The sequence below is a fragment of the Stenotrophomonas sp. YJH_SMC_20 genome, assembly GCF_059367845.1.
The window spans coordinates 276298-390131 of the sequence record NZ_JCAFRG010000003.1 but is presented as its reverse complement, the minus strand read 5'-3'; the positions used below and the strand labels follow the sequence as shown (position 1 = coordinate 390131).

Sequence of the window (113834 nt, the reverse complement as noted above, 5' to 3'; positions counted from 1 at the left end):
GCGAGTTGCTGAGCGGAATGGCGGCATACACGGGCAACCCCAGTTCCTCGATCTGCGCCGGATCCTCCACGCCAGGATTGAGCATGCGGAGCAGGAAAACTGCGGCCGTGGACAGGAATGCGCCCAACAGGAACGACACAAGAACAATCAGCGGCTTGCGAGGCTTCACCGGCTTGCTGATATCAACGATCGCATCATCAACGATCCGGACATTGCCAACCGTACCGGCCCGCGCAACATCCAACTGCTGCGCCTGGTTCAACAGCGCGGTGTACAGCTCGTTGCTGACCTGCAGATCACGGGTATGTCGCAGCAGTTCCTGCTGCGTATCAGGCAGCGCGCTCACTTCACGACGGAATCCACTCTTGCGTGCCTCAAGCTCGCCGATCTGGTTCAGCATCGCACGGTAGGCCGGATGCTCGCGCGTGAAGCTGCGATCCATCTCCGCCTGCTTCAGGCGCAGCTGCTGGATGCTGGCCTCAACGGCGACCTCCTGCTCGAGCAGACCCTTGGTCTGCATCGTAATGTCGACGGAATTCGAACGGGACTGATAAGCCGCCATTGCCGCCTGCGCGTCCTCCACCTGCTTGCGCACGGTTGGGAGCTGATCCTTCACGAAGGCAAGCTGCGTCGCGGCCTCGGCAGAGCCGCGGTCGACGTTCTGCCGGACGTAGGCTTCAGCAATGTTCTGCACCAGCGCCTGCGCACGATCCGCATCGGTGTCTTCATAGCTGAGGCGAAGGATGCCCGAGTCCTTGCCCTGTTCGGACGCGCGGATGTCTTCCTGCAGCCCGGCGATGACATCGAGGCGACGCTGCTTGGTCAGCGTGAAGCGCATGCCCGGATTGGCATTCAAGCTCGCGACTTCAATCTTGATCCCGCGCGCCTCGGCGGGCATGCCGATCTTGCCGGCAAGAATGGTTTCGCCCTCGTCATCAAGCAGCGAGTACTCCCCAGCCTTGTCACCTGCAACAAGCATCATCGGCTCGTCGAGCAGCCGTGCCGGAACATCCAGGCGATGGATCTTCAGCTCATCGCCGCCCCAGCCATAGCTGGAAAGCCCCAGAACCGGAGCCGCCACTTCCCCCTTGGTCTCACCCGAGAAACGACGTGCAATCAGCCCTCCCACCAATGGGAAACGCCGGGGCTCGATGACCGTCTCAAGCTGCATCTTGTCGACTGCGGTACCGACGATCGTGCGCGAGGTCAGCAGCGCAACCTCAGTGGTGGACGCGGTACTGCCGCCGCCGCCAAGAGAGGTCAGATCTGCAAGACCCGGAATGGTCGGCATCTTCGACTCAACCTGCACCGTGGCCTCTGCCCGATACACCGGCGGCGTCAGGATCGCGTAGGCGGCGCCAACCATCGCGAACAGGAAGGTTGTTCCCAGGATCCACCACTTGCGGTCAATCAGAACGCCCAGCAGATCCCGCAGATCAATCTCGTCGTCTTCGCGGGTGGGCCGCGCACTGGTTTCCTTGGTCATAGCTTCCGTTTCGTGAAAAAACCGCACCAGTGCGGCAATTACTTGATGTGGCTGGCCCAGCGGGCAACGCCCTGCTCGATCAAACCGTAAACGTGTTCGAACGCGATCCTCTGCTGGCGGTAGGGGTCGGGGATCTCCACCCTTCCATCCCAATGCCCCAACAGGAATGTCTTGCCGCTTACCTGAGGAACCTCGCGGGCGATTCGCGCCACGTGGGACTGCTCCATCACCAGCACCAGGTCAGCCGCCGCCAGCACGGATGGCGTCGCCAGACGCCCTCGGTGGGCGCTCGGATCATGCCCCTTCTCCCGAAGCAGCTCTCCCGCGGTCTCATCTATCGGCCGACCGACCAATGCCTGAAGCCCTGCGGAAGAGACATCTACCCCTGTGCGATCCCTGAGTTGGTGCCGCATGAGCACTTCTGCGGTCGGGCTTCGACAGATGTTTCCGATGCAGACCAACAGCACCTTGTTGAACATGGGCCAATCCTCTGGCGGGGCGACGTGAGGTGCATAACGTCAGTCACCAACGCTTCGCATACGAAAGTTAGCCAAGCAGCATACCTGACATGAGGGTGTAACTGAACCCAGCCCTACCAGGCCGATGAGGAGGCGCCCCTGGCCCTAACCCCGGGAATCCGGACGCAGGTCACGTCTTGGTGAAGGTTCTGTTATCATCCTGTGATCGATTGTAACAGCTAACGGGTTGGACTGACGGCCGGATTGGCGCCGCCAGCCCGCCGGGCAGCGAGGCGATTGCTGGATGCACGGATCCTCTACAAGGAAGAAATCGACATGTCTTATATGCCTGCACGGCACCACGCTAGGCTCTGGAACGCTTCAGGAAACAGATTTGCTCCTGCGCTCAGCCTGGCGCTGAGAATCGGGGATCCTCTCATCCTGGTGGCCGCTGCACTGGCGGCCTATGCGATGAGGTTCGGCGATCTGCACATGCCGATGAACTATGCCCGCCTGGTCTCCATCACCGTTCTCTTCGCACTTCTCGTCCTTGGATCCTCGTCATTGTACGAGAGCTGGCGTGGGCGCGGGCTGCTCGCCGAGTTCGGCAAGGTCCTGATGAAGTTCGCCGTGATCTTCGGAGGCCTTCTCGCCTACTCGACCGCGATCCAGGTAACCGATGAGCTTTCACGCATATGGCTCGCCTCGTGGTTTGGCATGAGCCTGGCGGGCGTAATTGCACTCCGCATTGGCGTTCGCGGCATCGCCGGCTGGATCCGGGCCCGGGGCGCAGACTTGCGGAGCGCTGTCATCGTGGGCGCCACGACCGATTCGCAGCACATCGTCAACTCCCTGAGGTCGGCATCCTGGGCAGGAATTGAGGTGCGCGGCTGGTTCGGAACCCCCTCTGACCGCGGCAGCGTGCAGCATGCAAGCAAGCTGGGGGAACTGGATGGGCTCGGCACGTACGTGGAGGCCAATCATATCGATCAGGTGTGGATTGCCCTTCCGATGCGCGACGAAGACAACATCGCAACTGCCCTGAATCAGTTGCAGCATTCCACTGCCGATATCAAGTTCGTGCCTGACATGTTCGGGCTGCACCTGCTGAACCACTCCGTCGAGCAGGTCGCGGGCCTTCCCGTCATCAATCTTCAGCAGACCCCCCTTCAGGGCGGCGCCCGCCTGATCAAGGCCCTGGAAGACCGTATTCTTGCCGGCCTCATCCTGCTCATGATCTCACCGATCATGCTCGCGATTGCGGTGGCGGTGAAGCTGAGCTCCCCAGGCCCGATCTTCTATCGGCAGGAGCGGATGAGCTGGAACAACAAGACGTTCTGGATGCTGAAGTTCCGCTCGATGCCGGTCGACGCCGAGGGCGCCTCTGGCGCAGTGTGGGCGAAGGCCGGCGAGAATCGCGCTACCCGTGTGGGCAGTTTCCTTCGCAAGACCAGCCTGGACGAACTACCACAGTTCATCAACGTCCTGCTGGGCGACATGTCGATCGTTGGACCGCGGCCGGAGCGGCCGGTGTTCGTGCACAAGTTCAAGCACGAAATTCCGTCCTACATGAAAAAACACATGGTGAAGGCGGGCATCACCGGCTGGGCACAGGTCAACGGCTGGCGAGGCTCTACCGATCTTCACAAGCGCATCGAATGTGACCTTTTCTACATTGAGAACTGGTCGCTTGCGTTTGATCTGAAGATTGTCTTCATGACTATATTCAAAGGGTTCGTCAACAAGAACGCCTATTAGAAAACACCCAACCTCGCACAAACTTTCCGCTAAATATTGGATCGCGGATGAAAACGGAACAGAACGCACCCGACTATCAGAATGAAAATTAGGTCAAAGCTCAGCGAGAACATTGTCTCGCTCTTCGCACTTCAGGGAGCAAACTACGCACTCCCGCTACTGACCATTCCATACCTGACAAGAACCCTCGGGCCAGAAAATTTCGGCAAAGCTGCGGTAGCGCAAGCGATCGCCGTCTATTTTGTGATCCTGACCGACTACGGTTTCAATCTTAGCGCAACAAAGAAAGTGGTAGAGGCAAGGGGAAATATCGATGAGATATCCCAACTGGCCGCAAACGTATATGCGGCAAAACTGATTTTGGCAGCGATTTCACTCCTGGCAATGACCTTGGCCGCGACGATCACTCCCGGACTTGAAGGTGATTATGTATTGATCCTAGCTTCGTACACAGCAGTCCTAGGAACGCTAATGTTCCCACTATGGCTATTCCAAGGACTGCAGAAAATGAAACAGGTCTCGCTGATAATGATAGCAGCCCGCCTGACCACTACTGCATCAATATTTGCACTTGTACAAGATCCTCAGGATTTTCGTATCGCCGTGGGACTACAGGGCGCTGCCACAATATTGGCGGCGCTAATCTCTTTTGTAGTTCTCCCCAGAGACTTAAAAGTTTCACCGAGGCTACCTGCACTTCATCAGGTCATTGGTGAACTCAGGGATGGATGGCATGTATTCCTTGCCACAGCGGGCGGCATACTATACACAGGAAGCAACGTCATATTTCTCGCCCTTGTCGCCCCACCAATGCTTGTCGGGCAATACGCGGCCGCGGAGAAATTCATCAAAGCAGTTCAAAGTTTAATCTCTCCAATCTCCCAAGCAGTCTATCCACACATTGCAGCTACGCTTTTGCAGTCAAGAAGCAAAGCCCTTCTTCTTCTTCGAAAGCTTATAAGAATACAGTCCGCCGCAATTTTCGCGGCCAGCCTGGCAATATTCTTATTCTCAGAACATATTTCAAAACTGCTCTTCGGCCCTGAATTCCAAGCAGCAGGAAACTTAATAAAGATCATGTCATTTATCCCACTCCTAATCGCGATTAACAACGTACTGGGGTCACAGGTACTTGTTCAGTTCAAAGCGAGTCGGTTGCTTGTTGTCAGCATATTAATACCAGCCCTACTGCACTTGGCACTACTGTATCCTGCAGCACTTTCGCTCAGCGCGGTTGGAGTATGCATTCTGGCGGTCTGGAGTGAGTTCCTCGTGGCCGGGATCAGAGTAGTCGGAATCCGCAAGCAGCACCCCGACATTGCAAATGCCCTCTGGGGCTCTCAACACAAAGGCCAAGCTGCCAGCTCATGATGCATCCTCTCTCCGATGAACATTCTAAAGTAATTGCGGTAACTGTTACTTACGCGTCGCGCAGAGCGCTCCTGATGCAGACCCTACAAGCAGCATCTCGTGAGCGCGTCCATGCCATCGTGGTCGTCGACAATGGCTCCGATTGGGACGTTAGGGGACTAGAACAGCTGCCGGAGCTCCCTCCGATAACCGTCATAAGCCTTCCCTCGAATGTGGGGAGTGCCGGAGGCTTCTCAGCCGGAATGCGGGCGGCCTGCCAGATGAATGCAGAATTTGCATGGATCCTTGACGACGATAACGTTCCAAGTGAAGGATGTCTTGCTGCGCTACTTAGTAGACATAAGCTGGAGGCGCCGAAATGCGACGGCATAACTGCGATGCTGGCCTACCGTCCCGAGCACCAGCCGCTAATAGCAACAAATGCCCCAACGGGCGAGATAAATCATCGAAAATCCAGCTTCCTCGGATTCCACGTATTTGACCTACCCCGAAAGATTTGGCGGAGATCCAAGCTAGGGGCCCTGGAAAGGCGCGAGCCTGGGGTAGATCCCGTGCGACTAGACTACGCACCCTATAGCGGAATGTTGATCAGACTCAACGATCTTATAAAGATCGGCTTCCCACGAGAGGATTTCATCCTTTACGCGGATGATAGCGAATGGTCTTATCGTATAACTGCTACAGGAGGAAGAATCCTACTTGTTCCGGACGCAAAAATGGAAGACATCGAGTCGTCATGGAACGTAAAGGAAGACTTCGGCTCGTCGATGGCGGCACTACTCATGGGACCGGGCGACGCCAGGGCCTACTACGCGGCGCGGAACTCTACGTTCTTTTTCAACCATTCAATGGGCGGCAGCAGGACAATGAAGGCACTCAATCGTGCTGTATACCTGCTAATTCTCTCAGCAATGTCTGTTCGGCTTGGCGCCCAACAGCGACATTCAATTCTCAAACGCGCCATTGCTGACGGATTGGCTGGCAAACTTGGGAAGAGTGGAAAATATAGCTTGTGAAAATTATATTCATTAATACCTTTGATGACCCGTCGGACGGCGGAGGCACCGAATTCACTCTATGGACGCTAGTGCGCGGACTTGTGGCGGCGGGTCACGATTGCGTAATTCTTTCGACATCCCCCACAAGCGGACTCCACAAGTCTCAGCGAGACGGAATAACGATTTGGAAGGCAGGCTTAGCGAATATTTACTGGCCCGGAAACAAGAAGAAGCGCTCACAGGCCACCAAAATGATGTGGCATGGGATTGATTATCGCAACCCGCTGATGCAACGCCATATCCGCCGGGTTCTGGAGATCGAGAAGCCAGACATCGCCTCAGTTCATAATCTACCAGGCTGGTCGGGACTAGCTTGGCAAACAATTCGAAAATACGGGATCCCAATCGTACAGGTTCTGCATGACCATTATTCCGTCTGCGCAAACAGCGCGATGTTTTCCAACGGAATAAACTGCCATACACCATGCGGGAAATGTTTGATCCTAAGAAATTACCATGCGGAAGACAGCAACTATGTCTCTGCGGTAGTAGGCGTAAGCCAGTACATCCTGCAACGGCATATCGAACTCGGCAGATTCTCCCGCGTGGCGAGCAAGCATGTTATTCACAATGCTCGCGACCCTCGCCCTCTAGGGATTGATGCGAAAGCCCCGCCCAGGGACGAAGTTGTATTCGGGTTCATTGGAAGACTTGACTCAGCAAAGGGAATTGAGAATCTAATAGACTCTTTCACTGGATACCCTAATGATAAAATCAAACTTGTGATCGGCGGAACCGGGGAACCCGATTACATTGAAAACCTCAAGAGCCGAGCATCCGATGATCGCATTATATTTATTGGCAGAACCAATCCGAGAGATTTTTATCCATTTATTGACGCACTTATAGTTCCTTCGTTGTGGAACGAGCCACTTGGAATGGTGGTGGCCGAAGCATTTGCATTCGGAAAGCCCGTGATTGGGTCAAGGAGGGGCGGCATCCCCGAAATGATTCACCATGAAGTGAACGGCCTCCTTTACGATCCGACTAGCAAGACCGAGCTCGTGACTGCGATAAAAGCAATGGCGGAGAATTCCGAGATACTCTCTATGATGAGCACCCAAGCCAAATTGAGCTCACACCCATTTATTGATGTCCCAAGTTGGGCCGCGCGATATGTGAGCATCTATCAGTCCCTGCTTACCAATAAGCAATCAGCATGAACGAGCTTACGGCAGCGCCGAACTTCGATCAGAAGAAGCGGCAAGGGGCAAAAATTGGAAGCATTGCGAGTTTCGCTGCAATCTTATTTCTGACTTCACTTGTATTTGAGGCTCCATTCAGGCTTGCACTAGACTCCGCAGGCTTACCCGCGCTCATTTACTTGCCGAAGTTAGTACTTTTTCTAACCATTCCATTACTACTTAGCAGTGGAAGGCGCCTGACCAGAAGGTCTACACTTGCCTTTATTTTGATTGCAATCGCTTTTATCTATGGGGTTTTAAGCATAGGCTCAGTAAACCAGGTAACATTTGGACTTTGGATTCTCACGCCACTTGCGTTTGGAATGATCGTCTCGCAAGACGTCCTCGGCAATGCACAGCGCTTCAGAACCCCCATACTATTTCTATTCTTCTCAGCAACAACCGGAATATTTCTAGATACGTCATTGGAATTTCCATGGGAGGGCATGCGACTTGATTTAGGCGAGGCGAGCGTTGAGATATCGAGACAATGGACCGCGTTTGGCATTGAGCGATATGCCGGATTTTCCAGAGCATCCTTCAGCGCTGCCGCGCAAATTCTCGTTTTCGGCATCTGGATCGTCGCTACTCAGGGCCGTGTATGGCTTAAGCTCTCCATCTGGCTTCTCGCGGGATACGCGATCTTTTTGACGACATCCAAAGGCCCTGCTGGGGCTTGGGCAGTTCTTTCCATCTTCTTTCTCAGCAGACACATTCCTTTCGCACGCAGATTCATCCGGATAGCCTGGAAGATCATTGCTTGGGCAATCGCCACCGTTGCGATTCTTGCCCCAGTTTCGACCTTTTTTATTGACTATGATTCAAAGATTGAGAACTTCACTGATGCAGTTCTATTTGCGAGCTTTGGAGACCGCCTGACCTGGATGTGGCCTGACTCATTTTCACTCATTCACGCCCCCTTAGAGTGGATTTTTGGTCGATCAATTGGAGGCATTGGAGCTGCCCAAATGTACTTTGAGCCAGCCAACTATTTGCCCGGAGACAACATCTTCGTCTATCTCACAGTCACCGCCGGAGTACCCCTTGCAATCATGCTACTCATCCTTCTTACGAGGAGAGCAATAGCGGCTCTTGCAGATCCAGCGCAAGGAAATTTAGTATATAGTCTAACGGTATTTATTCTTCTATACGGTATCGTTGTTAATATCATTGAAGACCCGCTTCTCGCCCTAATTCTCGGAATGGTGATTTCCACACCAAGATCGGGCACCATTTTCGCTTCCAGATGAAAATACGAGTCAAGCACATCAATAGCTGAGGCGGGAACGCAGCGTTCAGCCAACCAGCTACGCACCAACAAGCTGCCCCCCCCTCTGCCAGATGCGCCATGAATACTCCCGACCTCTCATCAATCAAGGTTCTGATGATCACGGCCCGCGCCGACCACGGCGGCGGGCCACGGCATTTGGAATTGCTTATGCGTGACGGCGCGGACTGGATCATGCCATACGTGGCCTGCCCTGATGACAAGCCCTATTGGGCCCGATTCAACGAAATTGCTGGTGGCCGAATGTTCCGCATTCCCCACAGAAAGTTCGATTTTCGTCAGGCCTGGCGCTTGGCTAGGTATGCGCGCCGCGAAGGAATTGACATTGTGCACGCACATGGCAAGGGCGCGGGACTGTATGCCCGATTTATTTCCGCAATGGCGAGGATTCCAGGCATTCATACCGCGCACGGAATTCACGTCGGAGAATACGGCCGAATCAGCAGAAAGCTCTATAGCATTTATGAGAATGTGAGTTCACTCTGGGTGAACCACGTAATTCACGTATCAGACGAAGAAAGAGCGCAGGCGCAGATGATGGGGTTGTGGCGAAAGCGGCCATCGACCGTAATACCCAATGGTGTGACAAGCCACGAACCAAGTGAAATCAACGACATGCGCAACCGAGCGCGCCGAAAGTTGGGCGTACAGGACAGTAAGCCCATCGTCGTCACCGTCAGTCGATTCGATTATCAGAAGAACATGCCGGAAGCATACGCCATTGCAAAAGCTCTTCCGGAAATGCATTTCATCTGGATCGGCGCCGGCGCCGACTCGCCGAGACTGGAAGAGCGCGCCACATCAGAGGGAGTGTGCAATATCAGATTTCTCGGCCAGGTTGATAGTCCTCTGGATTGTTTGGCGGCTGCAGATGTCTATCTCTCAACTTCGCGCTGGGAGGGCCTTCCTTTGGCAGTACTGGAGGCAATGTCTCTGGGCATTCCTTCTGTTCTTTCGAACGTGACTGGCCATGTCGAGCTTGTCCGTACCCATGGCGTAGGACTTCTCTACTCACTGGGAGATGTCGAATCAGCCTCCGATGCATTGCAGCGCGTTGCATATGGGGAATCACTCAGGAATGAACTCTCGAAGCAGGCTCTTCACTCGCAGACGCGTGAGTTTTCATCAAAGGCCGTCGCGACGGAGACCGCCACCATTTACAAGAAAGTACTGAAAGCATGAAAGTAGCGATCATTCACTACTGGTTCGTTACATGGCGTGGCGGCGAGAAGGTAATTGAGCAACTACTCAAGCTCTATCCGGACGCCGACATATTCACGCACGTCGCAACACCGGAGATAGAGCATAAGTATCTTGCCGGCCATCGGGTGCAGAAAACTTTTGTATCCAGACTACCTTGGGCTCGAAAGCGCTATCAGAAGTATCTTCCATTCATGCCCATTGCTTTGGAGCAGCTGGATCTTACCGAATACGATCTCATCATCTCGAGCGAGTCCGGGCCCGCGAAGAACGTCATAACGCATCCTGATGCAGTGCACATCTGCTATTGCCATAGCCCAATGCGGTATGTCTGGGACATGTATCGGCTATACCTCGCGGATGCTGGATGGCTGACCAGACTGGTGATGCGACCGCTGATGCACTACATGCGCATCTCCGACTCCGTCTCAGCCTCTCGCGTTGATCACTTCATTGCAAATTCGAATTTCATCGCACGCCGTATAGACAAGTGCTACCGGCGAAGCGCTGAGGTGATTCGCCCTCCAGTTGAGGTGGATGACTTTGAAGCCCGCGCCGAGAAGCAGGACTATTATCTCCTCCTAGGCCAATTGACTGCTTATAAGAAGGCGGACTTGGTTATGGATGCATTCCTACGCAGCGGGAAGCGTTTGGTCATCATCGGCGAAGGCGAGCAGCTGGCAGCTTTGCAGGCACGCGCAACGGATCGAGTCATCGTTCTTGGGCGGCAACCGTTCCCTGCACTGAAGGAGCACTTGGCCAATGCGAGAGCTTTGGTGTTTCCTGGCGTAGAGGATTTCGGCATCGTCCCGCTTGAGGCGATGGCCTCCGGAACTCCCGTCATCGCATTTGCAAAAGGAGGCGCGCTCGAGACAGTTGTAGAAAGTGACGACCCCGACGTGGCCACGGGATTGTTTTTCCACGAGCAATCCGTTGAAGCGATCAATGATGCTATCGCTCGTTTTGAGGCGCGTCCAAGGCCCATTTCGGCTACCGCATGCCGTGCCAGGGCTGAGAAGTTTGGGCCTGATCGATTCAGGGAAGAGCTCTCGTCTTTCATCCAGGCAAAGATCCGCAAGGAAGCCTGATCCAATTAGCCTTTAGGGAAGAATATGAAGGTTCTCATCTGCGGCGGCGCCGGCTACATCGGCAGCCACATGGCCCAGTACCTGGCCGAAGCCGGCCACTCCGTAACCGTGCTCGACAACCTGTCCACCGGTCACCGCGACGCCGTCCGCTGGGGTGAACTGCTGGAAGCCGATCTGCTGGCCCCCGAAACACTCGAGCGCGCCCTCCAAGGCCGTCACTTTGACGCCGTGATGCACTTCGCCGCACGTTCGCTGGTGGGCGAATCGGTTTCCGCTCCTTACACCTACTACGCCAACAACATCACTGGCACACTCAACCTGCTGGAGGCCATGCGCCGCCACGACATCGATCGCATCGTGTTCTCTTCAACCGCTGCGGTATTCGGCAATCCGCAGTCGGACGTGATCGATGAGGACCACCCCAAGGCGCCCATCAACCCCTATGGCGCCAGCAAGCTGATGGCAGAGCGGATCCTCGCTGACGCAGCCACCGCCTACGGCCTGCGTTCGACCTGCCTGCGCTACTTCAATGCCGCAGGCGCCCTGCCCGACCACGGCATCGGCGAGGCGCATGCCTGCGAAACCCACCTGATCCCCAATGTCCTGCGTGCCGCATTGGGCATCGGCAACGCCATGAAGGTGTTCGGCGATGACTACGCAACGCCCGACGGCACCTGCGTGCGCGACTATGTACACGTGCAGGACCTGGCCCAGGCACACGCACTGGCTCTTGGGTACATGGAGCACACGCCCGGCGCGCACGCCTTCAACCTGGGCAATGGTCGGGGCTTCTCTGTCCGCGAGGTCATCGCCGCTGCCGCAGAGGTGAGCGGGCGAAGCATTCCATTCGAGTTGGCGGACCGCCGGCCGGGCGATCCAGCCAGCCTGGTCGCCTCCTCCACCCGCGCTCGGCAACTGCTGGGTTGGCGACCCATATGGACCGAGCTGGCGCCGATCATCGACAGCGCCTGGCAGTGGCATCGCAACCCGCCCGCATGGTCGCCGCAGCCAGCCATTCCTGACACCGCGCGCAGCCTGGACGAGGCCCTGCCTGCCTGAACAGGCACCCCGTCCAGAGATGGCCTATCGGTGCGGCCCCACCCACCCCGCACCGCACCAAAGCCTAACCACCACCCTCTGCTACCATCGGCGGTTCTGTTCATCGCGCCCCCCACCTGCCCGCGATGGCGCCAAACAACGTAACGAAACACAGGAGTCTGCATGTCTTCCGAGCTGCTCAAGTCCCTTGGCCTGGACGCGATCAACGCTGGCACGTACCTGGGCAACGGGGAGTGGTCGAGCGCGACCAGCGGTGAGCTGATCACCCCGGTCAACCCGACCACCGGCGAGCCGATCGCACAGGTCCGCGCGACCACCGAGGCCGAGTACGAGACCGTCGTCGCCCGCGCGCAGGAAGCCTTCAAGGTCTGGCGCACCACGCCTGCCCCGCGCCGCGGTGAGGCCGTGCGCCTGTGCGGCGAAGCGCTGCGCAGGCACAAGGATGCGCTGGGTTCGCTGGTCGCCCTGGAAATGGGCAAGAGCAAGCCGGAAGGCGACGGCGAAGTGCAGGAGATGATCGACATCGCCGATTTCGCGGTGGGCCAGAGCCGCATGCTGTACGGCTACACCATGCATTCCGAGCGCCCCGGCCACCGCATGTACGAGCAGTACCACCCGCTGGGCCTGGTCGGCATCATCTCGGCCTTCAACTTCCCGGTCGCGGTGTGGAGCTGGAACTCGTTCCTGGCCGCCATCTGTGGCGACGTGTGCATCTGGAAGCCGTCCAACAAGACCCCGCTGACCGCCATCGCCTCGCTGAAGATCTGCAACGAGGCACTGCGCGAGGCCGGCTTCCCGGACATCTTCTTCCTGATCAACGATGCCGGCACCGCGCTGTCGGAAAAGATGGTCGATGACCGCCGCGTGCCGCTGATCAGCTTCACCGGCTCGACCCAGGTCGGCCGCACCGTCAACGAGAAGGTCGCGCGCCGCCTTGGCCGCTGCCTGCTGGAACTGGGCGGCAACAACGCCATCATCCTGGACGAAACCGCCGACCTGAAGCTGGCCGTGCCGGGCATCGTGTTCGGTGCGGTCGGCACCGCCGGCCAGCGCTGCACCACCACCCGCCGCCTGATCGTGCACCGCTCGATCTACGCCGACGTACTGGCCACCCTGGTCAAGGCCTACAGGCAGGTGGAAGGCAAGATCGGCGACCCGACCGATGCCGCCAACCTGATGGGCCCGCTGAACAGCGAAGGCGCCGTACAGCAGTTCCTCGATGCCATCGCCCAGGCCAAGGCCGCCGGCGGCACCATCGAAACCGGCGGCACCCGCATCGACCGACCGGGTAACTTCGTACTGCCCGCCATCGTCTCTGGCCTGAAGAACAGCGACGCCGTGGTCCAGCACGAGACCTTCGCGCCGATCCTGTACGTGATGCCGTACGACAGCATCGACGAAGCCATCGACATGCAGAACGGCGTGCCGCAGGGCCTGTCGTCCTCGATCTTCACCCAGAACCTGAAGACCGCCGAGAAGTTCCTGTCGGCCGCCGGCAGCGACTGCGGCATCGCCAACGTCAACATCGGCACGTCCGGTGCGGAGATCGGCGGCGCCTTCGGTGGCGAGAAGGACACCGGCGGTGGCCGCGAATCCGGTTCGGATGCGTGGAAGGTCTACATGCGCCGCCAGACCAACACCATCAACTATTCGGATTCGCTGCCGCTGGCCCAGGGCATCAAGTTCGACCTGTAACGCTTTCTGTAGTGCCGGGCCATGCTCGGCAGGATGTGCAATGAACACCGCAGGAAATGCAGCCGAGCATGGCTCGGCGCTACAGCGTGGCAAGCCGGTGATTGATTTCACCGGCCGCCGCGTGCTCATCGCCGGTGGCAGCAAGGGCATTGGCCGTGAGATGGCGCTGGCATTTGCCGGCGCCGGTGCGCGGGTCTCGGTCTGCGCCCGCGGCCAGGCCGGCCTGGATGCCCTGCGTGCCGATGCAAAGGTACAGGGCGTCGAGTTGCACACGTTTCCTGCCGATCTGGGCGAGGCCAACCAGATCCAGGCCTGGCTGCAGGCTGCCGCCGATACACTCGGCGGCATCGACGTGCTGGTCAACAACGCCACCGGCTATGGCATGGCCGATGACGAGGGCGGCTGGGCCGCCAGCCTGCAGATCGACCTGATGGCGGCGGTACGGGCCTCGCGCCTGGCACTGCCGTGGCTGCGCGCATCCAGCGATGCCTGCATCCTCAACCTGTCCTCGATCGCCGCCCAGCAGCCGCGTCCCTGTGGCGCGCCCTACGCTGCCGCCAAGGCCGCGCTGTCGCACTACACCACCTCGCAGGCACTGGCGCTGGCCAAGGACCGGATCCGGGTCAATGCCATCGCCCCGGGCTCGATCGAGTTCGATGACGGCCTGTGGGACCGCCGCCGCACCGAAGACCCCGCCCTGTACCACGGCACCCTGGCGAAGATCCCGTTCGGCCGCTTCGGCCACCCGCGCGAGATCGCCGACGCTGCCCTGTTCCTGTGCTCGCCGCTGGCGCGCTGGATCACCGGTCATGTGCTCAACGTGGATGGCGGCCAGGTGTTGATGGGCTGAATCTGTAGAGACGAGCCCATGCTCGGCTTGCACGCAAGACGCGGTCGATCCCGCATCAGCCCAAGGGGGCAGCCGAGCATGGGCTCGGCTCTACAGGGCACTGCCCATGGGATTGCCCGGGCAGAGGCACTATCATGTGCACACTGCCAAGGAGGACCCCGATGAGCGTGGCACCCCGACAGACAAGCGCCCTGGCCGTGGTCAGCCTGGTCATGGGCATCGCCAGCTGGACCGTCCTGCCCTTCGTGGCCAGCATCGTGGCCATCATCACCGGCCACATGGCCCGCGCCGAGATCCGCCGCCGCCCGCTTGAACTGGAAGGCGATGGCATGGCCGTCACCGGCCTGGTGCTGGGCTGGGTGATGGTCGGCGCCGTGATCGCCGCCATCCTGGTCTTCATCCTGTTCTTCGGCGGCCTGGCGTGGCTGGCGGCAGTGTCGAAGTGACGCCATGACTGCCTCCGACAGCACTGAACGCTTCAGCAGCCGCGTCGCCGACTACGTCCGCTACCGGCCCGATTACCCGCCCGCCCTGTTGGAGTGGCTGCATGGCCCGATGGGCGTCAGCCACGAGGCCGTGGTCGCCGACATCGGCGCCGGCACCGGTATTTCCAGTCGCGTGTTCCTGGCCAGCGGCCATCCAGTAGTCGCGGTTGAACCCAACGCCGCCATGCGGGGCGCGGCCGAGGAATGGCTGGCACCGCAGTACACGCAGTTCCGTGCGGTGGACGGCCGCGCCGAGGCCACCACACTGAACGATGCCAGCATCGATCTGGTCAGCGTCGCGCAGGCCTTCCACTGGTTCGACACCGTGGCGGTGCGCGCCGAGTGGCAGCGCATCCTGCGCCCGGGTGGCCTGGCACTGATCTACTGGAACTCGCGCCTGCTCGATGCCAGCCCGTTCCTGATCGGCTACGAGCAGCTGCTGCTGGACTACGGCACCGACTACACCGCCGTTGCCGAGCGCTACCAGGACGACGCCACCATGCAGGCGTGGTTCGGCCCCGGTCTGCGCGGCATGGTGGAGCTGCCGAACGTGCAACATCTGGATTTCGACGCCCTGCGCGGGCGCCTGCTGTCCTCCTCCTACGCACCCCAAGCCGGTCATCCGCGCCATGCGCCGATGATCGCCGCCCTGCAGGACCTGTTCGCCGCCCACGCGGTCGACGGCCAGGTTGCTTTTGAATATCGAACCCGAGCCTTCCTCGGCACGCTGGACTGAACCGACGCATGTATTCGCTTGCCCGCCCCTTCCTGTTCTCGCTCGACGCCGAGCGCGCCCACGGCCTCGGCCTGTCCGCACTGGACCTGGCCTATCGCACCGGCACCACGCCGCTGCTGGCCGCACGCATCGCGCCGATGCCGAGCACCGTGTTCGGGTTGACCTTCCCCAATCCGGTCGGCCTGGCCGCCGGCCTGGACAAGAATGGCGAGCACATCGATGCATTGTTCGCGCTGGGTTTCGGCTTCGTCGAGATCGGCACCATCACCCCGCGTCCGCAGGCCGGCAATCCGCAGCCGCGCCTGTTCCGGCTGCCAGCGCACAACGCAATCATCAACCGCATGGGCTTCAACAATGCGGGCGTGGACGCGCTGGTGCGCAATGTCGAGCGCGCGCGCAACCGCCGCGGCCTGCTCGGCATCAACATCGGCAAGAACAAGGACACGCCCAACGAACAGGCCGTGGACGATTACATCGCCTGCCTGGACAAGGTCTATCCGCTGGCCGACTACATCACCGTCAACATCTCCTCGCCCAACACTGCCGGCCTGCGTGAACTGCAGGAGGAAACCGCGCTGCGCCAGCTGGTCAGCCAGTTGCGCGACCGCCAGGAAGCACTGGCCGCGCAGCATGGCCGCCGCGTCCCGATGCTGGTGAAGGTGGCGCCGGACCTGAGCGAGCGCGACATCGATGCCGCCGCCCGCGTGCTCGGCGAGCTGCAGGTGGACGGCGTGATCGCCACCAACACCACCATCGACCACAGCAAGGTGGCAGGCGATCCACTGGCCAACGAGGCCGGCGGCCTGTCCGGTGCGCCGGTGCTGGAGCAGTCCACGCTGGTGCTGCGCCGCCTGCGTTCGCGCCTGCCCGAATCGGTCCCGCTGGTCGGTGTCGGCGGCATCCTGTCCGGTGCCGATGCGGTGGCCAAGATGGCCGCCGGCGCGGCGCTGGTGCAGTGCTACAGCGGCCTGATCTTCCGTGGCCCGGCGCTGGTCTCCGAATGCGTGGAGGCGATCCGTCGCCGCCGCGAAGCGCCGAGCCGCGGCGCGGTGGCCCCACTGTGAGCGCGCCCATGGATACCGTCGATGGCAACGCCCCGCTGCGCTGGACGCTCACCCGCAATGCGCCGCTGCAGGCGCTGAACACCTTCCACGTGCAGGCCAGCGCCGCGCAGCTGCTGGAACTGCACGATGCCGCACTGCTGCCGGACGTGCTGGCGCTGCCCGAGGTGGCCAGCGGCCCGCTGCTGGTGCTGGGCAGCGGCAGCAACGTACTGATCGCCGAAGACCTGCCTGGCACCGTGCTGGTGTTCGGCAACCGGGACATCAGCTTCCTGGAGCACCGCGCCGACCATGCGGTGATCCGCGCCGGCGCTGGCGTGTCCTGGCATGGCCTGGTGATGTGGTCGCTGCAGGAAGGCCTGTCCGGCCTGGAGAACCTGGCGTTGATTCCCGGCACGGCCGGTGCCGCGCCGATTCAGAACATCGGTGCCTATGGCGCGCAGGTCGGCGAGTTCATCCAGGCCGTTGAAGCCTGGGACTGCCAGGAGCAGGCCTGGGTGCGGCTGGACAACGAACAGTGTGGCTTCGCCTACCGCGACAGCGTGTTCAAGCAGCAACCCGATCGCTACCTGATCACCGCCATCGAGCTCAGGCTGCCGCTGCTGCACGACCTGCGCATGGACTACGCCGGCATCCGTGAGGAACTGCAGGCACAGGGCGTGGAGCTGCCCAGTGCCGTGGACGTGGCCAATGCGGTGATCGCGATCCGCCGCCGCAAGCTGCCCGATCCGGATGTGCTGGGCAACGCCGGCAGCTTCTTCAAGAACCCGGTACTGCCACTGGAACAGGTGGACGTACTGCTGCAGCACTTCCCCGAGCTGCCGGTGTTCCCGGCCGAACAGGACGACAAGCGCAAGGTCTCTGCGGCCTGGATGATCGAGTCCTGCGGCTGGAAGGGCTTCCGCGAAGGCGATGCCGGCGTTGCGCCGAGCCACGCGCTGGTGCTGGTCAATTACGGCAACGCCACCGGTGCTGAGCTGCTGGCGCTGGCGCGACGCATCTCGGCCTCGGTGCTGGAAAAGTTCGGCGTGCCGATCGAACCGGAGCCCCGCCTGCTCGGCGCACAGTGGTGAACACCCCCGCCCTCTCCCCCAGCGCCACCCCGATGCGGGCGGCGCTGCTGATGCTCGGCAGCACGATGGCATTCGGCCTGATGGCCGTCGCCATCCGCTACGCCACCCGGTACGTACCAACCCAGGAAGTGGCGTTCTTTCGCAATGCCTTTGGCCTGCTCGCGTTGCTGCCGATGCTGCTGCGCCCCGGCCATGCACCACTGAAAACGCAGCAGCTGCCGCGTTATTTCGTCCGCAGTGCGATTGGCCTGGGTTCGATGCTGTGCGCATTCTGGGCACTGGGCCATCTGCCACTGGCGCAGGCGGTTTCCCTCTCGTACTCCACGCCGTTGTTCGTCACCATCGCCGCCGTGCTGTGGCTGGGCGAGACCGTGCGTGTACGCCGCTGGGCTGCGGTGGTGGTTGGATTCATCGGTGTGCTGGTGATCGTGCGCCCCGGTACCGCCGGCTTCACCGCGGGCAGCCTGGTAGCGGTGGCAGCCGCCGTGCTCAGCTCATTGGTGGCGATCCAGATCAAGCAGCTGACCCGTGTCGACAGCGCTGACACCGTGGTGCTCTACACCTACGTGTTCTGGGTGCCGCTGTCGCTGGTCCCGGCACTGTTCGTCTGGGTCTGGCCCTCCGGCATGGCGTGGCTGTGGCTGCTGGCCACCGGCGTGCTCGGCACCGTCGGCCAGCTGTTGTGGACCCGCGCGCTACGGCTGGGCGAAGTCTCCGCCCTGACCCCGATCAGCTTCCTGCAGCTGCCACTGGTAACGCTGTTCGGCTGGCTGCTGTTCAACGAAACGGTGGACCGCTGGACGATCATCGGTGCCGGCATCATCCTTGCCGCGAACGCCTACATCGCCCACCGCGAAGCCGTACTGTCGCGGCGTGCCGCAAGTGCAGCGGCCTCGGCAGCGGCCAAGCCCGCCGAGTAGATCCACGCCACACGTGGATGACGCTGCACTCCTCTGTAGAGCCGAGCCTACGCTCGGCTGCTCTTCGCGCCTCCACCGTTGACTGAGCGCGCAGGGTTCATCCACGCATGGCGTGGATCTACAGTGCGCGATACACCCGCTCCGCCGCATCGAACACATTGCCCGGCGCGAACTGCTCGCCCAGATAGTGCAACGACTGCCGGCGCAACTGCGGCGAACGCTCCTCGCCATCGCTGCCCAACAGCACCTGCTGGAACTCGATCAGGTCCTGCAGGATGCGCCAATGCCGGTACCAGGCGATCCAGCGCGGATCGCCGCGGTCGCTGCCGTAGCCCTCCTCGAAGCCCAGCGGATTCTCGCGCCCCCAGCGCCCACCAACCGCCGCACCAATGAACATCAGGTCGCGCTCGCGCGGGGCCAGCGAAAGGCCGTCCCAATCGATCAGGTGCAGGCCCCCGTCATTGCCCATCAGCAGGTTGCCGGCATGCAGGTCGGTGTGACATAGATACAGATCTACCGGTACGTCCTGCAATGCCACGAGCAGCCCCCGTGCCTGCGCATGCAGCGCCGCGATGCGCGCATGCTGCTGGTCCCATACCGAAACAAATGCGCGGCCCAGCCCGTCCTTCGCGGCCGCCAGGCCTTCGCCGGCCAGCCATTGACCGACCGTCTCCAGCGCCGCGGTTTCCAGCCGTACGATCGGCAGCGCCTGCTGCAGTTGCGCTGGCAGTTGCGCGCCGTGCAGGCGCCGCAGTACCTCGCCCAACCGCTTCCACTGCGTGCGGCTCAACGCCGCCTCGAATCCGGACTGCCCTTCCACATAAGGGAACAGGGTGAACTGCAGCCCCCACCGCTGTACCGATGCGCCGCCGGTCAATGCTGGCCACGGCGCAACGATCTCATCGATACCCAGCGTGCCGCGCAGCCAATGCAGGCTGTCCCACACCGCTGGGGCGACCTGGTAGGTGCGGCATTTCAACCACCACTGCCCGTGCCGCGCATCGACGCGATACACGCTGGCATTGGCGTCGGCACCCACCGGGCGTGGCACCACGGCGGTGGCAGTGATGCCATAGGATTGTTGCAGGACTTCGCCGAGATGCTGCGCCGAAGCGAATGACATGGATGCAAGCGGAAAGTATTGCCTGCTGCCACTATCGCAGATGCATTCGCCGCGACACAGACATGTCCGTCACAACATCAGCTCGCCGCGACCAGAGAACTAGCCTGCGATGCGTCGCATCACCATCTCCAGCGGGCCGCGTGCGAACTGCCACGACCACAGCCAGGCCGCGCCCGTCGCCAGCATCAGGAACAGCATCGCCCACAGCAGCACCGATGCGAGCGACGCGCTGCCATCGAGCAGGCCCAGGCTTTCCAGCGTGCCCATGCCCAGCAGGATGTGGCCCACGTACAGGGTCAGGGTCATGCGCCCGGCCGCGGTGAACGGCTCCAGCCAGTCCCCGGGTTGCACACGCGTCAGCCACAGGCAGGCGGCAATGACACTGAACGCTGCGCCCGCACCCGTGAGTACGTAGGCCGGTCCCGGCGGCATCGGTTGCGTTCCCAGCCACACCTGCCAGGGCGTTCCCTGCGCAAGCTGCTGAACGCCATGGCCGGCCGCGATCAGCAGCAGCCCCAGCACCAGCAATGCTCGCTGCACCCGCGGTTGCGACAACTGAAGGCGTGCCAGCAGCATCCCCAGCAGGAAGAAGCACAGCCACGGCAGCAGCGGATGGAAGCCGTTGAACAACAGGTTGCGGGCCGCGCCCGGCCATTGCCACAGGTCTGCGTATTCCAGCGTCTGCCAGTTCCATCCCTGGCTGTAGTCCCAGTGCAGCAACGCCCAGAACGAACACGCCGCCAGGCCCACGATGCTGGCCAGCAACACCCGCGGCGACGCACGCAGCCACACCACCGCCAACGCGAAATACACCGCGTAGTAGTGCAGGATATCGGCCGGGAACAGAGTCAGGTTGAGCAGGCCCAGCACCATCAGGAACAGCGCGCGCCTCCAGGTCTGCACGCTGGCCGGCCACCACCCCTGCCGCTGCGTGGCCAGCACCAGGCCAAGACCGGCCAGAGTGACGAACGTCGCCGAGGCTTTGCCTTCCAGCAGATGGAAGAACCCTGCCAACCAACCCTCACCCTCTGCCGGCACGGCCATCGCCAGGCGGAAGTTGACCAGCACCATGCCGGCCAAGGCCAGGTAGCGCGCCAGATCAAGGCCGTGCAATCGCCGGTCAACGGCACTCATGCGCGTGCCCCGAGCAGCAGCGCGAGCAGGCCAAGATCCAGCGAGGCCTCATCGATGCCATCGGCTTCGCCCAGCCCCCGACGCAGCGCATCGCTTTCAATGGCATCCAGCAGCACCTGCGCCTGCAATGCCGGGGCCAGCACGGGACGCCGACGTTCGCGCCGTGCCACCTGCTGCAGGGCTTCGGCCAGGGTCGCCTGCAATTGCCTGCGATTGGCCGCAAATGCCTCGGCCACGGCCGGATTGCGTGCGCTCTCGGCCAGCACTTCGACGGCAAGCGTCGCCCATTCCGGCTGGCGGCACAGTGCGTGGAAGTCCTGAAGGAAACCCAGTACCTGTGCGCGCTCGCCTTCGGACGCGGCCAGTCGACGCAGCAACGGTGCCAGTTCTTCGCTCTCGGCCACTGCCACTGCAAGGATGATCGCTTCCTTGCCCGGGAAGTGGTTGTAGAGGTTGCCCAGGCTGACGCCAGCCGCTTGCGCGATGTCACGCATGCTGGTCTGGTGGAATCCCTTGGCGAGGAAGCACCGCAGGGCCGCCTGCAGGATCAGGGTCACGCGCTGCTCATTGCGGTCGATTCGGCTCATGCCACAAGCATGAACGAACGTTCGTTTATTTTGTAGATGTCGACCTGGCCACCATCGGGCTTCGTTCAGGCAGCCTTGACCTCAACTGCGGTTGAGGCCCGATGCTGCGCGACCTGTTCCATGCCCAACCCGGAGTTCCTGCATGCCACGGATGATCACCACCCTGCTCGACAGCCGCGTGCTGTGGTTCCTCGCCCGGCTGCTGCTGGCCGTGGTGTTCCTGTCCTCGGGCCTGGCCAAGCTGCTGGCGTGGGACAACAGCGTGGCCGAAATGCAGGCGGCCGGGCTGCAACCGCCTGTGCTGTTCAACCTCGCCAGCGCGGTGGTGCTGCTGGGCGGCGTACTGTGCCTGCTGCTTGATCGCCTGCTCTGGCTGGGCAGCGGCGCGCTGGCAGTGTTCATGCTGCTGACCATCGCCGTCGTGCATACCTTCTGGACCAAGCACGGCGCGGAACAGCAGCTGGCCCTGTTCTTCGCGCTGGAACACTTGAGCGTGGTCGGTGGCCTGATCTGCGCGGCCATCGCCAGCCATGCGCGGGCTCAAAAGAACTCGTCGAGCAACCGGTAGAACGCCAGCCGACGCTCGTCGGCCACCGCGCCATAGCGCTGGAACAACGGCGCCACCCAACGCGTGTCGCCGAAGTTGTGGACCAGGCTGCGCGCGGCCAGCGCCAGGTCCTGGTAGCGGTCCGCCAGGCCCAGTCGCCCACAGTCGATGAACCCGCTGAAACGCCCCTCGGCCACCATCAGATTCGGAAGGCAGGCATCGCCATGGCAGATCACCAGATCTTCATGATCGGGACGGGTGCTGCACAGTTCAGCGAAGACCTGCTGTGGACTCTGGCCCAGGCGCTCATCATCGAAATCATCGGCATCCACCAGGCTCGCTTCGACGCGGGCCTGCGCGGCCTCCAGGCGCGAGGCCAGTCGCTGGTCGAACGGGCAGGCTGCCACCGGCAACGCATGCAGCCCGCGCAGCGCGTCGGCCAGCAGTTCCACCAACTGCTGCGGCGCGAGTTCCGGCGACGAAGCCAGGTCGCGGCCGGGCAGCGCGCTCATCAGCAACCAGCGCCGGCCCGCTTCTTCGGCGGTGGCAATCACTGTTGGCGCCGGCAGTCCCTGTGCCTGCAGCCAGCGCAGGCGCGTGATCTCATCGCCCAGCTCACTGAAGGCGTCGATCACTTCCGACTTCAGGAAGGCGTCAGCCTGCCCGGGACGATGCACCCGCGCGACATCCGCACGCGACACGCCGATCGACTGCCGATCGATGCGCGCATCGGCCAACGCTTCCTGCCACGCCCGCGGCAGCGGCAGGCCATCAGTGAAGGGATCGGGTGCTCCCATGTCGGGATGCTCCTGTTGCTGGGGACCCTACGGATTCTCGCCGATCCCGAAGCACACCGCCCAGCAGAGCGCGCAATGGAAGGAAGCAACATGAAATTGATGGTCATCGGCGCCAGCAGGGGCCTGGGTCGGGCATTCGTGGAAGGCCTGTGCAGTGCGGGCGACACCGTCATCGGCGTTTCGCGCAGCCGTCCGCGCGACTTTGAATGCCCAGAGGGTGTCACCCTGCAGTGGATCGAGGCCGATCTGTCCCAACCCACCCTGGCTGCCAATCACATCGCAGCGCAGGCACCGGCCGATCTGGATGTGCTGATCCACAACCTGGGCATTTGGGAAGAGACCGCCTTCAGCGACGAGTACGCCTTCCTCGACGAGAGCGATGCCGCGCTCACCCAGCTGGTCGATGTCAACATCACCGCGACCCTGGTGCTGCTGCAGCGCCTGCTGCCGCGGGTACTGGGCGCACCACGCCCGCAGCTGGTGCTGACCGGCTCGACCTCGGCGCTGCCACGCAGCGGCCGCCCGGAAGTGGCGTTCGGCGCATCCAAGTTCGCGCTCAACGGCGTTGCCGATGCACTGCGCGAGGGCTTCCGCGATCGCCGGCTGGCGGTGACCAGTCTGCAGCTGGGCTACCTCAACACCGACGATGCACTGTCGGTGCCGGTTGCAGAGGCCGCAGCGCGCGGCGACGGCGAATTAGTGCCCGTGCATGACGTCGTTGCGATGGTGCGCGCGTTGCTGCAGTTGTCACCGTCCGGCTTCGTGCGCGAACTGGTGCTGCCGGCCATCGCCGACCCGCGCTACTGACTGCAGAGGCCTCGGCCCGGGGCCCTTGGTGGCCGCTCGGGCGCCTGTGGTTTACCCTGCTCCTCACTGGCCGTCGGTCACAGGCGGGAACCTGCTATGGATGCGCTTTCACGGGTCTCGGCCCAGGTCCTGGACAGCGGCCTGCCCAGCCTGCCGCTGTACCTGCTGCAGGCCACGGCGGTGATCGGCATGATCGGCGTGCTGCTGATCGCCACCCGCCGCGCCGGCCACGCCATTGAAGGCCGCCGCCTGTATGTGGGCGTGGCACTGGGCCTGATCTACCTGTTCAATTCCTGGTTCGTGGCCCGTTACACCCAGGGCGTGGTCAAGCTGCACCTCGGCTTCGACATTCTGCTGGTCAGCGGCCTGCTCGGCGGCTGGCGCGGTGGCCTGGTGTGCCTGGGCGCCAGCCTGCTGGCCCGCTACCAGTTCGCCGGCACCCAGTACTTCCTGCCTGCCGGCCTCGAGGCCACGCTGCAGATGCTGGCCGGCGTCTGGCTGCGCAGGCGCCTGCACCCGCACATGCTCAATGAACTCTCGCTGCGCATGATCCTGCAGGCCTGGGGCGTTCGTGTCGTCGTCACTGCGTTGGGCTTGGCACTGGGCGTAGCAATCATTGGTGCCAACCAGCTACCCGTGGAGGAGCTGGCAATCCAGCGGCTGCTGGCACTACCACTATCGCTGCTGATGCTCGGCGCGGTGTTCGCACTGGTCTACAACGATGCGCAGATCGATGCCCAACGCCAGCGCGAACAGGCCTGGCTGCGCATCGATCCAATCAGTGGCCTGCCCAACATGCGTGCGCTCGGCGAACGCCTGCAGCATTACTGGCGCGACAACGACGGCATCGGCAAGGCCTGCCTGATCGTGGCCGAGATGGGCAACCTGCGCGACCTGCGCCTGCGCTACGGTCCGCTGCAGGACAACGGCCTGTGGCAGCGCGACAGCACCGAAGAGGTGCATCGGCTGCTGCCCTCGCTGCCGGCCGGGCAACTGGAGATCTACCAGTTCGGCGATGCCGCGCTGGCAATCCTGGTGCGCGACCTGTCCTTGTCCGAACTACGTACGCAACCGCAGATCACCGAGCTGGCCAGCAACCTGGCCGAACGGGTGGGCCGCGATTGGCCGGGTTTCCGCCCGTTGTTCCGTTGCGCGGTAGTCGAACTCAAGCCCCCCACCGATACAGACGACGGTCACCTGCCGTTCCGGGCGATCACCCTGACGATGAGTGCGATCGAATCGGGCGTCGTGTTCTTCGACGACCCGATCCAGCGCGACAGCGAGATCGACACCCTGATTGAAGTCGCCCTTGATCACTGGCTGCAGCAGGGCGACGCCCCGCTGTGCTACCAGCCCAAGCATCGCCTGCAGGATCGCCAGCTGGTCGGCGCCGAAGCGCTGCTGCGCATGCGCGATGGCGAAGGCCGGCCGATTGCACCGATGCGGGTGATCTCGCTGCTGCGCCGGCAGGGCCGGCTGGCAGACCTGGAATGGGCCACACTGCAGTCGGCGGTGCACTTCCTGCAGCACTGCCGGCAGGACGGCGCGGCGCTGACCATCGCAGTCAATGTGTCAGCCGAATCCCTGCGCCTGCCCGACTTCGGCCTGCGCCTGCAGGAGCTGCTACAACTGCGTGACATCCCCGGTGCGATGCTGCGCCTGGAGATCGTCGAATGGACCGAAATCGTCGAGCGCGACGTGGTCGATGCCAACATCACACAGCTGCTGGCAGCCGGGGTCACCCTGTCGCTGGATGATTTCGGCGCCGGCTATTCAACCCTGATCCTGCTTTCGCAGCTGGCCATCGCCGAGGTCAAGATCGAGCAGGCACTGATCGCCACGCTGTCCGACGCCAAGTCACAGTCGATCGTGCGCTTCATCGTCGAGGTCGCGCACCGCTGCGGCGCGATCGTGGTGGCCGAAGGTACCGAAACCCTGGCGCAGGAGCAGAAGCTGCGAGCCCTGGGCGTGGATGTCGGCCAGGGCTATCTGTACTCGGCGGCGCTGCCGGCCGACGAGTTCCGTCGCTTCGCCGCCAGCTAGACCGCGTAGAAGCCCAGGAACATCGCCACCGCCGATTCGGCCACGCGCGCACGTTCCTGCGCGGTCAGCGGTGGCTGCCCCATCGTGACCTGCGGCCAGAACGCAAAGCTCTTCACCAGGCCGTGCAACTGGTGGCCGGCAAAGTCCGGATCCACCTCGCGCAGGCGGCCATCGGCAATTGCTGCGCGGATCCAGGCACTCTCGCCACTTTCCTTCTCGCCCATGCGGCAGACGATGGCCTGCGCCCGCTCCGGTGAGTGGATGACCTCGGCCATCGCCACCCGTGCCAGGTCGATGAAGTTGGCATCGCTGAGCAGTTCCAGCTTCTGGCCCAGCAACTGCAGCAGCTGCGCCTGCAACGGCTGGTCCGCGCGATACGGCAGTGCGTCGCTGGCCACGCTGCGTTCCCACAGCTCCTCCAGGATCATCGAAAACAACGCTTCCTTGCTCGGGAAATGGTTGTAGACGGTGCGCTTGGAGACCCCCGCCGCCTCTGCAATGCGGTCCATGCTGGTCGCCTCGTAGCCCGATGCACGGAACTCCTCCACCGCCGCGCGCACGATGGCATCGCGTTTACGGTCGGTCAGGCGTTGCGGGGCACGGGGCATGGCGGGAACCGGATAACTGAACGGACGCCACCATTTTACACCCATCAGTGTACTTTTGAAAAAGACGAAACTACACTGTGCAGTGTACCCAGCGGACGTCACCCATGAAGCGCCTGCTCCTTGTCCTCCTGCTTGGAATCCTCGCTGTGACCGCCTACACCTTCTGCAAGTCCTGGTCCCTCCCCGACTTCCCCGATTCGCCGCAGTACCGTGATGGCAAGTTCCGCAATGCCCTGCCCCGTCCGGCGATGGGCCTGCGCGACGGTGCGGAGATCTGGTGGACGTTCCTGTTCAACAAGCCCAAGGGCACCGTCCCGGCCCACCCCATTCCGGTGCAGCCGCTGGACCGCGCCACGCTGGACGCCGCGCCGGACCGCAGCCTGTTCCGGCTGGGGCACTCCACGATCCTGCTGAAGCTGCGTGGCCAGTACTGGCTGACCGATCCGGTGTTCTCCGAGCGCGCCTCGCCGGTGCAGTGGATGGGCCCGGCGCGCTTCCACGCACCGCCGATCAGCATCGACAAACTGCCGCCCATCGCCGGCGTGATCCTCTCGCACAACCACTATGACCATCTCGACCATGCCGCGGTAATGCAGCTGGCTGGCAAGACCGCGCGCTTCATTGCACCGCTCGGCGTCGGCGACCAGCTGATTGCCTGGGGTGTGGACGCCAGCAAGGTCGAACAGCTGGACTGGTGGCAATCGACCGAGGCCAGCGGCCTGCGCCTGACCGCCACCCCGGGCCAGCACTTCTCCGGCCGCGGCCTGGGCGACAGCGACCGCAGCCTGTGGGCGTCGTGGGTGATCCAGGACGACGACTTCCGCATCTTCTTCAGCGGCGACACCGGCTACTTCGACGGCTTCAAGGCCATCGGCGAGAAGTACGGCCCGTTCGACCTGACCATGATCGAGACCGGCGCCTATGATCCGCGCTGGGCGTTCGTGCACATGCAGCCGGAACAGACGCTGCAGGCGCACCTGGACCTGCGCGGCAAGTGGCTGCTGCCGATCCACAACGGCACCTTCGACCTGGCCCTGCACGCATGGCAGCAGCCGTTCGAGCGCATCACCGCATTGGCGGCCGCGAAGAACGTGCCGGTGGCCACGCCGATGATGGGCGAAGCGCTGGACATGCAGGCGCCGCAGGCGGGTACGCGCTGGTGGGAGACGGTGGAGTTGTAACGCCTCGCTTTCCGGGTGGGTGCCGGCCGTGGCCCGCACTACACCTTTGGCTGCAACCTGCGCCCTTCGCGGGCCAGGTTGAGCTGCAACGCCGCGGTAGCAAGCTCCGCCATTTCCGAGGTGACTTTCCCACTGCCGCGCGCCTGCAGCCAGTGGAGGATGTCAGCCAAATGCCAGATCGACGTCGTCCCTTCGTGGACCGGTGAAGGAAATGACTGCGGGTTGGCCAGCATCAGCTTGCGCATGTTCTGGCGCGATACCCCCAACAGGTCCGCCACATCGGTCAGCCCCACCAGATCGGGGCTTACTTCGACCAGCTCGGCCCCCGGCACGGCACGCTGTACATCGCCCAATGCCGACGCCAGGGCAGCACCGGCATTGTCAGCCTCACGACAGAATGCCAGCGCCATCCGGCCGGGTCGCCCGATGCCCAGCAGCGCATCATCGCAACCCGTTTCCACAAGTCGCTGCTCCAGCATGCCGCCATCGTCGTACGCGTCCGGTAGGCGGTACTTGAGGGTGAAATTGAACTCCATCATCTGCCCACCTCGTTTCGGCTCGCACCGTTTCTCATTGCTCACGGCTGCAGTTCTCGACCACACGGCGCAGCGCTCTGGCGTGATTGCAGGTGTTGCGTGGCGTACTCCAGATGCTCACGACGCAGAATTCCCCGAACCGGCATTTGCTGTCGTTGTAGGGGCAGTACATCCGCCCCCACGCATGGCTGCCGCCTACCCGCAATCTCCAACCCCTTGCTTCCGCAAATCGCAATGTGGCTTCAATGTCCTTGTCGGGGTGACGCACACGAGACATCCGCCTTCTCCGAAGTCTGCACCTGCCCAACGAAGGTTGTCAAATGACAACCGAATATTGAACTCCTTGACCTCGACCCAAGCTAGCCCTTCCAGGGCGCGCGTCCAGAGGCATAGCCGTCAACGCGGTCATGCCTCCGACACGCCACGCACAGCCTGGCGCTATTGCAGCGCGTCATGTAACCGATTACATCCCTTGCTAGCGTAGCGCTCGCCCGATTCCGGTCGAACCTGCGAGGCTGTCCGTAATGACGTTGCGCGCCGAACGCTCCAAGGTCTCCACCCCGCTTTTCCCGTTGTGCCCTGTCGCTGCCCTGCTGTTGGCCGCGCTGGCCTACAGCGCGCAGGCACAGACCCTCCCCCCGCGCAGCCAATGGCAGGCCAGCAGTTCCTCACAGCAGGTGCCGGCGATGGCGATCGGCCACCTGATCGACGGCGATCCGAAGACCGTCACCGGCGGCGCCTTCAGCCCCGGCCACTGGTTCCAGATCGATCTGGGCACGCCAACCCTGCTGGCTGGCGCACGACTCACTTGGGATGTCTCCAACCCGGAAGGCTATTCACTGCAGACCTCACTGGATGGTACGCAGTGGCAGACCGCGTACACCATGGCCGATTCACTGGGCGATGTGGAAACGCTGTACTTCGCGCCGCGGCAGGCGCGCTATCTACGACTGGCCAGCCCGCAGCGCACCTCCGATTGGGGCGTGTCGATCTTCGAGCTGGAGCCACTGGACAGCACGCTCAGCGCACGCGTCAGCGGCGTGGATGCAATGCAGGCAGCGGCACTCTGGCAAGGCGGCGGCACCGTCGCGGTTCCGACCGGAAAAGGTGGATCCCATGCGCTCGAGATCACGCTGCCGCAGGCTCAATCCACGGCTGGCCTGGTGGTCGACTGGGCCGATGGCGCGCGCGGCGCTGCGCGACTGCAGGCGCAGGATGCACAGGGCCGTTGGCAGGACCTCGCACACGATGCACAGGCGGCCAATCATCGGCAAAGCTGGCTGGCTGCTGACACGGCACAACCCCTGCGTGCGTTCCGGCTGAGCGTGGACGGCCCCGCACCGCAGGTCGCGCGACTGCGCCTGCTCGGGCCAAAGGCGGTAATGACGCCGATGAAGCGATACCAGATCACCGCCAGCGGCGCTCAGCGCGCGTTGTTCCCGGCATCGCTGCAGATGCAGCAGACCTACTGGACCGCCGTCGGTGTGCACGCAGGACGACAGAAATCGATCTTCGACGAATACGGCAATCTGGAAGCCTTCAAGGGCGCGCCGCTGGTGCAGCCGATCTGGCGTGGCGCTGACGGGCGTGCCGCTGGCGCGGCAGGACAGCCGATACAGCACGCATTGCGGGATGGCTGGAAGCCGATGCCCTCCGCCACCTGGTCACCGCAGCCCGGCCTGGAGCTGCGCAGCGAGGTATTCGCCATCGAGCGCGACGGCCAGCCGGTAACGTTCTTGCGGCATCGCCTGCACAACACGGGCAGCGCCAGGATCGAAGGCACGCTCAGCCTGGTCGTGCGCCCGATGCAGATGAATCCGCCGTGGCAGAACGGCGGGCTGTCACCGATCCGCGATGTGGCGATCGATGGGCAGGCCGTGCGCGTCAATGGACGCACGCTGCTGCAGTCGCTCACGCCGGTGGCTGCGTCGGGCGCGGCGCCGTTCGGCAAGGATGGCGCAACGGAAATCACCGCGACCCTCGCTGCCGGCCAGCTGCCCTCCACGCAACAGGCGCGCGACGACGAGGGTCTTGCCTCGGCTGCGTTGAACTACCGCGTATCACTGGCACCGGGGGCCAGCGATGCCATCGTGGTCGCGTTCCCGCTGGGTACTACCGCCGCCGATACCAAGGGCGCACTGCCCGAAGCGCCTGCGCTCGATCTAGCCACGCTGCCCCGCGATGCCAATGCGGCGTTCGATTCCCTGGCCACGCAGGCCTCCGCGGACTGGCAGGCACGGCTGGGCCAGGTCGGCCTGCGCCTGCCCGATCCCTCACTGGTCGACATGCTGCGTGTGCAGGCCGCCTACATGCTGATCAACCAGACCGGCCCGGCCATGCAGCCCGGCCCGCGCAACTACAACCGCTCCTTCATCCGCGACGGCATGGCCACCTCGGCGGTGCTGCTGCGCATGGGTGAAGCCAAGGTCGCGCGCGACTATCTGGGCTGGTACAGCGAACACGGCGTGCATGCCAACGGCCTGGTCTCGCCGATCCTCAACGACGATGGCAGCGTCAACACCGGTTTCGGTTCGGATATCGAGTACGACAGCCAGGGCCAGTACGTAGCGCTGGTGGCCGATGTCGCGCGCCTCGATGGCGGACCCGAATCGGTACGTGCCTATCTGCCGAAAGTGAAGGCAGCGCTGCGCTTCCTGCAGGAACTACGCGAACGCACGCTGGTGCCCGGCTACAAGGCCGACCAGCCAGCGCCGGAACGCTTCGCGGGCATTCTTGCGCCGTCGATCAGCCATGAGGGTTATCCGTCTCCCACCCACAGCTACTGGGACGACTATTGGGGCCTGAAGGGCTGGCACGACGGCGCGTGGCTGGCCGAATCGCTGGGCGACCACGAGACCGCAGCGTGGGCACGCGAACAGTACAAACTGCTTTACGACGCGCTGCATGCCTCGATCCGGGCGACGATGGCGTGGAAGGGCATCGACTTCATTCCCTCCTCGGCCGACCTGGGCGATGGCGATCCCACCGGCGTTTCGATCGCACTGGACCCGACCGGCGCACAGAGCGTGTTGCCCGCCGAGGCGCTGCGGACCACCTTCGCGCGCTACCTGGAGGACGTCCGCAAGCGCAGCCAGCCCGGTGCGCTGTACGCGTACACACCGTACGAGATCCGCAACGTGCTGAGCTATGTGCACCTCGGCCAGCCACAGGTGGCCGATGAGCTGCTGCAGGGGCTTCTGCATGATCGGCGCCCGCTTGAGTGGCAGGTGCTGGCCGAAGTGGTGCATTCACGGCTGCGCTTCCCGCGCTATCTGGGTGACATGCCGCATACGTGGATCGGCGCGGAATACGGCCGCACGCTGTTCGGCATGCTGATGCGCGAAGACGACGATGCGCTGTCGCTGCTGCCGGGCACGCCACCGTCTTGGGTGGCTGGCGATGGGTTGGCGGTGGAGCGGCTGCCGACCGCGTATGGCACGTTGCAGATGCAGGCGCGGCAGCGCGACGGCATGCTGACCGTCACGCTGGGCAAGGGGTTGCGCAGCGGGACGGCAGTGAAGGTCTGGTGGCCGGCGCGCACGATGCCGAAGACGGTGCGTGTGGATGGACGTAGCGTTTCCGACTTCGACGCCGATGGCGTGCGCCTGGCGAAACCGTTCAGAACGCTGGAAGCGCGTTGGTAAAGCAGCCGAGCATGGCTCGGCTCTACAAAGACGGAGGTAGCGCCGGGCCACGCCCGGCGTCATTGCAGCGTCGGCAACCCCGGCGGATTGGTCTGCGACTGTGGCACGGCTTCCTCGGCCACATTCCATCGCTTCAGCGCCTGCGCATAGGTGCCGCTGCCGATCTGGGTGTTCAGCGCCTGCGTCACCGCGTCGGCCAGGCCGCTGCCCTTGCGCGTGGTCACCGAGATCGCTGCGGCATTCGGCCAGCCGCCAGGGAACAGGCCCACGCGCCGCACCTTGCCGTCGCGCGCCGAATAGGCGCCGGTAGCATTGGGCTCGAACGATACATCGGCGCGGCCGGTGATCACCGCCAATCGGCCGACCAACGCGTCATCGAAGTACTGGTATTCCACGGGCTTCAATCCCGCCGCGATGTTCTGCTGGTCCCACTGGCGCAGGATCTGGTCCTGGTTGGTGCTGGCGCCCACCACCACCTTCAGCCCGGCCACATCGGCGGGCTTTTCGATTTTCTGGATGGGCCCGTCGCTGCGCGTGTAGATGCCCAGCAGGTCGTAACGGTAGCTGGAGAAATCGAACTTCTTCTTGCGTTCTTCAGTGACCGTCACGTTCGACAGCACCGCATCGTACTTGCCCGACTCCAGCCCCAGCGGCCAGTCGGCCCAGGCCACCGGCACGATCACCAGCTTCAGGCCCAAAGCATCCGCGATCAGCCGCGCGATGTCCGGTTCGATGCCGACCACGTCCTTGCTGTCGGCGCCGTAGTCGGCCAGCGGTAGCTGCCCCGGGTGGGTCGCCACGGTGAATGCGCCCGGCGTGACGAAGCGGTAGCCCGCAGGAATCAAGGCCTGCGCCTTCGGGTCGAGCGTGCCCTTCAGCACGGCGGTGTTGGTGCCGGCCAGGCTGGCCGCGGCCACAGCGGCAGCCTCCGGGGCCTGGCGCACGCGCGAGTAGACGATGCCGGCGATGCCGATGATCAGCACGCCCACGATCAACAGGGTGCTGCGCGAGGGACGACGCGGTGCTGCAGGGCTCATGATGTTCCTTCCGGGGTTACAGGGTCTTGGCCAGGAAATCGGCGGTGCGTTGCTGGCGCGGGCGCTCGAACAGGGCCTCGGGCGTGCCCTGCTCGATCACCCGGCCCTGGTCCATCATCACCACGTGGTCGGCCACGCGGCGGGCGAAGCTCAGCTCATGGGTGACGATCACCAGCGTGGTACCCGAACGGGCCAGTTCCTCGATCACGCTCAGCACCTCCGCCACCAGTTCCGGGTCCAGCGCCGACGTGGGTTCGTCAAACAGCAGCACCTTCGGCTGCAGCGCCAGCGCGCGGGCAATCGCGATGCGCTGCTGCTGGCCACCGGACAGCTGGCGCGGGAACGCATCGGCCTTGTCGGCCAGGCCGACCCGCTCCAGCAGCGTGCGCGCCTGCTGCTCGGCCTGCGCGCGCGATACACCACGTACCGCGATCGGTGCCTCGATGATGTTCTCCAGCGCGGTCAGATGCGGGAACAGGTTGAAGCCCTGGAACACCATGCCCACCTCGGCACGCCGACGGCGGATCTCGCGCTCGGGAAGTTCGTACAACGTGTCACCCTCGCGGCGGTAACCGATCAGCTGGCCGCCGACGGTCACGTAGCCGCTGTCGGCACGTTCCAGGTGGTTGATCAACCGCAGCAGCGTGGATTTCCCGGCACCGGACGGGCCGATCAGCACCGTCACGCTGCCGGCGCGCAGCTCCAGTTTCACGTCTTCCAGCACCGGCTGATCGCCGAACACCTTGCCCACGCCATGCAGCGATACCGCCGCACCCTCGCCCGCCTCCACCTGGGTGGCGATGCGCGGGCGGTTGGCCACGCGCGGCGCAGCATCACTGGATGTCCGCACCGGTGACGACACCCGCGACACCGAGCGCTCGCGCTGCAGCTGGCCGCGCGCGAAGCGCTGTTCCACGCGCCGCTGCAGCAGCGACAACACGGTCAGGATCACCAGGTACCAGACCGTGGCCACCATCAGCAGCGGCACCACTTCCAGGTTGCGCCGATAGATCACCTGCACGGTGTAGAACAGCTCCGGCAGCGCCAGCACGTAGACCACCGAGGTGCTCTTGGCCAGGCCGATCACATCGTTGAACGCGGCCGGCAGGATCGAACGCATCGCCTGCGGCAGGATGATGCGGCGCACCTGGCGGCCACGCGGCAGGCCGAGCGCGGCCGCCGCCTCGTACTGGCCGTGGTCGACCGAAAGAATGCCACCGCGGATCACCTCGGCCGAGAACGCTGCCTGGTTCAGGGTCAGGCCCAGCACCGCGGCGGTGAACACACCGATCAGCTGTGTAGTCGGGTACGAGAACAGGCTGATGCCGGTGAACGGCACGCCCAGTTCGATGGTGCTGTACAGATAGCCCAGGTTGTTCAACAGCAACAACAGCACGAGTAGCGGAATCGAGCGGAACAACCACACATAGTCCCACGACACCGCCGACAGCAGCGGCGAACCGGAGACGCGTGCCAGCGCGAGCAGCGTACCCAGCGCGAAACCGAGGCCGGTGCCAAGCGCGGTCAGCAGCAGCGTGCGACCCAGGCCTTCCAGCACCGGGCGTGCGAAGAACCACTCGGCAAAAGTGCCCCAGCCCCAGCGCGGATTGCCCAGCACGGACTGCAGCCCGATCAGGATCAGCGCCAGTGCCAGTACCGTGCCGAAGACCTGCAGCGGATGCCGGGCGGGCACGATCTTCAGTGCCGGTCCGGGCGCCGGACGAGCGGCGATGCCCTCCAGCGCGGTCGACGGTGTGCTCATGCGTGGGCTCCGTGCAGCAGTGCCTGTGCAGGGGTAACGACAGGCGTCGTCGCCCGCAGGTGCTTCTCGAACGGCAGATGCGCAACCGTTTCCGGGTCGGCCTCCAGATCGAACAGCGCGGTGTAGCCGTGGCTCAGGTACAGGCCAACAGCTTCCGGCTGGCGGAAGCCGGTCGTCAGGAACACCCGCCGGTACCCTTGCCGCGCCGCCTGCTCTTCCAGCTCCTGCAGCACGCGCCGCGCAATGCCCTGGCGACGCAGCCCGGGTAGCGTCCAGATGCGCTTGAATTCGGCGGTATCCGGATCGCGGTGCGGCATGAACGCACCGCCGGAAATCGCCACCCCGTCGCGCAGCAGCAGCACGAAGGCGCCCACCGGGGCCGCAAAGGCCTGCGCCGGGTATCGCTGCAGCTCCTCGCGAGCGCTGCCGCCGATGCGTCGACGCACATCAGCGTAGCGACTGTCATATTCCTGCTCCAGGCCATCGAACAACGGCCGCGCCAGCGGGTCGTCGACCGAGGTATAGAGGAAGCGTTCGTCGTGGCTCATGTCGCGTCCTTCACCAGGTAATCTTCGGCCAGCCGCGCCCACAGGCTGGCGGCGGGGGCAATGGCGGCGTCGTTGAACACATAGCGCGGGCTGTGCAACGGTGCGCTCTCGCCGTTCCCGACGAACACGAAGCTGCCCGGTCGTGCCTGCAGCAGGAAGGCGAAATCCTCGCTGGCCGTGCGCGGTGCGAAGTCGGGCACCACCTGTCCGGCGCCGAAGCCCTGCACGGCCACCTCGCGGATGTAGGCGGTCTGCTGCGGATGGTTGATCACACTGGGGAAGCCGCGCGGGAATTCGATCTCGGCGCGCGCACCGAACGCGGCGGCAGTCTGCTCTGCAAGTTCGGTGACGCGGCGCCGCAGGGTGTCGCGCACCTCCGGTAGATAGGCGCGAACGGTCAGCTTCAGCTCGACCACGTCCGGAATCACGTTGGCGGCCTGCCCGCCGTGGATCGAACCGACGGTGACCACGCCCATCTGCCGCGGATCGACATTGCGCGACACCACGCTCTGCAATGCAGTGATGATGTGCGCGGCGACCAGGATCGGGTCCACGCTGCCCTGCGGCTCGGCACCGTGGCCGCCCTTGCCGATCACCTTCAGCCGCGCCCAGTCGACCGACGCCATCGCCGGGCCGTCGACGAAGCCGAAGTGGCCCACCGGTACGCCGGGCCAGTTGTGCAGCCCATAGATCGCGTCCACGGGGAAGCGCTCGAACAGGCCGTCGGCAATCATCTTCGATGCGCCCGAGCCCGTCTCCTCGGCCGGCTGGAACACCAGCTGCAGGGTGCCGTCGATATTGCCGTGATGGGCCAGATAATGCGCCGCAGACAGCAGGATGGCGGTATGCCCATCGTGGCCGCAGGCATGCATCAGGCCCTCGGTCTGGCTGGCGTAGGCCAGGCCGGAGTCCTCGTGGATCGGCAGTGCGTCGATGTCGGCGCGCAGGCCGAGACGACGGCTGCCCTGCCCGCGCTGCAGCGTGCCGACCACACCGGTGCCGCCGAGCCCGGTGGTCACCTCATAACCCCACTGCTGCAGCAGCTCGGCCACACGTGCACTGGTGCGATGCTCCTCGAAGGCCAACTCCGGGTGCCGATGCAGATCGTGGCGAATCGCGATGGCAGCCTCGGCGCGTGCTGCAATTTCCGGCAGCACGCCGATGGACGCGGAATCCCGCCGGGCATGGCCCGGCGCTACCGAGTTCTCTCCGCTCATCGCCCTACCCCACCTTCCGCGCCGGTTCGGCGTCGGTCGAATAGCGGCTGGCCTTGTACGGCAGACCCAGATGCTCGCGCAGGGTCTGTCCTTCCAGCTCGCGCTGGTGGTAGCCGCGCGCCTGCAGGATCGGCAGCACCTGGGTCACGAAATCGTCCAGGCCTTCGCGTTGTGCGGCGAAGCCGAGAATGAAGCCATCGCTGGCACCGGCATCGAACCAGCGGATCAGCTCATCGGCCACGTGCTCCGGCGTGCCGATGAAGTTTGGTCGCGGGCTCACCGCTTCCAACGCCACCTGGCGCAGGCTCAGGCCCTTCTCACGCGCATCCTGCTTGATGCGGTCGGTGGTGGAACGGAACGAATTGCTGCCGATGTCACCCAGCTCCGGGAACGGTGCATCCGGGTCGTACTGGCTGAAGTCGTGGTGATCGAAGAAGCGCCCCAGGTACGCCAGTGCATCCTCCAGCGTGGCCAGTGCGGCAATCGCCTGGTACTTGGCCTCGGCCTCCTCGGCGGTGCGGCCGACGATGGGGCCGATGCCCGGGAAGATCTTCACGTCATTGCCGCTGCGGCCGTGCGCGATCGCCGAGTTCTTCACTTTCTGGGTGAATGCACGGGTTTCTTCCAGCGACGGCGAATGGGTGAACACCGCATCGGCGTACTTGCCGGCCAGCGCGATGCCATCGTCAGACGAACCGGCCTGGAAGATTACCGGCTGGCCCTGTGGCGAGCGCTGGATGTTGAGCGGGCCTTCCACCTGGAAGAAGCGGCCTTTGTGGTCGAGCCGGCGGAACTTCTCAGGCGTAAAGAACGTGCCGCTGTCGCGCTCGCGCACGAAGGCGTCGTCATCCCACGAATCCCACAGCCCCTGCACCACCTCCAGATATTCGTCGGCGATCTGGTAGCGCAGCGCATGCTCCGGGTGCGGCCGGCCGTAGTTGCGGCCCGAACCCTCCAGTGGCGAGGTCACCACGTTCCAGCCGGCGCGGCCGCCACTGAGCAGATCCAGCGAAGCGAACTGGCGGGCGACAGTGAACGGGTCGCTGTACGAGGTCGACAGCGTGCCGGCCAGGCCGATCTTCTTCGTTGCCGTGGCCAGCGCCGAGAGCAGCGAGATCGGCTCGAAGCGGTTGAGGAAGTGCGGGATCGACTTCTCGTTGATGTACAGGCCATCGGCCACGAAGCCGAAGGCAATGCCGTTGTCCTCGGCGGTGCGCGCAATGTCGATGTAGAACTGCAGGTTGACGCTGGCATCGGCCGGATTGGACGGATGCTTCCAGGCATGCATGTGGCTGCCGGGGCCCTGCAGCATGATGCCGAACGGAATGTGGCGCGGGGTGGTGCTCATGGGAATCGCTCCTGCAGGTCAGGCCACCGCCGCGCGCGGCGCGGGCGACAGCAGTTCGAGGGATGTCAGGCGTGCGTCGAAGTCGGCCACCGGCGCGTCGAGGATGAATTCACCCACGCCGAAGCGTCGGTGCAGCGCATCCAGTTCGCCGCGTACCTGTTGCGCATCGCCGGACAGCACGCTTGGCCGTGTTTCCTCGATGCGGAAGTCCGCCACACCTACCTGGCGTGCATACTCGGCAGCCGCCTCGGGGCTGGGCAGGTTCACCGTCTGCCCCGGGCCAAGATACAGCTTGTAGACGCGCAGCGCGCCGATATGGCGTGCGGCTGCTTCGGCAGTCGGTGCGGCGAAGGCCACCGTGGCGAGCAACGGCGGCTGCGAGGCGACGCTGCGGTAAGCGTCGAACGCAGCCTCGATATGTTTCGGGTCGCCATCGAAGTGCGCGGCGTACACGAAGCGCCAGCCGAGCTCGGCCGCCTGCCCTGCACTCTGCGGGCTGGCACCGAGCAGGAAGCGCTCCGGCGCCTGCTGTGGAATCGGGCGCGCCAGCGCCTCGGTCGCGGCACCGGACAGATAGCCCTCCAGGTCGCGTAGCTGCTGGTCGAAATCGGCGAATGCCGGGCGCCCGGCCGCCAGCGCGGCGGTCGATGCTGGCAGGCCACCGGGCGCCTTGCCCACCCCCAGATCCACGCGCCCCGGCGCCAACGCCGCCAGCAGGTTGAAGTTCTCCGCCACCTTGTACGGCGCGTAGTGGCGCAGCATCACCCCGCCGCTGCCGATACGGATGCGCCGGGTCTGCGCCAGCACCCACGCCGCAAGCACCTCCGGTGCGGGACTCGCCAACGTCGGCGCGGCATGGTGCTCGGCAAACCAGTAGCGGTGATAGCCCAGCTGTTCGGCGCGCTGCGCCAGCTGCAGGCTGTTGCGCAGCGCCTGCTCCGGCGAGGCGCCTTCGGCCACCGGGCTCTTGTCCAACACGCTGATCTGATAGCTCATGGTCGCGTCCTCGCTCAGGGATGGGCCACGGGGATGCCGAGCAACCCGTTCAGCGCGGCCAGGATCGGCTCGGCACCGGAGATGTACTGGCGGTCCTGGTGCACGCCACTCGCGAGGTCACTGCGCACGCCCTGCGGCAGCACCAGCTTCGGCAGCGACTGGTCCTGCTCGCCGATCTCGGCGATCACCTCCCGGCGCGGCCGTGCGAAACCGATGCGGCGCACGTCCAGCTGCGCGTCCAGGCCGTCGATGCTCGACAGCGCACCTTCCAGCAACAGGCTGTGCCGGCAGAAGAAGCGCTGGCCGGGAATCTGTCCGTCCTCGAACTCACGGTCGAGCAGGAACAGGATGGGCTTGTCGGTTGCGTCCAGACTCACGGGGTCGTCCTCATCGGGGGGCGGCAATGCGATGCCGCTTCGATATCGATGCTAGAGATGACGGCGGTCGGCACGGCGATGCCAGGCGACAATCGGCGGTCAGATCCGGCCATGCAGATGCGCCTTGGCCATAAGCAAAGCGCCGCCGGTTATGCCGTCAGGCGATCCTTCGCAGCGGCGCCGGTACCGCCAGCGCCTGCGAAGCCAGATGCCCTGCCGCGCGCTCGGCCGCCAGTGCGATGCGCGCCTGCAAGGCTGCACTGTTGATCTGCTCGCCATCGAAGTCGGCAGGCGTGGCATACACCCCGATCGGCAGCGTGTGCGCCTGCAGGAAGCTGAACAATGGCCGCAGCTGGTGGTCGATCACCAGCGCATGGCGCTCGCTGCCGCCGGTCGCTGCCAGCAGTACCGGCGTATCCACCAGCGCTTCCAGCCCGATGAAGTCGACCAGGTGCTTGAACAGTCCCGGATACGATCCCCGATAGACCGGCGCAGCCACTACCAGCAGCCCGGCCGCCTCGATCGTCTGCAGCGCCTGCTCCACGGCGGGCTCCACTTCGTCGCGCGACAACGACTGCCCCAGCGAACGCGCGATCGGTGCCAGCTCCACCAGCTCCACGCTGGCATGCACCCGCTGCTGCAGCGACGCCAGCAGGTGCCGCACCAGCAGCAACGTGCGCGACGTCGCCGAACTGGTCGGCGACCCCACCACTGCAACCACCCTCAATGCAGAAGACATGAACTGCTCCTCGATGATGCCGAACTGCCGCCGGCCGCCTTTCGCCTTGTGTAGAACCGAGCCATGCTCGGCTGCTTTCGCCTTTGTGGAGTCGAGCCATGCTCGACTGCTCCAGATCAGAACCGGTAATTGATCCGCCCGTACCAGAACGCCCCGATGCGGCTCAGCACGTCGCCCGAATCCCAGGTCGTCTCGATGCTCGCCACATCGGTGGCACTGCGCGCGTACTCCGGCACCTTGCGGGTGCGCTTGTCGAACACGTTGTTGATGCCCAGCGCCGCACTCCAGCCCGCACCCAGTTCCACGCCACCGGAGAGATTGGTCACCAGCACAGGCGGCTGTTTGTACTCCACGCCGTTGTTCAGGCGCTTGATCGGGCCGTAGTAGGTGAAGTCGACGTTCGAGCGCCAGCGCCCGTTCTGCCAGCCCAACCCCGCCACCTGCGTGTAGCTGGGCGTACGGAAGCGCAGCGCGTACTCGCTGCTCTTGGTCAACAGGTTGATGTTCGGCAGCCCCTGCAGCGCCGCCGGAATGTCGCTGACCTTCTGGATGGTGGTGCGCCCCACGTTGGCCGCATAGCTCCAGCGCAGCTTGCCCCACACGGTTTCTTGGTTGGCCTCCAGGGTCAGCTCGACACCGCGTGTGCGGGTATTGCCCACGTTGGTGAAGTAGCTGGCATAGAACGCATCACCCGGCAGGATGCTGATGCCGGCCGAACCCAGCAGCGCATCGATGGTGTTCTTCTGCGCCGCAGTCAGCACCGTGCCGCTGTTGTCGGTGATGCGCGCTGGATCCTGCGCGTTGTAGCCGATCTGGCTGGACTGGCCGAGCTGGCCACGGATGTCGATCTGGTAGGCATCCACGGCCAGGTGGAACGCCGGGCTCGGGTCCCAGGTCACGCCCAGGCTGTAGTTGGTGGCTTTCTCGGGCTTCAGCGGCGTGGCACCCAGCGCAACCGCCGCCGGCGAAGACACCTGCGCCACCAGCGTGGTGCCGCACGGGCAGCTGCCGGTGGCCTGGTAGTACTGCGCGCCCAGGCTGGGCGCGTGGAAACCGTTGCTGACCGTGGCACGCACGCCCAGCGCGTCGGTGAAGTCGAAGCGCGTGGTCAGGCGGCCGGTGGAGACACTGCCGAAGTCGGAGTGATCTTCCCAGCGCGCGGCCGCATCCAGATACCAGCGCGAGGTGATGTTGCTGGCCGCGCCCACATAGACCGCCTTGCTGTTGCGGGTAGCCTTCACCGCGTCCGCAGTGGAATAGCCGACGAAGGCCGCAGCACCAAAGCCGGTATACGACTCCCACTGCCCCGCCCCACGTTCGTACTGTTCGTGCTGGTACTCGGCACCTGCGCTCACTTCCAGCGGCGAGGCGAACGCAGCCACCTCGAAGCCACGGCGCAGGTCGAGGTTGGCGATACCCTGCTGGTAGTCCAGCTTGCCGTCGTAGAAGTCGGTAGGCGAACCGGGGTATGGCAGCGAGTAGTTCACCGAGTTGCGCGTATAGGTGCGCACCGTGCTGCGGTTGCCGGTAAGGCTGGCGTCGTAGTCCCAGCCTGCGATCTGGCCTTTCACGCCCGCGGTGCCGGTGTACTGCTTCTCCTTGGTTTCCAGCACCGGCAGGAAGCCATCGGGAAACACGCTCAGCACGCCTGGAGCCTTGTAAGTGGTGAAGATGGTCGCCGGCAGACGGAAGTTCTGGATCGCCTGCGCGGTGCGGTCACTGGCCGTAGCGTTAGCGTAGAACTGCGCGCTTTCGCCCAGGCCATGGCCCACGTTCACCGCGAAGGCCTTCAGCGCATACGATGGCGAACTGAGGATGGTGTTGGCCTCGGCATTGCGGCTGGCTTCGGCCGGGTTCAGTGATGCGCCGGCCGGCAACCGGTTGTTCGGGCGCAGTGCGACCAGGTTGCCGTTGGCGTCCACCGCCGGATAGCTCAGGTAGCCATCGATGTAACGGCGGGTACGGATCGCGTGGTGCTGCCGCGTGGTCTCGCCGGACAGGTTGACGAAGCCATCGGCACCCCACGGCAGGCCCACGTTGGCACGCACGCTGGTTCGCGATCCATCACCGTCGATGCTCTGCCCGCTTTCCACGGCGAGCTCGCCACCGTGCGCCTGCGACTTCAGGATCACGTTGACCACACCGGTGATCGCGTCCGAACCATAGATGGCCGATGCACCGTCGCGCAGCACCTCCACATGGTCGATGGCCGAGACCGGAATCAGCGCCAGATCGGCCCAGGCATGGCCGGGGAAGCCGCCGCCGTTGGCGCCGCTCACATAGGCGCTGGCATTGCGACGCTTGCCGTTCACCAGCACCAGCGTGTAGCCCGGCGACAGGTTGCGCAGCTGGTAGCCACGGATCAGGCTTTCCTGGTCGCTCTGGTAGCCACCGATCTGGCTCAGCGACGGCAGCGCACGCTGCAACGCTTCCAGCAGGTTGCCCTGCCCGGTAGCGGCAAGGTCCTCGGCAGAGATCACATCGATGGGCGTGGAGCTGTTCTTCACCGTGCGCGTGCTGGTGCGCGAACCGGTCACCACCACTGCATCCAGCGTGGACGCTGCCACGTTGGCCGTCGCGGCGGCGGCAGCAGGATCCGCATCGGCTTCAGCCGCAAGGCTGGGCGAAGCGGCGAGGATGGCTGTGATCAGGACAGCGAGAGTGCTCAGGACAGGGGCGTGGGCGGCAGGCATGGGGGCTCGTGGGGGTGGGCCGGAAACACGCTTCCATTCAAGGGCCTGTTCACCCACCGCGACAGGCGCGATCGCGTCACCCAACCGTCATATCCGGCCAGCCACATGACTGCTGGTAATGAGGTTAGGCAGCCGCAACGGTGCGCGGCTGCCTGTAGAGCCGAGCCCACGCTCGGCTGCTCCTCGCGACGGCGTCAGATGCATCCCCCTGCCGGTATTGAGCCGAGCGTGGGCTCGGCCCTACAAGAGGGGAGCGACCGCTCCATATGCCTCGCCGGCATCACCTCATGCCCGCGCACCACTCAGCGCCATGCATCTGCACCCGTAGCATCAAGCCATGCCCAGCCCACCCGCCGACCCCGCTGCGCCGCTCGTTGCCATCGTCGCCTGCCACGGCCAGGGGCTGTTCGAATTCGGCTGTGCGGTGGGCCTGTTCGCGCCGATAAGACCCGAGCTCGGCGTGGCCTGGTATCGCACCCAGCTGTGCGCGGGTGAACCCGGTGCGCTGCGCATGCTTGGCGGAACGCAGGTGCAGCTTCCCTACGACCTCAGCACAGTTGATGATGCCGACATCATCGTCATTCCCGGTTGGCGCGAGCCCAGCGAGCGCCCGCCACAGGCGCTGCTTGATGCACTCATCCGTGCCCACGGCCGTGGCGCGCGCATCGCTTCGATCTGCTCCGGTGCCTTCGTGCTGGCGTGGGCCGGGCTGCTCGATGGCCGCCCGGCCACAACCCACTGGCGCCTCACCGAAGCGCTGGCGCGCGACTTCCCACGCATCGATGTGCGCGAGGACGTGCTGTACGTCGATACCGGCAGCATCATCACCTCGGCCGGCTCGGCCACCGGCATGGACATGATGCTGCACATGGTGCGCAAGGACTACGGCGCGCGCGTGGCCAACCTGGTGGCCGAGCGGCTGGTACTGGCGCCATGGCGTGATGCCGGGCGCAGCCAGCGCGTCAGCCGCGCCATTCCCCATGGCGAGCCCTCGCGTCTGGCAAAACTGATGGAATGGATGCGCCGCAACCTGCGCGAGCCGCACTCGCTGGGCAGTCTTGCCGAGCAGGCCGCGCTCAGCCAGCGCACCCTGCAGCGGCAGTTCCTGGAAGCCACCGGCCTGTCACCCATCGACTGGCTGATCCGCGAGCGCGTGGCATTCGCCCGCGAGCTGCTGGAAACCACTGATCGGCCGCTGCAGTGGATTGCCGAGCAGGCCGGCTTTGGTTCGCAGGAGTCGTTCCGCCGGCACTTCCGCGGCCAGGTGGACGCCAGTCCTACCGAATACCGCAGCCAGCATCGCGGCGGAATTGGCGCGGATCGGCTGGTGGGCTGCTGATCCAACGCATCACTCCCAGGTGATGCGTGAGGAAAGGCTCACGGCAGGCTACGGCGCCCCACGTATAGTGACGGGCGTCACAAGAAGCCCCTTCCATGCTCCACGCATTTGCCTACTCCAGCCACATGTCGGCTGGGCTTTCCGATGAAATCCTCCGGCAGATCGTCTCCTGCTCTGCCACGTTCAACCGTCGCGTGGACGTTACCGGAGCGCTGCTCGTCGACGGTCAGCGGTTTTTCCAGTACATCGAAGGTCCGCCCGACGGGCTGGAAGCGGTCAAGCGCCGCATCCAGGACAGCCGATCGCATGCTGCCGTCGTGCCGGTACTGGACATGGCCATCAGCGCGCGCGCGGTTCCGTACTGGGCCATGACCCGCATCGACACCGGGCAGATCATGGTGTCCGGCCTGGTCAATGCGCGATGGGACGAATTTGGCCATTCCGTTCCGGGCATGGATCAGCTCGTCGGCCTGCTGCGTCCGCACTTTCCGCGCATCGGCCCGCTCAGTGCGCAGCATGCGCCCGTCGGATCCAGCTGAACCGCCGCCTTGCGCGCGTAGTCCCACGCGGCCGCGTGCTCCCTGCAGACGTCATCATTCAAGCCGCGTTACCCATCGTTCCTGCCAGATCCACAGCATGCCTGTACCCGCTCAACCTTCAACGCAAACACGTGCCTCGCCCGCCGAGTTGTTCGAGGTCGTCGTCCTTCGTGCAGGCACGGCCCTGTTCGCGATCGACGTCCAGGCTGCCGTGGAAATACGCGGCCCTGAGACCTTCGGCCCCGCAGATCATCAGGGCCGGCGGACCCTGGAGGTACGGGGGCAGCCGTTGCCGGTAGCCGACCTGCGCAGGCTCAGCGGTCAACCGGCATTCGGTGGCGGCAGCCCTGCCTTGCTCTTGATCAACGCCGGTAGCGCAACCCTGGCGCTGGCGGTGGATGAAGTGCTGGAGATCGAGACGCCGGACGCAACGCCAGACGTATCCGCGCCTGCCGAGGGTCGGGTGTTCAACTTCTGCAGCCGGCATGTTCGGGTGGATTCCACACGTTCGGCTGCGCTGATCGAACCGCAGTCGTTGCTGGCTGAAATGGCGGTGCGGGACTGAGGTGCCTCTGCTCAAGGGCGCCTGCGAACCGGTTGAGACCGCATGCGCCAGCACTGCGCGGCAAAGCCCAGCACAAACACCGCAGCCAATCCCAGCAGCGTGTGCAGCACCACCGGCGCCATCGGCGCCGCAGCAATCGGATGCGCTGCCGGCAACCGTGTCAGCGTTTCATTCACGCCCGGCACCAGCGACAGCAGGAAGCTGAAAGACAGCGCAAATGTCGACACGTAAGGTGCGGCGCCACCCAGCCAGCGCAGCCGGGCCGCCAGCACGCCGCCGAACGCCACCAGCAGCACGATCACTCCGAATGCGTGGCCCGGGTTGATCCCGCCCGTACTGGAGACGGTGAACGACGTTGCCACCGACAGCACCAGCCCAAGCAGGTACAGCTTGCCGGAGCGTGTCGCGGGGTCGATCGCGCGATGGCGAATGAAGGCATACAGGCCGGCGAACACCGGTACAAGGCTGACTGCCGTGTGGATCACGCCCAGCGTGGACAGCGAGTGCGACATGGAACATCTCCAAGGGTTGATTGAACCTACTAGTAGGTAGACTTCTGAATCAAAGAAAAGGCCTACGTTGCCGCAGGCCCAGCACACATCAATCAGGCAGCCGCGCTCACCCGCGCGATGGCCAGCCGTGCCAGCGCAGCAAACGTCGCCGCATCGCCGAAACCGCGCGCGGCCAGCATCGCGCCATGCACCGATGACATGAACGCCTTGGCCTCATCGGCCACCGAACCCTGCAGGCGCAGTTGACCCAGCGCCGCGCCCTTTTCCAACGTGAGCGCCAACCAGCCACTCAAATCATCGAAATGCCCGCGTACTTCTTCGGCAATCTCCGCAGGGATCATCGGCGCCTCTGCCGCCAGCATCGCGCAGATGCAGAACGAAGACGTGCCACCGGCAATACAGCTCGACCAGTAGTCCACATAGGCGTTGAGCTCCCGCAGCGGGTCGTCCAGCTGCCGGTCCAGCAGCGCCAAGCCTTCGCGCGCCTCGGCCCGGTACAGTTCAACCACCGTGCGCACCAGGTCCGCCTTGCTGGGGAAGTGGTGATGGATGCTGGCCTTGCTGATGTTCACCCGCGCGGACACGTCGGCGTAGCTGAAGCCGTTGTAGCCACCGGCCTCCAGCAGCGAGCGGGCATGGGCCAGGATCTCCTGGGCCTTGGGCGAGAGCGACTCTTTCATGCCGTCAACCTACTAGTAGGTTGACGCCCTGTCAACTATCCGCGGCCGGGTGGGCAGCATCTGGTAGTGCCGGCCGCAGGCCGGCAACTGCACGCACCCAACTCCACCGGGATGCCGGCCAGCGGCCGGCACTATCGCATCCGGGCGTCCGTGGCCGGCTTTGACATGCAGGTAGTTACCTGCATATAGTCCACTCAAGGGCGGCACCTGCCGGCCCATGCGAGGACCTGCAATGGTGGATATCGCACACCGGGTCGGCATCAAGGCCCCCGTAAGCCAGGTGTACCAGACCCTGGCCACCCCCGAAGGCGTGGCGGCCTGGTGGGCTGAAGACACCCACGGCGACCGCAACGTCGGCAGCACGGTCAGGGTGCGCTTCACGAACAACGGCCAGGAAATCGGCGCCATGGAAATGCTGCTGGAACAGCTCATTCCCGGCGAGCTGGTGCTCTGGAAGTTCCTGGCCGGCCCCGCCGAATGGATCGGCACGCATGCACGCTTCGCACTGAAACAGGAAGGCGACTACTGCATCGTGCTGTTCACCCACGAAGGCTGGAAGGAACGCGTCGAGTTCACCTCCCACTGCAGCACCAAGTGGGCGGTGTTCCTGATGAGCCTCAAAGCCCTGCTTGAAACCGGCAAGGGCCAGCCCAACCCCCGCGACGTCAGGATCGACAACTGGAACTGAAGACGCCCCGCATGAATGCAGACAAGGTGTTCAAGGCCTTGGCCGACCCCACGCGCCGGACGCTGCTGGACCTGCTCTGCGAAGACAACGGCCAGACGCTGGGCCAGCTGGGCGAGCACCTGGACATGGCCCGGCAATCGGTCACCCAGCACCTGGGCCTGCTGGAAGACGCCAATTTGATCAGCACCGTGCGCCGTGGCCGCGAGAAGCTGCACTTCATCAACCCGGTGCCACTGCATGAAGTCTATGAGCGCTGGGTACGCAAGTTCGAGCAGCAGCGCCTGAGCCTGCTGCATGACCTGAAACGCGAACTGGAAGGAGAATGACGATGTCCGCAGAGTCCACCCGCTTCATCCACGTGATCTACATCGCCTCCACGCCACAGAAGGTGTTCGAGGCCATCACCCGCCCCGAGATCGCCCGCCGTTACTGGGGCCACGAGAACATCTCGGACTGGAAGCCCGGCTCGCGCTGGCAGCATGTGCGCGCCAACGAAACGCGCTCGGTCGAGCTGGTCGGCGAGGTGGTGGAAAGTACCCCGCCCTCGCGGCTGGTCATCACCTGGGCCGCCACCTCGCAGGCCGACAACCCGGACGCCTACAGCCGGGTGACCTTCGACATCGTGCCCTACCAGGACATGGTGCGGCTGACCGTTACCCACGAGGAGCTGGAACCCGGCAGTGGCATGGATACCGGCATCCGCCAGGGCTGGCCGATCGTGCTGTCCAGCCTGAAGTCGCTGCTGGAGACGGGCAAGGGGCTGGATGTGTTTGCTAAGCCGAGTTGAGCGAGCAAAAACGTTCCTTCCGTTGGTGGTCCGCCCGCCACGCCTACTGATGCGCGTTGTCCACAACGCGTTTGACACCTAACTGATCGAGAGTTCTATCCAATCCTCGGCTGTAGTTAACCACGTTCTTCTGGTACGCCCCCATCAGATCCGACATTTCCTCTCTATACTTACGATTATCTTCAAGATGATCAATTAACTCAGCTTGCAGATTCCTTCCGCTTTCCTTGTCGAAGACCATCGTGCTTATCGTGGCGCGCCGTATGGAGTACTCGATCGCACCCGCATGATCCTTGAAGCTATAGCTTTCGGCATCGGCCGCCAGCACATTTGACCCAGCCGGCCTACTGAGATCAACCAGCTTCTTTGCTGCACCAGTCCCAAAGTACCGCTCAATCTTAAAGTAGTGTGCAATCAACTTCTGATTCCATTGGCGGTTGAACTCCATGTAATTCAGCCAAGGACCGTCTTTCACTTCCTCCCATCCCTTTCCGTCCGTCGCCCATTGCAGCTGCTTCAAGGCCAAGTAGCCTTCATTGAGGAGAACTACCGTTTCCTGGAAGGTAAGCTGGGCGCCTTCGGCGAACCTTTCAGCTTCGCTCTTCTCTGATATGTACGATTGCAGCATCAGACCGCCCCCTAGAGTCAGGACAGAGCTGAGTACGGAAGAGACAACTGCAACAATTATGCTGGACCTTAGCGATACGTCGGACATCCTTGACTCCTGAAGCGGTGATTCTGTGCGGATCAATCGCTTACGCGATTGCCTATGATATCGACTGACCAGCGCCGGCTGAACGCCGCCCCCCGCCCAGCTTCGCCGAACCCGGTTCCGACCGTGCTCCGACGCCGCCCGCCACAGCATCGCCCACAGACATCCTTGGCGACGTTCGATGCGCGCTTCAGACGCAGATTCCCTGCACAGCAAAGTGGCGGCGGTCACCCTCGGCTTCTGGGTGATGAAGATCGCCGCCACCACGCTCGGCGAGACCGCCGGCGACCTGCTGTCGATGACACTCAACCTGGGCTACGTGGCCAGCTCGGCCATCCTGCTGGCGATCTTCGCCGGCCTGCTTGCTCTGCAGCTGTCGGCACGGCGCTTCCACCCGGTACTGTTCTGGTCGGTAGCGCTGGCCACCAGCACCGCCGGCACCACCCTGTCGCACCTGATCAACCGCACGCTCGGCCTGGGCTATGACACCGGCGCCAGCCTGCTGGCCGGTTGCCTGGCACTGGTGTTGCTGGCCTCGCGGTTATCGGAAAAGTCGATCTCGGTCAGCAACATCGCATCGCGCCGCGCTGAAGGCTTCTACTGGACCGCCGTGCTGCTCTCCAACACGCTCGGCACCGCGCTGGGTGATTTCCTGGCCGACGATTCCGGGCTGGGCTTCACCGGCGGCGCACTGCTGATCGGCAGCCTCATCGCGCTCACCGCATTGGCCAGCCGCATCAAGGGCATCAACCGGGTCATCCTGTTCTGGATCGCCTTCATGCTCACCCGCCCGTTCGGCGCCACCTTCGGCGACCTGCTCACCAAGCCGCTGGAGAAGGGTGGCCTGGGCTTCGGTACGGTCGGCTCGTCGCTGGTGCTGTTCACCCTCCTCGCCACACTGGTGGCACTGCCGATGCTGCAGCGTAAGGCGCAGCCGGCCAGCTAGCGCGCCGTCCAGCCCCCATCCACCGGCAGCGCCGTGCCGGTGATCTGCGCCGCAGCGTCCGAGGCCAGGAACACCACCATCTCGCCCAGCTGATCGGGCGTCACGAACTGCAACGACGGCTGCTTCTCAGCCAGCAGCGCACGCGCGGCCGACTCCTGATCCGTGCCCTCGCGCTCGGCCAACGCGGTGATCTGCTGCTCGACCAGCGCCGTCCGCACCCAGCCCGGACAGATCGCATTGGCGGTGATGCCCGCGCCCGCATTCTCCAGCGCGGTTACCTTGGTGAACCCCACCACGCCATGCTTGGCCGCCACATAGGCCGACTTGTTCACCGAGCCTACCAACCCGTGCACCGACGCGATGTTGATGATGCGGCCGGCGCCCTGCTGCTTCATGTGCGGCAACGCCGCCGCCGTTCCATGGAACACCGCCGACAGGTTCAGCGCCAGGATTGCGTCCCACTTATCTACCGGGAATTCCTCGATCGACGCGGTGTGCTGGATGCCGGCATTGTTCACCAGGATGTCGATGCGCCCCATCGTCGCGACGGCGTGGTCGATCAATCCGCGCACTGCCTCGCCATGGGACAGGTCGGCGCCGTCATGCGCCACCCGTACCCCGAACTTGGATTCCAATGCGGAAAGGATGCGCTCGATTTCCGCCGCATCGCCGAAGCCATTCAGCACGATGTCCGCGCCCTGCCGTGCCAGCGCCGTGGCGATGCCAAGACCGATACCGCTGGTGGAGCCGGTGACCACCGCAACCTTTCCACTGAACATGGGCGAGCTTCCATCAAGTACAGGCAACCAGTTTAGCCCCGCAGATCCACGCCACACGTGACTGCCGCGACTCCAGTAGATCCACGCCACGCGTGGATGCTCTCCCTCAACGTAGCCTCAACTCGATGATCCCAAGGACGGAGGCCGCTCGGGCACTCCGCCTGATGTCGCAAATGATATTGGACCCGCCAGGGAATATGCGGATACTCTTGAATCCGCATGGGTCTGCCGAAAGGGTGATAGTCATGGCTTTTGCTTCCCCTCCTGTCCCGGCGAACCTCCGGGAAATGCTCAAGGACTATCCGGAGCTTATCGAGAGGCTGCGGGAAGCGCTCATTTCCGTCAACACCAGAAGCACGGGGTCTTTACCGCCGTTTGAGGATGCAGTGTGGAAGCTCGAGGATTGTCTCGACAGCTTTATCAATGACGCCCAGGCTGAGCTGACGGCAGCTAAGGCATCAGGTGATGCTGAATTGATTTCAGCGACCGACGGCAAATTCAAGCTGATGTTCCGAGCGCGATCCGGCAATGGCGGAATGAAAGGTCTCCATGAACTTCGCGATTATTTCAAGGAATCGGAGAAGCGGCGCTAGTTGGAGCCGCATCTGCAATTGAGCCCCGCAAGTCATTTCGTCCGCATCTCTGATGTCATCCTTCCGGAAAGCCGTTTGGACCAAATTACAAGCCAGCTGATGCCTCATGCCTTCATTCTTGCGGAGTAGACATGACCAAGGTGAAGGAGAATTGATCCGTACCGTCGAATTTGAGATTCCCGAGCCAGCATGCTGAACGTCAGCGATCTGGCGGGCTACTTCTTGGCCAAAGACCGAGGCACGTGAATAGTCTTGTGGTGGCCGGCCAGCGCTGAAACGCCGACTGCCAGGAGAGAAAGTAGTCCCAAGAGCGGCATGAATGGGGCCAGCGCCAGGATCACCCCAAGACGGGATTCCAGCTGGCCAGCCGGGAGACGATAGCCGACCTGCCGTGGGCAGCATTGAACTTGCCACTGCAAGTGCAGATACTCGTGAGAACGCATCAAATCGCCAGATAGGTGAAAGCCATGCCTCAGCCCCTTCCCCCGGTACCGGCAAAGCTCCTTGAATTGCTCAAGGACTATCCGGATCATATCCAGCAACTGCAGAAGGCTCTCAATTCGATAAAGAATAGAAGAATCAAGTCCACCCCACCCTTCGAGGCCGCAGTCTGGGAGTTGGAGGACTGTCTTAGCGCCTTCAAGATTGAAGCGCGCGCTGAAATTGACGCCGCTGTGGCATCAGGCGATCCGCAAGCGATCGAACGAGCCAAAGAAAAGGAACGAGTGATGTCATTTGCCAGGTCCAGCAACATTGGCCTAGCGAATCTCAGCGAGCTGCGTGCCCACTTTGACGCCAGTATGGAGTAAAGCTAATGGCCTCCAAGGATGGTCAGTTGCCGGCAGACGTGCATCAGCGGGTTCTTCGGGAAACGATCATTCCCGAGAGTGGCTTGAGTCACCACACCTCACAGACAACACCAAAGGCCATCCTCCTCGCAGGGCAACCAGGCGCAGGAAAGGGCACGCTGAAGGACATCAGCAGAGCGGAACTTGGCGGGAATGTAGTTGTCGTGGATCCCGACGAACTACGCGACGCGTATCCAGACGTAGAGCGACTGTATGAGCGGTACCCGTACACTTGGGCCGGGCACACCCACGAGGACGCCAGTCACTGGGCGAAAGAACTGCGTGCGGGAGCAAGGGTCGTAGGAACCTCATCCTCGACACGACGCTAGGCAATGGTGATAGTGCGATCACGCTGATCAAGGATCTTCAGGCCAAAGGCTACGAAGTGGAGATTCGAGGCGTCGTCGCGCATCGGCTGGAAAGCGAACTTGGCGTGGATGCACGCTTTTCCAACTCTCTGGACAACTATGGCTTCGGCCGCTACGTCCCGGAAGACGTGCGCAAACACGTTTACGATGCCCTACCCGGAAATCTGGACAAGGTTCAGGCCGAGACAGGCATCCAAATTCGACTCTACGGACGCAAAGGCGCTCAGGTCTACGACAGCCATAGCGATACCCGCCTACCCGGCACAGCCCTGGAAGCGGAACGCGAAGCTCGGCTGAATGACCCGCGAATCACCCAGACACTGCGCGATGACTGGCGCGCACAAGGCCGCTGGCACGCCGAGCTTGGGGATACCCTGCCCCACAACACAAAGGTCAGCCCACCAACAGCGGCAGCCGTTCTCGATGAGCGCGCAACGCTCAAGGTTGTTGAAGGCATTACGCCCAACATCCAGGAAGCACGCGGCATCGACCACACCATCCGCGTGCGCCCAAACATGGTGCGGGGCGCCGTCATCGGTGGCGCCACAGCCACGGTCGTTGAAGCCGCCACGGAAGGAACAAGGATTGCCGACCTATACGCGCGCGACAACCGGACGGGCGCAGAAGCCGCGCTGTTGGACTTCGGAGCACGCAGCGTCGGCGGTTGGACCGGCGCGGCAGTGGGCGCCAAGGTCGGTACGCTGCTGGGCATCGAGTCCGGCCCCGGCGCCATTGTTACCGGCATCATCGGTGGCGGGTTAGGCGCCTGGGGTGGCAGTGAGATCGTCGATTGGATCGAGAAGTACCAGATCAACAATCAGGCCGACAGCACCGGTAGGGTCTGGACGTTTGACCCGGCGCATCCCGAGAATGGCTGGACACACAGCGAGCGGGAGATCGTAGGCACCGTCGGTACCCTGGCCGATCGCCCGATCTACGGCGCGACCACGCTGCTCACGGCCGACGCCGAATTGACCCAGCAACTGAACTACCAGGCCTCAAGCCGGGCCGTCGGGCTGCGGCTGTCCGAGCCTGATCAACCGATCAATCCCTTCAGCATTGCCGGCGACGCCAGCGATACACCCAGCGCCCTTCCGCGCTCCTGGGAGCGCAACCCGGAGACCGGCGAATGGCGGCGCGAGGTCGTCCATCAGGTCCTCGAGCACGGCATCAAAAACACCACGGTCGAAGTAGCCGACGCCACCAAGGCTGCCCAGCTTGATGAAGCTGCACAGGGCATCATGGCCTTCAATGCCGCCCGCAGCTCGGCGGCCTTTGCCAAGCAGTATGAGGAGGCCTACACCGCACAGGGCTGGTCCCAGTACGGAGCTATTCCTGATGAAGTGATCTGGGCCCGTGAGCATCCCGATCACGTACTCGCCTCCGACGGACGCACCTATCAGCATCAGGGCGATGGTGAGTGGCTGCATGACGGTTGGATCTACGATTCGCTGGCCGAGGGCAACATCCGCGACGAGTTGAACAGTACCTACCCGCAGATCCGGGCCATCCAACAGATGGAGGCGCCCGTACCCAGCGCCCACGAACGCAGTATCGAGGCATTGACCGCCAACGAGCGCGATGCCCGCGACCAGGCCATGCAGGAAGCCAATCGACTTGGCGTCGCTGCACCGCAGGTGCAGCAGGTGGCCGCCGCTGCTGTGGCTGAGGTTCGCGGCGAGCACGCCGAAGAACGCCTGACGCCACAAGCCGTGATCGATACGCGCACCGTTGAGCATGCTGCACTGGCGCCCAGCACATCACCCTTGTTACAGGAGCATCGCGCTCCTACGCCTGCAGTGCCGACGCCATCGAATCCTGCGGAACCCGTGCGGGAACCGGCTCGCCGCGAAGTATCCCAACAGGAGCCGATCGCTGCCTCCGCAACGCAACCTGCGCGGGATGAGTCAAGCGAGCGACAAGCGCATGCCGAGGCAAACCCTCCTGCGCACACGATGCCGGCAGCTCCTGTGCCGTCACCCGGGATTCCCTCCGCTGAGCGATCTCCCGCGCAGCCAGAAGTGAGTGTGCTACCGACGCCGGATATCGGGTACCCGGCTCCCGCGCAGGAGCCCGTTGCAACTGACCCACACTCCCCGGCCCCGTCAATCCAGACCGAAGTGGCTGAAGCCGTGCCGGCTACTGCCCGCCTCCACGAAGCCGAAGCGAAGTCGGCGCCGATCCAGCCGGAGTCAGACGTTCCAGTCACCCTCGCAGCAGCCGAGCCAGCTACGCCCGCGCTGATGACAGACGCGGCGACCCAAGTCTCGCAGCACGAGCCTCCCTACACGCCACCACCCGTGGAGGCACCGGCGGCATCACCCTCAAGCGCAACGATCCAGGAACCCGAAGCGCCGCCCGCGCCCCTGCTGCCTACCAAGCCCGAGCATCCCGATCATGCGCTCTACCAACAGGTGCGCGAAGGCGTAGCGGCGCTGGACGCCAAACACGGTCGCACCTTCGACGAAGCCAGCGAGCGCATGACCGCCAGCCTGCTGGTACTGGCCAAGGACAACGACCTGGACCGCGTCGACCACGTACTGCTGAGCAACGCCACCGCAGACAAACCGGCCGGTCACACCCTGTTCGTGGTCCAAGGCGAGCCCAGCGATCCCGGCCACCAGCGCGCAGCGATGCCGACCGAACTGGCTGCGCAGACCACGGTTGAAGAATCCATGCAGCAGTTCGACGCCGTCAGCCGCGAAGCGCAGCAGCGCGCCATCGCCAACCAGCTTGAGCAGCAGCTGGAAGATCAGCGCGTGCAGCAGGATATCCAGATCCGCGCCGCCAGCATGGGCTGAGTGGGTGAAACACGTTCGAAATAATTCACAACAACCCGCTCTCCTGGCCCCTCTGTTTGCCAATCGGTGCCACTGCTATCGCCGCACAATCAAAAGAACAGACCGGCCCGATCAACGGTCGCCAGCGGATTGGCCTTCCGCACCGCCTCCAGAAAGAGCAGGAAGTCGCGGTTGAACAGCGACAGGTTGTTGGTGAACGTCACGCACTTTCTACCCGATGCTCTGCTGAAGCACACCTGCCAGACATAGCGCGAATAGATGACGTCGGACGTTCGTGTGACTGAGGTGATCTGCGAGAGCGGAACCGCCGTGGGCACCGGCCCACGCCGCAGGTAAAAGGACGCCGCATCAAAGAAGTAGTGCTCGCGATCCTCTTTGCCATCCACCATCACCAAGGTCATGGATGTTCCGGAGATCCGGCGCGGGGCATGCAAATGCAGCCCCGATTTCACGGACGAGCGAGCAGTTGCTGACATTCGCCGAAGGGTGAACCAGAGGATCACCAACGGAAGTGCCGCGAGGACAATGAAGCCTACTGTCTTCAAAACAGTTTCCAGCGTGCTGGGCATACAGATCTCCAGGATGAACGTTCAGGCGATGCCCAAGTAGATCCACGCCATGCGTGAATGCTCTCCCTCAGCGCCCCATCACTTCCAATGATCCGGCCCCAAAAACGGTAGGCTCAACACAAACACCGGAACCGCCACAGGGATCAACGCCGCGCCCAGCACTTTGCCAGCCGCCGACCCCACACCCGGCTTGTCCTCCCTCTCCGGCAGGATCCGCTGCGCCCGCGCATTGATCGGCTGTGCCAGCTTCCCCTTCTCCGCCAGTGCCGCAGCCTCCGGCAACTGCACCTGCTCGCCGTCGCCCTCGAACAGCGCGCTGTAATAGCTGCCGCCCTTCCGTGAAAGATTGCAGGCGCGATCAAACGCCAGCGCGTAGCGGGTCCGGTCCATCGGCAGGTAGTAGCGCGCCCGCTCCTCCACGGCCCTGGCCTCACGCGGGGGGACCTCAATCCGCTCCAGCTTGAACTGCGCGGCCTGTTCCGCCGTCACCTGCTCCGGCCGCAGCAGCAGCGCATAGCTGCCGTGCACCTTGGCCTTGTTGGCCGGGTCGCGCCAGTCTTCATGGAAGTACATCTGCGCGCAGGCCACCGCCTCGCGCAGCGGGCTGTCCATCAGCGCACGGTACTCGCGAAACGGCGCGGCATTGAAGCGCATCGGCTCGTCATAGCGCGGCAACAGGTACAGCTGGCCGTCGTCGGCCACGAATGCGCCGGTGATTTCGCGGCTTGAGGCGTGCTCCTCCGGGCCACTGGCACAGCCGGACAGCAAGCCAAGGCACAAGGCGGAGAGAATGAAAAAAGACGTTCGCATGTCGTGTTCTAGAGCTTCCGTGGAAAACCGGCCCCGCCCAGAAGGATGAGGCCAGTCCACCATGGTGCCACGGCACCACACGCGATGCAGAGCCCCGCCTTACTTCAACCGCTCCACCAGCCGCTGCCCCACCTCCAGCGCCGAAGCCGGGTTCTGCCCGGTAATCAGCTCGCGGTCCACCACCACATGCCCGGTCCACGGCGTGGTGTTGCTGCTGAAATTCGCACCCGCCCGCTGCAACGCAGTCTGCGGGTAGAACTTCATCTCACCGCCGCCCAGCAGCGGCTTGGCCTGCTCTTCTTCCTGGTTGCTGATCACCGTCATCTGGTAGCCGCTGTAGATCCACTTCGGCGTGGCCGGCATCGCGCCCGCCTCCAGCTTTGCCACGAAACCCGCAGCATCCGGTAGCGTGGACAGCAGCGCGATCGGCCCGTGGCAGACCAGCGCGGTAGTCTTGTTGCGCTGGTGGAAGTCGGCCAGCAGCCGGCCCAGCGCCGGGCTTTTCAGCAGGTCCTGCATCGGTGCGTGGCCACCGGGAATGTAGACCGCATCGAAACGCGCGTAACCCTGCTGCTCGATGCGCGCCAGGCTGACCACCGGCGAGGCCGTCGGCGAGGTCAGCGCCAGCTTCTCCAGCAGTTCCTTGTGCAGCGTCAGCTGCGCCGCATCGTTGCCGAAGTACGCCGCCGTCACCGAGGACGCATCCACCGTCGGCGCCCGCCCCTGCGGCGTGGCGAAGGTCACCGCGTGGCCCGCGTCCAGCAGCAGCTTCACCGGCTGCATCAGCTCGTTGAGGTAGAAGCCGGTGGACAGCACCTTGCCGTCCTTCAGGTCCAGGTGGTTTTCGTCGGACAGCACCACCAGCACGTTGGCGGCGTGCGCGCCGCTGGCGGCCAGGGTCAGGGCCAGCGCTGCGGCCAGCCGGGTCATCAGGTTCATGGGGAGCTCCTATCGGGGAATGGCCGCCACTTTATTCATCGCCCCAGCGGCGATAAATTGGCCTCATCGCAAAACATCTGTTCCCCGGAGAGCCAAATGAGCCGTAAGTTCGACTACCTGGGCGATGTGGAAGTGTTCCTGGCGGTGGTCGAGCACGGCTCGTTCACGGCGGGCGCGGTGGCGCTGTCCACCACGCCCTCGGTGCTGAGCCGCGCGGTCACCCGCCTGGAAGCGCGACTGGGCCGGCAGCTACTGCAGCGGACCACCCGCCGCGTGGGCCTGACCGACGCCGGGCGGCTCTATCTGGAACAGGTGCGCACGGCCTTCGGCCTGCTGGACGACGCCGAGCGCGACGTACTGGCCCAGGACGGTGCGCTGGCCGGCCGCGTGCGCCTGAGCGTGCCCACCACCTATGGCCACTACCGGCTGCCGCCCGTGCTGGCGCGCTTTGCGCAGCAGTACCCGCAGGTGAAGGTGGAACTGAACATCACCAACCGCAACGTGGACCTGGTGGCCGAAGGCTTCGACCTGGCCATCCGCCTGGGCCAGCTGCCGGACAGCGGGCTGGTGGGGAGAAAGCTGGAAGACGCGCCACTGTTGCTGGTGGCCGCACCCGATTATCTGAAACGCCGCGGCACGCCACAGACGCTGGACGACCTGCAGCACCACCTGTGCCTGCCCTTCGTGATGCCGCGTACTGGGCGGCTGGCGCCGTGGATCTTCCGCGACCACGGGCGCGACGTGGACTGGCTGCCGCGTTCGTCCATCGAAACCTCCGACGATGTGCTGGGCGTGGTGTCGCTGGCCGAACAGGGCATCGGTATCTGCCAGAGCTATGCGTTCATCGTGCGCGAGCGGTTGCTGCGTGGGCAGCTGGTGGAAGTGCTGCCGCAGCTGCGGGGAAGATCGCGGCCGTTCTCGGTGATCTATGCGCCGCATCGGCGGCAGTCTGCGGCGGCGCGGGCGATGATTGAGTTGCTGGTGGGGAATGCGGCTGAGGATCGCACTTGTTGAGGCCGCGAGGCGCGCTGGCGATGTCGGGTTTGAACCGCTTTCCGGGCCGTGCGGCTGATCGCGCGCCGTTACTTGGCGAGCCGGACTAAGAACTGTTGCAAAGCAGGCTGTCGCGCTATTCGCTTGTGGCGTGGGCGATTGCGCCACGTTGATTCGCTATCAGCAGAGCGGATGCGCGAATGCGTCTGCTGGCGTCGCGTGCTGCACGAATGGCGCGTGCAACAATAGTTCTTCGCTCTCGGATTCCGCGATTCCTTCGCGAATTTCTATTGGCATTCGGAGCGGCGGCGTAAACACCATGACGTGCCACCGATAACGGGTGGCCGGGTCTGCAAACCCGCATTGATGTACGCGTCTGTAGTTTGCGCTTGCCCGCCGGCACCGCCCTTAACCGGTGCCGGCGGGCAATCCGTCGGCCTTTCTGGCGGGCGGTGCGTGGGGATCTTCGGATCCACCGGTTCTATGACGCTACATCATCCCGGTTTGCAGCCATGCATCGTCCGCCACCTCTTCACGGTGGCGCTGTTAAGCACAGCCACGGAAGCCGACGCCATGAACGAATCCGACACCTTCTCCTCGTACACCGTTGTTGAGCCCATCAACGACGACACTCCCCTGCCCGACCTGAACTCCCTGCTAGGCATCCTCAAGCGCATGCGTGGGTGTGAGGGTGCAGATGGGCATCCTTGGCCGGAAAACGACGTGTCACCCGGCCGCCGCGTGAGCCTGGCCAGGAGCGAGCGCGCGATGGTGGGGTTGCTGACGGTGCTGGAGGTGCTGCACTCGGCAGACCGCTGCCGGGTGGCAGCGGAGCCCGAGCGGCACTTGGATGAGGGGGTGGTTGATGGGTTGTTTCTGGCATGCCGTGGGTTGTGCGAGTGGGCTTGCCGGGAAATCAGGCCGGAGTAACTGAGTCCAAACGACCAAATGAGCAGAAGATTTGTTCCAGCGAGGTATCAACAAAGGCCTGCTTCCGGCCAAAAGCGGTCCTCCAAGACCTAACTGCTCAGCGGGGTTAGCACTGAACTCCAAACATCGGCAGGCCACCGCAATATGGTCTCCATTAAGATTTTCTCAGTTTCGTTGCAGACGCCGCCAGGTCCAATCTCCGATTCCCGCCATTGATGCAGGGTTCCGGGAAACTCTGGGTACGGTGCAGCTGGGGGCGATAGCCAAATAGCTCCAGCTTGCCTGCTCCAACGGCGTCTCGGATACTGACAGGGCATCGTGTCAAGGTAGTTCCCCCTCTTTCGCCCGAACTAGTCCGTCGAACATGGCCACCCCGACAGAATCCGAACAACCTAATCTCCTATCCAAGAACGACCCTACGAATAATCCGCCGGGGCTTCCCTCATCCAAGGATTCCCCCAAGCGGAAGTGGTTGCGAAAACTGCACTGGCAAGCCTACTGGCTCCTGCCCAATCTGATCCCGGGTCCATATCGGTCGGATCGTGACTACGAACGCGAGCGCGACCGGAAGGAAAACGAACGCATCCGCGTGCCACTCGAGCTGGATCTCCGGGTAAACATGATCTGGGGCGTCGAACTCTATGGATCGGCGGAAGTAGAGGGCCTGTATAGCGGACTGGAAAAGCTTGGCTGGAAAGGCGTGGGTGCCTGGAACGAGAAGGACAGCGTGCTGAGGTGGGTCCGCGAGAGGCGGTCCTTTGGCGCAGAAGCCTGGTTGAACGTGGGGTTGGTGCTAGGAAAAGAGCGTCGCGGCAACGCCTCATTGATCCACAACTTCGCAACGCTGCCGCCGGGTGTGGAATCGTTGACGGTTCGTGTCCATCAGATCACCTCGTCCCTCACTGCGATGCTCGTGGGATTCGAGCTGGATGAGTCCTTGGCTCAGCGCTATGCGACAGAGCTCAACCGGGACCGCACGACCTACCGCCGGCGCAGCTTTCGGTCCCGCCGATCAATCGAATCCATAGGCCCAGAGAACCAGAAGCGCGAAGCCATCGAGCTAGCCCGGAGAGACCTTCGCCGCATGGTCGGGAACTGGTTTGGCCAGCACATTCCAGGCTTCTTCAGCGGACTGAATCGCCGCGAGAGGTTTCCAACAATGGAATTGCTGACGTCCCAGAACGGCTCAATTTTCCAAGAACCAGAGCATTCGCCAAACAACGAATTTCTTAGCTGGCGCTGGGCATTGGCCAATGTTTCTCGGCATGAAACATGGGCCTACAAGGACTTGCCTGGGCTTCAATTATCGATGGGAGGATTCAGGGCGGAAGAGGAAGGATTGCATATCCTGACTGCCTTGGATTTCGCGGCCTTCCCGGAGGAGAGGGTGAAGTTCTACGGCGGCAAGACCATGAATGCCGTTCTCTATATGTGCCACGAGGAACTTCAGGGATTTCTCATCCATGCATCGACGCTAGAATATCTGAAGGAGCAATTGCGCGACATCAACGTTACTCGCGAGAATTTAAAGAAGGCACGATCAGGTCGACGTAGCGTCAAGCGCTCGCTGCACGAGATCAGCCAATTCTTTGATCGAACACTGGGATCACCTGCAATCGCAAGGGACCTTGCTCGGAAGTCCAAGGATGTGGGTTGGTACAATCACAATTGCCCATCATTCACCACACCAGGCTGGAGGGATGGTGACAAGCCGCGAGAATTGACTGAGGAAATTCGAGGCGGAGTCAATTACCTGGCGAATCGGCTAACCGAGGAGGAGGTTTCGATACGTGAGCATTTCGAGCAAGTATCTGCAGTCCTCAGCGTTCGCGAGAGCATCAAGGCCCAACGCCGTATGGAATGGCTGACGGTGCTTGCACTGGTGGTAGCATTCGCTTCGCTGATGGTCGCCTTCCTACCACGGGTCAAGCTCGCCGGGGATCTCGACGCCTTCAGGAAAAACGTCGTCTCGGCAATCTGGCAGGCGAGGGAGGGATAGTTAAGAATCTGCAGGTTGATAATCCCAACGCCGCGCTGAATCAACCAAGTTCACCTTTGATACGAATCGATCTTAGGACGGCTAGGCCCGGCGCACGAGCCAGCAAATAGCCGACCCCAACGCTTGGCCCGGCGGCCGCACCAATATCCGCTTTGCGTCGATAGCGAGCTCTAGCATTATTAGTCACGTTGTCTGGCCCCGGCGCATGTGCGTTCGTCCAGAACCTGACATTCATATCACAGGGTGGCTGTGGGCAAGACCTAGGTGATTGATGAAAATCCTGGATGCATACAAAAATCAAATTGGTTAGTGGAGATGCCCGAACGCAAGCGCAATTACATCGCGGGTATCAGCAAAGCTAGCGCGATCAATCATTGCCACTTTTTTCCCAATGCCATTAAGCGAAGTTCCGACGATCACACCTTTCGTTCGGCCCACGTCTATCCAGTAGCGATCATGGAAATCTTCGCTGATGACGTCATCGATCCGCAGGGAGGGCGCTACTGAGCGGAAGATCCGATGCATCATGGGTCTAGCGGCAAGCCTCTTGCCATGAGTTATAAGTGTAACTCGCTGCAACCTGCTGCCTAGACATCTGACAATTTTCTCAAGAAGCCTCAGTGCCTCTGGCTTTTCATCGTAAAAGTATCCGTCAACAATGAGCAGGTGCTCAACACCATCCAACTTAGCCATGACCCCGATAACAATGTCTTCAATCTGGTCGAACGTGAAGCCAGGATGCGTCAACGCATCGCGGTAATGTGACCATGGAAGAGGGAGGACATGCCGTGCTCCACGATATGATCCCTAATGCTTTCACCCAGGGCATCCAAGGAGAGGCGGTAGACTAAAAAATCTCTACTCAGTTCACTCTCATTGAAGCGTCTAAAAAATACCCCGATGTCGGCTCCTTGGGAAAGACCCTTGATTCCGATAATTGATGCAGCACCACAAGAATTCTTGATTTTGTCCATGCGCGTTTTGCAATTTACAGATTGAGACCGCCCAATAGCAGGGCCATCAGCCGGGAGAGACTCCACTCTCTTTTGGCATCAGGAAATTTGCTTGGGACCCGTATTCTCGTGAAAATTCCGTAGGAATTTTCCATGCCGGTGCATTATGAGGGAGCTTCTCGTTATAGAAGCGCCGCCACACTCCATGACCTTGCCGGCAAGCTCACGCCGTTGTCCAACTTGATGCATGGGGACCGCCCTGTTGAGTGCCCAGCCGCACCACCGCTTCGGCCACATCGTCTGCGCGCAAGCAATGATCCAACGATCTCCAGGCACTCGTGCGTGACCGGACTTTGCAACTCAGTCACCCTTTTCGCATCTGGCTGCGCAACGATTCAACCGCATCCGCCAACAGCTCGACATCAGGCATATTCGCCCCCCATTCCTTCCAGAACTCCCGAGTCGCGCTGTCTGGCTTCACGTGGGGCTTATCAAGCCGTATGCGTGTTGGAAGAAGAACTGCATCCCCTAGCAGCAGCGCCTCGCCAATATCCAAAAGCGGGAGCATCGCAGTTAGTCCAACTAGGGAATCCGGCATAAGCCGCTTGATTACATTTTGATCACTCTCATTTGTCAATCTAAGAGCCAAGAAATTATTGCACTGAGAAAGTATCGTTCGACTCACATCAGATGGCCGCTGGCTAACAACCAACAACGAGAAGCCGTACTTCCGCCCTTCCTTCGCAATACGCTCGAACGACCACAATGCTTGACGCTGCACTGCATCAGCATCGTCTCTCACCGGCAGATAGAGATGTGCCTCATCACAGAGCAATGTAACCGGAGTGCGCGCCCCGGAACTCATCCAAAACTGCACATCGTAAAGCAAACGCGCAAGCGTACCGGTAACAACAGGAAGTACGTCGGGCGGAACTTCAGAGAAGTCAATTATCTTTATACCATTTCCCGAATCAGAACGTAGCAACCTGACCACCTGCCTCGCGAGCCAATCATAATCTTGCGCCTCAACAGGGGGCGCAAACATGAAGCCGTAGCGACGATCCTCAAGCTTTGACTCCAATCGAGAAATAAATCTTGTTAGCTTATCCTCCCAATCACCCTTGACCGGAGCCCCCCGAGCCCCCACCCCTTTGGCCGTGTTATCAGCCTTAAGCCGATTTACCAAATCAGACATCGCATAAGGAATCGGCGAATCCACTGTGAACGTTTCTTTGACTTTAGTTTTCCCCGACGCATCGAGCGTTTCGCCCTTCAACTCTCTAACGTGGAGCGTAAAGCGTGATGCTTGATTGGGAGCATTCTGATCGCTCCGATCAACGATCATCGATAGCATTTCATCGCGATTCAAGAGCCAATACGGCAAGAACAGAGCATCATCCTTGGGGGATGACAGGTCAGCAGGGCCCGCAATTCGATATCGCTGAGCAAATCCGCCGCCCGCCTTATCTGCCAACGGGGCATATTCGCCATGCATGTCAAACACGACAATGTTAGGAAATTTCAGCTTTGCTGCGCGCTCAAGAATTAGAGCTACAGCCCAGCTTTTTCCTGATCCGGTACTACCAAGAATCGCAGCATGGCGTTGAAAGAACTTGTCGCCACTAGCGATCGCTTCTGCACTACGATCTGCAACGAATACACCAAGCTTAAGTCTCTCATCATCTGACAACCCCGCCCCCAGAATCCCCATGAACCGCTGGAGATTGCCACCCTCTACAACGAAACAGTCTCTGTCAATTTGAGGGAAACTATCCGCCCCACGCTTGAATGTATCAGACCTATCACCATCAACCGTCCTGTAGGTGCCAATAACAAAGGCCTGCATGTAATCGGCTGGCGACACTGTCAGCTGCCCGAACTCACCTTCGGATGGATCCGGAAGATCCTCCCGAAGCGAGCGAGTAACTCGATCCGCCATTGCGATTAGATATTCTGACTGCGTCGCTCCTTTAATTGCAATGAGCTGACCAATTCCCACGCGCGTTAGCATTTGAGAATTAGTAACATCGATTGCAATCCTACTGGTATCTACACCAGCCACACGTCCAATTTGATCGACTTCCGAAAAATCCAGAGCAGACTTCTTCATGCTATAGAACTCCTTCCACAAATTCGCCGAGGTCCCAGTAGCTCACGCCGGGCATAAATTCCTCCACGCCATCAACTATAAAGCGCGTCCCGACATCATCACCTTCCCTGTGAAATTCAGCTGCAACAACGTTTCGATTTTTTAGAGCGATTTCTCGCGCCTTGGCGGAAAGCCCATGCGTAAGCACCAGAGTCTTTACGCCAGACTTTATTCGAGGCGTGAGATGCGTCTCCAAATGATCATCATTGAATCCATAGCCAACAATCAGGAAGGTTCGTGCATTGTCGATAGCTTCGTTTGCTTTTTCGCGATGCTTATCAAACGGGCTTTCATAGCCGCTCCTGAATTTATTTAACCCGGGCGTAATTATTAGGCGCGGCAATGGCAAAACACCAGAAAACCGAACTGGACGCCCCTCACGATGGTACCAATCAAGGCTCCCATGAGGCTTAAAAACATTAACCTTAGGAGCAAATTTGTACTTTACGCTTCTACCAATAAGCTTAACGTTTCTACAAAAACTCCAAATGCTGCTTTGAGGATCAAGGCGCGCGGCAACATGCCCTATGAACATGGTATCCACGCCCAAACCAGCCTCTTCGCAAGCAAGTTCCACCAACCGATCGTAGTTCGTCGTGACAATTGGAATTCCGGCATCAGGATTCAAGAGATGCGGGATCAATTTAGTCAACCTTAGTACTTTTGATTTGCTAAATACTTCAGCCACTATCCTCTCCTCGGCGAGCGCAATGAAATTGCCCGTACTCTGGACAATCGCCGCCTCGAGGGATGGCGTGGGAGCATATTTTAGCAACGCTGCTTCTAGCCCCTCTTTTTCTATGAGGGGTTGAATCTGGCCCCATAGATCTAGATCTTCGGGTGAGAGAGCAGCCGGAATACTCATAACGAGATGCTCGCCAAGCCCCCCCATTCCCGGCACCCCTTCTGCACAAGACAGGCCCGAGCCAACAACCATTACTAACCCATCGCCAAGAAGCTGCTGAAGCCGCCTCTTTAGCTCACTTAGCTCCATGTGCCCCCCCCTTCGCTTCCGATGTCATCTCATCATGGCTCAGCGAAGGTAGCATGTGAGGCGCGGCTTCAACAGCTTCTGCAAGCTGCGGCAATCGAAGGCGTTGCAAAAGCATGCCTCCACCTGCCTCTGATTACATGCTAGGGAGTGCAGCCTCCACATAGCACAAGGCCCGCAAGTTTGCGGGCCCTGACACGTATTCGACTAGAACAGATAAGAAGCAAACTGCTTCGGAAAACCGATCACTCCCACTCAATAGTAGCCGGCGGCTTCCCCGAGATGTCGTAAACAACCCTTGAAACCCCCCGCAACTCATTGATGATCCGATTGCTCACCGTCCCCAGGAACTCATACGGCAGATGCGCCCAATGGGCCGTCATGAAGTCGATCGTCTCCACGGCCCGCAGCGCAATCACCCACTCATAAGCACGCGCGTCGCCCACCACGCCCACCGACTTCACCGGCAGGAACACGGCAAACGCCTGGCTGGTCTTGTCGTACAGATCCGCCTTGCGCAGCTCATCAATGAAGATGGCATCGGCCTTGGCCAGCAGCTCGGCGTACTCGCGCTTCACTTCGCCCAGGATACGCACGCCCAGGCCCGGGCCCGGGAACGGATGGCGGTAGACCATGGTGCGAGGCAGGCCCAGCTCGACGCCCAGGCGGCGCACTTCGTCCTTGAACAGCTCGCGCAGCGGCTCCACCAGGCCCAGCTTCATGTGCTCCGGCAGGCCGCCCACGTTGTGGTGGCTCTTGATCACATGCGCCTTGCCGGTCTTGCTGCCGGCCGACTCGATCACGTCCGGGTAGATGGTGCCCTGCGCCAGCCACTTCGCGTTCTTCAGCTTGTTCGACTCTTCGTCGAAGATCTCAACGAACAGGTTGCCGATGATCTTGCGCTTGGCTTCCGGGTCGCTCACGCCTTCCAGCGCCTTGAAGTAACGGTCGGCGGCGTTCACGCGCACCACCTTCACGCCCATGTGCTCGGCGAACATCGCCATCACCTGGTCGCCTTCCTGCCAGCGCAGCAGGCCGGTATCCACGAACACACAGGTCAGCTTCTCGCCGATGGCCTTGTGCAGCAGCGCGGCCACAACGGACGAATCGACGCCACCGGACAGGCCCAGGATCACTTCGTCATCGCCCACCTGTTCGCGCACACGGGCGATCTGGTCGTCGATGATGTTGGCGGCGGTCCACAGGGTCTGGCAGCCGCACACATCCACCACGAAGCGGCGCAGCAGCGCCTGGCCCTGCAGGGTGTGGGTCACTTCCGGGTGGAACTGCACGCCGTACCAGCGCTTTTCTTCGTTGGCCATGGCGGCCACCGGAATGCGGTCGGTGGTGGCGGTGATGGTGAAGCCCGGCGGCGCAACGGAGACGTGGTCGCCGTGGCTCATCCAGACATTCAGCTTCGGCTCTCCGCCGTGGTCGCTCAGGCCCTTGAACAGCGCATCCGGGTTGATCACGTTCACTTCGGCGTGGCCGAACTCGCGCTGGTCAGCGGCTTCGGTGGCACCGCCCAGCTGCGCGGCCAGGGTCTGCATGCCGTAGCAGATGCCGAAGATCGGCAGGCCGCTGTCGAACACTTCCTGCGGCGCGGCCGGGGCACCCGGCAGCGTGGTCGATTCCGGGCCACCGGACAGGATGATGCCCTTGGCGCCAAACGCCGCGATCTCGGCCGGGTTGTGGTCCCACGCCCAGATTTCGCAGTAGACGCCCAGCTCGCGGATGCGGCGGGCGATCAGCTGCGTGTACTGTGCGCCGAAATCGAGGATGAGGATCTTGTCGTTATGGATGTTGGTCATGGCGCCCCGGCAATGCAGTAGGGAAAACGAAATCAGATTTACGGCGGCAGATGGAGAAAGAGGAACGGGAAGTGCTTCCCCGTTCCTCTTTGCTCGGCCCGCGTCAGGCGCGGTAGTTCGGCGGCTCTTTGGTGATGGTCACGTCGTGGACGTGGCTCTCACGCTGGCCGGCGCCGCTGATCTTCACGAACTTGGGCTTGCTGCGCATCTCGTCGATGGTGGCGCAGCCCACGTAGCCCATGGTGGCGCGCAGGCCGCCCATCAGCTGGTGGATGATGCCGCCCACCGGGCCGCGGTACGGCACGCGGCCTTCGATGCCTTCCGGCACCAGCTTGTCGGCGGTGGCGGCGTCCTGGAAGTAGCGGTCCTTCGACCCCTTCTCCATGGCAGCCAGCGAACCCATGCCGCGGTAGCTCTTGTACGAACGGCCCTGGTACAGCTCGGTCTCGCCCGGCGATTCCTCGGTACCGGCCAGCAGGCCACCGACCATGATGGTCGAGGCACCGGCGGCCAGCGCCTTGCCGATGTCGCCCGAGTAGCGGATGCCACCGTCGGCGATCAGCGGGATGCGGTCCTGCAGGGCTTCGGCCACCAGATCAATGGCGGTGACCTGCGGCACGCCGACGCCGGCGACGACGCGGGTGGTGCAGATCGAGCCCGGGCCGATGCCGACCTTCACTGCGTCCGCGCCGCTGTCCAGCAGCGCCAGTGCGGCTTCGCCGGTGCAGATGTTGCCACCGATGACCTGCACGTTCGGGAAGTTCTTCTTCACCCAGCTGACGCGGTCCAGCACGCCCTGCGAGTGGCCGTGCGCGGTATCGACCACGATCACGTCCACGCCGGCGGCGACCAGCGCTTCCACGCGGCGATCGGTATCGCCACCCACGCCGACGGCAGCGCCGACCAGCAGGCGGGTCGACAGATCCTTGGCAGCGTTCGGGAAGTCGGTGTTCTTCTGGATGTCCTTGACGGTGATCAGGCCACGCAGTTCGAACGAGTCATTGACCACCAGCACCTTCTCGATGCGGTTGCGGTGCAGCAGCTGCAGCACTTCGTCAGAGGCGGCGCCTTCCTTGACCGTGATCAGGCGATCCTTCTTGGTCATGATGTGGCGGACCGGATCGTCCAGCTCGGTTTCAAAGCGCATATCGCGGTGGGTCACGATGCCGGCCAGCTGGCCGTCGCTGCCCACCACCGGCACGCCGGAGATGTTGTGCGCCTGGGTCAGGGCCAGCACGTCGCGGATGGTGGTTTCCGGGCCGACGGTGATCGGGTCGCGGATGACACCGGCCTCGAACTTCTTGACCTTGGCCACTTCCGCGGCCTGCTGTTCCAGGCTGAGATTCTTGTGGATGATGCCCATGCCGCCGAGCTGGGCCATGGCGATGGCCAGGCGGGCTTCGGTGACGGTATCCATCGCGGCGGACAGGATCGGAAGCTTCAGCTTCAGGTCTCGGGTCAACCGCGTTTCGAGGTTGACGTCCTTGGGCAGGATGGTCGAGTGGGCGGGGACGAGCGAGACGTCGTCGTAAGTGAGTGCTTCAGCCTGGATGCGCAGCATCGGCATACCCGAGATGTGGGGAAGCGCGACATTTTACCCTGTTTTCGCGCCGCGTGGCAGGGGGTAGATGCGACGCAGTGTCGCGCGGGCGGCGATTGGTTCAGGGGGCGGTGAAACCTGCCTCGGTGGGTGCGGACCGTTGGTCCGCACTACCTTCATACACCTGTGCACCGGCATTGTGCCGACCAACGGTCGGCACCCACCTTGACCTTGAGAGGATCACCTGGGCCAGCCCTGGGGCATCTTTGGTAGGTGCGGACCGTTGGTCCGCACTACCCTTCAGACACCTGTGCCCCAGCATTGTGCCGACCAACGGTCGGCACCCACCAACAGCAGATAGCCCCAATTGGGGTCAGCTCAGCGCTTCCGCGGCTTCCAGGGTGTTCTGCATCAACGTGGCCACGGTCATCGGTCCCACGCCGCCCGGCACCGGGGTGATCCAGCTGGCCCGCTGGGCAGCCGCTTCAAACCCGACATCGCCCACCAGCCGGCCGTCGTCCAGCCGGTTGATACCGACGTCGATCACCACCGCGCCCGGCTTCACCCACTCGCCCGGCACGATGCCCGGGCGACCGACCGCCACCACCAGGATGTCGGCGTTGCGCACGGCCTGTTCCAGCACGTCCTTGGGGGTGAACTTGTGGCAGCTGGTCACGGTGCAGCCGGCGATCAGCAGCTCCAGGCCCATCGGGCGGCCGACGTGGTTGCTCACGCCCACGATGGTGGCGTTGCGGCCGCGCACCGGCTGGTCGGTGTGGCCCAGCAGCGTGGTGATGCCGCGCGGGGTGCACGGGCGCAGGCCGAACTCGCGCAGGGCCAGGTGGCCGACGTTTTCCGGGTGGAAGCCGTCCACGTCCTTGCGCGGGTCGATGCGCTGGATCAGCCGGCGCGCGTCGGGGATGCCCGGCAGCGGCAGCTGGATCAGGATGCCGTTGATCTTCGGATCGGCGTTGAGCTGGTCGATCAGCTCGAGCAGCTCGGCTTCGGTGGTCCCGGCCGGCAGATCGTAGTCATGCGCCTCGATGCCGACCTTCTCGGCGGCACGGCGCTTGTTGCGCACATACACGGTCGAGGCCGGGTCGCCACCGACGAGCACCACGGCCAGGCCCGGACGGCTGCCACCGGCGGCCACGCGGGCGTCGACGCGCACCTTCAGGCTGTCGAGCAGGTCCTCGGCGATACGGCGGCCATCAAGGATGCGGGCAGGATGCTGGGGGGCGGAATCGGTCATCGGAGGCAGGCGTGGGGCGGCGGGGACGCTATTGTCCCCGATTCAGGCCCCCTCGCCCACCGCCACGGCACCGACCCACCCGCCCTTGTAGAGCCGAGCATGGGCTCGGCTCTACAGCCGACCGGCCCGCCCTTGTAGAGCCGAGCCTACGCTCGGCTCACGCGCGCAGCGCGGCTTTATCGCAACCTGACCGAAGAGCAAGCCGAGCATGGGCTCGGCTCTACTCTTCCTCCTCCGGCACGTCCTGCGGGTTCAGCGTCTTGCTCTCGCGCTTCGGCGCGGTGAACGGCGTCGGCGTCGGCACGCCCTGGCCGGAGTTGCCGAACACCATCTTGGCGCCGGCATTCAAGCCACCACCGGCAATCTCCAGCTCGAAGCGCTCGGCATCGCGGCGACGGATCTGCTCGGCAATCTCCACCGCATCGTCTTCATCCGCACCCAGTTCCACCAGCGCGGCCTGGCCGAACAGCACCGCCGATTCAAACGTCTCGCGGATCTGGAAATCAACACCGGCATGGATCAACCGCAGCGAATGCTCGCGGTCGAACGAGCGCACCATCAGCTTGGCCTGCGGGAACTCGTGCGACACCAGCTCAACAATGCGATCAGCCGCCTCGGCCTTGTCCACGCACACCGCAATCGCACGCGCGGTGGCCGCGCCCGAGGCATGCAGCACGTCCAGTCGCGTACCGTCGCCGTAGTAGATCTTGAAACCGAACCGCGCGGCGCTCTGGATCATCTCCACATCGTTGTCGATGATGGTCACGTCCACATCGCGCGCCAGCAGCGACTGGCTGGCAACCTGGCCGAAGCGGCCGAAGCCGATCAGCAGCACGCTGCCGGACAGGCCCTCGGCCTCGTCCACGCCGTCCATGTTCACCGTCGGCTTCGGTGCGATGCGCTTGTAGACCAGCACCACCAGCGGGGTCAGCGCCATCGACAGCACCACCACGGCGGTGAAGTTGGCATTGATCTCCAGGTTGATCACGCCGGCCGATGCGGCGGCGGAGAACAGCACGAAGGCGAACTCGCCGCCCTGCGCCATCAGCACGCCCCGGTCCAGCGCCTGCGCGTGGTCGCTGCCCATGATGCGCGCGACCACGTAGATGCACAGCGCCTTGGCTGCCATCAGCGCCAGCACCAGGCCGAGGATCAGCTGCCAGTTGCCAGCCACCACGCCCAGGTCCAGCGCCATGCCCACGCTGAGGAAGAACAGGCCGAGCAGGATGCCGCGGAACGGCTCGATGTCCGCCTCGATCTGATGGCGGAAGGTCGACTCGCTCAGCAGCACGCCGGCCAGGAACGCGCCCATCGCCATTGACAGGCCCGACAGCTGCATCAGCAGCGCCGCACCTAGCACCACCAGCAGCGCGGCGGCAGTCATCACCTCGCGCGCCTTCGATTCGGCCAGCACGCGGAACAACGGGTTGAGCAGGAAGCGGCCGACCAGCACCAGGCCGACGATGGCACCGACGCCGATCGCCACCGACAGCCAGCGCGAACCCTCGCCGTCGGCACTGCCCGCGCTCGGCGCCATCCACGCCACAAGGGCCAGCAACGGCACGATCAGCAGGTCTTCGAAGAGCAGGATCGAAACGATCTTCTGCCCCGACGGCAGCGCGATGTCACCGCGCTCGGCCAGCAGCTGCATCACCACTGCGGTGGAGGTGAGCACGAAGCCGGTGGCACCGATGAAGGCCACCTGCCAGGGGAGGCCGAACAGCTTGGCGATGCTGGTCAGCACCAGCGCACAGGTGACGATCTGCAGCGTGCCCAGCCCGAAGATCTCCTTGCGCAGGCTCCACAGGTGCGAGGGCCTCATTTCCAGGCCGATCACGAACAGGAACATCACCACGCCGAGCTCGGCGGTATGCAGGATCGCCTGCGGGTCGGAGAACCAGCCCAGCCCGAACGGTCCGATCGCCAGGCCAGCGGCGAAGTACCCCAGCACCGAGCCCAGGCCGGCCCGGCGGAACAAAGGCACCATCACCACCGCCGCGCCCAACAGGGCCACGACCTTGACCAGCTCGCTGGTCGCTGCTTCTACCGCCATGCGGTGTGTTCCCCGAGATCCAGAATCGGGTTCAACAATAGAGCAATGCCGATGACGGCAATAGCACGCATGTTGCGCCGGATTGTCTTGGAGGTGGAACGATGATGGGCGCCCGCCCCGGCATCATCCCGAAACCGTTGCAAGTCGCTGTAGAGCCGAGCCCACGCTCGGCTGCTCTTCGTGCCGAGGCCAGAAGCAGCCGAGCATGGGCTCGGCTCTACAGTAGATCCACGCAATGCGTGGATGACGCACAGCCGCCGCGCCCCGGTAGATCCACGCCATGCGTGGATAACGCCCCGACGCGGTTACCCGCCCCGACAAAACGCGACGTAATCGATATACCCCGGGAACGGCATGCTCGGCGCGCACACCGGGCAGTGCGGGTCCGGCCGGACACCGGTCTCGCGGAAGCGCATGCCCAACGCGTCGAAGCGCAGCAGCCGCCCCACCAGCGGCTCGCCAATACCCAGCAGCAGCTTCAGCACTTCGGTGGCCTGCAGCACACCAGCCAACCCGGGCAGCACGCCCAGCACCCCGGCCTCGGAACAGTTCGGCGCGAACTCCGGCGGCGGCGGTTCCGGGAACAGGCAGCGATAGCACGGTGCCACGCCACGCTGGCGACCGGCATCAAACACGCTGACCTGGCCGTCGAAGCGCTCGATGGCGGCATACACCAGCGGCTTGGCGTGCTTGATGCAGGCGTCGTTGAGCAGGTAGCGCAGCGGGAAGTTGTCCGACCCATCCAGCACCACGTCCACGCCCTCCAGTAGTCGATCCACGTTCTCGGACGTGACCCGCTCGGGAACGGCCTCGACGTCGATCGACGGGTTCAACGCCAGCAGCCGCTCGCGCGCCGAATCGACCTTGAGCTGGCCGACGCTGGCCTCGGTGTGCACGATCTGCCGGTGCAGGTTGCTGCGCTCCACGCGGTCGTGGTCGGCGAGGCGTAGGTGCCCTACCCCAGCCGCTGCCAGGTAGAAACCAGCCGGTGCGCCCAGCCCGCCCGCGCCCAGTACCAGCACGCGCGCTTGCTGCAGCCGGCGCTGGCCGGCTTCGCCCACCTGCGGCAGCAGCAGGTGCCGCGAATAGCGATCAAAGAAATCACGGTCGGCGGCGCTGGCCAGCGGCTGCACCAGCGGCAGCGACTGCTCGCGCCAGGCCACGGTACCGCCGGTCACGGAAGCGACGTTTGTGTAGCCGGCCTCCAGCAGGAACTGCACGGCATCGGCCGAGCGCTTGCCGCTCTGGCAGATCAGCAGGATCTCCTGGTCGCGCCGCGGCAGATGCGCGGCCGGGTCGGCCTGCAGCTCGCCCTTGGCCACGCCGCGCGCGCCCTCGGCCATCCCGCCGGCCCGTTCATGCGCCTCGCGCACATCGATCAGCACCGCGCCATGGGCCAGGCGCTCACGTGCCTGCGCGGGGGAAAGCTCTTGGATGCTCATGGCGGCATTATCACGCACGTGGCGGCAGGCCGCGTTGACCAGAATCTGTAGAGCCGAGCCCATGCTCGGCTGGCGCGCGTAGCGCGCCTGCGGCAATGCGCGAAAAGCAGCCGAGCGCAGGCTCGGCTCTACAGGTCCACCGCAAGCCTACGGTAGCGCCAGCCCCGCGCCCGGGATCAGATCCCATTTCCCAACAACGAAAAAGGCGGCCCTGCGGCCGCCTTACCGTGAATCACTTGCCCTTGACGTGCTTCATCAAGCGCCGCTTGGACTTGATCTGCCGCTCGGTGAGGACGTTCTTCTTGCCCTCGTACGGGTTGGTACCCTCGCGGAAGATGAAGCTCACTGGCGTGCCGATCAGCTTGAAGCGCTTGCGGAAGAAGTTCTCCAGGTAGCGCTTGTACGACTCCTGCAGTTCCTTCAGGCGGGTGCCGTGCACGATGAAGGTCGGCGGGTTGGAACCGGCCGGGTGCACGTAGCGCAGCTTGGAGACATGGCCGCGGATGGTCGGCGGCGGATTGGTCTCGTACGCCACTTCCAGCGCCTTGTTCACTTCGCTGGTGGTGAAGGTCTTGTTGGCCGATTCGTGCGCGCGGTGCACCGCACGGAACAGCTCGCGCAGGCCCGAGCCGTGCTTGGCCGAAATGCGCACCGATTCGGCCCAGGGCACGAAGCCCAGCTTGAGCGACAGCATGGTTTCAGCCTGTTCGCGCTGGTACTCGGTCAGGCCATCCCACTTGTTGATGGCGATCACCAGCGCGCGGCCGGCGTCGAGCACGGCACCGAGCACGGTGGCGTCCTGGTCGGTCACGCCTTCGGTGGCGTCGAGCATCAGCACGGCCACCTGGCACTGCTCGATCGACTGCATGGTCTTGACCACCGAGAACTTCTCAACGACCTCGTCCACGCGCGAGCGACGGCGCAGGCCGGCGGTATCGATCAGGCGGTATTCGCGACCGTCGCGCTCCAGGTCCACTGCGATCGAGTCGCGGGTGGTGCCCGGCACGTCGGAGGCGATCATGCGCTCCTCGCCGAGGATGCGGTTGACCAGGGTCGACTTGCCCACGTTCGGGCGGCCGACGAAGGCGATGCGGATGCGGTTCGGATCGTTGTCCAGCTCTTCGCCGCTACCTTCTTCCGGCAGGCGCTGGATCACTTCGTCCAGCAGGTCGTCCAGGCCCTGGCGATGCGCGGCCGAGACGGTCAGCATTTCGCCGAAACCGTAGCGGGCGAACTCGGAGCGGACGCTGTCCTCGTCGGTACCGTCGATCTTGTTGATCAGCAGCAACGTCGGGCGCGACAGCTTGCGCAGCCACGCCAGGATCTCGTCGTCCAGCGCCGAGGTGCCCTCGCGGGCATCGACGACGAACAGGATCAGGTCCGCTTCGGCAGCCGCCGCACGCGCCTGGCGGGTGGTGGCACCGGCCAGGCCTTCGTCCTCACCGGCAATACCGCCGGTATCCACGACGAGGAAATGATTGTCCTCGTCGAGGCGGCAGACGCCGTAGTTGCGATCACGGGTGACGCCGGGCTGGTCATGGACCAGGGCGTCACGGGTGCGGGTCAACGCATTGAAAATGGTCGACTTGCCGACATTCGGCCGTCCAACCAGGGCGACCAAAGGCAGCATCGCGAGTACTCCGTATTAATTTGCCAACCGAAAGGCGGTCAGCTTGCCATCCACGTTCTGCACCAGCAGCACCCCGTCTGCGACGACCGGCTGGGCCAGCAGGGCGTCACCGCCACTCTTTGCCCGTGCCGCCATCGCACCATCGGAGGCCTGCAACCAGTGCACGTATCCCTTGTAGTCGCCGACCACGACGTAGTCGCCATGCAGCGCCGGGCCGGTCAACGAGCGACGGGCCAGTGCCGTCTGCGACCACATGGCTGCGCCGCTGGCCTTGTCCAGGCCGAACACGCCGCCCTTGTTGTCGGTCACGAACACATTGCCCGACGACACCGCCACGCCACCCGCACCGCCGTGGTCGCGCGCCCACAGCGGGCGACCGGTCGGGCCTTCAATGGCCATCGTCTGGTTCTTGAAGCTGCTCACGAACAGGGTGTTGCCATCCAGCACCGGCGCGCCGTCCACATCGGCCATGCGCTCCAGCTCGGTACGGCCTTCACCGTTGCCCACGTTCTGTTCCCACAGGGTGCGGCCATCCTGCTGGGCCAGGGCGGCAACCGCGCCCTCGTCCTTGCCGATGAACAGCACGCCCGGGCCGGTCACCACCGGTGCGTTGCCACGCACGGTCAGCGCCGGCAGCTCGCTCGGGTTGAACCACTTCTGGGTGCCGTTGCCGGCATCGAACGCAGTGATACGGCCGTCGTTGCTGCGCACGTAGACCGCGCCCTGGGCGATGGCCGGCGCGGCGATGACTTCACCCGGAACACGGGCGCGCCACTTTTCGCTGCCGTCGTTGATGTCCAGCGCGATGACCTGGCCATCGAGCGTGCCGATCACGACCAGGTTCTCACCGACACCCGGGCCACCGGACAGGCGCAGCTTGGCCTTCTTCTTTTCCTTCTGCGGCTCCCAGGTCCAGACCTTCTTGCCGGTCTGCAGGTCGATGGCGTGCACGCCACCGGTGATCGCCGCAGCGAACACGTGGCCGTTGGCCACGGCCGGGCCCTGCCGCACGCCGATGCGGCGCTCACCCTTGCCGAGGTTGACCGACCAGGCCTTGTTGACCTTCAGGGTCGGCTCGAACTTGACCAGCTCAGCCGGTTCCTGTGCCTTCTTCGCGGCCGCGTCCTTGCCGGCGAACCAGCCCTTCATGGTGCTGCAGCCGGTCAGGGCCATGCCCATCAGGAGCACGGTGGCGACGCGGGTGATCATGACCTTCTGACTCATCAAACCGACTCCGCAGGGGCGGCGACGGTGCCGCCGGCGTCCATAACCTTGGTTTCCAGCAGGCGCCGCTGCGGCGCTGCCACGTCCAGCGTCTTCAGCGCCTTCTCGTACTGTGCGCGGGCCTCATCGCGCTTGCCCTGCGCCATCAGCGCATCGCCATGGATTTCCAGGCTGCTGCTGTCGGTGGCGCTGCCCAGCAGCTTGATCGCCTCGTCGCTCTTGCCGGTGGCCACCAGCAGGCGGGCCACGCGCTGGTCGACCACGCGCTGCAGGTCACCTTCAACCTTCACGCCGCGCAGGGTAGCCAGGGCTTCTTCGTTCTTGCCCGCGTCGACCTGGGCCTTGGCCAGCTGCAGCGCCGCCAGGTCGCCGTAGATGCTGGACGGGCCGGCTTCGAGCGCCTTGACCGCCTTGGCGGCGTCGTCGAGCTTGTTCTGCTGCAGGCCAACGAGCGCCTTCTGGTACTCGACATTGGCCGAGGCCAGCTTGCCGCCCTGATCCTTCTGGTACCACTGCCAGCCGGCAATGGCACCGATGGCGATGACCACGCCACCGAGGATGCTGGCGCCATTCTTCCGCAGCCAGCTGCGGACGCGTTCACTTTGTTCGTGCTCGTCGAGCAGATCGTCGATCGCCATGCGTACTCTCGCCCCGCCCATCGGGAGGGACCATTGGAATTAATCGAAGGTGGTGAAACCGCGCCTCAGTGCGAAACCGGGACTACGGAGCCTTCAGAGGATACCTGAAAGCGTGCCACGTTGGCTCGCTGGTAGGGGGTCAGATCGACGATAGCGCCGTTCTGCTGAACCTGGACCGCCGAGGCGTTGCCCAGGGTCACCCGGGTCACCTGGCCCGGCGTGAAGCTGCGGCTCTCGCCGGATTTGATCAGCGCCTTCTCGACAGTGCTGCCGTCCGGGCCGCCGATATCGACCCAGCTGTCGCCACTGAACTGCATGTCCAGCGTATTGGCGGCAGCGGCCGGTGCCGGGGCTGGACGCGGCACCGGGGCCAGCGAGGCCACGTACGGAGTGGCGGCCGGCTTGCTGGCCGGAGCGCTCGCCACGTCCGCCACCGCGGCCGGCTCGACGCCGGCGGCAGAGGGGGTCACCGGCACGGCGGCCGGAATCGCGTCCAGCGAGGCGGTGTTCGGCGACGGCGTCGCACTGCCATCGAAATGACCACGGGTGGCGAACCACACCGGCACTGCCAGCACCGCGGTGATGCCGACGTACAGCACGCGACGGCCGAGATTCTCGGCAATGCGGCGCGCACGCGGGGTATGGGTATGGCTGACCAGGGTGGGCGGCACCACCGGGCCGACCTGGGCCTGCTCCAGCAGCTCTCCCACGTCCACATCCAGAAGCCGCGCGTAGCTGCGCAGCTGGCCGCGCACGAACACCGGCGCGCCAAGCTTCTGCCATTGTTCTTCTTCCAGCGACCTGACCACCTGGACCGGCATGCGCAGGCGCGAGCCGACATCTTCGAGGGTCAGTCCGGCCGCCTCGCGGGCCTGGCGCAGGCGGGTGCCGCAGCCGGCCGCAGTCTCGAGAGCGCTCACAGTCTGGTCATCAATCACAATGCATCAACCCTGGAGTTAGGAGCCCGCTTCCTGCGGAAATTCCTGTCGAATCCGCTGAAGATAGCGATCAGATGCCGCCCGATCACCCAGCCGCGCTTCGATTTGAGACGCAAGTTGTAACACGGAACGCGTTGCGGGTGCAGCCGCAATCCTACGTTCGGCGAAGGCCCGCGCCTCCATGAAGCGGCCCTGGCGGAAGCTGAGCTGGGCCATCGCCTCGAGCGCGACCGGGTTTCCCGGCAGCACCGACAGCGCCGCGCGCAGGTCGCCTTCGGCACGTTCAAGTTGGCCAGCGTCCAGTGCACAGCTGCCCGCATTGGCCTGGGATTCGGCCGGTGTGGCGTAGCCCGGCGCCTGCAGCGCTCGATCGAACCACGCCAGCGACTCGGCCGGCCGCCCCTGCTGGCACAGCCACGCCCCGTAATTGTTGAGGATGTCACCGCGCTGCGGCGCCTGTTCGGCCGCCCTGCGGAAGCTCTCGCCCGCTTGCTGGCTCCGGCCACGGCGCTCATCGATGCCGGCCAGCAGCACCAGCGCATCCGGCGAGTCGGGCGCCAGCTTCAGCGCCTCGCGCGCCTTGCGTTCGGCCGCAGCCAGGTTGCCGACCTGCATGTCACGGGCAGCCAGCGCCAACAGATCCTGCAGGCGCACCTGGCGCCGCACGCTGTCCGGATCGCGCACCGAATAGACCGGCGCTTCGCTGGGGCCCAGCTTGGCCTTGGGTTGGGATTTGCAGCCACCGACCGCAACGGCCAGCACGCCTGCGAGAAGCGCCAGCCAGAGGCGGTCAGGCCGCGGCATCGCTCCCCTTCCCCGCCTGCAGCGTCTTGTTGAACTCCGCCTGGCGGCGGGTGCGGTCCATCACCTGGCCCTTGAGCTGGCCACAGGCGGCGTCGATGTCGTCGCCACGGGTGCGGCGGACCATCGTCAGCACGTTGCTGTCGAGCAGGATCTTCTGGAAGGCGCGGATGTTGGCCTCCTCGGAACGCTCGTAGCGGGTGCCCGGGAACGGATTGAACGGGATCAGGTTGACCTTGCCCGAATCCTTGGCCTGCACCGCGTTGTCGAACTGGCGCATCAGGCGGGCCAGCTCGCGGGCATGCTCGGGCTTGTCGTTGATGCCCTTCATCAGGGTGTATTCAAAGGTGACCGATTCGCGGCGCTTGTTGGCGCGCAGGTAGCGTGCGCACGAGGCCATCAGCTCGGCGATCGGGTACTTCTTGTTGAGCGGCACCAGCGTCTCGCGCAGTGCGTCGTTCGGCGCATGCAGCGACACCGCCAGCGACACGTCGCTTTCGGCAGACAGGCGGTCGATCTGCGGCACCAGGCCGGAGGTCGACAGGGTCACGCGCTTGTTGGCCAGCCCGTAGCCCAGGTCGTCGCGCATCACGCTCATGGCGCGTACGACGTTGTCGAAATTCATCAGCGGCTCGCCCATGCCCATCATCACCACGTTGGTGAGGCGGCGCATCTGGTGCGGCACGTTGCCCAGGTGGCGTGCGGCAACCCACACCTGGCCGATGATCTCGGCGGTGGTCAGGTTACGGTTGAAGCCCTGGGTGGCGGTGGAGCAGAACGTGCAGTTCAGGCCGCAACCGACCTGCGAGGACACGCACAACGTGCCGCGGGTCTTGTCCGGGATGTACACGGTCTCGATGGCGTTCTTGCCATCCACGCCCATCGCCAGCAGCCACTTGTGGGTGCCGTCGGCGGAGGGCTTGTCGAACACGATGTTCGGAACCAGCACCTCGGCATGGGCCTGCAGCTTGGCGCGCAGGACCTTGCCGAGGTCGGTCATTTCATCGAAATCGGTGACGTAGCGATGGTGGATCCACTTCATCACCTGATGGGCACGGAACTTCTTCTCGCCGAGAACCTCGACGAAAAACTTCTCCAGGCCCGCGCGATCGAGGTCGAGCAGGTTCTGCTTGCCAGCCGTGGGTGCCGACTTCGGCAGCGGCTGGATGGCGGGGGACTGTACGACCTCGTTCACGGCATTACTCTCAGCGCGAGACGACTTCGGTGGCGGCGAAGAAGTAGGCGATCTCAATCGCAGCATTCTCGACCGAGTCCGAGCCGTGTGCGGCGTTGGCATCGATGGATTCGGCGAAGTCGGCGCGGATGGTGCCCGGCGCGGCTTCCTTCGGGTTGGTGGCGCCCAGCAGGTCGCGGTGGGCCAGGACGGCGTTCTCGCCTTCCAGGGCCTGGATCATCACCGGGCCGGAGATCATGAACTCGACCAGCGCGTTGAAGAACGGACGCTCGCGGTGCACGGCATAGAAGCCTTCGGCTTCACGGCGCGACAGCTGCTTGTACTTGGCGGCCACGACCTTCAGGCCGGCCTTCTCGAAGCGGGCGTAGATTTCGCCGATGACGTTCTTGGCAACGGCGTCCGGCTTGATGATCGAAAGGGTGCGCTCCAGCGCCATGGGATGTCTCCAATGGAATCGGGCCGCTGATGGCCCGAAGGGTAACATGAAAAAAACCCGCGTCGGGACGCGGGCTTAGCCTGATAAACGTAGGCGAATTGTAAAAGATAACGTGGCCGGGTGGTAGAGGGCCATGTGGCCCTGTTGTAGCGCCGAGCCCATGCTCGGCTGGCCTTTGGGCCGAAGAGCAGCCGAGCGCGGGCTCGGCTCTACAGGTTCAGGTCCACCCATTCACCCACCTGAGTGAAATCTGACCGGAGCGGCCGATTTTGCTGCACTGCAAAATGCCATACGGTACCGTCTGGTCCTAGTATCAAACAATCGTTTGATTAAGGTCTGCCCGCCGATGGCCAAACCCGCCCACTTCTCGACCAAGGACCGGATCCTCGGCGCGGCCGAGGAGCTGTTCGCCCAGCACGGCTTCGCCGGCACCTCGCTGCGCCAGGTGACCAGCCAGGCCGACGTCAACATCGCCGCGGTCAACTACCACTTCGGTTCCAAGGAAAATCTGGTCAATGAGGTCTTCCGCCGCCGCATGGACGAGATGACCGGCGCGCGCCTGGCGCAGCTGGAGCGGGCCCGCAGCGAACACCCCGGCGAACTGCGCCCGGTGCTGGCCGCCTTCGTCGAGCCGGCCCTGGCGCTGGCCCAGGACCGCCAGAACGGCGGCGCCTTCGTGCGCGTGATTGCCCGCGCCTACGCCGAGAAGAACGACAACCTGCGCAAGTTCCTGTCCGACCACTACGGCCACGTGCTGCGTGCGTTCGGCAAGGCCATCGGCGAGTGCGTGCCCGGCCTGAGCAAGGAGGAGCTGTACTGGCGCCTCGACTTCCTGGCTGGCTCGCTGACCTATGCGATGGCCGACTTCGGGCTGATCAAGCGTCCCGCCGGTGTCACCGAAGCGGCGCATCGTGCCCATGCCGCCCACGAACTGATCCATTTCGCCGAAGCCGGGTTCCGCGCCGCCGCACGCGCCAGCGCCCTGCCCGCTTCCCGTTGATTCCACCCAGTAACTGCTGACCAACAAAGGCCCTACACCATGTCCAATTCCCTGCTAGTCCGCCGCGCCGCCGTGCTGGGTGCCGGCGTCATGGGTGCCCAGATCGCCGCCCACCTCACCAACGCCGGCGTCGACACCGTGCTGTTCGACCTGCCTGCGAAGGAAGGTCCGGCCGATGGCATCGTGCTGAAGGCGATCGCCAACCTGGGCAAGCTGAGCCCGGCGCCGCTGGCCAGCAAGTCGCTGGCCGAAGCCATCACCCCGGCCAATTACGACTCCGGCCTGGAGCAGCTGAAGGACTGCGACCTGATCATCGAGGCCATCGCCGAGCGCATGGACTGGAAGCAGGACCTGTACAAGAAGATTGCGCCGTTCGTGGCCGACCACGCGGTGCTGGCCTCCAACACCTCGGGCCTGGGCATCAACAAGCTGGCCGACGTGCTGCCCGAACAGCTGCGCCACCGCTTCTGCGGCGTGCACTTCTTCAACCCGCCGCGCTACATGCACCTGGCCGAGCTGATCCCGGCCACCACCACCGACGCCGCCGTGCTGGAAGGCCTGGAAGAGTTCCTGGTCACCACCCTGGGCAAGGGCGTGGTGTACGCCAAGGACACCCCGAACTTCATCGGCAACCGCATCGGCGTGTTCTCGATCCTGTCCACCATCCACCACACCCAGCAGTTCGGCCTGGGCTTCGATGAAGTGGACGGCCTGACCGGCCCGCTGGTCGGTCGCCCGAAGTCGGCGACCTATCGCACCTCCGACGTGGTCGGCCTGGACACCATGGCGCACGTCATCAAGACCATGGGCGACACCCTGCCGAATGATCCGTGGCATGAGTTCTTCAAGTCGCCGAAGTGGCTGGACGCGCTGATTTCCAAGGGCGCGCTGGGCCAGAAGACCGGCGCCGGCATCTTCCGCAAGGTCGGCAAGGACATCGTGGTACTGGATCTGGAGAAGCAGGACTACCGTCCGGCCGACCGCACCGCCGCACCGGAAGTGGTCGAGATCCTGAAGATCAAGAACCCGGCCGAGAAGTTCGCCAAGCTGCGCGAGAGCCAGCACCCGCAGGCGCAGTTCCTGTGGGCGACCTTCCGCGACCTGTTCCACTACAGCGCCTACCACCTGGCCGACATCGCCGAGACCGCGCGCGACGTGGACCTGGCCATCCGCTGGGGCTACGGCTGGTCGCTGGGCCCGTTCGAAACCTGGCAGGCCGCCGGCTGGAAGCAGGTCGCACAGTGGATCGCCGATGACATCGTGGCCGGCAAGAGCATGAGCAACGCCCCGCTGCCGGACTGGGTGTTCGATGGCCGCGACGGCGTGCATGCCGCCGAAGGCAGCTACAGCCCGTCACGCAACGCCAAGCTGCCGCGCTCGTCGCTGCCGGTGTACCAGCGCCAGCGCTTCCCCGATCCGCTGCTGGGCGAGAAGTTCGCGCCGGGCGAGACCGTGTTCGAGAACGACGGCCTGCGCATGTGGCACGACGGTGATGGCATTGCCGTGGTCAGCTTCAAGACCAAGATGAACACCGTGTCCGACCAGGTGCTGGATGGCCTGCAGGAATGCGTGAGCCGCGCCGAGAATGACTTCCAGGGCCTGGTGATCTGGCAGCAGAAGGAGCCCTTCTCTGCCGGTGCCGACCTGGCCGGTGCGCTCGGCCTGCTGCAGGCCGGCAAAGTCGACCAGTTCGAGGAAATGGTCGCCAACTTCCAGCGCACCAGCCAGCGCATCAAGTACTCCCTGGTGCCGGTGGTGGCCGCCGTGCGTGGCCTGGCCCTGGGCGGCGGCTGCGAGTTCCAGATGCACAGCGCCAAGACCGTTGCCTTCCTGGAAAGCTACATCGGCCTGGTCGAAGCCGGCGTCGGCCTGCTGCCGGCCGGTGGTGGCCTGAAGGAACTGGCCGTGCGTGCCTCGCAGGCCGCAGGCCCGGGCGGCGACGTGTTCGCCGAACTGAAGAAGACCTTCGAGACCGTGGCGATGGCCAAGGTGTCCAACTCGGCGGTCAACGCCAAGGAGCTGGGCCTGCTGCGCAGCACCGACAAGGTGGTGTTCAACAGCTACGAGGCCCTGCATATCGCCAAGGCCGAAGCACGCGCCCTGGCAGAAGCGGGCTACCGCCCGCCGCTGCCGGCACGCCGCATCCAGGTCGCCGGTGACGTGGGTATCGCCACCTTCAAGATGATGCTGGTCAACATGCTGGAAGGCCGCTTCATCAGCCCGTACGACTACGAGATCGCCGAGCGCATCGCCACCGTGCTGTGCGGCGGCAAGGTCGACCGCGGCACCCTGGTCGACGAAGAGTGGCTGCTGACCCTGGAGCGCAAGCACTTCGTCGAACTGGCCCAGCAGGAAAAGACCCAGGCCCGCATCGCGCACATGCTGAAGACCGGCAAGCCGCTGCGTAACTGATCGCCCATCCCTGCTTCCGGTGGGTGCCGACCGTTGGTCGGCACTCCGGCTAAAAAATTCAAGAGATCACTGCAATGACCAAGCAAATCCAGGACGCCTACATCGTCGCCGCCACCCGCACCCCGGTTGGCAAGGCGCCCAAGGGCATGTTCCGCAACACCCGCCCCGACGACATGCTTGCGCACGTGCTGCGCAGCGTCGTCGCCCAGGCCCCGGGCGTGGACGTCAACCGCATCGATGACGCGATCATCGGCTGCGCCATGCCCGAAGCCGAGCAGGGCATGAACGTGGCGCGCATCGGCGTGCTGCTGGCTGGCCTGCCAAACACCATCGCTGCGCAGACCGTGAACCGCTTCTGCTCCTCCGGCCTGCAGGCCGTGGCGCAGGCCGCCGACGCGATCCGCCTGGGCAACGCCGACCTGATGCTGGCCGGTGGCACCGAGTCGATGTCGATGGTGCCGATGATGGGCAACAAGATCGCCATGGCGCCGAGCGTGTTCGACAACGACCACGTGGCCATCGCCTACGGCATGGGCATCACTGCCGAGAAGGTCGCCGAAGAGTGGAAGGTCTCGCGTGAAGACCAGGACGCCTTCGCCCTCGCCTCGCACCAGAAGGCCATGGCCGCGATCCAGAACGGCGAGTTCAAGGACGAGATCAGCCCGTACGAGATCGTCTCGCACCTGCCGGACCTGGCCGACGGCCAGCGCATCATCACCCGCAACAAGATCGCCGATACCGACGAAGGCCCGCGCCCGGATTCCTCGGCTGAAGGCCTGGCCAAGCTGCGCCCGGTGTTCCGCAACGGCCAGTTCGGCGGCACCGTCACTGCTGGCAACTCGTCGCAGATGAGCGATGGCGCCGGTGCCGTGCTGCTGGCCTCGGAACAAGCGATCAAGGACTACGGCCTGACCCCGCTGGCCCGTTTCGTCAGCTTCTCGGTGGCCGGGGTGCGCCCGGAAGTGATGGGCATCGGCCCGATCGCCGCGATCCCGAAGGCACTGAAGCAGGCCGGCCTGACCCAGGACCAGCTGGATTGGATCGAGCTCAACGAAGCCTTCGCCGCGCAGTCGCTGGCGGTGATCCGCGATTGCGGCCTGGACCCGGCCAAGGTCAACCCGCTGGGCGGCGCGATTGCCTTGGGCCACCCGCTGGGTGCAACCGGCGCGATCCGTACCGCAACCCTGCTGCACGGCCTGCGTCGTCGCCAGCAGAAGTACGGCATGGTGACCATGTGCATCGGCACCGGCATGGGCGCGGCGGGTATTTTCGAGGCGCTGTAAGGTTCAAAGCGTTGCCGGCTGATTGTTGGTTGGCTGTGGGGCCCGGGTGGGTGAGGCTGCCCGGGACACGCCGTAAACCCGTCCCTGGGGGCTTGGCAGCGGCTTGCTAGCGTGCGCAATCCTGCGCACGCAGCAAGGCCGGGGTTGGGCGTCCTGCCCAACCCGCCATGCGCATGCGCCTGGCCCATGCCGCTGACAGTCCCGGTCAGCCTCACCCACCCGCGCCACCCAACATTCCGCGCGGCGGAGGGGTGAGCAAAGGCAGGGTCAAAGTCTGGGGTCAGAGCCCTTTGCTGCGCAAAGGGATCCGACCCCGACTCGACGCTCGCGGAAACAAAAAAGGCAGCCATCGGCTGCCTTTTTGCTTTTGCTCTTGCCCTTGATTCCGCCCTTCCCGTCCGCGCCAGCAGGAAACCTGACAGGCGGGGCGGGCGGGCCTTTGCAGGACCGTTCGCCGCATGGATGCGGCGACCGAGCCCCCATGGACGGGTTTACGGCGTGTCCTGCAAAGGCCCACCCGTCCCGCCCATCACGTATCAATCAAGGCGCTGACGGAGCGCTTGATAAACCTTATTCCGCCAACATCGCCGTCAGCTTCTCCCGCGCCGGGCCGGCCAGCTTCGGGTTGTCCAGCGCGAAACGGATCGTCGCTTCGACCAGCCCCAGGTGCGTGCCGCAGTCGAAGCGCGTGCCCTCGAAACGATAGGCATCGACCTCTTCGGTCTTCAGCAGCTGCGCGATCGCGTCGGTCAGCTGGATCTCACCGCCGGCGCCGCTGCCGGTATTTTCCAGCAGCTCGAAGATCTTCGGGCTCAGCACGTAGCGGCCGACCACGGCCAGGTCGCTCGGCGCGTCCTCCGGCTTCGGCTTCTCCACGATCTGCGAAATGCGCCCCTTGCGGCCATCGAAGGCCTCGGTTGCGACGATGCCATAGCTGGCGGTCTTGTCGTGCGGCACATCTTCAACGGCGATGACGCTGGCGCCACTGGCTTCGTTCAGATCGGCCATCTGCCTCAGCGCGCCGTCGCCGCGGTTCCAGATCAGGTCGTCCGGCAGCAGCACTGCAAACGGCTCGTCACCGATCACGGCCTTTGCACACAGCACCGCATGGCCCAGGCCCAGGGCCTCGGCCTGGGTCACAAAGATCGCACGCACGCCGTTGGGAAGCACGTGGCGGATCATCTCCAGCTGTTCCTGCTTGCCGGCGCGCTCGAGCTTCTGCTCCAGCTCGTAAGCCTTGTCGAAGTAGTCGGCCACGGCATGCTTGTAGCGGTTGGTGATGAACACCAGCGTGTCGCAACCAGCTTCGATTGCCTCATCGACCGCGTACTGGATCAGCGGACGATCAATGATCGGCAACATTTCCTTCGGAACCGTCTTGGTTGCCGGCAAGAAGCGCGTCCCGAGCCCTGCCACTGGAAAAACTGCCTTGCGAATTCGCTTGCTCATTGGTGCCTGTTGGCCTCACGTGCCGGAAAGGGCACGACTTTAGCGGATGAAATGTAAGCATCCTGTTCGATTGGCGAGAACTCCGGCATTGTCGCGAACAGGATCTCCTGGATGCTGGTGGTGTCGTAACCAGCCACGGCATCGCGCAGGCGCGGAACATTGCCCAGCACCAGGTCACGTGAGAACGCGCGCACACCGGCCTCGAGAATCTTCGGGTGCGCGGTGGAACGATAGTCCTCGTCCGAATAGAACAGCGTCTCGTGCAGCTTCTCGCCCGGACGCAGCCCGGTGTAGATGATCGGAATGTCCTTGTACGGCTGCTTGCCGGCCAGGCGGATCATCTGCTCGGCCAGTACGCGGATCGGCACCGGCTCGCCCATGTCGAGGGTATAGATCGCACCGTGCGACGCCGAGGCGGCGGCCTGCAGGATCAGCTGGCAGGCCTCCGGGATGGTCATGAAGTAGCGGCTGACTTCCGGGTCGGTGACGGTCACCGGCCCACCCCGCAGGATCTGTTCGCGGAACAGTGGCACCACGCTGCCGGCCGAGGCCAGCACGTTGCCGAAGCGCACCGTGACGAAACGGGTATGCGTGGACTTCTGGTCCAGGCTCTGGCAGATCATTTCCGCATAGCGCTTGCTGGCGCCCAGCGCATTGACCGGGTCGACGGCCTTGTCGGTGGAAATGAACACGAAGTGCTCGACGCGCGCTTCCAGGCAGGCGCGGGCCACGTTCTCTGTGGCCAGGATGTTGTTGCGCACCGCCTCGCGCAGCTGCCGCTCCAGCACCGGTACATGCTTGTAGGCGGCGGCATGGAAGGCGGTGTCGACGGGATGCAGCGACAGCGCATGGCGGATCACCGCCGGGTCGCCGCAATCGCCCAGCACTGCTTCAACCTCGACGTCCGGGAAGCTGCGTCGCAGCTCACCCTCGATGGTCAGCAACAGCAGCTCGCTGATCTCGAGCAGGATGATGCGACCGGCACCGTGACGCGCGCACTGGCGGCACAGCTCGGAGCCGATCGAGCCGCCAGCGCCGGTGACCATCACCGTACGCCCGCCCAACCAGCCACGGATCAGGTTCCAGTCCGGCATGATCGGCTTGCGGCCGAGCAGATCCTCGATCGCCACTTCCTTCAACTGCCCCGGCAGCGACTGGCCCTGCAGGATGTCGCTGAGCTTGGGCACGGTGCGGAACGGCACGCCGGTGCTTTCGCAGATGGCCACGATCCGCTGCATGCCTGCGGCGTCCAGCGAGGGGATGGCGATCACCAGCAGCTTGGCCGCCGTCTCACGGACCACGGTCGGCGCATCGTCCAGGGTGCCGAGGATCGGCAGGCCCTGCAGCTTGGCACCGCGCAGGTGCGGCGCATCGTCCAGCAGGCCGACCGGCTCGAAATTGCCTGAACGGCGCAGGTCACGGACCAGGGTCTCGGCGGCCTGGCCGGCACCCAGGATCAGCACGCGACGCGCGGATGAGTCCGACTGCAGCGCCTGGTAGTCCTTCCAGGCCCGGTACAGCAGGCGCGGCGCGCCCAGCAGCGCCGACAGCGCGAACGGATAGATCACCAGCACCGACATCGGCACGCCATCGAAGCGCTTCCACATCAGCACCAGCACGATGGCCACCATGCCGATGAAGCTGGCCTTGAAGATGTTCAGCAGGTCGCTGACGCTGGCGAACCGCCACAGCCCCCGATAGAGGCCCACGCGCCAGAACACCAGGCCCTGCAGCAGCAGCACCAGCGTGGTGTCGACGTTCCAGAGAGGGAGCTCGGGGGCGTTGGCCAGGATCGAGTACCGCCCTGCGTGCAGCAGCTGCCAGCATGCCCAGACCATGAACAGGTCGTGGCAGACGATGGCCGAACGCGGCATCAGGCCGAGGATTCTGTCCCGCCAGGGTGAAGCCATAAGTCAGGTATTTCCTTTTCGGTGGCGCAATCCATTGCGCAGGAGGAGCCAGAGGACGCTCAGCGCAATGAACCACGCGATCGCCACGGCAGCCTCCCACCTCGGCTGCAAGTTGGAGCAGACATTAAGCACTGTAATACTGAACAGGCCCAAAGCAAAGTACATCCCTGTTACCCGGGCGTGACTGGCTCCTGCCTGCACCGCGCGCTGGTAGACATGCTGGGTATGGGGTTCCATCCAGCGTTGTCCTGAAATGATGCGCGCCAGCAGTGTGAAGCCCGCGTCCACAAGGAACGGCGATGCCGACACAAGCAGCAGTATCCAGTTGATGTCGGTCTTGACACTGGCCAGTGCCAGCACCGCCGCAACCGCATAACCCAGCGAGCCACTTCCGACATCGCCCATGAAGATCCGGGCCCGTGGGAAGTTGAACGGCAGGAAGCCCAGGCACGCCAGGCCCAACGCGATGGCCGCCAGCGAGTACGGCCAGGGCAGCAACGGCGCCAGCCCCAGGGCCACCACAACGGCCTGGCTGGCCGCGATGCCGTTGATCCCATCCATGAAATTCCAGATGTTGATCAGAGAGGCAGTGAACAGCAGGACCAACACGGCCAGCAGCCAGCTGCCACCATGCACCCTGACCAGCGCGGCCAGCAGCGCGGCGGCGATGAAATGCACCATCAGGCGGCGCATGGCCGGAAGCGGCCGATGGTCATCCCACCAGCCGATACCCGCCACCAGCGCCAGGCCAAGGGCGGCCACGAGCAGGCTCGGAAGCGCTGCGGGCCAGGCCCACATGGCAACACCGGCGGTCACCAGCAGGCTGATGACGATGGCGATGCCGCCACCTCGAGGGGTCGCTACGCTGTGACTGCGGCGCTCGCCCGGCTGGTCAAACAGTTGCCGGCGCAGCGCATAGCCCCGCGCCGCCCAGGTCAGTGCCGCACTCAGCAGGGCCAGGCCCAGCAGCGCGCCCATCACGAGCCACGGCATGGATCAGAGCACCGCGTAATTCAACAGCGGCTTGACCGTACCCCACTCCTTGCAGCTCGGGCACTGCCAGTGATGGGTGCGCGCCCCGAAACCACAGCGGGTGCAGCGATAGGCCGGGTTGCGTACCAGCAACTGGTCGGTGATGTGCTTGAGGTCGTGCAGGGTCGCCGTGGAATCAGCGCCTTCAGCAAGGGTCAGGTCGATCAGCGCGGACTCGCCACGCACCGACGGGCGGTCCTTGAGCTGGCGGCCCAGGTAGGCACGGGCCGGGGCCACGCCCTCCTGCTCTTCCATCAGGCGGGTCAGCGCCAGCACCGGGGCAATGCCACGGTAATGCTCGGTCATCTCCGACAGGAAAGCGCGCGCGCCTGCCAGATCACCCACCTTGCGGTAGTTCTGCATCAGCGCCGGCAGCAGCTCCGGCAGGTACTCCGGATCATTGCGCGCAGCACGCTCGAACGCGCGTACGGCCGCTTCCGGATTGCCCGCGTCGGTTTCCAGGCGCCCTTCGATGATGCCGGCACGCACCGACATCGCATCGGCCTGGTAGGCCCGGGCGATCGCCGCCCTCGCCTCTTCCAGCTTGCCGGCACCGCGGAAGCGTTCGGCCAGTTCGCACTCGAACTGCCCGATCAGCTTGCCCATCGGCTCGCCGGTAACGTCCTCGAAACGGGTCGCGTTGTCGATCGCCTTTTCCCAGTCACGCTCGGCCTGGTAGATGCCGATCAGGTGCTTGAGTGCCTGCGGGGCACGCTGGTCCAGCTGCGCCAGTTCGGTGAACACGGTCTCGGCACGGTCCAGCAGGCCGGACTTCATGTAGTCCTCGCCCAGCGCCAGCAGCGCCTGCACGCGTTGCGCATCGCTGAGGTCGTGCCGGTTGACCAGGCCCTGGTGCAGGCGGATGGCGCGATCGACTTCGCCGCGGCGGCGGAACAGGTGGCCCAGCGCGACCTGGGTCTCGAAGGTTTCCTTGTCCAGCTCGGCGATGTGCAGGAACAGCTCGATGGCCTTGTCCGGCTGCTCGTTGAGCAGGTAGTTCAGGCCACGGAAGTAGGTGCTGGACAGGCGGCTGACCTGGTTGTCACCGTGGCGTTGACCACCACGCCGTCCGATCACCCACCCGGCCAGTGCGGCCAGCGGAACGAACAGGAAGAACCAGAACCACTCGGTGACGAAATCCATCTTCGATCAGCGTCCATCAAAAGATTGAGGGGAGGCAACCGGTGCCGGCGTGGCGGCAGCGGACTTGTTGGCGCGGCGCAGCTGGCTGTAGAGCGGAATGACCACGCTCACCAGCACCAGGCCAGCACCAACGATGACGCCGATCAGCAACGCGGCAATGATGGCCACGCCGACCGAGGTCTTGAGCTGGGTGAACAGCAGGTTGATGGTCATCTCGTCCATGTTCATGGCACCGATGATCAACCCAACAATGAGTACCGCCAGCAGGACCAGCAGACGAAAAACCTTCATGCGACAGCTCCAGTGGCAGGAGTCCGTAGCTTATCCGACTCGCGGCTGGATTCGCACGCGGTGGCGCGACGGGAGGCTCAGGCCGGATCGGCGTCCAGCGGCAGCACACTGCTGACACGCTCGCGCAGTTCCTTACCCGGCTTGAAATGTGGGACGTGCTTGCCCGGCAGGGCAACCGACTCGCCGGTCTTCGGGTTGCGACCCAGGCGCGGCGGCCGATAGTGCAGCGAGAAGCTGCCAAAACCACGGATTTCGATGCGATCCCCGGCGGACAGCGATCCGCCCATCATTTCCAGCAACGACTTCACCGCCAGATCGACATCATCGGCCTTCAGGTGCGCCTGGCGGCGCGCAAGGATTTCGATCAGTTCGGATTTGGTCATTACCGGCTCACATCAGGGGTATCTCAGCCTGAAACGGCCCGGGCAAGCCCGGGCCGTCCAGGAAACAACGAACAGCCTAAGGCCGATTACTCGGACTTGTTGCCGTTCAGCTGTGCACGCAGCAGTGCGCCCAGCTGGGTGGTGCCACTGGAAGCCGAAGAGGACTGGTATTCCTCCAGCACTTCGCGCATTTCCGCGTCGTCCTTGGCCTTGATCGACAGCTGCAGGGTACGGCCCTTGCGGTCCATGCCCACGAACTTGGCTTCGACCTTGTCGCCGACCTTCAGGTGCTGGGTGGCGTCGTCAACGCGCTCGTTGGCGATGTCGCGGGCCGAGACGTAACCTTCGATGCCGTCAGCCAGCTCGATGATCGCGCCCTTGGCGTCGACTTCCTTCACCACGCCTTCGACCTTGGAGCCCTTCGGATTGGCAGCCATGTACTGGCCGAACGGATCCTGCTCCAGCTGCTTCACGCCCAGGGAGATGCGCTCGCGCTCCGGATCGACAGCCAGGACGACGGCGTCCAGGGTATCGCCCTTCTTGAAGTTGCGAACGACGTCTTCGCCGGTGGTGTTCCAGCTGATGTCGGACAGGTGGACCAGGCCGTCGATGCCGCCGTCCAGGCCGATGAAGATGCCGAAGTCGGTGATCGACTTGATCTGGCCCGACACCTTGTCACCCTTCTTGTGGGTGGCAGCGAAGGTTTCCCACGGGTTGGCGGCAACCTGCTTCATGCCCAGCGAGATGCGGCGACGCTCTTCATCGACGTCCAGCACCATCACTTCGACTTCATCACCAACCTGCACAACCTTCGACGGGTTGACGTTCTTGTTGGTCCAATCCATCTCCGAGACGTGCACCAGGCCTTCGACGCCCGGCTCGATCTCAACGAACGCACCGTAATCGGTGACGTTGGAGACCTTGCCGAAGACGCGGCTGTTGGCCGGGTAACGACGGCCGATGTTGTCCCACGGATCCTCGCCCAGCTGCTTCAGGCCCAGCGAAACGCGGTTGCGCTCGCGGTCGAACTTCAGCACGCGGACGTCCAGCTCGTCGCCGACGTTCACGACTTCCGACGGGTGACGCACGCGCTTCCACGCCATGTCGGTGATGTGCAGCAGGCCGTCGATACCGCCCAGGTCCACGAACGCGCCGTAATCGGTCAGGTTCTTGACGACACCCTTCAGGATCGCGCCTTCCTGCAGCTTGTCCATCAGCTGCTCGCGCTCTTCCGAGTGCTCGCTTTCGACGACAGCGCGGCGCGAGACCACGACGTTGTTACGCTTGCGGTCCAGCTTGATGAGCTTGAACTCGAGCTCCTTGCCTTCCAGGTAGGCCGGATCGCGCACCGGGCGCACATCGACCAGGGAACCCGGCAGGAAGGCGCGGACATCCTTGATGTCCACGGTGAAACCACCCTTGACCTTGCCGCTGATGCGGCCGGTGATGGTTTCGTTCTTTTCCAACGCTTCTTCCAGCTCGTCCCACACCATCGCGCGCTTGGCCTTCTCGCGCGACAGGACGGTTTCGCCGAAGCCGTTCTCGATCGAGTCGAGGGCGACCTTGACGATGTCGCCTTCGGCGACGTCGATTTCGCCAGCGTCGTTACGGAACTGTTCGATCGGCACGATGCCTTCGGACTTCAGGCCAGCGTTGATCACCACGACGTCGCCGCGGACTTCAACAACGGTACCGCTGACGATGGCGCCCGGCTTCAGCTTGGCCAGGTTGGCCTGGCTGGCTTCAAACAGTTCGGCAAATGATTCGGTCATTAGATTTACTCTGTTGGACACATGGGTCGGTGGCGTCCCCTTCAGGGGAATGGCGACCGCCCGCCTGTTGGTCGACCCCGGAAACGCAGGTCGTGTGTAGTAGGAAAACCGCCACGCATCAGTGCGCGACGGAGCGGGTACAGCACTGCTTTGCGCGACCACTGCCGATGCGGCTGGCAGTGCTCCCGCGCGAACGGATCAGGCAGCCGGAACCGGAAGCAGATCCATCACTCGGGCAACGACATCATCGATGCCGATGCCTGTGGTGTCGATGAGGACAGCATCGTCTGCCGGCTTCAGGGGCGCCACGGTACGCTGGGCATCACGGGCGTCGCGGGCCATGATCTCGCGCAGGAGGTCATCAAAGTTAACAGAAACCCCCTTGTCTTTCAACTGCTTATGCCGGCGCTCGGCGCGCTCCTCGGCGCTGGCGGTCAGGAAGACCTTGTGGGGGGCATCCGGGAAGATCACCGTGCCCATGTCGCGGCCGTCGGCGACCAGGCCCGGCAGCTCCCTGAATGCGCGCTGCCGCTCCTTCAGGGCGGCCCGGACCTCGGGGATGGCGGCGATGGCAGAGGCCAGGGCGCCGGTGGTCTCCAGGCGCAGCTCGTCGGTGGCATCGGTGCCGTTGACCATGACCCGCATGGCATCGCCCTGCTCGACAAACTGAACATGGGTATCGAAGGTGCAGCGCACCAGCGCCGAGGCGTCGGAGGTGTCGATGTCGGCCCAGCTTGCGGCCACGCCCACCGCCCGGTACAGCGCACCCGAATCCAGGTAATGCCAGCCCATGCGGCGCGCGATGATGCGGCTGATGGTACCCTTGCCGGCCCCGGATGGGCCGTCGATGGTCAGGACGGGAGCGAGTGGATTCATGGGGGTCCCAGAGCGTGTGAAGGGGTCATTCTAGCCCCTGCCAGACGCCCCCAGCGGGGTCTTTTGTGCAACCACTTGAAACCACGAGGAAAAGCCCGGTAGAATGGCGGGCTTGAACGAGCGTCAACTGCCGATTGTCTTTCGCATATCGCGGCCACGCTCCACCCGAACAACTACTGTTTACGCCGAGGTATGCCATGAAAGTCCTGTCCTCCCTGAAGTCGGCGAAGGCCCGTCACCGCGACTGCAAGGTCGTCCGTCGTCGCGGCAAGATCTTCGTCATCTGCAAGTCGAACCCGCGTTTCAAGGCGCGTCAGCGCTAAGCCTCACAGCCTTCCGGCTGCGGCTGGCCCTACGCGGGGCCGACCCGATGCAAGAAACCGCCTTCGGGCGGTTTTTTGTTTATGCGGCTTTTTCCTGCCGTTTTTGCTGTAATCGCCTTTCTTGACCACTGGGGAGTAGATCGAGATGAAGCGTTACCTGTCCGCCCTGGCCGTGATGGCCACCCTGGCCGCCGCCACGCCGGCGCTGGCCGATACCCTGCTTGTCGACCGCGCCCGCGAGAAGCCGGCCGGTGCCCTGCCCGTGCGCGGCCAGAGCATGCAGCAGGTGCAGGCGCAGTTCGGCGCGCCGAGCGAGCAGCTGCAGCCGCGTGGCGGGCAGAAGCGGCAATGGCCGACCATCAACCGCTGGGTGTACCCGCAGTTCACCGTCTACTTCGAGAAGCAGAAGGTGATCGACGTGGTGGCCAACCAGGCGGACCCGAACGAAATCGGCCCGAAACCGCCGATCCGCTGATCCCCTTACCCGCCGTGGGCGGGCCTGTGTAGCGAGACCATGAACCAGACCCTTCGTTTTCCTGCCGAGTGGGAAGCCCAGAGCGGCGTCCTGATTGCCTGGCCCACCGCCGATACCGACTGGGCTGACCGCCTGGGCCAGGTGGAAGAGACCTACATCGCCCTGGTCGCGGCCATCACCCGCTTCCAGCCGGTGCTGATCTGCGTGGCCGACGACGATGTGGAGACCTACGCCGAGATGCGGCTGCGCTCCAACCGCATCGACATGGACAAGGTCCACTTCACCACGGCGGCCTACGACGATACCTGGCTGCGTGACTCCGGCCCGATCACCCTGCGCCGTGCCGACGGCGGTTTCCAGCTGCTGGATTTCCGCTTCACCGGCTGGGGCGGCAAGTTCGACGCCACCCTGGATGACCAGCTGGTGGGCGTGCTGGACCAGGCCGGCGTGTTCAACGACGCGCCGGTGCGCAGCATCCCGTTCGCGCTGGAAGGCGGCGGCATCGAGACCGACGGCGAAGGCACCCTGCTGACCACCTGGAAGTGCCTGCACGAGCGCCACCCGGACCGCGACCGTGCAAGCCTGAGCGCCGACCTGGCCGACTGGCTGCAGCAGGACCGCGTGCTGTGGCTGGACCACGGCTACCTGGAAGGCGACGACACCGACGCCCACATCGACACCCTGGCCCGTTTCGCCTCGCCTGACAGCATCGTCTACCAGGCCTGCGACGACGCGAGCGACTCGCACTACGCCGAACTGCAGGCGATGGGCAACGAACTGGCCGCGCTGCGTACCAAGGATGGGAAGCCGTACCGCCTGTTCCCGCTGCCGTGGGCACAGCCGGTGATCGACGAAGGCCGCCGCCTGGCGGCGTCGTACGCCAATTACCTGATCATCAACGGCGCGGTGCTGATGCCGGCCTACGGCGATCCGGCTGATGACCTGGCCCGCGACGTGCTGGCCCAGGCCCATCCGGGCCGCGAGATCGTGCAGGTGCCCTGCCGCTCGCTGATCTGGCAGAACGGCAGCCTGCACTGCATCACCATGCAGCTGCCGGAAGGGCTGTTGAAGGCATAAGCCGGACCGGTAGCGCCGGGCCAAGCCCGGCGAGCGCAGCGACGACCTGAAAATCCGCCGGGCATGGCCCGGCGCTACCGTGTGCGGACGCCATTCAGCGCGCAACACGCTGCGGCCGCCCATCCGCGCTAACATGCAGGTTTTCTCCCGCAGGAACGCCCCGCATGAACTCGCGCAGCCCCCTTACCGTCGCCCTGATCCAGGAGCGCAACCACGGTGACGCCGCCGCCAACCTGGCGGTGATCGAAGCACGCGTGGCCGAGGCGGCTGCGCAGGGTGCCAAGCTGGTGCTGCTGCAGGAACTGCACAACGGTCCGTACTTCTGCCAGCACGAGTCGGTGGACGAGTTCGACCTGGCCGAGCCGATTCCCGGACCGAGCACCGAGCGCCTGGGCGCGCTGGCGAAGCAGCATGGCGTAGTGCTGGTCGGCTCGCTGTTCGAGCGCCGCGCCGCCGGCCTGTACCACAACACTGCGGTGGTGTTCGAAAAGGACGGCACCCTGCTCGGCAAGTACCGCAAGATGCACATCCCGGACGACCCGGGCTTCTACGAGAAGTTCTACTTCACCCCGGGCGACATCGGCTTCAAGCCGATCGATACGTCGGTGGGCCGCCTGGGCGTGCTGGTGTGCTGGGACCAGTGGTACCCGGAAGCGGCACGCCTGATGGCGCTGGCGGGCGCCGAGCTGCTGCTCTACCCGACCGCGATCGGCTGGGACCCGGACGACGTGCAGGACGAGAAGACCCGCCAGCGCGACGCCTGGGTGCTGAGCCACCGTGGCCACGCCGTGGCCAACGGCCTGCCGGTGCTGAGCTGCAACCGCGTCGGCCACGAGGCGTCGCCGCTGGGCGCGTCGGGCATCCAGTTCTGGGGCAACAGCCACGTGCTCGGCCCGCAGGGCGAGTTCCTGGCCGAGGCCGGCACCGAGGCCACCGTGCTGCTGTGCGACGTCGACCTGCAGCGCAGCGAGCATGTGCGCCGCATCTGGCCGTTCCTGCGTGATCGCCGCATCGATGCATACGGCGACCTGCTCAAGCGCTACATCGACTGAGCCGGAGCCCGCGCATGGCCGTCCTCATCCGTGATGCCGGCCCGGCCGACATCGACGCGATCACCGCAATCTACGCGGTGGAAGTGACCGATTTCGTCAACACCTACGAGTACGACATCCCGGACGCGACCGAGATGCTGCGCCGCATGCGCGACATCATTGATCGTGGCTTCCCCTACCTGGTCGCCGAGATCGACGGCCAGGTGGCCGGCTATGCCTATGCCAACACCTATCGCACCCGCATTGCCTACCAGTGGACCGTGGAGAACTCGGTCTACGTCGATGCCGCGTTCCAGGGCAAGGGCGTCGGCACCAGCCTGCTGCAGGCCCTGATCGATGCCTGCGTGGCGCGTGGCTACCGGCAGATGGTGGCCGTGATCGGCGAACCGACCAACACCGCCTCGATCAAGCTGCACGAACGCTTCGGCTTCGAGCTGGTGGGCGTGTTCCGTGGCCTCGGCCGCAAGCATGGCCGCTGGCTGGACACCGTGCAGATGCAGCGCGCGCTCGGCGATGGCGCCGAAACCGCACCTTTCAATGAATGAACCCATGACCGAAACCCTTCCCGAGACCGGCGACGATCTGTTCGCCGGCCAGCCGGTGCGCGTCGTCGAACGCGACGGCGTGCGCTACACCCTGCTGGGCACCGCCCACGTTTCGCGCGCCAGCGTCGAAGCAGTGGAGAAAGCCATCGACAGCGGCCGCTTCGATGCCGTTGCCGTTGAACTGGACCCGCAGCGCCTGCAGGCGCTGAGCAACCCGGATACGCTGGCCAAGCTCGACCTGGTCGAGGTGATCCGCAAGGGCCGCGTCGCCCTGTTCGCCGCCAACCTGGCCCTGTCCGCCTACCAGCGCCGCCTGGCCGAACAGCTGGACATCGAGCCGGGCGCCGAACTGAAGCGCGCGGTGGAACTGGCCCGCGAGCGCAACCTGCCGGTGCACCTGATCGACCGCGAGGTCGGCCTGACCTTCCGCCGCGCCTCGCAGCGGCTGGGTTTCTTCGGCAAGCTGAAGCTGGTCGCCGGCCTCGGCGCCGGCCTGTTCTCGTCCGAGGAAGTGGGCGAGAACGAGATCGAGAAGCTCAAGCAGGGCGACATGCTGGAATCGAGCTTCGGTGAGTTCGCCAGCGAGAGCCCAGCGCTGTACGAGACCATCATCGGCGAGCGCGACCGCTACATGGCCACGCGCCTGCGCGAGGAACACGACCCGCAGCAGCGTGAAGTGCTGGCGGTTGTCGGTGCGGGTCATCTGGCAGGCCTGGCGCGTTACCTGGAAACCGACACCGAGGCACCGGCACCGCTGCGCGCCGAGCTGGAGGCGGTACCGAAGAAGCGCAACATTCCGTGGTTCACGCTGGGCATCCTGGCCATCGTGGCGACCGGCATCGGCGTGGGCTTCTACCGCGGCGGGCTGGGCGTGGGTACCGAACTGCTGGCGACCTGGGCGATGTTTACCGGCGGCTTGGCGGGCCTGGGCTGCCTGCTGGCAGGCGGTCACCCGCTGAGCATCCTCACCGCGATCGCGGTGGCCCCGTTCAAGCCGTTCCGCCTGAGCATCCCGACCGGCGCATTCTCGGCCTTGGTGGAAGCGCGCCTGCGCAAGCCGGCGTATGAGGACTTCCTCAAGCTGCGCGACGACGCGCAGAGCCTGAAGGGCTGGTACCGCAATCGGGTCACGCGCGTGGTGCTGACGTTCATGCTGACCAACATCGGCAGCATGCTCGGCCTGTGGCTGACCACGTTCAAGGTGTGGGGCAAGGTGGCGGGGTAACGTCCCGCCACACGTAGCTATACTCCGCATTTAAGGAAGGAACAGTCCAATGGATGCATACGATGCGCTGATGCGCGATGGCTTCGTGGTGGTGCGACAGGCCATCGCACCCGCACTGGTCAGGGACATCAACGAGCGCATCTCGCGCTTCAAACAGCGCAATCCAAAGGCGGTCTCGCGCAACCTGGACGACCACCAGCGCATGTATCGGGTGGTAAACCTGCACCTGGCGGTGGATGCGATGACCCGCCTGCTCACTGACAACCCGGCCATCGACGTCTGCGATCGCTTCCTCGGCGAACCGACCACGCTCTACACCAGCCTCTACTACGAGCGCGGATCGGAGCAGTCATTGCATCGCGATACGCCAGTGTTCTGCACGTCCCCGGGCGAGCGCTACATGGGGGTATGGACCGCGCTGGATGCGGTTGACGAAAGCAATGGCCCCCTGCGCGTGGTTCCGGGCAGCCACCTGTTGCCGCCCATCGATGTGCAGGCACTGCGACGCGAAGTCTTCGGCGACGGCCCGATCAGCGCCATGTCGCCGGAGGGCTGGGCCACCTATCAGGATGCGGTGGCGCGCCAGTGCGAAGACGCTGGCCTGAAGCCGCAGTCGGTGCACGTGCAGCCAGGCGATGTGATCGTCTGGCACCCGCAGCTGTTCCATGGCGGCGCCCCGCATCCCTCTGCCGGAACCCGCCGCAGCGTGGTCATGCACGTGACCCCGAAGTCGATGCCCGTGGGTCACATGGATGTTTTCTACGGGCAAACCCCTCCGCTGGCCAAAGCGCCCTGGCGCTATTACAGGCGTGGTCAGCGTGAGATCGCGCGATTCGGGCAGGTGGATTTCGGTCACGAGTACACGCGCCGGACCTGGTTCCTGCGCAAAGCCTGACTCAAGCCAAAAAAAGGGGGAGGCCGCCCCACTACGACCGGCCTCCCCCACACCACAACACGTTGTCGCGCATTACAGCCGGGCAGCGCCCGGCTCTACCCTCTCCACACCTCGCGCGCGGCGGATCAGCCGCGTCACCGCACTGCGCAGGTCATCCAGCACTGCATAGATGGTCGGCAGGAACAGGAGGCTGACCACGGTGGAGAACGCAAGCCCGCCGGCAATCGCGCGCGCCATCGGCGCGTACTCCGGACCATTGCCGAACATCTGCGTGTTGGTCAGCGAGATCGGCACCATCGCCAGGATCGCCGTGCCCATCGTCATCATGATCGGGCGCAATCGCTCGCGTGAGCCCTCAACCAGCGCCTGCGTGCGTCCCATGCCGCCGCGCCGCAGGTTGTTGATGTGCTCGATCATCACGATGCCGTTGTTCACCACCACGCCCATCAGCACCAGGATGCCGATGAAGGACATGATCCCGAACGAGGTACCGGTGATCCAGAACAGCCAGAACACACCGAAGATCGAGAACAGCACGCCACTCATGATCGCCGCCGGGAAAAGCAGCGACTCGAACACCGCCGCCATCACCACGTAGATCATCACCAGCGCGATCAGCAGGTTGAACACCATCTGCTGCATCGCTTCGTCGTCGTTGCCGTAGTCGCCGCCATCGAAGGTGAAGCCATAGCCGGCCGGGAAGTTCATCGGCTTGAGCACCGATTCCATCGCCTTGCGGCCATCCGGTGCGGTGACCTTCTCGGCCAGGTTGGCCTTGATGGTCAGCGTGGTCTGGCGGTTGGTGCGACCGATCTGGGTCGCCGATGAACCGACGTCAACGGTGACCAGGCTCAGCAGTGGCACGCTGCGACCGTCGCCGGTGCGCACGCTGAAGCCGGCCAGGTCTTCCGGGCTGCTCTGCTCGGCGCCAGCGAAGCGCACCCACACCGGTACTTCATTGTCGCCGCGGCGGAACTCGCGCATCGGCGCACCGCGCAGGGCCAGGCCGACGAAGCTGGCGACCTGCTCGGCATTGAAGCCGAATGCGGCGGCGCGCTCGCGGTCGACGCGCACCTTCAGCTCGCCGCCCTTCTCGCCGTTGTCGATGCGCACGTCGCGCAGCTCGGCACGCTGGGCCAGCAGCGGCACCACTTCCTGGCCGATCTCCTGCAGCATCGAACTGGAGTCGCCCACCAGCTGCACCTGCACGCCCTGGTTGCCGCCACCGCCGCCATCACCGCCCTGGTTGCCGACGAAGTAGTCGGTGCGGGCCGACTTCGGCAGGCCCTTGCGCAGCTCTTCCTGCAGCGCCTTGATGTCCTTGGCGTACTTCTCGTCCAGGGTGACCACGGTCGAGCTGCCTTCCTGCTCGCTGTACCAGGAGTACACCTGCTTGACGTGCAGGCGCTCGCGGTTGGCGTCGATCCAGTTCTCCACGCGCGCCACCTCCTCGGACATCTGCCGATAGGTATAGGCGCCCTTCCACATGTAGCCGATGAAGATGTCCTTGCCGCCATCACCGCCGAACATGTCGACCTTGGTCAGCTTCATCGGCACCAGGCTGACCAGCACCACCAGCACGATGCCGAGCAGGCTCCAGCCGCGATGGTGCAGCGACCAGTCCAGCAGCCTGGCGTAGCGGCGCTGCAGCCGCGCGATCAGGCCGGTCTGCGAGTGCACCAGCTTGGGCGTGGCCATGCGCGCGGACAGCATCGGGATCAGGCTGACCGCGACCAGCCACGAGGCCAGCAGCGAGACCGAGATGGTGATCGCGATCTGCGCCATGAAGATGCTGATGTTGTTGGTCTCGCCGAACAGGTTCGGCACGAACACGATGCAGTGGCACAAGGTGCCAGCGCTGAGCGCGATGGCCACGTTGCGGGTGCCGATGATCGAGGCCAGGCGCGGCTGTCCCGGCATGCGCTCGCGCTCCTGGTAGATGCTCTCCACCACCACCACGGCGTTGTCGACCAGCATGCCCACCGCCAACAGCAGGCCCATCATGGTCAGGATGTTCAGCGTCACCCCGACGAAGTACATGAAACCCAGGGTGATGGTGAAGCAGATCGGAATGGCCAGGGTCACCATCAGCGTGGACGGCCAATGGCGCAGGAAGAAGAACAGCACCGTGATCGACAGGATCAGGCCGACCGCACCGGCCTCGGCCAGTTCCAGCAGCGAGGAGGTCACCGCCCTGCCCTGGTTGTCGATCACCTTGATCTGCACGTCGCGCATCGATGCTTCGGCACGGATCGACTCGACTTCAGCCAGCGCCGCGCGCGACACCTCCACCAGGTTGGCGCTGCGCTCCTTGAAGATGTCCAGGCCGACGGCCGGGTTGCCGTCCAGGCGGCGCCCGTAGTTCATCCGCGCTGGCTTCAGGCGCACGTCGGCGATGTCGCCCAGACGCAGGCCCTTGGCGTTGATCACCAGGTCGCGCATTTCCTGCAGGTCGGTGATCTCGCCCACCGGCTGCACGCGCACGCGCTGGCCGTTGTCGTCGATCTGGCCGGCCGAGATCGAGAAGTTCAGCGTGCGCAGGCGCTCGCTCAGCTCGTTGATGCTCAACCCATGCGCGTTGAGCCGGTTCGGATCGATGGCGATCTCCACCTCGTTCGGCGGCGCGCCGGTGATGTCGACGCGGGCCACGCCGGGGATGCGCTCGATGCGCCGCTTGAATTCGCGGTCGAGCATGTCGTAAGCGGTGGTCAGGTCGGTGGTGCTGGCCAGGCGCACCTTCAGCACCGGCTGGTCGCTGCTGGACCACTTGAACACGTTGTAGCGCTGCAGGTCATCGGGCAGGTCGCTGCGGATCGCATCGATGCGCTCGCGTGCATCGGACGCGGCGATGGCAATGTCCCGGTCCCAGTCGCTGAACTCGATGAAGATCAGCGCCGCCTCGGAGGTCGCCGACGAGCGCATCCGCTTGATGCCGGTCATCGTCGCCAGCGATTCCTCCACCGGGCGGATGATGGTCCGCTCCACTTCCTCCGGGGTTGAACCGGTGTACGGGATCTGCACGAACAGGAACGGCGCGGAGATGTCCGGCAGCGCTTCCAACGGCAGCCGGAACGAGGCGATCAGGCCGATCACCACCAGTGACACGAAACACATGATGGTGGTGACCGGACGGCGGATGGAGAACTCGGCAACACTCATGCCGGCTCCTCCACACCCGCCGCGCTGCCTGCTGCACCCGGCTCGATCTCGCCGGCGTGCTTGCGGCCACGCTCGCGGTAGTAGGCATCACCGCGGCGATCCATCAGGTCGTACACCACCGGGATCACCAGCAGGGTGAGCAGGGTCGACACCAGCAGGCCACCGATCACGGTGATGGCCATCGGCGCACGCACTTCAGCGCCCTCGCCCATCGCCACCGCCAGCGGCAGGAAGCCGAACAGCGTGCACAGCGTGGTCATGATGATCGGCCGCAGGCGCGAGCGTGCCCCTTCCACCAGGGCCTCGTGCTTGGCCACGCCGGCCTCGCGCAGCTGGTTGACCTTGTCGATCAGGATGATCGCGTTCTTGGTGACCAGCCCGACCAGCAGGATCAGGCCGATGAACACCACCACCGAGATGGGCTTGCCGGTCAGTGCCAGCGCCAGGATGGCACCGACCAGCGCCAGCGGAATGGTGAACAGGATCACGAACGGGTGCAGGAGCGATTCAAACTGCGAGGCCATCACCAGGTAGACCAGGAAGATGGCCAGGCCGAAGGCGAAGATCAGCGACTTCGCCGCCTGCGCCAGCTCCTCACCCTGGCCACCGATGTGCAGGCCGACACCCGCGCCCAGCGGCTGCTCGGCCACCATCTGCTGCACTTCGCGCATGGCCGCGCCCAGATCGATATCGCGCAGGTTGGCTGACACGACGGCCACCCGGGTCTGGTCAGCGCGATGGATCTCGCTGGGACCAGTGGTGGCGACCACGTCGGCCACCGCGTCCAGCGTGACCGGGCGGGCGCTGCCCGGATTGACGATCAGCCGACGGATGCTCTCCACGCTGGCACGGTCGCCCTCCTGGGCACGCACCAGCACGTCGATCTTGCGGTCACGGAAGCTGTAGCGGGTCGCCACGTCGCCGCGCACCTTCTTCACCACCACGTCGGCGATCTGGCGGGTGGTCAGGCCCAGCGCACCGGCACGTTCCTGGTCGAAGCGGATCTGGATTTCCGGGAAGCCCTCTTCAACCGTGGACTTCACGTCGGCGTAGTGCGCGTTGCCGCGCAGCATTGCCGCCAGGCGCTGGCCGGCCACTTCCAGCGTCGCCATGTCCTGCCCACGCAGCTCGATTTCCAGCGGCGTGGAGAAGCTGAACAACGCCGGGCGCGCGAAGTCGACCTGTGCACCCGGATGCTGGCCCATGGTGTCACGCAGGCGCTCGGTGATCTCCGCCTCGGTACGCGCGTTGCCGCCGCCTTCCATCACCACGGTCAGCTTGCCGATGTTCTCGCCGCTCTCGGTCGGGCTGGCATCCAGGCGGGTGCCGCTGCCGCTGACGCCATACAGCGAGGCCACGCCCTCGCCGTTGCCGTGGGCCAACTGCAGCTCGCGCACCAGCGCATCGGTCTGCTTCAGCGGCGTGCCGGCCGGCAGCTTCACCGTCATTTCGAAACGGTCCTGCGCCAGCTGCGGGATCAGGTCGGCACCAAGCATCGGCACCAGCGCCATGGTCGCCACGAAGATGATCGTGGCCACGCCCAGCACCTTGCCCGGATGGGCCAGCGCGCTCGGCAGCAGGCGCAGGTAGCCGCGCTCGGCACCGGCATAGGGCTTCATCGCCAGATCGCTGGCCTTGCGCATCACCGGGCCAACCACGGCCACCACCCCACGCCACGCCCGCACGACCAGCCAGGCCAGTGCATAGAAGCTCCAGCGCGCGGTCGCCACGGCACCACGGCGCCCCAGCGCCACCGGCTTCTGCCAACGGTTCTGCGGCTGCCACGGTTCGTTCGGTGCCTCTTCCGGGAACGCCAGCGGCGGCCGTCCCTTCAGCGAGCTCAGCATCGGGATCAGGGTCATCGACACCAGCAGCGAGATCGCAATGGCGATCGCCACGGTCATTGCCTGGTCGCGGAACAGCTGGCCGGCGATGCCATCGACGAACACCAGCGGCAGGAACACCGCGATGGTGGTCAGGGTCGAGGCGACCACGGCCATGCTCACTTCGCGGGTACCGACGATCGCCGCCTGCAGGATGCCCAGGCCGCGTTCGCGCGCCTTGGCAATGCTCTCCAGCACCACGATCGAGTCGTCCACCACCAGGCCGGTGGCCAGCGCCAGGCCGCCCAGCGACATCACGTTCAAGCTGAGGCCGAGCTGGCCCATGAAGAAGAACGTGGCGATGATCGAGACCGGCAACGACAGGCTGATCACGAAGGTGCTCCAGCCATCGCGCAGGAACAGGAAGATGATCAGGATCGCCAGCAGGCCACCGATCACCGCATCCTTCTTGACGTCGGCGATGGCGTGCTCGATGAAGCGCGACTGGTCCTCGATGGTGGTCATTTCGACATCGGACGGGAACGTGCCCTTGATCTGCTCCAGGCGCTTGCGCAGCGCTTCGGCGGTGGACACGGTATTGGCGTCGCCTTCCTTGTAGATCGCCAGTTCCACCGATTCCTTGCCGCCCAAGCGGATCACCGCTTCACGCTCCTTGTAGCCCTGGCGCACGGTGGCCACGTCCTTCAGGCGCACCGGCACGCCGTTGGCGACCACGCTGGAGCCACTACCGGACGATGCGCTCTGTGCCGCCGACGCCGCCGCGATGGCGGCCGCCGACCCGGTCGACGCGGCGATGTTGAACATCTGCTGCAACGCCGAGTCGGCCGCGCTGCCGTTCGAGCCCTGAGTGGTGACCAGCAGGTTGCGGATTTCCTCCAGGTCGGCGAACTGGTTGACGGTGCGCACCAGGAAGCGCTGCGAACCCTCCTCCAGGCGACCGCCGGAGATGTTGATGTTCTCGTCCTTCAGGCGCTTGATGACGGTGTCGATCGGCAGGTTCAGCTGCGCCAGCTTCTGCTGGTCGATGTAGACCTGGATCTCGTCTTCCAGGCCACCGCCGACCTTGACCGCTGCGACGCCGGTGACCGGCTCCAGCTTCTTCTTCAGGTCTTCATCGGCATAGCGGCGCAGGCCGGTCAGCTCGCGGATCGCATCGGCATCGGTGGCTGGCGCGTCCTTGCTCGACAGCACCAGACGCATGATCGGTTCGGTGGACGGATTGAAGCGCAGCAGCACCGGGGCCTTGGCCTCCAGTGGCAGGTTCAGCGCTTCCATCTTGTCGCGCACCTCCAGGCTGGCCTGGTCCATGTTGGTGCCCCAGGCGAACTCCAGCACCACATCGCTCTGGCCGGTGCGCGAGACCGACTTCAGCTTGCGCAGGTTCTTGACCACGCCCACCGCTTCTTCGACCGGCTGGGTGATCAGGGTTTCGATTTCGGTCGGCGCCGCACCGGTGTACTCGGTGCGCACGGTCAGCGTCGGGTAGCTCAGGTCGGGCAGCAGGTTGACCTTGAGGTTGCCCAGCGCGATCAGCCCGAACAGCAGCAGGGTGACCGTGCACATGGCGATGGTCACGCGGCGGCGGGTGGCGAATTCCACCAGGCCGCCGCGCATGCCGGCGGCGGCGCCGTCGCTCGCCGGCGAGGCACCGTGGTCGTGGCCCGGGGCGGTCATTGCTTGCTCCCGGCCTTGTCTGCCGGCTTGGCGGCCGCTGCGACCGTCTTCGCCTTTGCCTTCGGATCAGCGATCACCTGCACTGCGGTGCCATCGCGCAGCGCGACCTTGCCGGCGGTGACCACCTGATCACCGGCCGCCAGGCCATCACGGATCTCCACCCACGGGCCCTCGGCGTAACCCAGCTTGACCGGAACGCGTGCGACCTTGCCTTCGCGCACCCGGAACACCGCCGGCTCACCGTCGTCGAGCAGCGCCAGGCGCGGTACCACCAGCGCATCGGCACGCTGGTCGTAATCGATGCGGATGCGCCCGAACATGCCGGGCTGCAGCGCGTGCGCGGCGCCATCGAAGGCACTGACCACGCGAAACGTGCCGCTGCCCGAATCCACCACCGGCGCGATGCGGTCGACGGTGCCTGTGAAGCTCTGGCCCGGCAACGCGTCGGCGGCCAGGGTTACCGGCTGACCGGCGCGCAACGTGGCCAGCTCGCGCTCGGGCACGTTGAGGGTGGCTTCCAGGCGCGAGTTGTCGACGATGCGGAAGATCGGCGTGTTGATCTGGACGAAGTTGCCGGTCTTGATCGAGCGCGAGGCGATCACGCCGGAGATCGGCGCCACCACCGTGGTATAGGACAGTTCCAGCGTGGCCAGGCGGTACTGCGCGCGGACGTTCTCCAGGTCGAAACGCAGCTGGTCGACATCGGCCGCACTGACCATCTGCTGGCCGACCAGCTTCTGTGCACGCTGGTAGTTGTTCTCCAGCTTGCGCATCTGCGCTTCGCTCTGGGCTACGGCCAGGCGTGCGCGGTCCGGGTCCAGGCGCACCAGCGGCTGGCCGGCGGTGACCCGCTGGCCTTCCTCGACCAGCACCGCCAGCGCCACACCGGAGGTCTTGGCCACCACCTGCGACTCGGCGCGTGGTTCCAGCGCGGCGGTGCCTGTGTAACTGGCCGCGACCGCGCGATGGCTGGCCACGGCCACTTCGACCGGGACCGCATCGACCTTCTTCTCCTCCTTGGTGTCGGCGGCCTTGGCTTCGGAATTGGGCCCTGCGGCGCAACCGCCCAGCAGCAGGGAGGTGGAGATCAGCAGTGCGGCAGCGCAGATTCCGCTGCGACGGCCGGACGGGAAGGTTGGGTGCGACATCGTCAGGTCCCTGGAGGATGCGTGGACAGGTGTGGTAGCAAAGTAATGCACCACTTCACGGCAACACCATATCCCAAAGGTCATGGTGTCTTCACGCCGCTGGTCGGCCCGACCCCATTTCAGCTAGATGAAACCTGAGGCTATACTCGGGGCGTTCCGTACCCCACGCCGGAACGACCAGACCCGAATCCCCGGAAACGACACCATGCGCCCGCAGCCGCTCGCCGCTTGTCTCGCTCTGGCCGTCCTCCTGCCCCTTGGGGCCGCCGCACAGCCCGCTCCTGCTCCTGCCACACCCGCTCCGGCCCCGGCTCCTGCCGCCGCGCCGGCGCCTGCCGCGCCCACCGGCAACTTCGACAATGGCCGCGTGCTGGCCTACACCTGCCAGGGGTGCCACGGCATCACCGGCTACAAGAACGCCTACCCCAGCTACCGGGTGCCGAAGATCGGCGGCCAGACCCAGCAGTACCTGGCCCAGGCCCTGGCCGAGTACCGCCAGGGCAAGCGCCGGCATCCGACGATGCAGGCGCAGTCGATGAGCTTCAGCGAACAGGAGATCGCCGATCTCTCTGTTTACCTGTCCACCGTCAAGTAAGGCCCGCCCATGTCGAAAGCCGCGCATCCGATGCGTCACGCCATCGCCCTGTCCGTTGCCCTGCTGCTGGCGGCCTGTTCGCAGTCGCAGGTGGAAAACAGCGAGAAATCTGCCGCCGACCCGGGCCACGCCAGCGGCGAACACGGCTCTTCGTCTTCGGCCGGCCTGCCCGCAGGCCGCGAGGCCGCCGGTGAAGCCCGCGCCAAGGTGAAGGGCAAGGCCACCAACCAGAGCTGCATCGACTGCCACGGGGCCGACGGCAATGCGCCGATCGATCCGACCTACCCGAAGCTGGGTGGGCAGTACGGTGACTACCTGGCGCACGCGCTGCAGGCCTACCGCGCCGGTGACCGCCAGCATGCGCTGATGACGCCGCAGGCGAAGGACCTCAGCGATCAGGACATCGCCGATCTGGCGGCGTATTTCGGCAGCCGGCCGAGCCAGCTGCGGGATCTGCACGGGGTCAAATGACGGCCGGCCCCCCGGTCGGTGCGGACCGTCGGTTGGTAGGTGCGGACCGTTGGTCCGCACAGATTCCGGATATCCACGCATGGCGTGGATCTGCTGAGCCGAGCGTGGGCTCGGCTCTACATCAATCGGCGCGATCGCTGGCGCCGGTCAACGCTCAGCCTTCCAGCTCTTCCCAGCGCGCGTAAGCGGCATCCAGTTCGGCCTGCACCTTGGCCAGCTGCTGGGTGTGCGCCGTCACTTCAGCACTGCTGCGGGTGTAGAACGACGGGTCGTTCATCGCCGAGGTCAGGCCTTCGACATCGCCTTCCAGCTTCTCGATGGTCTTCGGCAGCTGCTCCAGTTCGCGCGCTTCCTTGTAGGCCAGCTTGCGCTTGGGTGCGGCCGGAGCTGCGGTAGCCGGGGTGGCCGGCGCAGCGGCCGCCGGCTTGGCCGCAGGGGCCGCGGCAGGCGCTGCGATGCTGGCCGCATAACGCTGCCAGTCGCTGTAACCGCCCACGTACTCGCCGATCACGCCGTCGCCTTCCATCACCAGCGTGGAGGTGACCACGTTGTCGATGAAGTCACGGTCGTGGCTGACCAGCAGCAGGGTGCCGGTGTATTCGCCCAGCAGCTCTTCCAGCAGCTCCAGGGTTTCCACGTCCAGGTCGTTGGTCGGTTCGTCCATCACCAGCAGGTTGGACGGCTGCGCGAACAGCTTGGCCAGCAGCAGGCGGTTGCGCTCGCCACCGGACAGGCGGGTAATCGGCGCACGCGCACGTTCCGGGGTGAACATGAAGTCCTGCAGGTAGGCATGCACGTGCTTGCGCTTGCCGTTGAACTCGAGGAAATCGCGGCCTTCGGCGACGTTCTCGATCGCGCTCCAGTCTTCGCGGAGCACCGCGCGGTACTGGTCGAAATAGGCGATCTGCAGGTTGGTGCCGGCGTTGACTTCGCCCTTGGCCGGCTGCAGTTCACCCAGCAGCAGCTTCAGCAGCGTGGTCTTGCCACTGCCGTTGGGGCCGATCAGGCCGATGCGGTCGCCGCGCAGAATGGTCGTGGTGAAATCGCGGACCATGGTGCGCTCGCCGAAGGCGAACGAAATGTCCTTGACGTCGATGACCTTCTTGCCGGAGCTGATGCCCTGCGCGGCTTCCATCTTGACGTTGCCGCTGAGATCACGGCGCTGCGAACGCTCCACGCGCATCGCCTTCAGGCGGCGCACGCGGCCTTCGTCGCGGGTGCGACGGGCCTTGATGCCCTGCCGGATCCAGACTTCTTCCTGCGCCAGCAGCTTGTCGAAGCGGGCGTTTTCCTGCGCCTGCGCGTTGAGGCGTTCCTCGCGGCGGCGCTCGTAGTTGGCCCAGTCGCCTGGCCAGCTGGTGACCTGGCCGCGGTCGATCTCGACGATGCGGGTGGCCAGGGCACGCAGGAATCGACGGTCATGGGTGACAAACACCACGCTGCCGCTCCAGCCCTTCAGGAACGCTTCGAGCCAGTCGATGGCCTCGATGTCCAGGTGGTTGGTCGGTTCGTCCAGCAGCAGCACATCGGGGCTTGACACCAGCGCGCGGGCGAGCAGCACGCGGCGCTTCATGCCGCCGGACAGGCGGCCGAACTCGGCCTCGCCATCCAGGTCGAGCTTGGTCAGGGTTTCGCTGACGCGCTGGTCCAGGCCCCAGCCGTTGGCGGCATCGATCTTGGCCTGCACGTTGCCGAGGGCTTCGCCATCGAAGACTTCGGCATGGCTGAGGTGGTGGAATTCGGCCAGCCACTGGCCCAGCTCGCCGAGGCCATCGGCGACGACGTCGAACACCGAGCCGGCGGCGCCGTGCGGCACTTCCTGCTCCAGGCGGGTGACGCGCACGCCCTGCTGCACGCGGACTTCGCCGTCATCGGGCTTGTGGTCGCCGGACAGCAACTTGAGCAGGGTGGATTTGCCGGCGCCGTTGCGGCCGATCAGGGCGATGCGTTCGCCCGGCTCGATCGACAGTTCGGCTTTTTCCAGCAACAACGGGCCGCCGACGCTGAAGTCGACGTTCTGCAGAGTAATCAGAGGCATGCGGATATTGTACGGGTTGGGGGCGTCGGCCGGGTTGCACCCGGCACCCGCGGTAGTGCCGGCCGCTGGCCAGCAACGTCAACGGCAACGTCAAAAGCTGGTTTCCTGTGGGATGGCGGGAGGGGTCGGGCTACGGGGGACGCCGTCAACCCGTCCTTGGGGGCTTGGCCGCGGCATCCATGCCGCGGACAACCCCGCAACCGAACCCATCCCGCCTTCGACAGATTTCTGCGATCTGTCGGAACGGCATTCTGCGCTGGTGGGTGTCGACCTTGGTCGACACGGCAGATCCAGGCCACGCGTGGATGAGCGCTGCAAGGCCTGTCGATCTGTCGGGGTCGGATCCCGTTGCTGCGCAACGGGCTCTGACCCCTTCGTGGAATTCGCGCAGTGCAAGACCGATCCCTGCTACTCCACGTCCCCCAGCAACGCCTGCAACCCCGGCAGCCACTGCTTGCCGGGATGCCGTACCAACCACAGGGTGCGCTGCAGGGGCGGCAGCGGGGTCTCCAGCACGCGCAGCCGGCCCAGGGCCAGCGGCTCTTCCAGCGCGTGGCGGGAAAGGCAGGCCAGGCCGAGGCCGGCGATGGCGGCCTGCTTGATCGCCTCGGTATTGCCCAGCTGCAGGGTCTGGGCGAAGCCGCGCAGGTGCGGCAACAACGCCTGCTCCACCGCTTCGCGGGTACCCGAGCCGGGCTCGCGCAACAGCCAGCGTGCACGGCGCAGTTCGTCCAGCGACCAGCGTGCGGGGGCGTCGGCGGCGGCGACGATCACCAGCGGGTCCTGCTGCCAGGCCGTGACCTGCAGGCCACGCTCGTGGCACGGGCCTTCGATCAAGCCGGCGTCGACGTCCAGGCGCTGCACGGCGGCGACCACGCCAGCACTGTTGTCGATGCGCAGATCCACCTCGGCCTGCGGCGCCTGTCGCAGCAGCTCGGCGATGCGCGGCGGCAACAGGTAGTTGCCGATGGTGGTACTGGCGGCCAGCACCAGCCGCAGCGGCGCGCCCTGCCCCGGATCGCCGCCGGCGGCCAGCTGCCGCTCCAGGTCGGCGGCGTTGACCAGCAGCGTGCGGGCCGGCTCCAGCAGCGCGCGGCCGTGGCCGTTCAGGGCCAAGCGGCGGCCGATGCGGTCGAACAACGGGGTACCGAAGTGTGCCTCCAGTTCCTGCAACGCAGCACTGCTGGCCGACTGCGATAGCGCGATGGCTTGGCCAGCGGCGGTGGTGCTGCCGTGATCGGCGATGGCGACGAAGACCTGAAGCTGGCGCAAGGTCAGGCGCATGTCATTTACCCGCTTAATAGGTAGATTTCACCCATATTATTCGTTTTACAGGTCAGCCATGCAGGCGCACGCTTGCCTGGCCATTCCAGACCTGCCGTTGCCATGAACGCCCGCGCTCTCTCCCCCTGGTCCCTGCCCGCTCTGCGCCAACGCTGGCAGCCACGCCTGCCCGGCCTCTTGCTGGTGGGCCTGATCGCGGCGGCATCCCTGTACCTGGCCGAGCTTCCCTGGTTGCAGGCGCATGGTCTGAGTGCACTGACCGTCGCCATCGTCGCCGGCATCGTGGTCGGCAACACCTTCTACCCGCGGCTGGCGCCGAGCAGCGCGGCGGGCGTGGGCTTTTCCAAGCACTGGCTGCTGCGTGCCGGCATCGTGCTGTACGGCCTGCGCCTGACCTTCCAGGACATCGGCCACGTCGGCGTCAGCGGCGTGCTGATGGACGTACTGGTGGTCGCCAGCACCTTCGGCCTGGCCTGCTGGCTGGGCGTGCGCGTGTTCAAGATGGAACGCGAGGCAGCAATGCTGATCGGTGCCGGCAGCGCGATCTGCGGTGCGGCAGCGGTGATGGCCGCCGAACCGGTGGTGCGCGGCCGCGCGGCGCAGGTCACGGTCGCGGTCTCTACGGTGGTGGTGTTCGGCACGCTGGCGATGTTCCTGTACCCGGCGCTCTATGCACTGGCGCAGTCGCACGGCTGGCTGGCAATGGACGCACGGCAGTATGGCCTGTTCACCGGTGCGACGGTGCATGAAGTGGCGCAGGTGGTAGCCGCCGGCCGCGCGGTCAGCGAAGCCGCCGCCGATACCGCGGTGATCACCAAGATGGTGCGGGTGATGCTGCTGGCGCCGTTTCTGGTCGTGTTGTCGTTGTGGCTGGCGCGTGGCGGCAAGGCCAGCGCCGGCGGCAGCAAGGCCCGCATCGTGGTGCCGTGGTTCGCGTTCGGTTTCGTGGCGGTGGCCGGTTTCAACTCGCTGCACCTGCTACCGGCCGGCCTGCAGGCCGGGCTGGTGCAGCTGGATACCGTGCTGCTGGCGATGGCGATGGCCGCACTGGGCCTGACCACCCACGTCTCGGCGCTGCGCCAGGCGGGCCTGAAGCCGCTGCTGCTGGCGCTGATCCTGTTCGCCTGGCTGCTCTTCGGTGGCCTGGCGATCCACCAGGGCGTGCTGGCGGTGCTGGGCTGAGCAAGAGCGTGCCGACCGGCGGTCGGCACCCACCCGTAGATCCACGCCATGCGTGGATGACCCTACCCCATCAGGCGGGACCGGCCTCGCGGACGGGTACAATGCGCCATGACTGACTTCTCGACCCTGCCGCTGAGCCCGGCCCTGCAGCCCGGCCTGGATGCCCTCGGCTACACCACTCTTACCCCTGTGCAGGCGCAGAGCCTGCCGGCCATCCTCGATGGCCGCGATGTGATCGCACAGGCGCCGACCGGCAGCGGCAAGACCGCCGCCTTCGGCCTGGGCCTGCTGCAGGCCATCGACCCCAGCCTGATCCGCGTGCAGGCGCTGGTGCTGTGCCCGACCCGCGAACTGGCTGACCAGGTCGGCAAGCAGATCCGCAAGCTGGCTACCGGCATCCCCAACCTGAAGCTGTTGCTGCTGGTGGGCGGCGTGCCGCTGGGCCCGCAGCTGGCGTCGCTGGAAGGCCACGACCCGCACGTGGTGGTCGGCACGCCCGGCCGCGTGCAGGAGCTGGCGCGCAAGCGCGCGCTGAATCTTGGCGCGGTGCGCACGCTGGTGCTGGACGAAGCCGACCGCATGCTCGACATGGGCTTCGAGGAACCGATCCGCGAGATCGCCGGCCGTACCCACAAGGATCGACAGAGCCTGCTGTTCTCGGCCACCTTCCCCGACAGCATCCGTGCCATGGCACGCGACCTGCTGCGCGACGCGGTGGAAGTGACCGTCGAAGGCGCTGACCAGGCCCCGGCCATCCGCCATATGTTCTGCGAAGTGGAACCGGCGCACCGGCAGAAGGCGCTGGCCGGCCTGCTGCTGAAGTACACGCCGGAATCGGCGGTGGTGTTCTGCAACACCCGCAAGGACGTGGACGAAGTGGCGAACTCGCTGCAGCAGTTCGGCTTCTCGGCACTGGCCCTGCACGGCGACATGGAGCAGCGCGACCGCGAGGAAGTGCTGCTGCTGCTGGCCAACCGCAGCTGCAACGTGCTGGTCGCCAGCGACGTGGCCGCACGTGGCCTGGACGTGGAAGAGCTGGCCGCGGTGATCAACTACGAGCTGCCGACCGACGTGGAGAGCTACCAGCACCGCGTGGGCCGTACCGGCCGTGCCGGTGCCAGTGGCCTGGCGATCAGCCTGGTGGCCGGCCGCGAGAAGACCCGCGCCGAAGCGATCGAAGCACAGATGGGGCAACCGCTGGATTGGCAGAAGACGCCGCTGGCGACGGCGCGCCCGGCCGAGCTGCCGCAGGCCGCGATGCGTACGCTGCGCATCGATGGTGGCAAGACCGACAAGCTGCGCCCGGGTGACATCCTCGGCGCACTGACCGGCGACGCCGGCCTGTCAGCCAA

General features: G+C 64.3%; 100 protein-coding genes and 1 pseudogene (2 of these 101 only partly in view). 49 read left to right on the top strand and 52 right to left on the bottom strand.

Annotated elements, in window-relative coordinates; translation table 11 throughout:
* Positions 1 to 1486, bottom strand: partial view of a polysaccharide biosynthesis tyrosine autokinase gene (locus tag AC5P6A_RS07835; RefSeq protein WP_329843125.1) — the 5' portion only. 743 nt of this gene lie to the left of the window's left edge; the window shows 1486 of its 2229 coding nt (coding positions 1-1486); the start codon lies at positions 1484 to 1486; the stop codon falls past the left edge of the window.
* Between the two features lie 38 nt (positions 1487 to 1524).
* Positions 1525 to 1965 (bottom strand): low molecular weight protein-tyrosine-phosphatase, encoded by a 441-nt coding sequence (locus tag AC5P6A_RS07830; RefSeq protein ID WP_010484736.1) that lies wholly within the window; start codon positions 1963 to 1965, stop codon positions 1525 to 1527.
* A gap of 315 nt (positions 1966 to 2280) precedes the next feature.
* Here AC5P6A_RS07830 and AC5P6A_RS07825 point away from each other — a divergent pair, with 315 nt between their 5' ends.
* The 15 genes from AC5P6A_RS07825 (at position 2281) to AC5P6A_RS07755 (ending at position 18770) form a co-directional block, all read left to right on the top strand.
* Positions 2281 to 3702: an undecaprenyl-phosphate glucose phosphotransferase gene (locus AC5P6A_RS07825; protein ID WP_329843126.1), complete on the top strand. Its 1422-nt coding sequence runs from the start codon at positions 2281 to 2283 to the stop codon at positions 3700 to 3702.
* Positions 3703 to 3783: 81 nt separating this feature from the next.
* The gene (locus tag AC5P6A_RS07820; RefSeq protein ID WP_329843127.1) at positions 3784 to 5073 is read left to right on the top strand and encodes an oligosaccharide flippase family protein; all 1290 of its coding nucleotides are present in this window, start codon (positions 3784 to 3786) and stop codon (positions 5071 to 5073) included.
* Entirely contained in the window at positions 5070 to 6089 is a 1020-nt protein-coding gene (locus AC5P6A_RS07815; RefSeq protein WP_428707893.1) for a glycosyltransferase, read from the top strand. The genes AC5P6A_RS07820 and AC5P6A_RS07815 overlap by 4 nt, the downstream gene beginning before the upstream one ends.
* Complete coding sequence (locus tag AC5P6A_RS07810; RefSeq protein ID WP_329843128.1) at positions 6086 to 7294, top strand: glycosyltransferase family 4 protein; 1209 nt, start codon at positions 6086 to 6088, stop codon at positions 7292 to 7294. Before AC5P6A_RS07815 ends, AC5P6A_RS07810 begins: the two co-directional genes overlap by 4 nt.
* Positions 7291 to 8565: an O-antigen ligase family protein gene (locus AC5P6A_RS07805; protein WP_329843129.1), complete on the top strand. Its 1275-nt coding sequence runs from the start codon at positions 7291 to 7293 to the stop codon at positions 8563 to 8565. The genes AC5P6A_RS07810 and AC5P6A_RS07805 overlap by 4 nt, the downstream gene beginning before the upstream one ends.
* Positions 8566 to 8663: 98 nt before the next feature.
* A complete protein-coding gene (locus tag AC5P6A_RS07800; protein ID WP_329843131.1) occupies positions 8664 to 9785 on the top strand; it encodes a glycosyltransferase in 1122 nt (373 codons plus the stop codon).
* The gene (locus AC5P6A_RS07795; RefSeq protein ID WP_329843133.1) at positions 9782 to 10891 is read left to right on the top strand and encodes a glycosyltransferase; all 1110 of its coding nucleotides are present in this window, start codon (positions 9782 to 9784) and stop codon (positions 10889 to 10891) included. Before AC5P6A_RS07800 ends, AC5P6A_RS07795 begins: the two co-directional genes overlap by 4 nt.
* A 24-nt stretch (positions 10892 to 10915) precedes the next feature.
* Positions 10916 to 11950, top strand: coding sequence for a UDP-glucose 4-epimerase GalE (gene galE, locus AC5P6A_RS07790; protein ID WP_329843135.1), 1035 nt, complete (start codon positions 10916 to 10918; stop codon positions 11948 to 11950).
* A 162-nt stretch (positions 11951 to 12112) separates the two neighbouring features.
* Complete coding sequence (amaB, locus tag AC5P6A_RS07785; RefSeq protein WP_495222280.1) at positions 12113 to 13645, top strand: L-piperidine-6-carboxylate dehydrogenase; 1533 nt, start codon at positions 12113 to 12115, stop codon at positions 13643 to 13645.
* Between the two features lie 40 nt (positions 13646 to 13685).
* Positions 13686 to 14495, top strand: a complete 810-nt coding sequence (locus AC5P6A_RS07780) for an SDR family oxidoreductase (protein ID WP_180877249.1) — start codon at positions 13686 to 13688, stop codon at positions 14493 to 14495.
* A gap of 161 nt (positions 14496 to 14656) precedes the next feature.
* Entirely contained in the window at positions 14657 to 14941 is a 285-nt protein-coding gene (locus AC5P6A_RS07775) for a DUF4190 domain-containing protein (protein ID WP_180877250.1), read from the top strand.
* Between the two features lie 4 nt (positions 14942 to 14945).
* Complete coding sequence (locus tag AC5P6A_RS07770; RefSeq protein WP_180877251.1) at positions 14946 to 15716, top strand: class I SAM-dependent methyltransferase; 771 nt, start codon at positions 14946 to 14948, stop codon at positions 15714 to 15716.
* Between the two features lie 8 nt (positions 15717 to 15724).
* Positions 15725 to 16780 (top strand): quinone-dependent dihydroorotate dehydrogenase, encoded by a 1056-nt coding sequence (locus tag AC5P6A_RS07765; RefSeq protein ID WP_049483210.1) that lies wholly within the window; start codon positions 15725 to 15727, stop codon positions 16778 to 16780.
* A gap of 8 nt (positions 16781 to 16788) precedes the next feature.
* Positions 16789 to 17850: a UDP-N-acetylmuramate dehydrogenase gene (murB, locus tag AC5P6A_RS07760; RefSeq protein WP_026347177.1), complete on the top strand. Its 1062-nt coding sequence runs from the start codon at positions 16789 to 16791 to the stop codon at positions 17848 to 17850.
* 32 nt (positions 17851 to 17882) lie between these two features.
* The gene (locus AC5P6A_RS07755; protein ID WP_019661359.1) at positions 17883 to 18770 is read left to right on the top strand and encodes a DMT family transporter; all 888 of its coding nucleotides are present in this window, start codon (positions 17883 to 17885) and stop codon (positions 18768 to 18770) included.
* A 118-nt stretch (positions 18771 to 18888) separates the two neighbouring features.
* Here AC5P6A_RS07755 and AC5P6A_RS07750 read toward each other — a convergent pair whose 3' ends face one another.
* The 3 genes from AC5P6A_RS07750 to AC5P6A_RS07740 all read right to left on the bottom strand — a co-directional run bounded on the left by AC5P6A_RS07750 (position 18889) and on the right by AC5P6A_RS07740 (position 21614).
* Positions 18889 to 19893, bottom strand: a complete 1005-nt coding sequence (locus AC5P6A_RS07750) for a phosphotransferase (RefSeq protein ID WP_180877252.1) — start codon at positions 19891 to 19893, stop codon at positions 18889 to 18891.
* Between the two features lie 99 nt (positions 19894 to 19992).
* Positions 19993 to 21027 carry a DUF418 domain-containing protein gene (locus AC5P6A_RS07745; RefSeq protein WP_164144307.1) on the bottom strand — a complete coding sequence of 345 codons (1035 nt, stop codon included), beginning with the start codon at positions 21025 to 21027 and terminating at the stop codon, positions 19993 to 19995.
* Positions 21024 to 21614, bottom strand: coding sequence for a TetR/AcrR family transcriptional regulator (locus AC5P6A_RS07740; RefSeq protein WP_111103734.1), 591 nt, complete (start codon positions 21612 to 21614; stop codon positions 21024 to 21026). Before AC5P6A_RS07740 ends, AC5P6A_RS07745 begins: the two co-directional genes overlap by 4 nt.
* A gap of 142 nt (positions 21615 to 21756) precedes the next feature.
* Here AC5P6A_RS07740 and AC5P6A_RS07735 point away from each other — a divergent pair, with 142 nt between their 5' ends.
* Positions 21757 to 22182, top strand: a complete 426-nt coding sequence (locus AC5P6A_RS07735; protein WP_188249773.1) for a DoxX family protein — start codon at positions 21757 to 21759, stop codon at positions 22180 to 22182.
* Here the strand turns inward: AC5P6A_RS07735 and AC5P6A_RS07730 are convergent.
* Complete coding sequence (locus AC5P6A_RS07730) at positions 22155 to 22958, bottom strand: APH(3')-II family aminoglycoside O-phosphotransferase (protein ID WP_495222279.1); 804 nt, start codon at positions 22956 to 22958, stop codon at positions 22155 to 22157. The two genes, AC5P6A_RS07735 and AC5P6A_RS07730, sit on opposite strands and share 28 nt — an antisense overlap.
* A gap of 90 nt (positions 22959 to 23048) precedes the next feature.
* Between AC5P6A_RS07730 and AC5P6A_RS07725 the strand changes: the two genes are divergently transcribed.
* A complete protein-coding gene (locus AC5P6A_RS07725) occupies positions 23049 to 23765 on the top strand; it encodes an SDR family NAD(P)-dependent oxidoreductase (RefSeq protein ID WP_495222278.1) in 717 nt (238 codons plus the stop codon).
* Between the two features lie 96 nt (positions 23766 to 23861).
* Positions 23862 to 25808 (top strand): EAL domain-containing protein, encoded by a 1947-nt coding sequence (locus AC5P6A_RS07720; RefSeq protein ID WP_495222277.1) that lies wholly within the window; start codon positions 23862 to 23864, stop codon positions 25806 to 25808.
* Here AC5P6A_RS07720 and AC5P6A_RS07715 read toward each other — a convergent pair.
* Positions 25805 to 26416: a TetR/AcrR family transcriptional regulator C-terminal domain-containing protein gene (locus tag AC5P6A_RS07715; RefSeq protein ID WP_134731411.1), complete on the bottom strand. Its 612-nt coding sequence runs from the start codon at positions 26414 to 26416 to the stop codon at positions 25805 to 25807. The two genes, AC5P6A_RS07720 and AC5P6A_RS07715, sit on opposite strands and share 4 nt — an antisense overlap.
* 104 nt (positions 26417 to 26520) lie before the next feature.
* On the opposite strand from AC5P6A_RS07715, the gene AC5P6A_RS07710 reads away from it, so the two are divergent.
* Positions 26521 to 27597 carry an MBL fold metallo-hydrolase gene (locus tag AC5P6A_RS07710; protein ID WP_134731409.1) on the top strand — a complete coding sequence of 359 codons (1077 nt, stop codon included), beginning with the start codon at positions 26521 to 26523 and terminating at the stop codon, positions 27595 to 27597.
* 38 nt (positions 27598 to 27635) lie between these two features.
* On the opposite strand, the gene AC5P6A_RS07705 is transcribed toward AC5P6A_RS07710, so the two are convergent.
* Positions 27636 to 28133 (bottom strand): helix-turn-helix transcriptional regulator, encoded by a 498-nt coding sequence (locus AC5P6A_RS07705; protein WP_483716782.1) that lies wholly within the window; start codon positions 28131 to 28133, stop codon positions 27636 to 27638.
* Between the two features lie 524 nt (positions 28134 to 28657).
* Between AC5P6A_RS07705 and AC5P6A_RS07700 the strand changes: the two genes are divergently transcribed.
* Positions 28658 to 31777, top strand: a complete 3120-nt coding sequence (locus AC5P6A_RS07700; protein WP_495222276.1) for a galactose-binding domain-containing protein — start codon at positions 28658 to 28660, stop codon at positions 31775 to 31777.
* 59 nt (positions 31778 to 31836) lie between these two features.
* Here AC5P6A_RS07700 and AC5P6A_RS07695 read toward each other — a convergent pair whose 3' ends face one another.
* The 9 genes from AC5P6A_RS07695 to AC5P6A_RS07655 all read right to left on the bottom strand — a co-directional run bounded on the left by AC5P6A_RS07695 (position 31837) and on the right by AC5P6A_RS07655 (position 42494).
* Entirely contained in the window at positions 31837 to 32814 is a 978-nt protein-coding gene (locus AC5P6A_RS07695) for an ABC transporter substrate-binding protein (RefSeq protein ID WP_332329790.1), read from the bottom strand.
* Between the two features lie 16 nt (positions 32815 to 32830).
* Positions 32831 to 34576 carry an amino acid ABC transporter permease/ATP-binding protein gene (locus tag AC5P6A_RS07690; protein WP_495222275.1) on the bottom strand — a complete coding sequence of 582 codons (1746 nt, stop codon included), beginning with the start codon at positions 34574 to 34576 and terminating at the stop codon, positions 32831 to 32833.
* Positions 34573 to 35124 (bottom strand): GNAT family N-acetyltransferase, encoded by a 552-nt coding sequence (locus tag AC5P6A_RS07685; protein WP_134731399.1) that lies wholly within the window; start codon positions 35122 to 35124, stop codon positions 34573 to 34575. The genes AC5P6A_RS07690 and AC5P6A_RS07685 overlap by 4 nt, the downstream gene beginning before the upstream one ends.
* Positions 35121 to 36341 (bottom strand): M20 aminoacylase family protein, encoded by a 1221-nt coding sequence (locus AC5P6A_RS07680; protein WP_332329789.1) that lies wholly within the window; start codon positions 36339 to 36341, stop codon positions 35121 to 35123. Before AC5P6A_RS07680 ends, AC5P6A_RS07685 begins: the two co-directional genes overlap by 4 nt.
* A 4-nt stretch (positions 36342 to 36345) precedes the next feature.
* Positions 36346 to 37689: an LLM class flavin-dependent oxidoreductase gene (locus tag AC5P6A_RS07675; RefSeq protein WP_332329788.1), complete on the bottom strand. Its 1344-nt coding sequence runs from the start codon at positions 37687 to 37689 to the stop codon at positions 36346 to 36348.
* Positions 37690 to 37707: 18 nt separating this feature from the next.
* The gene (locus AC5P6A_RS07670; protein ID WP_332329787.1) at positions 37708 to 38685 is read right to left on the bottom strand and encodes an MsnO8 family LLM class oxidoreductase; all 978 of its coding nucleotides are present in this window, start codon (positions 38683 to 38685) and stop codon (positions 37708 to 37710) included.
* A gap of 14 nt (positions 38686 to 38699) precedes the next feature.
* Positions 38700 to 39062 carry a DUF3088 family protein gene (locus AC5P6A_RS07665; RefSeq protein WP_005409341.1) on the bottom strand — a complete coding sequence of 121 codons (363 nt, stop codon included), beginning with the start codon at positions 39060 to 39062 and terminating at the stop codon, positions 38700 to 38702.
* 157 nt (positions 39063 to 39219) lie between these two features.
* Complete coding sequence (gene msuE, locus AC5P6A_RS07660) at positions 39220 to 39801, bottom strand: FMN reductase (RefSeq protein WP_332329786.1); 582 nt, start codon at positions 39799 to 39801, stop codon at positions 39220 to 39222.
* Between the two features lie 116 nt (positions 39802 to 39917).
* Entirely contained in the window at positions 39918 to 42494 is a 2577-nt protein-coding gene (locus AC5P6A_RS07655; RefSeq protein ID WP_495222274.1) for a TonB-dependent receptor plug domain-containing protein, read from the bottom strand.
* A 337-nt stretch (positions 42495 to 42831) separates the two neighbouring features.
* Here AC5P6A_RS07655 and ftrA point away from each other — a divergent pair, with 337 nt between their 5' ends.
* The 3 genes from ftrA (at position 42832) to AC5P6A_RS07640 (ending at position 44937) form a co-directional block, all read left to right on the top strand.
* Entirely contained in the window at positions 42832 to 43833 is a 1002-nt protein-coding gene (gene ftrA, locus AC5P6A_RS07650; protein WP_329859260.1) for a transcriptional regulator FtrA, read from the top strand.
* Between the two features lie 95 nt (positions 43834 to 43928).
* A complete protein-coding gene (locus tag AC5P6A_RS07645; protein WP_180877266.1) occupies positions 43929 to 44372 on the top strand; it encodes a BLUF domain-containing protein in 444 nt (147 codons plus the stop codon).
* A 97-nt stretch (positions 44373 to 44469) separates the two neighbouring features.
* Positions 44470 to 44937: a chemotaxis protein CheW gene (locus AC5P6A_RS07640; protein WP_180877267.1), complete on the top strand. Its 468-nt coding sequence runs from the start codon at positions 44470 to 44472 to the stop codon at positions 44935 to 44937.
* 11 nt (positions 44938 to 44948) lie between these two features.
* Here the strand turns inward: AC5P6A_RS07640 and AC5P6A_RS07635 are convergent, their stop codons facing one another.
* A complete protein-coding gene (locus AC5P6A_RS07635) occupies positions 44949 to 45449 on the bottom strand; it encodes a hypothetical protein (protein ID WP_111103098.1) in 501 nt (166 codons plus the stop codon).
* Between the two features lie 92 nt (positions 45450 to 45541).
* Positions 45542 to 46129: a TetR/AcrR family transcriptional regulator gene (locus tag AC5P6A_RS07630; RefSeq protein ID WP_111098751.1), complete on the bottom strand. Its 588-nt coding sequence runs from the start codon at positions 46127 to 46129 to the stop codon at positions 45542 to 45544.
* 232 nt (positions 46130 to 46361) lie between these two features.
* Here AC5P6A_RS07630 and AC5P6A_RS07625 point away from each other — a divergent pair, with 232 nt between their 5' ends.
* The 3 genes from AC5P6A_RS07625 to AC5P6A_RS07615 are packed head-to-tail and all read left to right on the top strand — an operon-like array spanning position 46362 to position 47604.
* A complete protein-coding gene (locus AC5P6A_RS07625; protein WP_346474556.1) occupies positions 46362 to 46817 on the top strand; it encodes an SRPBCC family protein in 456 nt (151 codons plus the stop codon).
* A gap of 11 nt (positions 46818 to 46828) precedes the next feature.
* Positions 46829 to 47143: an ArsR/SmtB family transcription factor gene (locus AC5P6A_RS07620; RefSeq protein WP_495222273.1), complete on the top strand. Its 315-nt coding sequence runs from the start codon at positions 46829 to 46831 to the stop codon at positions 47141 to 47143.
* Positions 47144 to 47145: 2 nt separating this feature from the next.
* Positions 47146 to 47604, top strand: coding sequence for an SRPBCC family protein (locus AC5P6A_RS07615; RefSeq protein ID WP_180877269.1), 459 nt, complete (start codon positions 47146 to 47148; stop codon positions 47602 to 47604).
* Between the two features lie 43 nt (positions 47605 to 47647).
* On the opposite strand, the gene AC5P6A_RS07610 is transcribed toward AC5P6A_RS07615, so the two are convergent.
* Positions 47648 to 48319, bottom strand: coding sequence for a hypothetical protein (locus AC5P6A_RS07610; RefSeq protein WP_495222272.1), 672 nt, complete (start codon positions 48317 to 48319; stop codon positions 47648 to 47650).
* 178 nt (positions 48320 to 48497) lie between these two features.
* Between AC5P6A_RS07610 and AC5P6A_RS07605 the strand changes: the two genes are divergently transcribed.
* The gene (locus tag AC5P6A_RS07605; RefSeq protein WP_495222271.1) at positions 48498 to 49262 is read left to right on the top strand and encodes a COG4705 family protein; all 765 of its coding nucleotides are present in this window, start codon (positions 48498 to 48500) and stop codon (positions 49260 to 49262) included.
* Here the strand turns inward: AC5P6A_RS07605 and AC5P6A_RS07600 are convergent.
* Positions 49259 to 50041 (bottom strand): 3-hydroxybutyrate dehydrogenase, encoded by a 783-nt coding sequence (locus AC5P6A_RS07600; protein ID WP_495222270.1) that lies wholly within the window; start codon positions 50039 to 50041, stop codon positions 49259 to 49261. The genes AC5P6A_RS07605 and AC5P6A_RS07600 overlap by 4 nt on opposite strands.
* A 245-nt stretch (positions 50042 to 50286) precedes the next feature.
* Between AC5P6A_RS07600 and AC5P6A_RS07595 the strand changes: the two genes are divergently transcribed.
* The 4 genes and pseudogenes from AC5P6A_RS07595 to AC5P6A_RS07580 all read left to right on the top strand — a co-directional run bounded on the left by AC5P6A_RS07595 (position 50287) and on the right by AC5P6A_RS07580 (position 54651).
* Positions 50287 to 50634, top strand: a complete 348-nt coding sequence (locus tag AC5P6A_RS07595; RefSeq protein WP_227852190.1) for a hypothetical protein — start codon at positions 50287 to 50289, stop codon at positions 50632 to 50634.
* A 467-nt stretch (positions 50635 to 51101) separates the two neighbouring features.
* The gene (locus tag AC5P6A_RS07590) at positions 51102 to 51443 is read left to right on the top strand and encodes a hypothetical protein (RefSeq protein ID WP_021202901.1); all 342 of its coding nucleotides are present in this window, start codon (positions 51102 to 51104) and stop codon (positions 51441 to 51443) included.
* A 5-nt stretch (positions 51444 to 51448) separates the two neighbouring features.
* Positions 51449 to 52035 (top strand): annotated as a pseudogene (locus tag AC5P6A_RS07585) (zeta toxin family protein); the annotation flags it as partial.
* A 330-nt stretch (positions 52036 to 52365) separates the two neighbouring features.
* Positions 52366 to 54651, top strand: coding sequence for an XVIPCD domain-containing protein (locus AC5P6A_RS07580; protein WP_495222295.1), 2286 nt, complete (start codon positions 52366 to 52368; stop codon positions 54649 to 54651).
* An 89-nt stretch (positions 54652 to 54740) separates the two neighbouring features.
* On the opposite strand, the gene AC5P6A_RS07575 is transcribed toward AC5P6A_RS07580, so the two are convergent.
* From AC5P6A_RS07575 to AC5P6A_RS07565, 3 genes are all read right to left on the bottom strand, one after another.
* Positions 54741 to 55220 carry a hypothetical protein gene (locus AC5P6A_RS07575; RefSeq protein WP_021202903.1) on the bottom strand — a complete coding sequence of 160 codons (480 nt, stop codon included), beginning with the start codon at positions 55218 to 55220 and terminating at the stop codon, positions 54741 to 54743.
* 78 nt (positions 55221 to 55298) lie between these two features.
* Complete coding sequence (locus AC5P6A_RS07570) at positions 55299 to 56030, bottom strand: hypothetical protein (protein ID WP_332329822.1); 732 nt, start codon at positions 56028 to 56030, stop codon at positions 55299 to 55301.
* 99 nt (positions 56031 to 56129) lie between these two features.
* Entirely contained in the window at positions 56130 to 56969 is an 840-nt protein-coding gene (locus AC5P6A_RS07565; protein ID WP_346714741.1) for a type 1 glutamine amidotransferase domain-containing protein, read from the bottom strand.
* A gap of 96 nt (positions 56970 to 57065) precedes the next feature.
* Between AC5P6A_RS07565 and AC5P6A_RS07560 the strand changes: the two genes are divergently transcribed.
* From AC5P6A_RS07560 to AC5P6A_RS07545, 4 genes are all read left to right on the top strand, one after another.
* The gene (locus AC5P6A_RS07560; RefSeq protein WP_346714740.1) at positions 57066 to 57983 is read left to right on the top strand and encodes a LysR family transcriptional regulator; all 918 of its coding nucleotides are present in this window, start codon (positions 57066 to 57068) and stop codon (positions 57981 to 57983) included.
* A gap of 552 nt (positions 57984 to 58535) precedes the next feature.
* Positions 58536 to 58892: a hypothetical protein gene (locus AC5P6A_RS07555; protein WP_346714739.1), complete on the top strand. Its 357-nt coding sequence runs from the start codon at positions 58536 to 58538 to the stop codon at positions 58890 to 58892.
* A 364-nt stretch (positions 58893 to 59256) separates the two neighbouring features.
* A complete protein-coding gene (locus tag AC5P6A_RS07550) occupies positions 59257 to 60891 on the top strand; it encodes a hypothetical protein (protein ID WP_346714738.1) in 1635 nt (544 codons plus the stop codon).
* 315 nt (positions 60892 to 61206) lie between these two features.
* On the top strand, positions 61207 to 61398 hold the full coding sequence (locus AC5P6A_RS07545) for a hypothetical protein (protein WP_346714737.1): 192 nt from the start codon (positions 61207 to 61209) through the stop codon (positions 61396 to 61398).
* A gap of 236 nt (positions 61399 to 61634) precedes the next feature.
* On the opposite strand, the gene AC5P6A_RS07540 is transcribed toward AC5P6A_RS07545, so the two are convergent.
* From AC5P6A_RS07540 to ndk, 15 genes are all read right to left on the bottom strand, one after another.
* Positions 61635 to 61865 (bottom strand): hypothetical protein, encoded by a 231-nt coding sequence (locus AC5P6A_RS07540; protein ID WP_346714736.1) that lies wholly within the window; start codon positions 61863 to 61865, stop codon positions 61635 to 61637.
* A 343-nt stretch (positions 61866 to 62208) separates the two neighbouring features.
* A complete protein-coding gene (locus tag AC5P6A_RS07535) occupies positions 62209 to 63954 on the bottom strand; it encodes an ATP-binding protein (RefSeq protein ID WP_495222269.1) in 1746 nt (581 codons plus the stop codon).
* 1 nt (position 63955) lies between these two features.
* Positions 63956 to 64987 (bottom strand): SIR2 family protein, encoded by a 1032-nt coding sequence (locus tag AC5P6A_RS07530; RefSeq protein ID WP_346714734.1) that lies wholly within the window; start codon positions 64985 to 64987, stop codon positions 63956 to 63958.
* Positions 64988 to 65229: 242 nt separating this feature from the next.
* Positions 65230 to 66795 carry a glutamine-hydrolyzing GMP synthase gene (gene guaA, locus AC5P6A_RS07525; RefSeq protein WP_142234605.1) on the bottom strand — a complete coding sequence of 522 codons (1566 nt, stop codon included), beginning with the start codon at positions 66793 to 66795 and terminating at the stop codon, positions 65230 to 65232.
* Positions 66796 to 66898: 103 nt separating this feature from the next.
* Positions 66899 to 68356, bottom strand: coding sequence for an IMP dehydrogenase (gene guaB, locus AC5P6A_RS07520; RefSeq protein WP_032958143.1), 1458 nt, complete (start codon positions 68354 to 68356; stop codon positions 66899 to 66901).
* 352 nt (positions 68357 to 68708) lie between these two features.
* Positions 68709 to 69587, bottom strand: a complete 879-nt coding sequence (gene folD, locus AC5P6A_RS07515; RefSeq protein ID WP_069117134.1) for a bifunctional methylenetetrahydrofolate dehydrogenase/methenyltetrahydrofolate cyclohydrolase FolD — start codon at positions 69585 to 69587, stop codon at positions 68709 to 68711.
* 220 nt (positions 69588 to 69807) lie between these two features.
* A complete protein-coding gene (locus AC5P6A_RS07510; RefSeq protein WP_346714733.1) occupies positions 69808 to 71640 on the bottom strand; it encodes a monovalent cation:proton antiporter-2 (CPA2) family protein in 1833 nt (610 codons plus the stop codon).
* A gap of 305 nt (positions 71641 to 71945) precedes the next feature.
* Positions 71946 to 73082: a molybdopterin-synthase adenylyltransferase MoeB gene (moeB, locus tag AC5P6A_RS07505; RefSeq protein WP_346714732.1), complete on the bottom strand. Its 1137-nt coding sequence runs from the start codon at positions 73080 to 73082 to the stop codon at positions 71946 to 71948.
* A 232-nt stretch (positions 73083 to 73314) separates the two neighbouring features.
* Entirely contained in the window at positions 73315 to 74712 is a 1398-nt protein-coding gene (gene der / locus AC5P6A_RS07500) for a ribosome biogenesis GTPase Der (RefSeq protein ID WP_019661312.1), read from the bottom strand.
* A 15-nt stretch (positions 74713 to 74727) separates the two neighbouring features.
* Positions 74728 to 75936 carry an outer membrane protein assembly factor BamB gene (gene bamB / locus AC5P6A_RS07495; RefSeq protein ID WP_019661311.1) on the bottom strand — a complete coding sequence of 403 codons (1209 nt, stop codon included), beginning with the start codon at positions 75934 to 75936 and terminating at the stop codon, positions 74728 to 74730.
* Positions 75936 to 76574, bottom strand: coding sequence for a YfgM family protein (locus tag AC5P6A_RS07490; RefSeq protein ID WP_019661310.1), 639 nt, complete (start codon positions 76572 to 76574; stop codon positions 75936 to 75938). The genes bamB and AC5P6A_RS07490 overlap by 1 nt, the downstream gene beginning before the upstream one ends.
* 65 nt (positions 76575 to 76639) lie before the next feature.
* Entirely contained in the window at positions 76640 to 77512 is an 873-nt protein-coding gene (locus tag AC5P6A_RS07485) for a RodZ domain-containing protein (protein ID WP_021202918.1), read from the bottom strand.
* A gap of 18 nt (positions 77513 to 77530) precedes the next feature.
* A complete protein-coding gene (gene pilW, locus AC5P6A_RS07480) occupies positions 77531 to 78316 on the bottom strand; it encodes a type IV pilus biogenesis/stability protein PilW (RefSeq protein WP_180877328.1) in 786 nt (261 codons plus the stop codon).
* On the bottom strand, positions 78303 to 79508 hold the full coding sequence (rlmN, locus tag AC5P6A_RS07475; protein WP_019661307.1) for a dual-specificity RNA methyltransferase RlmN: 1206 nt from the start codon (positions 79506 to 79508) through the stop codon (positions 78303 to 78305). The genes pilW and rlmN overlap by 14 nt, the downstream gene beginning before the upstream one ends.
* 10 nt (positions 79509 to 79518) lie before the next feature.
* Positions 79519 to 79944: a nucleoside-diphosphate kinase gene (gene ndk / locus AC5P6A_RS07470; protein ID WP_005409295.1), complete on the bottom strand. Its 426-nt coding sequence runs from the start codon at positions 79942 to 79944 to the stop codon at positions 79519 to 79521.
* 346 nt (positions 79945 to 80290) lie between these two features.
* Between ndk and AC5P6A_RS07465 the strand changes: the two genes are divergently transcribed.
* The 3 genes from AC5P6A_RS07465 (at position 80291) to AC5P6A_RS07455 (ending at position 84639) form a co-directional block, all read left to right on the top strand.
* The gene (locus tag AC5P6A_RS07465; protein WP_019661306.1) at positions 80291 to 80944 is read left to right on the top strand and encodes a TetR/AcrR family transcriptional regulator; all 654 of its coding nucleotides are present in this window, start codon (positions 80291 to 80293) and stop codon (positions 80942 to 80944) included.
* Between the two features lie 39 nt (positions 80945 to 80983).
* Complete coding sequence (locus tag AC5P6A_RS07460; RefSeq protein WP_155029394.1) at positions 80984 to 83356, top strand: 3-hydroxyacyl-CoA dehydrogenase/enoyl-CoA hydratase family protein; 2373 nt, start codon at positions 80984 to 80986, stop codon at positions 83354 to 83356.
* 74 nt (positions 83357 to 83430) lie between these two features.
* Complete coding sequence (locus AC5P6A_RS07455) at positions 83431 to 84639, top strand: acetyl-CoA C-acyltransferase (protein ID WP_019661304.1); 1209 nt, start codon at positions 83431 to 83433, stop codon at positions 84637 to 84639.
* Between the two features lie 570 nt (positions 84640 to 85209).
* Here AC5P6A_RS07455 and galU read toward each other — a convergent pair.
* The 8 genes from galU to cmk all read right to left on the bottom strand — a co-directional run bounded on the left by galU (position 85210) and on the right by cmk (position 93495).
* On the bottom strand, positions 85210 to 86088 hold the full coding sequence (gene galU / locus AC5P6A_RS07450) for a UTP--glucose-1-phosphate uridylyltransferase GalU (RefSeq protein ID WP_346714731.1): 879 nt from the start codon (positions 86086 to 86088) through the stop codon (positions 85210 to 85212).
* Positions 86085 to 87998: a polysaccharide biosynthesis protein gene (locus AC5P6A_RS07445; RefSeq protein ID WP_019661302.1), complete on the bottom strand. Its 1914-nt coding sequence runs from the start codon at positions 87996 to 87998 to the stop codon at positions 86085 to 86087. The genes galU and AC5P6A_RS07445 overlap by 4 nt, the downstream gene beginning before the upstream one ends.
* Before the next feature lie 3 nt (positions 87999 to 88001).
* Positions 88002 to 88991, bottom strand: a complete 990-nt coding sequence (locus AC5P6A_RS07440) for an MraY family glycosyltransferase (RefSeq protein ID WP_134730483.1) — start codon at positions 88989 to 88991, stop codon at positions 88002 to 88004.
* A 3-nt stretch (positions 88992 to 88994) separates the two neighbouring features.
* Positions 88995 to 90173, bottom strand: a complete 1179-nt coding sequence (gene lapB, locus AC5P6A_RS07435) for a lipopolysaccharide assembly protein LapB (RefSeq protein ID WP_019661300.1) — start codon at positions 90171 to 90173, stop codon at positions 88995 to 88997.
* Positions 90174 to 90179: 6 nt separating this feature from the next.
* Complete coding sequence (locus tag AC5P6A_RS07430; RefSeq protein WP_019661299.1) at positions 90180 to 90464, bottom strand: LapA family protein; 285 nt, start codon at positions 90462 to 90464, stop codon at positions 90180 to 90182.
* A gap of 77 nt (positions 90465 to 90541) precedes the next feature.
* Complete coding sequence (locus tag AC5P6A_RS07425) at positions 90542 to 90847, bottom strand: integration host factor subunit beta (RefSeq protein ID WP_005409286.1); 306 nt, start codon at positions 90845 to 90847, stop codon at positions 90542 to 90544.
* An 86-nt stretch (positions 90848 to 90933) separates the two neighbouring features.
* On the bottom strand, positions 90934 to 92619 hold the full coding sequence (gene rpsA / locus AC5P6A_RS07420; RefSeq protein ID WP_005416230.1) for a 30S ribosomal protein S1: 1686 nt from the start codon (positions 92617 to 92619) through the stop codon (positions 90934 to 90936).
* Between the two features lie 198 nt (positions 92620 to 92817).
* Complete coding sequence (cmk, locus tag AC5P6A_RS07415) at positions 92818 to 93495, bottom strand: (d)CMP kinase (RefSeq protein WP_019661298.1); 678 nt, start codon at positions 93493 to 93495, stop codon at positions 92818 to 92820.
* 197 nt (positions 93496 to 93692) lie between these two features.
* On the opposite strand from cmk, the gene ykgO reads away from it, so the two are divergent.
* From ykgO to AC5P6A_RS07380, 7 genes are all read left to right on the top strand, one after another.
* Positions 93693 to 93818: a type B 50S ribosomal protein L36 gene (gene ykgO, locus AC5P6A_RS07410; RefSeq protein WP_005409283.1), complete on the top strand. Its 126-nt coding sequence runs from the start codon at positions 93693 to 93695 to the stop codon at positions 93816 to 93818.
* Positions 93819 to 93993: 175 nt separating this feature from the next.
* Positions 93994 to 94293: a hypothetical protein gene (locus AC5P6A_RS07405; protein ID WP_227837998.1), complete on the top strand. Its 300-nt coding sequence runs from the start codon at positions 93994 to 93996 to the stop codon at positions 94291 to 94293.
* A 39-nt stretch (positions 94294 to 94332) separates the two neighbouring features.
* Positions 94333 to 95370, top strand: coding sequence for an agmatine deiminase family protein (locus tag AC5P6A_RS07400; protein ID WP_346714730.1), 1038 nt, complete (start codon positions 94333 to 94335; stop codon positions 95368 to 95370).
* Positions 95371 to 95534: 164 nt separating this feature from the next.
* Positions 95535 to 96422, top strand: a complete 888-nt coding sequence (locus tag AC5P6A_RS07395; RefSeq protein ID WP_032960744.1) for a carbon-nitrogen hydrolase — start codon at positions 95535 to 95537, stop codon at positions 96420 to 96422.
* A gap of 14 nt (positions 96423 to 96436) precedes the next feature.
* Positions 96437 to 96967 (top strand): GNAT family N-acetyltransferase, encoded by a 531-nt coding sequence (locus AC5P6A_RS07390; protein ID WP_134735395.1) that lies wholly within the window; start codon positions 96437 to 96439, stop codon positions 96965 to 96967.
* Positions 96968 to 96971: 4 nt separating this feature from the next.
* Positions 96972 to 98192 carry a TraB/GumN family protein gene (locus AC5P6A_RS07385; protein ID WP_429001263.1) on the top strand — a complete coding sequence of 407 codons (1221 nt, stop codon included), beginning with the start codon at positions 96972 to 96974 and terminating at the stop codon, positions 98190 to 98192.
* 49 nt (positions 98193 to 98241) lie between these two features.
* Entirely contained in the window at positions 98242 to 99087 is an 846-nt protein-coding gene (locus tag AC5P6A_RS07380; RefSeq protein WP_332329006.1) for a phytanoyl-CoA dioxygenase family protein, read from the top strand.
* 72 nt (positions 99088 to 99159) lie between these two features.
* Here the strand turns inward: AC5P6A_RS07380 and AC5P6A_RS07375 are convergent, their stop codons facing one another.
* The 3 genes from AC5P6A_RS07375 to AC5P6A_RS07365 are packed head-to-tail and all read right to left on the bottom strand — an operon-like array spanning position 99160 to position 106912.
* A complete protein-coding gene (locus tag AC5P6A_RS07375) occupies positions 99160 to 102246 on the bottom strand; it encodes an efflux RND transporter permease subunit (protein ID WP_134730487.1) in 3087 nt (1028 codons plus the stop codon).
* A complete protein-coding gene (locus AC5P6A_RS07370; protein ID WP_429001262.1) occupies positions 102243 to 105764 on the bottom strand; it encodes an efflux RND transporter permease subunit in 3522 nt (1173 codons plus the stop codon). The genes AC5P6A_RS07375 and AC5P6A_RS07370 overlap by 4 nt, the downstream gene beginning before the upstream one ends.
* On the bottom strand, positions 105761 to 106912 hold the full coding sequence (locus AC5P6A_RS07365) for an efflux RND transporter periplasmic adaptor subunit (RefSeq protein ID WP_019661291.1): 1152 nt from the start codon (positions 106910 to 106912) through the stop codon (positions 105761 to 105763). The genes AC5P6A_RS07370 and AC5P6A_RS07365 overlap by 4 nt, the downstream gene beginning before the upstream one ends.
* Positions 106913 to 107117: 205 nt before the next feature.
* Here AC5P6A_RS07365 and AC5P6A_RS07360 point away from each other — a divergent pair, with 205 nt between their 5' ends.
* Both AC5P6A_RS07360 and AC5P6A_RS07355 read left to right on the top strand, forming a co-directional pair.
* On the top strand, positions 107118 to 107507 hold the full coding sequence (locus AC5P6A_RS07360; protein ID WP_134735397.1) for a c-type cytochrome: 390 nt from the start codon (positions 107118 to 107120) through the stop codon (positions 107505 to 107507).
* 9 nt (positions 107508 to 107516) lie between these two features.
* Positions 107517 to 107978, top strand: a complete 462-nt coding sequence (locus AC5P6A_RS07355) for a c-type cytochrome (protein WP_005416218.1) — start codon at positions 107517 to 107519, stop codon at positions 107976 to 107978.
* Positions 107979 to 108132: 154 nt separating this feature from the next.
* Here AC5P6A_RS07355 and AC5P6A_RS07350 read toward each other — a convergent pair whose 3' ends face one another.
* A complete protein-coding gene (locus AC5P6A_RS07350) occupies positions 108133 to 110016 on the bottom strand; it encodes an ATP-binding cassette domain-containing protein (RefSeq protein ID WP_019661288.1) in 1884 nt (627 codons plus the stop codon).
* Positions 110017 to 110424: 408 nt separating this feature from the next.
* On the bottom strand, positions 110425 to 111300 hold the full coding sequence (locus AC5P6A_RS07345) for a LysR family transcriptional regulator (RefSeq protein ID WP_180877339.1): 876 nt from the start codon (positions 111298 to 111300) through the stop codon (positions 110425 to 110427).
* 102 nt (positions 111301 to 111402) lie between these two features.
* On the opposite strand from AC5P6A_RS07345, the gene AC5P6A_RS07340 reads away from it, so the two are divergent.
* Positions 111403 to 112482, top strand: a complete 1080-nt coding sequence (locus tag AC5P6A_RS07340; protein ID WP_346714728.1) for a YeiH family protein — start codon at positions 111403 to 111405, stop codon at positions 112480 to 112482.
* A gap of 108 nt (positions 112483 to 112590) precedes the next feature.
* Positions 112591 to 113834, top strand: partial view of an ATP-dependent RNA helicase DbpA gene (gene dbpA / locus AC5P6A_RS07335; RefSeq protein ID WP_134730497.1) — the 5' portion only. 133 nt of this gene lie beyond the right edge of the window; 1244 of the gene's 1377 nt are visible here — the first part of the coding sequence; its start codon is at positions 112591 to 112593; the stop codon falls past the right edge of the window.

What these genes read in the sequence shown, in the direction of transcription:
- AC5P6A_RS07830 (WP_010484736.1), bottom strand. Translation starts at nt 1,965, where the DNA reads ATGTTCAACAAGGTGCTGTTGGTCTGCATCGGAAACATCTGTCGAAGC.
- AC5P6A_RS07825 (WP_329843126.1), top strand. Translation starts at nt 2,281, where the DNA reads ATGTCTTATATGCCTGCACGGCACCACGCTAGGCTCTGGAACGCTTCA.
- AC5P6A_RS07820 (WP_329843127.1), top strand. Translation starts at nt 3,784, where the DNA reads ATGAAAATTAGGTCAAAGCTCAGCGAGAACATTGTCTCGCTCTTCGCA.
- AC5P6A_RS07815 (WP_428707893.1), top strand. Translation starts at nt 5,070, where the DNA reads ATGATGCATCCTCTCTCCGATGAACATTCTAAAGTAATTGCGGTAACT.
- AC5P6A_RS07805 (WP_329843129.1), top strand. Translation starts at nt 7,291, where the DNA reads ATGAACGAGCTTACGGCAGCGCCGAACTTCGATCAGAAGAAGCGGCAA.
- AC5P6A_RS07800 (WP_329843131.1), top strand. Translation starts at nt 8,664, where the DNA reads ATGAATACTCCCGACCTCTCATCAATCAAGGTTCTGATGATCACGGCC.
- AC5P6A_RS07795 (WP_329843133.1), top strand. Translation starts at nt 9,782, where the DNA reads ATGAAAGTAGCGATCATTCACTACTGGTTCGTTACATGGCGTGGCGGC.
- galE (WP_329843135.1), top strand. Translation starts at nt 10,916, where the DNA reads ATGAAGGTTCTCATCTGCGGCGGCGCCGGCTACATCGGCAGCCACATG.
- amaB (WP_495222280.1), top strand. Translation starts at nt 12,113, where the DNA reads ATGTCTTCCGAGCTGCTCAAGTCCCTTGGCCTGGACGCGATCAACGCT.
- AC5P6A_RS07780 (WP_180877249.1), top strand. Translation starts at nt 13,686, where the DNA reads ATGAACACCGCAGGAAATGCAGCCGAGCATGGCTCGGCGCTACAGCGT.
- AC5P6A_RS07775 (WP_180877250.1), top strand. Translation starts at nt 14,657, where the DNA reads ATGAGCGTGGCACCCCGACAGACAAGCGCCCTGGCCGTGGTCAGCCTG.
- AC5P6A_RS07770 (WP_180877251.1), top strand. Translation starts at nt 14,946, where the DNA reads ATGACTGCCTCCGACAGCACTGAACGCTTCAGCAGCCGCGTCGCCGAC.
- AC5P6A_RS07765 (WP_049483210.1), top strand. Translation starts at nt 15,725, where the DNA reads ATGTATTCGCTTGCCCGCCCCTTCCTGTTCTCGCTCGACGCCGAGCGC.
- murB (WP_026347177.1), top strand. Translation starts at nt 16,789, where the DNA reads ATGGATACCGTCGATGGCAACGCCCCGCTGCGCTGGACGCTCACCCGC.
- AC5P6A_RS07755 (WP_019661359.1), top strand. Translation starts at nt 17,883, where the DNA reads ATGCGGGCGGCGCTGCTGATGCTCGGCAGCACGATGGCATTCGGCCTG.
- AC5P6A_RS07750 (WP_180877252.1), bottom strand. Translation starts at nt 19,893, where the DNA reads ATGTCATTCGCTTCGGCGCAGCATCTCGGCGAAGTCCTGCAACAATCC.
- AC5P6A_RS07745 (WP_164144307.1), bottom strand. Translation starts at nt 21,027, where the DNA reads ATGAGTGCCGTTGACCGGCGATTGCACGGCCTTGATCTGGCGCGCTAC.
- AC5P6A_RS07740 (WP_111103734.1), bottom strand. Translation starts at nt 21,614, where the DNA reads ATGAGCCGAATCGACCGCAATGAGCAGCGCGTGACCCTGATCCTGCAG.
- AC5P6A_RS07735 (WP_188249773.1), top strand. Translation starts at nt 21,757, where the DNA reads ATGCCACGGATGATCACCACCCTGCTCGACAGCCGCGTGCTGTGGTTC.
- AC5P6A_RS07730 (WP_495222279.1), bottom strand. Translation starts at nt 22,958, where the DNA reads ATGGGAGCACCCGATCCCTTCACTGATGGCCTGCCGCTGCCGCGGGCG.
- AC5P6A_RS07725 (WP_495222278.1), top strand. Translation starts at nt 23,049, where the DNA reads ATGAAATTGATGGTCATCGGCGCCAGCAGGGGCCTGGGTCGGGCATTC.
- AC5P6A_RS07720 (WP_495222277.1), top strand. Translation starts at nt 23,862, where the DNA reads ATGGATGCGCTTTCACGGGTCTCGGCCCAGGTCCTGGACAGCGGCCTG.
- AC5P6A_RS07715 (WP_134731411.1), bottom strand. Translation starts at nt 26,416, where the DNA reads ATGCCCCGTGCCCCGCAACGCCTGACCGACCGTAAACGCGATGCCATC.
- AC5P6A_RS07710 (WP_134731409.1), top strand. Translation starts at nt 26,521, where the DNA reads ATGAAGCGCCTGCTCCTTGTCCTCCTGCTTGGAATCCTCGCTGTGACC.
- AC5P6A_RS07705 (WP_483716782.1), bottom strand. Translation starts at nt 28,133, where the DNA reads ATGGAGTTCAATTTCACCCTCAAGTACCGCCTACCGGACGCGTACGAC.
- AC5P6A_RS07700 (WP_495222276.1), top strand. Translation starts at nt 28,658, where the DNA reads ATGACGTTGCGCGCCGAACGCTCCAAGGTCTCCACCCCGCTTTTCCCG.
- AC5P6A_RS07695 (WP_332329790.1), bottom strand. Translation starts at nt 32,814, where the DNA reads ATGAGCCCTGCAGCACCGCGTCGTCCCTCGCGCAGCACCCTGTTGATC.
- AC5P6A_RS07690 (WP_495222275.1), bottom strand. Translation starts at nt 34,576, where the DNA reads ATGAGCACACCGTCGACCGCGCTGGAGGGCATCGCCGCTCGTCCGGCG.
- AC5P6A_RS07685 (WP_134731399.1), bottom strand. Translation starts at nt 35,124, where the DNA reads ATGAGCCACGACGAACGCTTCCTCTATACCTCGGTCGACGACCCGCTG.
- AC5P6A_RS07680 (WP_332329789.1), bottom strand. Translation starts at nt 36,341, where the DNA reads ATGAGCGGAGAGAACTCGGTAGCGCCGGGCCATGCCCGGCGGGATTCC.
- AC5P6A_RS07675 (WP_332329788.1), bottom strand. Translation starts at nt 37,689, where the DNA reads ATGAGCACCACCCCGCGCCACATTCCGTTCGGCATCATGCTGCAGGGC.
- AC5P6A_RS07670 (WP_332329787.1), bottom strand. Translation starts at nt 38,685, where the DNA reads ATGAGCTATCAGATCAGCGTGTTGGACAAGAGCCCGGTGGCCGAAGGC.
- msuE (WP_332329786.1), bottom strand. Translation starts at nt 39,801, where the DNA reads ATGTCTTCTGCATTGAGGGTGGTTGCAGTGGTGGGGTCGCCGACCAGT.
- AC5P6A_RS07655 (WP_495222274.1), bottom strand. Translation starts at nt 42,494, where the DNA reads ATGCCTGCCGCCCACGCCCCTGTCCTGAGCACTCTCGCTGTCCTGATC.
- ftrA (WP_329859260.1), top strand. Translation starts at nt 42,832, where the DNA reads ATGCCCAGCCCACCCGCCGACCCCGCTGCGCCGCTCGTTGCCATCGTC.
- AC5P6A_RS07645 (WP_180877266.1), top strand. Translation starts at nt 43,929, where the DNA reads ATGCTCCACGCATTTGCCTACTCCAGCCACATGTCGGCTGGGCTTTCC.
- AC5P6A_RS07640 (WP_180877267.1), top strand. Translation starts at nt 44,470, where the DNA reads ATGCCTGTACCCGCTCAACCTTCAACGCAAACACGTGCCTCGCCCGCC.
- AC5P6A_RS07635 (WP_111103098.1), bottom strand. Translation starts at nt 45,449, where the DNA reads ATGTCGCACTCGCTGTCCACGCTGGGCGTGATCCACACGGCAGTCAGC.
- AC5P6A_RS07630 (WP_111098751.1), bottom strand. Translation starts at nt 46,129, where the DNA reads ATGAAAGAGTCGCTCTCGCCCAAGGCCCAGGAGATCCTGGCCCATGCC.
- AC5P6A_RS07625 (WP_346474556.1), top strand. Translation starts at nt 46,362, where the DNA reads ATGGTGGATATCGCACACCGGGTCGGCATCAAGGCCCCCGTAAGCCAG.
- AC5P6A_RS07620 (WP_495222273.1), top strand. Translation starts at nt 46,829, where the DNA reads ATGAATGCAGACAAGGTGTTCAAGGCCTTGGCCGACCCCACGCGCCGG.
- AC5P6A_RS07615 (WP_180877269.1), top strand. Translation starts at nt 47,146, where the DNA reads ATGTCCGCAGAGTCCACCCGCTTCATCCACGTGATCTACATCGCCTCC.
- AC5P6A_RS07610 (WP_495222272.1), bottom strand. Translation starts at nt 48,319, where the DNA reads ATGTCCGACGTATCGCTAAGGTCCAGCATAATTGTTGCAGTTGTCTCT.
- AC5P6A_RS07605 (WP_495222271.1), top strand. Translation starts at nt 48,498, where the DNA reads ATGCGCGCTTCAGACGCAGATTCCCTGCACAGCAAAGTGGCGGCGGTC.
- AC5P6A_RS07600 (WP_495222270.1), bottom strand. Translation starts at nt 50,041, where the DNA reads ATGTTCAGTGGAAAGGTTGCGGTGGTCACCGGCTCCACCAGCGGTATC.
- AC5P6A_RS07595 (WP_227852190.1), top strand. Translation starts at nt 50,287, where the DNA reads ATGGCTTTTGCTTCCCCTCCTGTCCCGGCGAACCTCCGGGAAATGCTC.
- AC5P6A_RS07590 (WP_021202901.1), top strand. Translation starts at nt 51,102, where the DNA reads ATGCCTCAGCCCCTTCCCCCGGTACCGGCAAAGCTCCTTGAATTGCTC.
- AC5P6A_RS07580 (WP_495222295.1), top strand. Translation starts at nt 52,366, where the DNA reads ATGGTGCGGGGCGCCGTCATCGGTGGCGCCACAGCCACGGTCGTTGAA.
- AC5P6A_RS07575 (WP_021202903.1), bottom strand. Translation starts at nt 55,220, where the DNA reads ATGCCCAGCACGCTGGAAACTGTTTTGAAGACAGTAGGCTTCATTGTC.
- AC5P6A_RS07570 (WP_332329822.1), bottom strand. Translation starts at nt 56,030, where the DNA reads ATGCGAACGTCTTTTTTCATTCTCTCCGCCTTGTGCCTTGGCTTGCTG.
- AC5P6A_RS07565 (WP_346714741.1), bottom strand. Translation starts at nt 56,969, where the DNA reads ATGAACCTGATGACCCGGCTGGCCGCAGCGCTGGCCCTGACCCTGGCC.
- AC5P6A_RS07560 (WP_346714740.1), top strand. Translation starts at nt 57,066, where the DNA reads ATGAGCCGTAAGTTCGACTACCTGGGCGATGTGGAAGTGTTCCTGGCG.
- AC5P6A_RS07555 (WP_346714739.1), top strand. Translation starts at nt 58,536, where the DNA reads ATGAACGAATCCGACACCTTCTCCTCGTACACCGTTGTTGAGCCCATC.
- AC5P6A_RS07550 (WP_346714738.1), top strand. Translation starts at nt 59,257, where the DNA reads ATGGCCACCCCGACAGAATCCGAACAACCTAATCTCCTATCCAAGAAC.
- AC5P6A_RS07545 (WP_346714737.1), top strand. Translation starts at nt 61,207, where the DNA reads ATGCCCGAACGCAAGCGCAATTACATCGCGGGTATCAGCAAAGCTAGC.
- AC5P6A_RS07540 (WP_346714736.1), bottom strand. Translation starts at nt 61,865, where the DNA reads ATGGACAAAATCAAGAATTCTTGTGGTGCTGCATCAATTATCGGAATC.
- AC5P6A_RS07535 (WP_495222269.1), bottom strand. Translation starts at nt 63,954, where the DNA reads ATGAAGAAGTCTGCTCTGGATTTTTCGGAAGTCGATCAAATTGGACGT.
- AC5P6A_RS07530 (WP_346714734.1), bottom strand. Translation starts at nt 64,987, where the DNA reads ATGGAGCTAAGTGAGCTAAAGAGGCGGCTTCAGCAGCTTCTTGGCGAT.
- guaA (WP_142234605.1), bottom strand. Translation starts at nt 66,795, where the DNA reads ATGACCAACATCCATAACGACAAGATCCTCATCCTCGATTTCGGCGCA.
- guaB (WP_032958143.1), bottom strand. Translation starts at nt 68,356, where the DNA reads ATGCTGCGCATCCAGGCTGAAGCACTCACTTACGACGACGTCTCGCTC.
- folD (WP_069117134.1), bottom strand. Translation starts at nt 69,587, where the DNA reads ATGACCGATTCCGCCCCCCAGCATCCTGCCCGCATCCTTGATGGCCGC.
- AC5P6A_RS07510 (WP_346714733.1), bottom strand. Translation starts at nt 71,640, where the DNA reads ATGGCGGTAGAAGCAGCGACCAGCGAGCTGGTCAAGGTCGTGGCCCTG.
- moeB (WP_346714732.1), bottom strand. Translation starts at nt 73,082, where the DNA reads ATGAGCATCCAAGAGCTTTCCCCCGCGCAGGCACGTGAGCGCCTGGCC.
- der (WP_019661312.1), bottom strand. Translation starts at nt 74,712, where the DNA reads ATGCTGCCTTTGGTCGCCCTGGTTGGACGGCCGAATGTCGGCAAGTCG.
- bamB (WP_019661311.1), bottom strand. Translation starts at nt 75,936, where the DNA reads ATGAGTCAGAAGGTCATGATCACCCGCGTCGCCACCGTGCTCCTGATG.
- AC5P6A_RS07490 (WP_019661310.1), bottom strand. Translation starts at nt 76,574, where the DNA reads ATGGCGATCGACGATCTGCTCGACGAGCACGAACAAAGTGAACGCGTC.
- pilW (WP_180877328.1), bottom strand. Translation starts at nt 78,316, where the DNA reads ATGCCGCGGCCTGACCGCCTCTGGCTGGCGCTTCTCGCAGGCGTGCTG.
- ndk (WP_005409295.1), bottom strand. Translation starts at nt 79,944, where the DNA reads ATGGCGCTGGAGCGCACCCTTTCGATCATCAAGCCGGACGCCGTTGCC.
- AC5P6A_RS07465 (WP_019661306.1), top strand. Translation starts at nt 80,291, where the DNA reads ATGGCCAAACCCGCCCACTTCTCGACCAAGGACCGGATCCTCGGCGCG.
- AC5P6A_RS07460 (WP_155029394.1), top strand. Translation starts at nt 80,984, where the DNA reads ATGTCCAATTCCCTGCTAGTCCGCCGCGCCGCCGTGCTGGGTGCCGGC.
- AC5P6A_RS07455 (WP_019661304.1), top strand. Translation starts at nt 83,431, where the DNA reads ATGACCAAGCAAATCCAGGACGCCTACATCGTCGCCGCCACCCGCACC.
- galU (WP_346714731.1), bottom strand. Translation starts at nt 86,088, where the DNA reads ATGAGCAAGCGAATTCGCAAGGCAGTTTTTCCAGTGGCAGGGCTCGGG.
- AC5P6A_RS07445 (WP_019661302.1), bottom strand. Translation starts at nt 87,998, where the DNA reads ATGGCTTCACCCTGGCGGGACAGAATCCTCGGCCTGATGCCGCGTTCG.
- AC5P6A_RS07440 (WP_134730483.1), bottom strand. Translation starts at nt 88,991, where the DNA reads ATGCCGTGGCTCGTGATGGGCGCGCTGCTGGGCCTGGCCCTGCTGAGT.
- lapB (WP_019661300.1), bottom strand. Translation starts at nt 90,173, where the DNA reads ATGGATTTCGTCACCGAGTGGTTCTGGTTCTTCCTGTTCGTTCCGCTG.
- AC5P6A_RS07430 (WP_019661299.1), bottom strand. Translation starts at nt 90,464, where the DNA reads ATGAAGGTTTTTCGTCTGCTGGTCCTGCTGGCGGTACTCATTGTTGGG.
- AC5P6A_RS07425 (WP_005409286.1), bottom strand. Translation starts at nt 90,847, where the DNA reads ATGACCAAATCCGAACTGATCGAAATCCTTGCGCGCCGCCAGGCGCAC.
- rpsA (WP_005416230.1), bottom strand. Translation starts at nt 92,619, where the DNA reads ATGACCGAATCATTTGCCGAACTGTTTGAAGCCAGCCAGGCCAACCTG.
- cmk (WP_019661298.1), bottom strand. Translation starts at nt 93,495, where the DNA reads ATGAATCCACTCGCTCCCGTCCTGACCATCGACGGCCCATCCGGGGCC.
- ykgO (WP_005409283.1), top strand. Translation starts at nt 93,693, where the DNA reads ATGAAAGTCCTGTCCTCCCTGAAGTCGGCGAAGGCCCGTCACCGCGAC.
- AC5P6A_RS07405 (WP_227837998.1), top strand. Translation starts at nt 93,994, where the DNA reads ATGGCCACCCTGGCCGCCGCCACGCCGGCGCTGGCCGATACCCTGCTT.
- AC5P6A_RS07400 (WP_346714730.1), top strand. Translation starts at nt 94,333, where the DNA reads ATGAACCAGACCCTTCGTTTTCCTGCCGAGTGGGAAGCCCAGAGCGGC.
- AC5P6A_RS07395 (WP_032960744.1), top strand. Translation starts at nt 95,535, where the DNA reads ATGAACTCGCGCAGCCCCCTTACCGTCGCCCTGATCCAGGAGCGCAAC.
- AC5P6A_RS07390 (WP_134735395.1), top strand. Translation starts at nt 96,437, where the DNA reads ATGGCCGTCCTCATCCGTGATGCCGGCCCGGCCGACATCGACGCGATC.
- AC5P6A_RS07385 (WP_429001263.1), top strand. Translation starts at nt 96,972, where the DNA reads ATGACCGAAACCCTTCCCGAGACCGGCGACGATCTGTTCGCCGGCCAG.
- AC5P6A_RS07380 (WP_332329006.1), top strand. Translation starts at nt 98,242, where the DNA reads ATGGATGCATACGATGCGCTGATGCGCGATGGCTTCGTGGTGGTGCGA.
- AC5P6A_RS07375 (WP_134730487.1), bottom strand. Translation starts at nt 102,246, where the DNA reads ATGAGTGTTGCCGAGTTCTCCATCCGCCGTCCGGTCACCACCATCATG.
- AC5P6A_RS07370 (WP_429001262.1), bottom strand. Translation starts at nt 105,764, where the DNA reads ATGACCGCCCCGGGCCACGACCACGGTGCCTCGCCGGCGAGCGACGGC.
- AC5P6A_RS07365 (WP_019661291.1), bottom strand. Translation starts at nt 106,912, where the DNA reads ATGTCGCACCCAACCTTCCCGTCCGGCCGTCGCAGCGGAATCTGCGCT.
- AC5P6A_RS07360 (WP_134735397.1), top strand. Translation starts at nt 107,118, where the DNA reads ATGCGCCCGCAGCCGCTCGCCGCTTGTCTCGCTCTGGCCGTCCTCCTG.
- AC5P6A_RS07355 (WP_005416218.1), top strand. Translation starts at nt 107,517, where the DNA reads ATGTCGAAAGCCGCGCATCCGATGCGTCACGCCATCGCCCTGTCCGTT.
- AC5P6A_RS07350 (WP_019661288.1), bottom strand. Translation starts at nt 110,016, where the DNA reads ATGCCTCTGATTACTCTGCAGAACGTCGACTTCAGCGTCGGCGGCCCG.
- AC5P6A_RS07345 (WP_180877339.1), bottom strand. Translation starts at nt 111,300, where the DNA reads ATGCGCCTGACCTTGCGCCAGCTTCAGGTCTTCGTCGCCATCGCCGAT.
- AC5P6A_RS07340 (WP_346714728.1), top strand. Translation starts at nt 111,403, where the DNA reads ATGAACGCCCGCGCTCTCTCCCCCTGGTCCCTGCCCGCTCTGCGCCAA.